Annotated in this window: 68 protein-coding genes and 1 pseudogene (1 of these 69 running past the window's edge); 37 read left to right on the forward strand and 32 right to left on the reverse strand. The window is 43.0% G+C overall.

Going from position 1 to position 115,343, the window contains the following annotated elements:
• Window positions 1–160: 160 nt before the first annotated feature.
• The 6 genes from ACSBL2_RS11820 to ACSBL2_RS11845 all read right to left on the reverse strand — a co-directional run bounded on the left by ACSBL2_RS11820 (window position 161) and on the right by ACSBL2_RS11845 (window position 8,921).
• Window positions 161–724 carry a TlpA disulfide reductase family protein gene (locus ACSBL2_RS11820; RefSeq protein WP_442591904.1) on the reverse strand — a complete coding sequence of 188 codons (564 nt, stop codon included), beginning with the start codon at window positions 722–724 and terminating at the stop codon, window positions 161–163.
• Window positions 724–1,872 (reverse strand): redoxin domain-containing protein, encoded by a 1,149-nt coding sequence (locus ACSBL2_RS11825; RefSeq protein ID WP_442591905.1) that lies wholly within the window; start codon window positions 1,870–1,872, stop codon window positions 724–726. Before ACSBL2_RS11825 ends, ACSBL2_RS11820 begins: the two co-directional genes overlap by 1 nt.
• Window positions 1,873–1,889: 17 nt before the next feature.
• The gene (locus ACSBL2_RS11830; protein WP_442591906.1) at window positions 1,890–3,350 is read right to left on the reverse strand and encodes a RagB/SusD family nutrient uptake outer membrane protein; all 1,461 of its coding nucleotides are present in this window, start codon (window positions 3,348–3,350) and stop codon (window positions 1,890–1,892) included.
• A gap of 11 nt (window positions 3,351–3,361) precedes the next feature.
• Window positions 3,362–6,946, reverse strand: coding sequence for a SusC/RagA family TonB-linked outer membrane protein (locus ACSBL2_RS11835; RefSeq protein WP_442591907.1), 3,585 nt, complete (start codon window positions 6,944–6,946; stop codon window positions 3,362–3,364).
• Window positions 6,947–7,106: 160 nt separating this feature from the next.
• Window positions 7,107–8,234 carry a FecR family protein gene (locus tag ACSBL2_RS11840; protein ID WP_442591908.1) on the reverse strand — a complete coding sequence of 376 codons (1,128 nt, stop codon included), beginning with the start codon at window positions 8,232–8,234 and terminating at the stop codon, window positions 7,107–7,109.
• A gap of 102 nt (window positions 8,235–8,336) precedes the next feature.
• On the reverse strand, window positions 8,337–8,921 hold the full coding sequence (locus ACSBL2_RS11845) for an RNA polymerase sigma-70 factor (protein ID WP_442591909.1): 585 nt from the start codon (window positions 8,919–8,921) through the stop codon (window positions 8,337–8,339).
• A 442-nt stretch (window positions 8,922–9,363) separates the two neighbouring features.
• On the opposite strand from ACSBL2_RS11845, the gene ACSBL2_RS11850 reads away from it, so the two are divergent.
• Window positions 9,364–10,146, forward strand: coding sequence for an aminoglycoside 6-adenylyltransferase (locus tag ACSBL2_RS11850; RefSeq protein WP_442591910.1), 783 nt, complete (start codon window positions 9,364–9,366; stop codon window positions 10,144–10,146).
• 113 nt (window positions 10,147–10,259) lie between these two features.
• Here ACSBL2_RS11850 and ACSBL2_RS11855 read toward each other — a convergent pair whose 3' ends face one another.
• Entirely contained in the window at window positions 10,260–10,664 is a 405-nt protein-coding gene (locus tag ACSBL2_RS11855) for a helix-turn-helix domain-containing protein (protein ID WP_442591911.1), read from the reverse strand.
• Between the two features lie 124 nt (window positions 10,665–10,788).
• Between ACSBL2_RS11855 and ACSBL2_RS11860 the strand changes: the two genes are divergently transcribed.
• From ACSBL2_RS11860 to ACSBL2_RS11895, 8 genes are all read left to right on the forward strand, one after another.
• Window positions 10,789–11,682 carry a HEPN domain-containing protein gene (locus ACSBL2_RS11860; protein ID WP_442591912.1) on the forward strand — a complete coding sequence of 298 codons (894 nt, stop codon included), beginning with the start codon at window positions 10,789–10,791 and terminating at the stop codon, window positions 11,680–11,682.
• Window positions 11,683–12,184: 502 nt separating this feature from the next.
• Window positions 12,185–12,841 (forward strand): DUF6266 family protein, encoded by a 657-nt coding sequence (locus ACSBL2_RS11865; protein WP_442591913.1) that lies wholly within the window; start codon window positions 12,185–12,187, stop codon window positions 12,839–12,841.
• Window positions 12,842–12,950: 109 nt separating this feature from the next.
• Window positions 12,951–13,337 carry a hypothetical protein gene (locus tag ACSBL2_RS11870; protein ID WP_442591914.1) on the forward strand — a complete coding sequence of 129 codons (387 nt, stop codon included), beginning with the start codon at window positions 12,951–12,953 and terminating at the stop codon, window positions 13,335–13,337.
• Window positions 13,331–13,816 (forward strand): CHAP domain-containing protein, encoded by a 486-nt coding sequence (locus tag ACSBL2_RS11875; protein ID WP_442591915.1) that lies wholly within the window; start codon window positions 13,331–13,333, stop codon window positions 13,814–13,816. Before ACSBL2_RS11870 ends, ACSBL2_RS11875 begins: the two co-directional genes overlap by 7 nt.
• A 68-nt stretch (window positions 13,817–13,884) precedes the next feature.
• Window positions 13,885–14,337, forward strand: coding sequence for a hypothetical protein (locus ACSBL2_RS11880; RefSeq protein ID WP_442591916.1), 453 nt, complete (start codon window positions 13,885–13,887; stop codon window positions 14,335–14,337).
• A gap of 82 nt (window positions 14,338–14,419) precedes the next feature.
• Window positions 14,420–14,968 (forward strand): hypothetical protein, encoded by a 549-nt coding sequence (locus ACSBL2_RS11885; protein ID WP_442591917.1) that lies wholly within the window; start codon window positions 14,420–14,422, stop codon window positions 14,966–14,968.
• Window positions 14,969–15,002: 34 nt separating this feature from the next.
• The gene (locus tag ACSBL2_RS11890; protein ID WP_442591918.1) at window positions 15,003–15,197 is read left to right on the forward strand and encodes a helix-turn-helix domain-containing protein; all 195 of its coding nucleotides are present in this window, start codon (window positions 15,003–15,005) and stop codon (window positions 15,195–15,197) included.
• Window positions 15,198–15,243: 46 nt separating this feature from the next.
• Window positions 15,244–15,888 (forward strand): hypothetical protein, encoded by a 645-nt coding sequence (locus ACSBL2_RS11895; RefSeq protein WP_442591919.1) that lies wholly within the window; start codon window positions 15,244–15,246, stop codon window positions 15,886–15,888.
• 134 nt (window positions 15,889–16,022) lie between these two features.
• On the opposite strand, the gene ACSBL2_RS11900 is transcribed toward ACSBL2_RS11895, so the two are convergent.
• The 6 genes from ACSBL2_RS11900 to ACSBL2_RS11925 form a co-directional block, all read right to left on the reverse strand.
• Window positions 16,023–16,292 (reverse strand): hypothetical protein, encoded by a 270-nt coding sequence (locus tag ACSBL2_RS11900; RefSeq protein ID WP_442591920.1) that lies wholly within the window; start codon window positions 16,290–16,292, stop codon window positions 16,023–16,025.
• 267 nt (window positions 16,293–16,559) lie between these two features.
• A complete protein-coding gene (gapS4a, locus tag ACSBL2_RS11905) occupies window positions 16,560–17,480 on the reverse strand; it encodes a GapS4a family protein (protein ID WP_442591921.1) in 921 nt (306 codons plus the stop codon).
• 260 nt (window positions 17,481–17,740) lie between these two features.
• Window positions 17,741–18,859, reverse strand: a complete 1,119-nt coding sequence (locus ACSBL2_RS11910; RefSeq protein ID WP_442591922.1) for an ImmA/IrrE family metallo-endopeptidase — start codon at window positions 18,857–18,859, stop codon at window positions 17,741–17,743.
• Complete coding sequence (locus ACSBL2_RS11915; RefSeq protein ID WP_442591923.1) at window positions 18,850–19,161, reverse strand: hypothetical protein; 312 nt, start codon at window positions 19,159–19,161, stop codon at window positions 18,850–18,852. Before ACSBL2_RS11915 ends, ACSBL2_RS11910 begins: the two co-directional genes overlap by 10 nt.
• A complete protein-coding gene (locus ACSBL2_RS11920; RefSeq protein ID WP_442591924.1) occupies window positions 19,154–19,384 on the reverse strand; it encodes a colicin E3/pyocin S6 family cytotoxin in 231 nt (76 codons plus the stop codon). Before ACSBL2_RS11920 ends, ACSBL2_RS11915 begins: the two co-directional genes overlap by 8 nt.
• Before the next feature lie 317 nt (window positions 19,385–19,701).
• A complete protein-coding gene (locus ACSBL2_RS11925; RefSeq protein ID WP_442591925.1) occupies window positions 19,702–20,145 on the reverse strand; it encodes a hypothetical protein in 444 nt (147 codons plus the stop codon).
• A gap of 50 nt (window positions 20,146–20,195) precedes the next feature.
• Between ACSBL2_RS11925 and ACSBL2_RS11930 the strand changes: the two genes are divergently transcribed.
• Window positions 20,196–20,810, forward strand: a complete 615-nt coding sequence (locus ACSBL2_RS11930) for an RloB family protein (RefSeq protein ID WP_442591926.1) — start codon at window positions 20,196–20,198, stop codon at window positions 20,808–20,810.
• A gap of 254 nt (window positions 20,811–21,064) precedes the next feature.
• On the opposite strand, the gene ACSBL2_RS11935 is transcribed toward ACSBL2_RS11930, so the two are convergent.
• Window positions 21,065–21,466, reverse strand: a complete 402-nt coding sequence (locus ACSBL2_RS11935) for an HAD family hydrolase (RefSeq protein WP_442591927.1) — start codon at window positions 21,464–21,466, stop codon at window positions 21,065–21,067.
• A 256-nt stretch (window positions 21,467–21,722) separates the two neighbouring features.
• Here ACSBL2_RS11935 and ACSBL2_RS11940 point away from each other — a divergent pair, with 256 nt between their 5' ends.
• Entirely contained in the window at window positions 21,723–23,486 is a 1,764-nt protein-coding gene (locus ACSBL2_RS11940; protein ID WP_442591928.1) for a DUF4209 domain-containing protein, read from the forward strand.
• Between the two features lie 643 nt (window positions 23,487–24,129).
• Here the strand turns inward: ACSBL2_RS11940 and ACSBL2_RS11945 are convergent.
• Window positions 24,130–25,230, reverse strand: coding sequence for a hypothetical protein (locus tag ACSBL2_RS11945; protein ID WP_442591929.1), 1,101 nt, complete (start codon window positions 25,228–25,230; stop codon window positions 24,130–24,132).
• A gap of 217 nt (window positions 25,231–25,447) precedes the next feature.
• On the opposite strand from ACSBL2_RS11945, the gene ACSBL2_RS11950 reads away from it, so the two are divergent.
• Both ACSBL2_RS11950 and ACSBL2_RS11955 read left to right on the forward strand, forming a co-directional pair.
• A complete protein-coding gene (locus ACSBL2_RS11950; protein ID WP_442591930.1) occupies window positions 25,448–31,852 on the forward strand; it encodes a hypothetical protein in 6,405 nt (2,134 codons plus the stop codon).
• On the forward strand, window positions 31,809–32,558 hold the full coding sequence (locus tag ACSBL2_RS11955; protein ID WP_442591931.1) for a hypothetical protein: 750 nt from the start codon (window positions 31,809–31,811) through the stop codon (window positions 32,556–32,558). Before ACSBL2_RS11950 ends, ACSBL2_RS11955 begins: the two co-directional genes overlap by 44 nt.
• A gap of 767 nt (window positions 32,559–33,325) precedes the next feature.
• On the opposite strand, the pseudogene ACSBL2_RS11960 reads toward ACSBL2_RS11955, so the two are convergent.
• Window positions 33,326–34,417, reverse strand: a pseudogene (locus tag ACSBL2_RS11960) (alkene reductase).
• A gap of 93 nt (window positions 34,418–34,510) precedes the next feature.
• The gene (locus ACSBL2_RS11965) at window positions 34,511–35,365 is read right to left on the reverse strand and encodes a nitroreductase family protein (protein WP_442591932.1); all 855 of its coding nucleotides are present in this window, start codon (window positions 35,363–35,365) and stop codon (window positions 34,511–34,513) included.
• Window positions 35,366–35,526: 161 nt separating this feature from the next.
• Here ACSBL2_RS11965 and ACSBL2_RS11970 point away from each other — a divergent pair, with 161 nt between their 5' ends.
• A complete protein-coding gene (locus tag ACSBL2_RS11970) occupies window positions 35,527–35,904 on the forward strand; it encodes a winged helix-turn-helix transcriptional regulator (protein WP_442591933.1) in 378 nt (125 codons plus the stop codon).
• A 19-nt stretch (window positions 35,905–35,923) separates the two neighbouring features.
• Here the strand turns inward: ACSBL2_RS11970 and ACSBL2_RS11975 are convergent, their stop codons facing one another.
• On the reverse strand, window positions 35,924–36,745 hold the full coding sequence (locus tag ACSBL2_RS11975; protein WP_442591934.1) for a PD-(D/E)XK nuclease domain-containing protein: 822 nt from the start codon (window positions 36,743–36,745) through the stop codon (window positions 35,924–35,926).
• A gap of 708 nt (window positions 36,746–37,453) precedes the next feature.
• Between ACSBL2_RS11975 and ACSBL2_RS11980 the strand changes: the two genes are divergently transcribed.
• A complete protein-coding gene (locus ACSBL2_RS11980) occupies window positions 37,454–38,329 on the forward strand; it encodes an alpha/beta fold hydrolase (protein ID WP_442591935.1) in 876 nt (291 codons plus the stop codon).
• Between the two features lie 190 nt (window positions 38,330–38,519).
• On the opposite strand, the gene ACSBL2_RS11985 is transcribed toward ACSBL2_RS11980, so the two are convergent.
• Together ACSBL2_RS11985 and ACSBL2_RS11990 are read right to left on the reverse strand one after the other, a co-directional pair.
• The gene (locus tag ACSBL2_RS11985) at window positions 38,520–39,245 is read right to left on the reverse strand and encodes a LytR/AlgR family response regulator transcription factor (RefSeq protein WP_442591936.1); all 726 of its coding nucleotides are present in this window, start codon (window positions 39,243–39,245) and stop codon (window positions 38,520–38,522) included.
• Window positions 39,242–40,321 carry a sensor histidine kinase gene (locus ACSBL2_RS11990; RefSeq protein ID WP_442591937.1) on the reverse strand — a complete coding sequence of 360 codons (1,080 nt, stop codon included), beginning with the start codon at window positions 40,319–40,321 and terminating at the stop codon, window positions 39,242–39,244. Before ACSBL2_RS11990 ends, ACSBL2_RS11985 begins: the two co-directional genes overlap by 4 nt.
• Before the next feature lie 243 nt (window positions 40,322–40,564).
• On the opposite strand from ACSBL2_RS11990, the gene ACSBL2_RS11995 reads away from it, so the two are divergent.
• From ACSBL2_RS11995 to ACSBL2_RS12015, 5 genes are all read left to right on the forward strand, one after another.
• Window positions 40,565–41,578, forward strand: a complete 1,014-nt coding sequence (locus tag ACSBL2_RS11995; RefSeq protein ID WP_442591938.1) for a hypothetical protein — start codon at window positions 40,565–40,567, stop codon at window positions 41,576–41,578.
• A 401-nt stretch (window positions 41,579–41,979) separates the two neighbouring features.
• Window positions 41,980–43,029 (forward strand): GlxA family transcriptional regulator, encoded by a 1,050-nt coding sequence (locus tag ACSBL2_RS12000; protein ID WP_442591939.1) that lies wholly within the window; start codon window positions 41,980–41,982, stop codon window positions 43,027–43,029.
• An 86-nt stretch (window positions 43,030–43,115) separates the two neighbouring features.
• Window positions 43,116–44,270 (forward strand): epoxide hydrolase family protein, encoded by a 1,155-nt coding sequence (locus ACSBL2_RS12005; protein WP_442591940.1) that lies wholly within the window; start codon window positions 43,116–43,118, stop codon window positions 44,268–44,270.
• Window positions 44,271–44,538: 268 nt separating this feature from the next.
• A complete protein-coding gene (locus tag ACSBL2_RS12010; protein ID WP_442591941.1) occupies window positions 44,539–44,985 on the forward strand; it encodes an Hsp20/alpha crystallin family protein in 447 nt (148 codons plus the stop codon).
• A gap of 64 nt (window positions 44,986–45,049) precedes the next feature.
• Window positions 45,050–45,244 carry a hypothetical protein gene (locus ACSBL2_RS12015; RefSeq protein WP_442591942.1) on the forward strand — a complete coding sequence of 65 codons (195 nt, stop codon included), beginning with the start codon at window positions 45,050–45,052 and terminating at the stop codon, window positions 45,242–45,244.
• 56 nt (window positions 45,245–45,300) lie between these two features.
• Here ACSBL2_RS12015 and ACSBL2_RS12020 read toward each other — a convergent pair whose 3' ends face one another.
• Window positions 45,301–45,534: a hypothetical protein gene (locus ACSBL2_RS12020; RefSeq protein WP_442591943.1), complete on the reverse strand. Its 234-nt coding sequence runs from the start codon at window positions 45,532–45,534 to the stop codon at window positions 45,301–45,303.
• Between the two features lie 284 nt (window positions 45,535–45,818).
• On the opposite strand from ACSBL2_RS12020, the gene ACSBL2_RS12025 reads away from it, so the two are divergent.
• The 3 genes from ACSBL2_RS12025 (at window position 45,819) to ACSBL2_RS12035 (ending at window position 47,093) form a co-directional block, all read left to right on the forward strand.
• Window positions 45,819–46,217, forward strand: a complete 399-nt coding sequence (locus ACSBL2_RS12025; RefSeq protein WP_442591944.1) for a hypothetical protein — start codon at window positions 45,819–45,821, stop codon at window positions 46,215–46,217.
• A gap of 235 nt (window positions 46,218–46,452) precedes the next feature.
• Window positions 46,453–46,638, forward strand: a complete 186-nt coding sequence (locus ACSBL2_RS12030) for a hypothetical protein (RefSeq protein WP_442591945.1) — start codon at window positions 46,453–46,455, stop codon at window positions 46,636–46,638.
• A 92-nt stretch (window positions 46,639–46,730) separates the two neighbouring features.
• Window positions 46,731–47,093 carry a response regulator gene (locus ACSBL2_RS12035; protein WP_442591946.1) on the forward strand — a complete coding sequence of 121 codons (363 nt, stop codon included), beginning with the start codon at window positions 46,731–46,733 and terminating at the stop codon, window positions 47,091–47,093.
• A 1-nt stretch (window position 47,094) separates the two neighbouring features.
• Here the strand turns inward: ACSBL2_RS12035 and ACSBL2_RS12040 are convergent, their stop codons facing one another.
• Window positions 47,095–47,583: a DUF4385 domain-containing protein gene (locus tag ACSBL2_RS12040; protein WP_442591947.1), complete on the reverse strand. Its 489-nt coding sequence runs from the start codon at window positions 47,581–47,583 to the stop codon at window positions 47,095–47,097.
• 335 nt (window positions 47,584–47,918) lie between these two features.
• Between ACSBL2_RS12040 and ACSBL2_RS12045 the strand changes: the two genes are divergently transcribed.
• Both ACSBL2_RS12045 and ACSBL2_RS12050 read left to right on the forward strand, forming a co-directional pair.
• The gene (locus ACSBL2_RS12045; RefSeq protein ID WP_442591948.1) at window positions 47,919–48,434 is read left to right on the forward strand and encodes a DUF421 domain-containing protein; all 516 of its coding nucleotides are present in this window, start codon (window positions 47,919–47,921) and stop codon (window positions 48,432–48,434) included.
• Window positions 48,435–48,601: 167 nt separating this feature from the next.
• Window positions 48,602–48,847, forward strand: a complete 246-nt coding sequence (locus ACSBL2_RS12050; protein ID WP_442591949.1) for a DUF3253 domain-containing protein — start codon at window positions 48,602–48,604, stop codon at window positions 48,845–48,847.
• A 397-nt stretch (window positions 48,848–49,244) separates the two neighbouring features.
• Here ACSBL2_RS12050 and ACSBL2_RS12055 read toward each other — a convergent pair whose 3' ends face one another.
• The 4 genes from ACSBL2_RS12055 to ACSBL2_RS12070 all read right to left on the reverse strand — a co-directional run bounded on the left by ACSBL2_RS12055 (window position 49,245) and on the right by ACSBL2_RS12070 (window position 51,044).
• Entirely contained in the window at window positions 49,245–49,499 is a 255-nt protein-coding gene (locus ACSBL2_RS12055) for a CorA family divalent cation transporter (RefSeq protein WP_442591950.1), read from the reverse strand.
• A gap of 187 nt (window positions 49,500–49,686) precedes the next feature.
• Window positions 49,687–50,082 (reverse strand): YybH family protein, encoded by a 396-nt coding sequence (locus ACSBL2_RS12060; protein ID WP_442591951.1) that lies wholly within the window; start codon window positions 50,080–50,082, stop codon window positions 49,687–49,689.
• Between the two features lie 22 nt (window positions 50,083–50,104).
• The gene (locus ACSBL2_RS12065; protein ID WP_442591952.1) at window positions 50,105–50,326 is read right to left on the reverse strand and encodes a tautomerase family protein; all 222 of its coding nucleotides are present in this window, start codon (window positions 50,324–50,326) and stop codon (window positions 50,105–50,107) included.
• Window positions 50,327–50,345: 19 nt separating this feature from the next.
• Complete coding sequence (locus tag ACSBL2_RS12070) at window positions 50,346–51,044, reverse strand: hypothetical protein (RefSeq protein ID WP_442591953.1); 699 nt, start codon at window positions 51,042–51,044, stop codon at window positions 50,346–50,348.
• 263 nt (window positions 51,045–51,307) lie between these two features.
• On the opposite strand from ACSBL2_RS12070, the gene ACSBL2_RS12075 reads away from it, so the two are divergent.
• Window positions 51,308–51,895: a Crp/Fnr family transcriptional regulator gene (locus tag ACSBL2_RS12075; protein WP_442591954.1), complete on the forward strand. Its 588-nt coding sequence runs from the start codon at window positions 51,308–51,310 to the stop codon at window positions 51,893–51,895.
• A gap of 20 nt (window positions 51,896–51,915) precedes the next feature.
• Here ACSBL2_RS12075 and ACSBL2_RS12080 read toward each other — a convergent pair whose 3' ends face one another.
• Together ACSBL2_RS12080 and ACSBL2_RS12085 are read right to left on the reverse strand one after the other, a co-directional pair.
• On the reverse strand, window positions 51,916–52,884 hold the full coding sequence (locus ACSBL2_RS12080) for a zinc-binding alcohol dehydrogenase family protein (protein WP_442591955.1): 969 nt from the start codon (window positions 52,882–52,884) through the stop codon (window positions 51,916–51,918).
• A 158-nt stretch (window positions 52,885–53,042) separates the two neighbouring features.
• A complete protein-coding gene (locus ACSBL2_RS12085; protein ID WP_442591956.1) occupies window positions 53,043–53,573 on the reverse strand; it encodes a DinB family protein in 531 nt (176 codons plus the stop codon).
• A gap of 176 nt (window positions 53,574–53,749) precedes the next feature.
• On the opposite strand from ACSBL2_RS12085, the gene ACSBL2_RS12090 reads away from it, so the two are divergent.
• The gene (locus ACSBL2_RS12090) at window positions 53,750–54,448 is read left to right on the forward strand and encodes an L-histidine N(alpha)-methyltransferase (RefSeq protein ID WP_442591957.1); all 699 of its coding nucleotides are present in this window, start codon (window positions 53,750–53,752) and stop codon (window positions 54,446–54,448) included.
• 327 nt (window positions 54,449–54,775) lie between these two features.
• Window positions 54,776–55,408: a 4'-phosphopantetheinyl transferase family protein gene (locus tag ACSBL2_RS12095; protein WP_442591958.1), complete on the forward strand. Its 633-nt coding sequence runs from the start codon at window positions 54,776–54,778 to the stop codon at window positions 55,406–55,408.
• A gap of 383 nt (window positions 55,409–55,791) precedes the next feature.
• Here the strand turns inward: ACSBL2_RS12095 and ACSBL2_RS12100 are convergent, their stop codons facing one another.
• Genes ACSBL2_RS12100 through ACSBL2_RS12115 form a run of 4 tightly spaced genes read right to left on the reverse strand, consistent with a single transcriptional unit; the run spans window position 55,792 to window position 61,034 of the window.
• Window positions 55,792–56,181, reverse strand: coding sequence for a hypothetical protein (locus tag ACSBL2_RS12100; protein WP_442591959.1), 390 nt, complete (start codon window positions 56,179–56,181; stop codon window positions 55,792–55,794).
• Window positions 56,181–58,604, reverse strand: coding sequence for a penicillin acylase family protein (locus ACSBL2_RS12105; protein WP_442591960.1), 2,424 nt, complete (start codon window positions 58,602–58,604; stop codon window positions 56,181–56,183). The genes ACSBL2_RS12100 and ACSBL2_RS12105 overlap by 1 nt, the downstream gene beginning before the upstream one ends.
• A gap of 7 nt (window positions 58,605–58,611) precedes the next feature.
• Window positions 58,612–59,337 (reverse strand): thioesterase II family protein, encoded by a 726-nt coding sequence (locus tag ACSBL2_RS12110; protein WP_442591961.1) that lies wholly within the window; start codon window positions 59,335–59,337, stop codon window positions 58,612–58,614.
• 17 nt (window positions 59,338–59,354) lie between these two features.
• Window positions 59,355–61,034 (reverse strand): cyclic peptide export ABC transporter, encoded by a 1,680-nt coding sequence (locus ACSBL2_RS12115; RefSeq protein ID WP_442591962.1) that lies wholly within the window; start codon window positions 61,032–61,034, stop codon window positions 59,355–59,357.
• A 284-nt stretch (window positions 61,035–61,318) separates the two neighbouring features.
• Here ACSBL2_RS12115 and ACSBL2_RS12120 point away from each other — a divergent pair, with 284 nt between their 5' ends.
• From ACSBL2_RS12120 to ACSBL2_RS12160, 9 genes are all read left to right on the forward strand, one after another.
• Entirely contained in the window at window positions 61,319–63,775 is a 2,457-nt protein-coding gene (locus tag ACSBL2_RS12120; protein WP_442591963.1) for a TonB-dependent receptor domain-containing protein, read from the forward strand.
• A 187-nt stretch (window positions 63,776–63,962) separates the two neighbouring features.
• Window positions 63,963–88,859: a non-ribosomal peptide synthase/polyketide synthase gene (locus tag ACSBL2_RS12125; protein ID WP_442591964.1), complete on the forward strand. Its 24,897-nt coding sequence runs from the start codon at window positions 63,963–63,965 to the stop codon at window positions 88,857–88,859.
• 25 nt (window positions 88,860–88,884) lie between these two features.
• Window positions 88,885–90,822, forward strand: a complete 1,938-nt coding sequence (locus ACSBL2_RS12130; protein ID WP_442591965.1) for a carbamoyltransferase family protein — start codon at window positions 88,885–88,887, stop codon at window positions 90,820–90,822.
• Between the two features lie 41 nt (window positions 90,823–90,863).
• Window positions 90,864–95,579, forward strand: a complete 4,716-nt coding sequence (locus ACSBL2_RS12135) for an amino acid adenylation domain-containing protein (RefSeq protein WP_442591966.1) — start codon at window positions 90,864–90,866, stop codon at window positions 95,577–95,579.
• Entirely contained in the window at window positions 95,576–101,830 is a 6,255-nt protein-coding gene (locus ACSBL2_RS12140; protein ID WP_442591967.1) for an amino acid adenylation domain-containing protein, read from the forward strand. The genes ACSBL2_RS12135 and ACSBL2_RS12140 overlap by 4 nt, the downstream gene beginning before the upstream one ends.
• 51 nt (window positions 101,831–101,881) lie before the next feature.
• A complete protein-coding gene (gene ectB / locus ACSBL2_RS12145) occupies window positions 101,882–103,129 on the forward strand; it encodes a diaminobutyrate--2-oxoglutarate transaminase (protein ID WP_442591968.1) in 1,248 nt (415 codons plus the stop codon).
• 34 nt (window positions 103,130–103,163) lie between these two features.
• Window positions 103,164–109,730 (forward strand): amino acid adenylation domain-containing protein, encoded by a 6,567-nt coding sequence (locus tag ACSBL2_RS12150; RefSeq protein ID WP_442591969.1) that lies wholly within the window; start codon window positions 103,164–103,166, stop codon window positions 109,728–109,730.
• Between the two features lie 200 nt (window positions 109,731–109,930).
• The gene (locus tag ACSBL2_RS12155; RefSeq protein ID WP_442591970.1) at window positions 109,931–113,302 is read left to right on the forward strand and encodes an amino acid adenylation domain-containing protein; all 3,372 of its coding nucleotides are present in this window, start codon (window positions 109,931–109,933) and stop codon (window positions 113,300–113,302) included.
• 2 nt (window positions 113,303–113,304) lie between these two features.
• Window positions 113,305–115,343, forward strand: the 5' end (the start) of a protein-coding gene (locus ACSBL2_RS12160) for an SDR family NAD(P)-dependent oxidoreductase (RefSeq protein ID WP_442591971.1). The gene runs 2,446 nt beyond the window's last position; the window shows 2,039 of its 4,485 coding nt (coding positions 1–2,039); its start codon is at window positions 113,305–113,307; its stop codon lies beyond the right edge, outside the window.

A 115,343-nucleotide genomic window follows, 5' to 3' on the forward strand; every position in this document is an offset into this window, starting at 1 on the left:
GAAGACGACAGAGAGATTCTGGGTTTCATAACGCTACCCCGGTCATGATCACACTTTGATGAAAGTGAACGGTACGGTCTTTCGAGCCATGATTTTGCAGTTAAGCTTAATGTAGACGGCAGGAAATGCCTAACTGCCGTCTATATATTATATCATCACACTATTCTGTTTTCATATTCAATGACTTCGCTGCATCAATACTGAATTGATGATCCACCAGTAACTGCAATACCTTTTCATTTAGTGCATACGGTGTTGTTTGCCACATTAATCTGTTGCCCTGGATGATAAAGGTTTGTGGGATTCCATTAACTCCTGCCCCTTTAACCCAGCCTTGCTCAAAATCATTACCTTGCATACCTGCAAAACCAACATTTAAATCAGCAAGTTCAGCTTTTGATTTGACAAAATTAACCACTTTTTGCCGATCGTAATCCATTACGTTTTGCGCTATAAAGATAATACCCTTATCTTTAAACTTTTTATTTAGTTCTGCAATATGTGGCATTGCTGCTATACATGGAACACACCAGGTAGCCCAGAGCTCAACGATATACGTTTTGCCAGGGTCAAAATCACTGACAGGATTTCCCTTCAACCATTCTACAGAGGGATACTTATTCAATTCTTCACCCGTATCAGGGAAATCGGGAATTTTAATAGTCTGTGCGGATAACTCTGCTATAGATAAACTAAGCAGTAGGATTAATAATATATTTTTCATTATTTTACCAGTTTTTCAAGTTTTAAACCAAGTTCATTGTCATTTAAATTGATTCGGTCTGTCAGAAATTTACCATCGGGTCCAATGAAATAGGCTGAAGGTAAATGGGCGTAAGAATAGATGCCGTAAGCAGTGGCTGTTGGCCCCATCACTGTTGGTGAAATTTTCTCCTTTGCAGCATTTAGATGAATCCATCCAGGAAACTCTGACATTGCCATGCCACGCCAGGCTTCCTGGTCATCGTAACTGATACCTAACATAACAGTGTTTTTATCTTTTAGCCTTTTTTGAGTGCGACGCGCATACAAACTGAAGGTTTCAAAAGGAATAAATTGGCGGAACCAAAATATAAGCAAAACATTCTTGCCCTTAAAGTCGCTCAATGAAACATTTTTGTCCGATAAATCTTTTAGTGTAAATGGAGGAGCCGTCTTGTTGGTTACCAATTGATGAGCTCTAGCAATTTTCTCTGCCATTAAAGAACCCTCTTGAGTAGAACGGATGCCTTTGCTAAATCTATCAAATTCATTACTCCATTCTGGTTTCACTGTGCTCTTAATATGTTTGCTTCTCCAGATATCAAAAGCCACATAACTATCCGGATGCTCATGAATAAAGGCACTATCAATTTTTTGAGCCTGTTTGAGTAACTCACCAATTTGCGCCTGTATTGGTTTCATAGCTTCTACATTTTTATCTTTGTACAAAGGACGCATCTCCTCGCTTAGTATTGCTAATTTAGCGTTTAGCGGTTTATAGGAGGCATCGCGAACCAGATAATCTGCCTGGGTTTTGCCGCCTTTGATGGATGACTCTTTTAATTCCGAATTGCTGTTTACCTTCATTGGTCCGTCAATGAAAAATTTAGCCTGATCTGCTGGCTTCACTTTATCAGGGGTAACATAATTGTGATTTGGATTCAGATCCAATGTGGCATATATGGGATCAATGTAGGTACCCCTAAACTTAAATTTACCATTGTGCACTTGTGCAGAATCACGCATGTAAACTCCGTTTTTGTAGTAATCAAGTATGATGAATCCCTGTTTGTCAGATCCAAGTTGCCCATCAATAGTATAGGTATGTTGTGCTTTTCCTTCGCTAATGATGGCGAATAGGATTAAGCTTAGGATTATTATTTTTTTCATGTTTTTCGTAACTTTTATTAGGGATTATTAGGCATTTCAGGATTGGAAACAATTAGATAATAGGGGAGGCGCATGGTTAAACGTTCGCTTTTTAAAGTATAGCTTGCCTGGACTCCATCTTCATTATAGACAGTATGGATATAAGTTTTAGCTGGAAAAAGCGGATCTGATGCCTCGCGGCGCATATCGAACCATCGATAACCTTCTGCGGCAAATTCGCGTTCCCGCTCATCAAATATGAAGCTCAGCATGCTGGACTGAGATGCCGCTACTGCTGATGGAATATTGGCAACACTGGATGGCAATCTTGAATCACGAAGGATCTGAAGGTCTGTAATTGCTCCATTAAGATCATTGAGGCGTGCTTTACATTCTGCTCTGAGCAGATAAAGTTCTGAAATCTGCAGGCCAAACTTACTATAAGAGACTCCAATTTTGGATAATCTCCCAGATGGATTCTGTTGTTGGTACGGGAACTGGGCAGCATAAAATTTTAGCCTTAAATCAGCAGGATCAAAAAGCATCCTTGTTTTGGAAGATAATACAATGCAGTCGTTTCCGTAACCGTTTCCATTATAGGAACTATTATAAAATGATTTTGCAACCAGTGATTCAGTAAAATCCAGGTAATTTATGCCCGGAGAATTGGAGGGGCCGCTGGTAGTTACCGGATCAAACTTTCCGCCGGTAGCAAATTCCTTGTTATAATCATACAATCTGGCTGGAACGGCAGATGAGGAATTGTCTGAAAAAGATTCATTGAACATTTGCAGGGCTTCAGTATATCTGCCTGTAAACAGATACACTTTTCCTAACAAACCTTTTGCAGCAGCACGATTAAAATGCACCGCACTTTCACTCGTTATAGGTAGTACAGTAATAGCTTGCTTAAAGTCGGTTTCAATAAAGTCATACACCTGCTGTACGGTGGCACGGCTATACGATCTTATGGTTACATCAGCTGTAGTAATAATCGGAAAAGCAAGGTCTGTTTCAGCAGATGCTTTTTGATATGATTTTCCAAAGAAATTCACAAATTGAAAATAAAGCCAGGCTCTTGTGGCTTGAGCTTCAGCTATTACCACCGCTTTCTGCTGTTCCGTTCCACCAACAGATTCTGGTGCTTCATTTATAATTTTATTGAGGGTATAGAGGTTCTCCAGCCATAATTGCTGAGTCCAGTCAATTTCTCCAGATTGAAAAATATCGTCGACCCAGGAAAAGGCCTTTTGTGTAACCGGAGTAGCCGAGTTATATAAGCCACCTTCTGCAGCAACATCATCACCCATTAACACCTGCCCCTGCCAGCCACCGGAATAGTCGTAAACATAAAAACGTTTGTTGTTCAATAGTTTTCGATAATCCTCTGTAGTACTCGCAACTTGTTTTCCCTGGGGTATGATGTTTAGGAAATCCTTTTTGCAGGAAGATAGAGTTAGTGCAATGATGAAAATTAAAAATATAGTATACTTTTTCATAAAGATGCTTGTTAAAAAGTTACGGTGGCGCCAAAAGTAATTGGATGAGTGAATGCCGGGATAATGCGTTTACCTGTGGTAAAGGATTGGAATTCTGGATCAATATTGTACTGATTTGCTTTCCAAATCATAAAATTGCCGCTTTGCACGTATAACCTTGCGGCATCTAAATGAATGGCATTCAGCACACGTGCCGTAAAATCGTAGGATAGTGTGATATCACGCAATTTGACATAGGAGGCACTGACTACATTGATATCAGCATAGGTATAATACATCGTGTTTCTCCGGCTTCCTGAAATTCCCCTGCTGGCTACGTAGGACGGGATATTGGTAAATGATTCGTCGCCGGGAGTTTTCCATCTTAAGTTGAAGTCTTCATTCAGATTGCCGACAAAACCTGTCCCATCGCGAAATAATAGACCTGTATAAAAATCGTTTACATCGCGTCTCATCACAGCACCAAGATTAAATATCATATTTGCACTGAGTGAAATATTCTTGTAACGAACGGTATTGCTCAAACCTCCATTAAATTTTGGTTGGGTGGTACCCATATAGACCAGGTCATCTGCTCCTGCGGCATCGTAAGCTTTGGTAATAGTTCCATCAGCCAGCTTAATCTGCGGGTCTCCCATATTATCCAGGCCTGCGTAACGATACGCAAACAAGGATGGACTGCTGAATCCGACAACGTTTACGGCATTTAATCGGTTCGAGGCAGTAAATTGGGAGGGATCAATTACGGAATAGGATTTCAGTTTATTTTGGTTATAACTAAACACTAAGTTTGTGTTCCAGCTGAAGGACGAAGTCTGTAAATTGATTGATCGCAGGCTAAACTCAAAACCTTCATTAGTTACGTTTCCAATATTTCCTGTGGTATTATTAGAACCGCTGAACGGATTAACTGGTACCACGCCAATTAGGTCTGTTGTATTCTTTTTATAGTAATCGATACTTCCGCTCAGACGCCCTTTTAGGATGCCAAAATCGACGCCAGTGTTGAAAGTATGTGTACTTTCCCAATTTAGTTTGTCATTTTTAGCAGCAGTGATATATAATGAATTACCGTAGGTATTATCAATTTCGGTAGTCAGGATATCAACCATTGATCCGGCTGTGAGATAAGGTGAGTTACCAGTAATACCATAGGTTACCCTAAGCCCCAGGTTATCAATCCAGGTTTGTGACTTCATAAACTCTTCTTTGGATGCTAACCATTTACCTCCAAAACTGTAGGCCGGCTTTTTCTGTGAGGAACTTCCTGATGCGAAGAGGTTACTGTAATCCCTTCTGATACTGGCATCAAGCACATATTTACTATCGAAGCTGTAGCTCATCAGTCCAAAATAAGAGCGGTACCGTGTACGCTCAAATATTTGTCTGTAGGGTAACTCATTAAGGACACTTCTAAATGACCCAACTGTGCCAAAAATTCCCTGAGCCAAGGTATTGTAATCAATCAGGGTAGTGGTTTTTAAAACCTGGTCATATCCGCGTGCAATAGTAGTTTCTGTACTGCGATATTGCTCCTGCATTTCCTGGCCGGCCTGCAGATTAAGTTCATCTTTATCATTTCGGAATCTGGTACTGTACATCAACTGATTCCGTACGGTCCAGCTGTAATTGTCATTTAATCCCCGGGTATATTTGCCTCCGGTAGTTGGTAAATAGTATATCGGTAGGCTCGCCGTACTACGGGCAACTGTGTAATTCAATAAATCCCTCCTCATAGAATAGAGACTGGCGTCGTCATATTTAGCAGTTGTACCTGGGGATTTCTGATAACCATAGGTCCCGTTGAAGCTTAATCCTTTTATTATTTTTACGCCTAAATCTGCTGTAGTGTTGATGGTCAATTGATTTGTTTTCATAGAAGTTGAATTCAAATCATTCAATGGATTGTAATCAAGATTTATACGGCTCCTGGCCTGATAATCCAGACGCGTTACATCCGACAAACCCTGAACAAAATTCATATTAAGCGGATTACCAGCCGCATCCCGGAAAAGTTGATAAGGCACAAAATCAAGGCTTACGCTCGCCGGTGATACTCCATATGTAATATTATTGCTTATAATTGTATGAAGTGACAACCTGATTGATTTGGTAGGATTTATTGTCTGGTTCAGCGTCATACGGTAAGTATTGTCTGAAGCACGAGGTTGATTGCTATGATTTTTTAAATACGATAGTGAGCTGTAAAAATTATAAAACTGACTTCCGCCCGAAGCTGATATTGTTTGGTTCGTTGTAAAGGAATTGCGATACCATATATCTTTAATTTGCTGTCTATTGTCTATCGAGGCAAGACTATCAAGCTTACTGTCTGCCTGGGATGCTGAAAGCAGACCACGGTTCTGATTATATAAAATTAGTTCATGAGGGGCGAGTGCTGCATTGGATAGGGTATTCCAGGGAATAGCTACCGGATCAAAAATCTCGCGTGAAGCCTGAATGAGCTGGCTGCTGTTCATGTATCGGCCATAGCTAAAATCAGGTTTGTTCTGAGTGGTAATATAACCAGAGTAATTAAATTTCACTTTCTCACCTGCTCGACCGCCTTTAGTAGTGACAACGATTACCCCGTTTGCTGCCCTGGCCCCCCATATGGCTGCTGCAGAGGCATCCTTCAATACTGAGATATCTGCAACATCATCAGTATTAAGCATGCTTAGATTTTCCACCTGAACACCATTGACTACATAAATGGGATTATAACCTAGTTGCACGGTACTTTGGCCGCGGATGATACTCTCCTGACTCTGACCTGTGCCGTAACGGGAATTTTGCACCATGAAAGTAGGTTTAACCGTCATACCGGCTACAAGTCCTTCCATCCGGCCGACAATATCTGTTGTGCCGGCCCGGTCGTTGAAGATTTTCATATCCGGCTTACCAAACGAGCCGGTTGCGCGTTCTTTATTTAATTTCTGATAACCTGTATTCACAATAACTACCTCTTTCATGTTGAAGTTGGCCATTTTGAGATGGACATTGATCTCTTGACGTCCGGCAATAGCTAAGGTGTCAGTTTCAAACCCCAGGTAAGACACTATAAGATTCCCATTAGAAGGTGGATCTTTGAGAAAGAAAACACCGATATGATCACTCACCGCTGGTTGTTCAAGACCATCAATTCTTACTGATGCCCCAGGCAAGGGTTTGTTGTTTTCATCATATATCACCCCATGAAGCGTGGGATGCACTACCGTGTATGTTAACGTGGCTCTCTTTGAGATGACTACAGATTTGTCTTTAATTGAAAATTGTAGAGGTTGGTTAGAAAATATACTGGTTAACGCACGTTCCAAAGGGGCATTTTTTAGACTAATATTGACTGGACTGGCGCCTTTCAGCATAGATGTTGTGTACAGAAAGTCATATCCGGTCTGTTTCCGTATTTTTTCAAGTACTGTGCTAAGTCTTGAATTCTTTTCTGTCAGTGTTACTGTTTGTGCTTTGGCGGCACCAACCTGTGTTACACAGATAATCAGTAATACGATGGTGGCTTTGAGCCATGGTTGTAGTCGCCATGTGTGGGTTAGACAGCTGTGCGGCGATCTATTAATGTCATTGTAAAATTTGTACATTTGTAAATAAGGATTTAATACATTTCTGCTGGGTAACATCTCGTGTTTACAGCATAATGCGCTTAGAATAGTTTAGTTGAATTATTTCGGGAGATCCTTATAATTGCCATTCTGCCTCCACGCAGGATGGTTTTTTTGTGGATCATGGCTTGGGTAAAGCCTAAGGTAATACCGTGATCCTCCTTCCTTCAATTTTAAAGTGAATAATGCCTGTGCGCTCTAACATTGCCAACACTTCAGTCAGATTCTTTGATCGGGATATGGTACCGTTAAAACCATCTTCCGGTAAATTGGCTGCGTAGCTCACTTCAATGTCATACCAGTTACTTAACTGTAACATAATGTTTCCTATCCGCTCGTCATTAAATCTAAAATAGCCGTTTTTCCAGGACAATACCTCTTCGAGATCCGCTTCAACAACAGTGATGTTTCCCGTATTGTTATTGCTCCATGCTGCCTGCCCTGGTTTAAGAAAAACGGTATGTTTACCGTCTTGGACGCTCACTGCACCTTCTTCCAATGTTGTTTTGACGCCTTTTTCCTGAGGATAAGCATTAATGTTGAAATGTGTGCCCAAATCCCTGATAGTCTGCCCGGCGGCCTTTACTATAAATGGCTGTTTAGCGTTGTGCACAACTTCAAAATACACCTGACCGCTAACTTCCACCATTCTATTGGCCCCAGTAAAACGGGATGGGTATCGTAAGGATGATGAGGCATCCAATATAGCAAGGGTTCCATCCGATAATTTAATACTAAATTTTCCACCCTTTGGGGTACTTAGGATGTTATAATCAGATCCATCAGCAATCTTTTCTGAATCGCTATAGGTAATAAGGCCTTTCCCTGCTTTTTTTACTGACTGATCCCCGGTAGGTAGCACACCTTCAGCTGCCTTCTCCAGATCTAATGTTCTTCCATCAGCCAGTCTCAACTGCGCACGATCGCTTCCCGGTTTGATTTCTATTAAAGATTTATTGGCAAAAGTCTGACGATGTTGTTTATTTGTAAATACACGATAAAATATAATTGATAATACCAGAAGTAATGAAGCTGCAATCCCAACATACCGATAATAGATGACCCTTCTGCGGGGAGTGATGTCAATTTTTTTTGTAATCTGCTGATATAAGTTATCTGAAAATTGTTGCTTTTTTAATGCTGAATATATATATAACTCATAGCTTGCGAAAGTGTTATACCATTCATCCAATTCCTCTCTCTCAGTCGCGCTAATTTTTCGTGTCAGCAATTGATGTGCAAGGTAATCTATTCTTTTTTCGTCCATTATTTGTGCTTATAACTATATAGCCACAAATAATGGGTACAACCCTACCATGTTTTTGAATTAATTGTATTTTCTTTTAAAAAGAGGAGGGGATAAGTGGGATTATATGATGCCCTTGAGGATTAAAATCAGGTAAAAATAATTACCAAATCTTTTTTTAATGACCTTTAGTGCGGTAGTAATATGTTTTTCGACTGTTTTTTCGCTGATATCAAGCTGTGTGGCTATTTGTTTGTTAGAAAGCCCCTCTTTTCTACTCATGGTGAATACCACCTGACATTTTTCCGGTAGCGAATTAATGGTTTGCATTAATTGATCTTCCAACAATCGCAAATCATAGAGATTAGAATCGTTGTGTTTAATGACTTTACTTTGCTCAGAAATATCCGAGATCATATTATCTTTTTTGAATTTCGCCGCTCTTTTCTTTAGAACTTCGAACTTGACAGCACCAGCGAGATAGCTCTCAAAACTAACTTTAATGATAAGTTTAATTCTTCTGTTCCAGAGATTTACAAAAATATCCTGCACAACTTCTTCTGCCTCATCTTTATCGTTGAGTCGTTTTGCGGCAACAAAATACATCTTCTCCCAAAACTTATCATACAAAAATTTGAAGGCCTGTTCATCATCAGACCTTAATAGCTCAGCTATCTCCTGATCGGTAAAATCATTGTAATTCGACATTTAGAGAAAGAAAATTGGGCAAAGATAACTAATTCAATCTTTAAAATGGTTCTATAATTAATCTACAGCTCAGTCCATAATTGTTAGTTTCTTCTAAATATCTATTTTGTTGAAACACACCACTACAAAATTTTAGATTAACACTGGTTATTCAAAAGGTATTCGGATTTTTAATTTTTTGCCATTTTGTAATGTGCGTGTATCGCGTGGAAACGAAGAATTTGGTTCTACATCCGGTGGGGAAAGCCGGCTATAGAAAGCTCGAACCATTAGCTTTTTGGGCTCTTTTCTTTTTACAATATTTCTAATCATCAGACAAATATCGAAATTGGAGTTTAATACGTCAACGAATTCCTACAGTCAATGGTTGTCCTAAAAATAATGATAAAATCACTTTTGGTTAATAGTGTATTTCTATCTTAGCATATTAAACTAAATGGTAATGCAGAAAGAATTTGCAAAAAATGTGGTTGAGGTTCTAAAAGATGACCAGACAATTATTGGATTGGCGGGGGCTGGTTCGTGGCTCACTAATGAAATGGACAAATGGTCGGACCTTGACCTGGTAGTTGTGACTAGAGATAATTTGAACGCTGATAAATCAAAAATGCTTGAATATGCCAGTCGTTTTGGAAAATTGCTTTCAGCATTTACCGGGGAACATGTTGGAGAAAAGAGATTGTTAATCTGTCTATATGACGACCCACTCCTGCACGTTGATATAAAATTCGTGACGCTTAATGAGCTTCGTGAAAGAATTGAAAACCCAGTTGTGCTGCTGGATCGTAATAATGAAATACAAACTGTAATTCATATGACTCAACCAGAATTTCCCATGCCCGATTTCCAATGGATTGAAGATCGGTTTTGGACTTGGGTTCACTATGGCTTACTTAAAATTGGAAGGGGTGAATATTTTGAAGCGTTAGATTTTATGGGATATTTACGTATGGTTGTCTTTGGTCCACTACTGCATATCAAAAATAAGAATTTGCCCCGCGGTGTACGTAGGGTGGAGACCACTCTGAGTATTTCTGACTTTGAGTTTTTGAGAGGTACATTGGCGCAGGATAATAAAGAATCTCTCCTAATAGCTGTATCCAATGCGGTAGAACTATACAGAAGCTTACGGGCTGATTTATTTAAAGATAGTATTTCTTATAATCAGGCAGAAAATTCAGTTATGGAATATTTTGAAGATTTAAAAATAGTTCTTAGGAGATAAAGCAAGACAGAAGCCATGCATCTTTAAAAGGCATTTTATGGAGTGACGTTGAGATGTTATAGATTAAACGTTTTTTCCGTAAAAACGGAATGGCAGTATGGTCATTCCGTTTTTTATTTGTCCAATCTTTTCAGGAGTTCATTTTTCTCACGCTCGCTTGCCAGTAAACGTTCGTATAAGTTTTCATTTTTTTCAATGACTTCGATGAGTTTGTCCAATGGATTGAAGGTACAGTGATTATTAAAAGTACTGGAACTACTATCGTTGAATGTGTTGAAATAATTAATCACGCCCTCTTCACTGAAATTTTTAATCCCTTCAACTGAAATTCCTAAAACCTTTGCAATTTTTTCCAATGTAGAAGTTTCCACCTCTTCGCTCTGCTCAATATTTGAAATCGTTTGCTGGCTTACTCCAAGTTGAACGGCCAAATAATCCTGTTTGATATTGCGAAGTTCACGAATTCCCCTGATCTTTCTTCCTATGTGCATTTTGCCAGATTTTGTCGATGTTTCCATAAGAACAAATATAATTATTTTTACGCTGGTATAGTATCAATAACTTTTGGTAAAACACCAGAACATTTGGTAGAACACAGCGGGCTTAGCCGGCATTTTTGATCCATCATCAAAAACAACCGATATGCAAGTAAAAGCCACTACATCCGTTCAAGCTCAGGAAGAACATTTCGCAGCCTTCATCAAAAAGTTGATTGAAAAATTTAACCCCTTACAAGTCTACTGCTTTGGAAAACACATGGAATTCACCCATAAGGAAGGTTCCTTTACCGATGAGGTAACTGAACAGAAATGCCAGTATTTTTTGCTCATGGTTACTGAAAGTATGACCAGAATCGAAAATGCTGCACAGGATTTCGCCAATGCCCATTGTCAATTTGGAACTGTGCACATCCTGGCACATGGAAAGGAAACGATCCTGTCTTCCATTCATGACAACAATAGGTTCTTTATTCACATCTCTCGTAGCGCACAACTCTTGTACAGCCAGGATGGCCTTTTACAACCATTGGCCTCGGTTGCTTTCATTCCCACACAGGCAGCAGTAAAAGCGACCAAACATTACACATATCGCATACAACTGGCAACAGGCTTTTTAGAAAGTGCCAAAGAATGCCAGCTGAAACAACGCTACCAGCTCAGCCTGTTTATGTTGCACCAAACGGTAGAGCAATGCTGTAATGCATTGATCAAGGTATACCTGGCTTATCGAAGTGATATCCATAACCTGAATAGACTCCTTCTTTTGTGCAATTGTTTTTCCCCTGCACCCTTAAAAATGTTCCTTTCTTCCCCTGAGGACGAAAGGTTATTCAACATACTGGTCAAAAGTTATTCCGCTGCTCGTTACAATGACAATTTCCAGGTAGAAGAGGCTGACGCAGAGCAGTTATACACCCGGGTCTCTGTTTTCGTAGCCCTCACGAAACTGATGTGTGGACAAAAAATTGATGCCCTTGCCAAAGAGGCAGAAAGCTATAAAAAACTTAAAGCCGAAAGGGAGGTATGCCAGGTTTGAAAAAGAAGGAATTACAAAAGCTTAATTATGTACCTGCAAAATACTTATGCTGATCGTAAAGATGCCTGCACAGGTGATGTTGCAGGCTTTTTTCTTTTTGCAGTTTACCTTAACTGCTGTATCTAATGTCCATCAACTGTGCTGTCCACTTGAAGTAGGTATGATGCGCTAATGTTCCGGCAGGTCACTCCTTTGTCATTGCTGAAGAGATTAAAATGACACGGATAAGGTTTTGCATAATTCTACTTATTTCATTAAAAATATTTTCTCCATAAAATATTCTGATTTGGGATGCAAAATTATGATAGTATGTGCTAAAAATTTAGCACTTAAAAAAGCCGCGAGGGGTGACAAGTTTGGACAAGCTTGGACAAGTTTGGACACGGGGTTCTGAAAATGAGGTAATTATGAATTATTGCTGTACGTTTGACTCAACGAATTTAACCTACCGGTAGTAGAGACGTTGAATTAACAGATTATTTACATTTAAAATTTTAAAAAAATGGGAACCGTTAGAAATGGAATACTAGGAAGTGTTTCAGGCTCAGTAGGGCCAGTGGTGTTGTGTACTTTCCGTGACAAGGAAGTAGTCAAATCAAAACCAAAAAAATCGTCAAAGCCAGCTGCGCAATCGCAGATTGACCAGCGAAGTAAATTTAAGATGGTTACAGAATTGATGTCGGCCCTTGCGGCAACAATTGAAGTAGGTTACCAGTCTTCCAGTAATGCCAGCTCGCCAATGAACAGGGCTGTACGTTATCATCTTGACAATGCGGTAACTGGCGTATCACCAAATTTCAGTATGGACTTTGCTAAAATGAGGCTGACCAGTGTGAATGCGGCTTCAATATTTGATACTGAAGTGGTAGCTGTGGCCGGCAGAATATTGAAAATGACCTGGGGAGTGTCAGAGGAAGCAGATGAAACCCTGAGGGCATTACGTGATACCGATTATGCCATGATCATGTTTTATGGTGAAAACACGAAAATCTTCATGAACCGGAACCGGTTGGCGGTTAGGGGAGCTGGAGAGCATACTGTGAAATTTCACCCCATGTTTGTCGGGGATAAGATCCATGGATGGATGTTCTTCTTGTCTAAAGACGGGAAAACAGTCTTCAGGGATACGTACCTGGGCGAATACACGCTTATTGCTTAGGGGCCATGACTAAGTAATATATCTCGAAGTCCTGGTAGCTGTAAGGGGGCTGCCAGGCTTCATTTCAACCTATATCTTTTTTACAAGTTCAACAATAGCAATGATGAATATGAAATTTTTTAATCTGCCCGACGAGCGGGTACGGAGAGAGGACACTCCAATTTTTAAACCTTCAGTACCTGTGCTGCTGTTTATTTTTTTACTGCTGACCTGGTGTTTTCTGCCGCAATGGCTTCACCGGATAGATGAAACAGCAGGAAATATAGACCAGAGCATCTGGCTGCTGATCTTGTTAAGCCTGATCACCTTCCTGCTGATCTGTGGCTTGTGCTGGTGGCTCATGCAACAATTCTGGCTGGTATTACAGCTTCCCCCAATTGAAATGATGGTTTCACAATTTAAAGTTCTTCCTATATGGCAGCAACTAAGTTTTTATTATGCATCCTTTGCTTTGTTTTTAGCGGCAGCATTGGGGTGTTTAATCGCAATTTGCTAAAACAGAAAGACTTAATAGCGGTGTCCGATTGCCGTAAGGAGCTAGTGAAGATCGCTTCAGATGAGTTGGGCGTAAAGGAGAAAACCGGGCACAATGATGGAGAAAGGGTAGAGGCTTACCTGAAATGTGTGAACCTGAAAAGGGGACAGCCCTGGTGTGCTGCCTATGTCAGCTGGATTTTTGCAAAAGCCGGATTCAGTAAACCGCGATCGGGCTGGTCACCAGACCTGTTTCCTTCTTCACGCCTGGCCAGGTCGGCACTCCCCGGAAATGTACTGGGGATTTACTTTGCATCATATCAGCGCATTGCCCATGTAGGACTCATTACTAATGTGGATGGCGAATGGATAACTTCCGTTGAGGGGAATACCAATGTAAACGGCAGCCGCGAGGGTGATGGGGTGTATAAAAAACTCCGGCACCTGAAAACCATTTACAGGATGGCTGACTGGATAGGAGAGAAGGAGGAGTTGCCATGATTAAAGTGTATGATTTGCCCTGGTTCATTTGTTTAATCCTGTTGAGCGGAATCATAAACGGCTGCGGAATGTTCAGGAATACGGTTAAAACAAAAGATTTATCCCAACAGGAGGCTATAGCAAAAACCAAATTCAACATACAGGAAGGGCAGGAGAATCTGAAAAAAACGATGAATGTTGTTGTCGATAAGGATTCTTCCGGATTGGTTTACCAATTCATGGTCTGGCCCAAAGGCAGATTTAGTTTTACTGCTGAGAAAGGCTTTGAGGGGGAGGCGGATAGTGTGAAACTTCTGGGTAATTCCTGGTCTCTTGGAAATCATCTGGAAAGTGTGGGTGTAGAGGAACAGCAAAAAACAGAATTGTTAACTACGGGAGAACAGTTGATAAAAAATAAATCCATAGAGGAGAATAAAAATACCAAAAGTTCGCCCAGTTATACATGGATCATAGGAGGGCTGATCGCCTTGTGTTTGGTACTGCTCCTCATTTTCATAAAAAAAATGACTTACTCAAAATGACCTGCAAATCCGGAATCCTCAAATTTCCGGATTGCAGTAAATGCTGAATAAGATAGTATGTAATCAAATTAAAATCAAGTTGATGAAAGTAGTATATAATAGTGCAGAGATAAACTATTTGATACCCAAGGTGATGGGATTTACCCTTTACAGTTTAACGGAAATTGGCGTCCGTTTAATGCATGAAAGAGATTTCTTAATTTCTATGGGATTCAGGGAGGAAATAAAACGTGAGGAGGACCCGATCTTTATCGTGAATAAGATGCTGGATACGATTGTTCAGGTCTCCCGGTTGTATGGACAGATCAATAGGGTAGATTATGAAGCGAGGGTGGATGACCATACCCATTCCCTGGCAAAGGATTTTTATGACCAGGCATGGGCTGGCCGGCCTTGTTGTGTACTCCTGTGCACAGAGGATCAGGTGATGGAATACTATCGTTTTATGTGTAATGTGTATTTCACGATGGCTTTTCTTTATCAGCATAAGGAGTTTGATTTCGAAGAAAAGTATGCAAAAGGTTTTTATGAGCACAAGCTTTCTATCCTGGATTCCCTTGATCAACGGGAGCTGAGTGTTGCTTTCCTGTGCGATATGGTGAAAGCGGCATGGAAAGTTGTTGATCGCTAATTGGGTTTTTGTTTAATATTTAAGTATAAAAACGATGAGAGGTTTTAAGAAAAAAGAGTTACTCACTTCAACTGATCTGGCGAAGCTTTTTCAGAAGAGCAGCCGTACGATTAGGCGATGGAGAGACAGAGGTATTCTTACGAAGAATAAAATTGGTGGCGGTTATTTTTACCGATGGGACGATATCCAGAGTATTCTGAGAGAGCTGAAAGATAAGCGGTATAAATAGAGAGTTGATGCAGATAATGATTTAAAAATTTAAAAAAAAATATAAAATGGAAAACTTAGTTAAGTATAAAACTGAAAATATTGTACCACTGGTAGCTGGTATTTTGGGTTATTCTGGTCTGGCATTGATCTGTCAGCATTTCAAACTTGCACAGGAAGGAGTTTATGCAAATTTGAAGGGTGTGATGTCTACAAATGATATCACGGATGAGGTACACGATTTATTGGAAAAACTAGACGATGAGTGTTCATTGATTCTTATGGATTCCAGAGATAAGATAAGCTCCTGTATGAATGCCATCGTTAGCCTACATGATATTAAGCTGCAGGAGTTGCTGGGGAGGCCGGAATTTACTGCAGATGTATATGATGTTTTCTATTCGTTGAGCAGTATTGACCCATGTGAGGAGGGAAAAGAGGAGTTCATTCGCGGGCAGATTGAAATTATCGATATTATTTATTATATGTCGAGTATAAGGGGACTTTATTCGCGCTTGTGTGATTTGCTGCTGACCGGAGAAATAGATTTGGACACGGAGTCTGAATATTGGGAGTTGGATATCTTTATGCCTCATGAGTTTATGTTCCCTGTGGAGAGTGGGAATAACGTGGTTCATTTACTGTCACAGCTTACAGCAGAACTTGATGAGAATCGCGAGAAATTGATGGAAATAGAAGGGAGACGAAAATAAATGCTAGTTTACGTTACAGGGCCGTCTGAATGATCAGATGGTCCTGTAAATTAGTTTGTTGACGTGGCATTACGACTGCGTTTACAAGAATTATGAGTTAAGCAATCGTTAGCAGAGAAAAACGTTGGGATAATTCACCTTCGCATATTTTGATCCGGCACCTGTATAGATTTGCGCATACACATGAGTCCTGTGTTGAATGATTTCAAAGGGTTATCATAATATTTAGTTTCTGTAAGGAAGAATGTTGTATCAATCTTTTTTCCGCGAAAAATGAGTTCTTCCTTATTATCCATCCATTTCAATTCCTCTGGCAATGGGATAGAAGTATCTGGGCAGAACTCGAATGAGGCAACGTTGTCTCCTTCAAAATCCAAAGCATGCGCCTTTCCTGAAGTTCTCATTTAATTGAATTTTGCCCGAACCAGCGCTTTTTAACGTGTCTTCTTTTATAGTTTGTCTTTCGATTAGAATTTCGAATTCTGATGGAGATAGAAGTAGGCACGATAAGATTGCTACAGTACGTTCTTTTTGGTTATTTGGCGTGAAAATTCCCCTCCTGCGAAGAATGGTTTTAATGTCAGCCTCAGAAATATAGGTCTGATTTGCTAAGTCTCTAATCATCTCTCCACTCGGAATAAATGAACTTGGATTAACTTTTGTGTTTGCCATTATTGAATCAATTTATTTTGGTAGGAGCCGATTTTTATTTTACTAGATGTACTTTGATCTGAAAAAAAGTCCAAAACTGTACGGACGCTATTTTCGTTCCCATTAATTCTATAATTGGGAAATAGGATTTCAATTGAACCAGCAAATGAAGCTGAAAGTTTATTTGCCATACCAACATATTTTTTTAAATCTTCCTCATTGAAGCTTTCTGATGTATACAGAACGATATGTTCTCCACTTGTATTTGAATATTTCATAGGTATAACGCTCGCGTTTATGTATTCCACCGGAAGGGTTGGACCAGTCTTTATCTTGATGTCTTCCCGGTAATTAAGACCCGTTTCGATATAAAGAAATTCCCATCCTTCAAATTGATGATCTGCATTTGTGAGTATAGTCCAGATAAATTCTGCCTGTTTTAGATCGACAAGATAGGCTGCCTCAAATTGAAAATCCTCAATATCATCTATTTGTGCACTTGAAGTTTCCGCTTTAAGATCTCTTTGCTCATCATTTTCGTCACCTGACAGCCAAAGTAAAATGCCGACAATACTTTCACTTTCAATAACCCCACTATCTAAGAAGTTTTGTGAAGTATCGCCCTTCACATTAGATCTATTGTAGCAATTACAGATGTAAGACAATTCTTTTAAATGAGACTTTAGTTTGGAATTGGGATATCTATCATAATTCTGAGTCGCTTTGACAGACACCACACCGTGAACTAGTCGTTGTTGAATTAACGGACAAGTATATAACTTTAGATAATCTATACCATGCGTTTCACGCCCCGGATGTTTCACGGTGTCATTGCAAGGTATTGATACGTTTTGTTGCCCATTAGTCCAACCAATGCGCTCTAAGAATCTGGTTGCAGCCTCCTCGCCTAGCTCTCCAGTCCTTTTTGAAATTTCTCCCATTTTGAATTTACGTTAATCTACTTTTGTCTAAAATATAGATTTTTCTTCAATGAACAAGTCATTGAATGAGTGATGTTAAATAGCTGAATAAGTCGAGACATTTTTTGTTGCAAAAACAAAAAATGCCAATAGAAATGTAAGACCTAAAATTCTATGATAATATAAACATTGTTCATATTTTGAGCGAATATTTATATTGAGGAATGAATTAGTCTATTCATACAGGATGTAGAATATAAATCTTCAAAGTAAAGATATTTCTACGCAAAAAGACTTTCGCATCTCTTTCTAACAAACGCTAAAAAGTCAGGATGTGCTGCGATCTTTGCATATTCTTTATTGTTGAAGCGGTGAAGAGCCTCGTCTAAGAATTGATCAAACTCAATGTAGCGGCTCTTCTCCTTGCGTTGGCTATTTAAGCCGGATAATTTTCCGTTAATAACCCTTTTGAATTTATCTACCTCATCTTTTGGATTCAAATCAGAAGCGATTTTGTCAAGAAGTTCACGCCAATCTCGGGTGTCTTCCGTTATCGCAAACTTAACATCCAATGACCACCAATGGGTTATGACTCCGAGGTTATTGTGGATATGATAAGACTGAAAATGAGGAAAAGGAGTAGGTTGAAAGTCACTGTTTTCTGATTGATAATAGCCTTGAGTACTATCTGTACCGCCTGAACCTTTGACTACGTTGCTTTCTTCAACACAGAATGCGATCTTTCCAGGAATATATTTGCACATGTGACGGGCAATATGTAGTGAATTAAATGGAGAATTAGCCATAAGTGAACTTTGAATTTCTACCACGTTACCAGATTTCGCAAATAAATTCTTGATATTCTCTTCAGGCATCAATATTTCAGTTATTTCTGTTATAGCGCTGTTCAATCTTATTTTTGCTGCGATTTCGGATACACCACATTTGCGCTTGATTTGATCAATGAGAAATTCTGGATCAGGATTCACATTAAATTGCTCCAGAATGAAGTCAATAGGCATCAGCAATTCGGATGCAAATCGGTTGGCTTCGCTTTCGAGAATCCAATATTGTTTATCTCTAATTGATGTCTTTTCGTTAATATCGATTTCGTCAATTATAGTTCCCAAATGCCATGGGATAATGATGTGCCCCAGCTCGTGAGCTAATGTGAATCTTTGTCGCACTTGAACAGCATCATCATTTACAATGACAGTAGGGATTTTTCCCGGTTTTTTGAGGTTTATACATACGCCATCTACTCCTTGTATAGGTATAGATTTATAATATACCTTAGCATATTGGTTAACTAATTTATTAAGATCAAATGGAACTACTAGATTATGTTTTTTTAGAATTCTTCGAGCCATCCGTGCTTGCGGGCTTACAGTTAATCCCATAATTTTTCGCTATCGAGCCACTTTTTAAGTTGTCGGGATTTTGTGGTGTCATCTGATCTCGCCGCCATAGCAAACTCATGCTTCATCAGGGAAACTATATCAGTATTTGTTTTATGTGCGGCAACGATGATAGGAAGGTAGCTTTCGTCTTGAACGAATAGCGTATATTCTTTATGCGTCATCCCAAGGTAATGATAAAGGGTAATATTTACATCATCATCATCATGCCATTGGTCGATATAGTCATCGACATCCGTGGTTAATGCATATCCATGTATGCAGTCTTCTATGAAATTAGACATTGATTTTCCTCCCTTTTACAGCGTGTTTAATGTGATTTCCTTGTGGGTCGTACACGGCCATATGGCGTCCTCTTGAATTGAAAACTTCGATCTCTCCGTGCAGTGAGTCCCAGGTGAATAGCCGTTTGCTGTCTTTTGAACGCCACCGTTTCTCGCCGTTAAATGCTCCTAAAGAAATGCAGTCATCTAGAAAAGATGGTTTAGGTATCGGTTTTCCTCCCAAGTTTTTTTTATTTTAAAGTTAGTTAATATTCTACACATAACACAGCGGTAAGTGTTTAGGGTGAAATTTTTATAGATGAAATATCTCTCCTATGTTTTATTATTGAGACCGACAGCCTTATACAATAAATTTCAACCTTGGATCATGTTGTGGCTTTTCCGTTTTGTAAGTAGGCTGAATCGAGCCTAGGCTTGGTCTCCCCTTGGATACGATAGATAGATTTTTGCGCCTTTTTCATTTGATAATAATGAGATTGTTACCTCATGAGAAAAGTTGCCTGATTGGATATTGGCTAATGCTTGAGTTTAGGAATCATTTCAACTATTTTGTATTGTCTCCAGTTCCTTAATTTTTGCTGCTAGTGCTTTCGTATCACTACGTCCGGTGAGCAATTCCAACGCCAGATTGTAAAATGGAAGAATCATTTTTGGGAACGATTTCTTTTTATAAGGGTTGGGTTCTGCATTCATGATGGCTTCTTTGATACTCTCTGCATTAGCCAGCAGGTTGATTGCCCTAATCAGTTCACTTGCTGCCCCACGGTCTGCAACTTCATCAATGAGGTTAAAAAAGAAAGCATCTGTTATCCGTATACCCCCTTTATTTTCATAGTAGGTCAACTGATCGTTGATTTCAATTTGTTCAATTGAGGCAAAATTGAAATTAATATTATGCCCACCAAAAATTCCGAACTGCTCGTCAATCCAGAAACCGGAATCATGCAACTTACCATAAAAACTGACAGTGTTAAAGAATCTCATACCGCCGAGCCCTTTTGCTGTGCCTATAATGATACCATTCGCACCTAGTTGTGTGTGAAGCTGAGCATACAGAAAGGGTATATTTCAAAAGTTTCAAGGATCGTATACCTGCCGAAACCATTTTCCTGGAAGCAGTTGGTACGGGAATTGACCCACTCGACATCGTTGAACGTGCAGTAAGGGAACGCAATGCTCTGGCTGTTAACTGCGGTAAAGAGGTTGATGAGGTTTGGGTGGTATTTGATAAGGACGATTCCGACAAATCGCATGGGAAAGTAGCCCGTTTTGAACGGGCAATTGAACTAGCGGAAAAGGAAAAATTTAAACTGGCGTTCAGTAATGAAGTGTTTGAGCTTTGGTTGCTGCTTCATTTAAATGGCATCGATCCCGAGGTCGCAATACCTAGGAATGATATTTACAATGAACTGCAACGTCTGATCCGCGGATTTTCCGGGTACGAGAATTTTAGCTATGCACATGGCAACAGTGATATACTTGAAAAGATAGCAGTGCTTGGAGATGAGCAGGCTGCGTTCAAAAGGGCAGATATCCTCGAAAAACATCATGTGGGTAAAAGGACTTTATTGGATACAAATCCCATGACCCTAGTTCACCGTTTAATCAATTCACTTTATAGCTGGATTGCTTACTATTCATATGAATAAGCACATAACGGCAGAATTTAAGGTACAAACTCGTCAACTATTTTCCCGACATCTCTCCGTGACCACCTACTCTTTATCGCGGCTTCTGTTTAACTGTGTGTGATTTGAACAACGGTATTATTCTTCGTCTGCAGACAGCATTTGGTTTACGTGACTAATACTTCGCTTTTAAAAATTCTACCTATTATAAATTCCGGTTTATAGAAGCCAATAAAATCAAATCATCGATAAAATGGTTCGAAAACTGTACCTTCTTAAGTACAGCGAGCAATATATAACCAAATCCTGAAATCTTCAATGTTTAGAAACAATGCATCGGGGCGCATAGCTTGTAATATTTTCGGTTCTGCACTGTCTGCCCAGGCTGCGGCTACAACTGGGATACCCACCTGCCGGCAAGCGGTGATGTCACTTGGGGCATCACCAATATAAACAACTTCGCTTTTATGTATATCACTCCATTGATGAAGAACAGACTCAATCCCCTGGACTTTCCTGGGACCGGATGGAGAGCCTGTTTCAATGATGGAAAAATATTTGGTGAGTGAGAAATGCCTGAGAGAGATTTCCGTACTATGTTTCCCTTTTCCGGTATCAATAATAAAGATATTATAAAAAGCCTGTAATATAAAAAGGCCCTTATTAGGCCTATTCATATTTATATATTGACTCTTTCGATATTATTTTCAGACGGGATTCGAACTCGTACGCTTAAAAAGCACAAGCTTGGCAAGCTTGCATGTCTGCCAATTTCAACACTGGATCAATTTATGTTAAACAAACTGTATGCCAAAGGCTATTAGTTAATTGTAGATGAAAGTATGTCATAAAGAAGCCTATTTTGAGTGAATTTCTGGCATAAATCGTTATATTGGATGTGCCAAAACCTGTTAAACTTGCGATTGAAAAAAAATGCATATACAACAAATACTTCAAAAATATGATGATCCATCTCGTAAGGATTTCGAAGAATATCAGCTAAATTCAGAACTAAATAAAAATTATACTAAAGTAAATGGTGTATTGCCAGTCAACGATTTGGCGGAGTTAATGGCTTTTGGCTTCTATGAAGATTATCAAGATAGAAAGACAGGTTGGGGGACTTACTTTGGACCAATGACGGTAATACCTAACGATAACGGAACCGTCACAGAGTCCCCTTCAATACGATTGGTAAACACTGAAATCTTAAATTATTGGTATACCAGAGCAAAAATTGCTAAGCATCCAATTTTAATAGCACGTTATAGTGGTTTAGTATGGGATTTTACTAAATATGTGACTCAAAATCAACCAGCGCCTGAAATTGCGAGGGTTTATATAAATGCAATAATTACAGTTGCATTGGAGAATTACTATATCAATGAGATCAATGTGTTTTCAAAGCTTAAAAGTGCATTATCAATTGCTATTCTACTAAGTGATAAAGAACTAATATCAAATTGTAAAAACACCATAATAACGTTTGAAAATACTATCTCCAAGGATTTACTCCCTGGTATTTGGGGACATGCTTTTGATTTGTTGATGTTTAACAAAAAGGCGCAACTTTCAGAGGACGAAGAGAAATTGATAATTGATGAGCTTGAAGCAAAGCTAGAAAGATTGCTATCGAACGATGTACATGAACTTAAAAATACGATTTGGCCTGCCCAAAATTCGGCCACAAGACTTGCTGATTACTATCGAAAGAGAAGTCAGAAAGAAGATGTTTTTCGCGTTATCTGTAAATTTGCTGATGCTTCCGAGCAATCTGTAAAAGGTGCGTCTGTTGCTGAAATAGCTGGAAATGCCCAAGATTTATACAAACTTTATACTAAATATCATTTAAAAGATAAGGCTGCAGAAATGCTGTTAAAAGTCCGATCATTTGGAAATAAAGTTCCTAGCGAAATGAAAACTATTGGTACTGATCTTAATATTCCAACTGAAAAAATTAAAGAGTATCTTGATGGTATGACAAAAGGCGGTCTAGCTGATACAATCCAAAGACTATTATTCACCTATGTTCCGATAAAAAAAACGGAAGAAGGAATTTTAAGGAAAAAGGCAGCTAATGCGCCAATATCCTATATATTTACTCAGCAATTAATTGATAGCAGGGGAAGACCAATTATAACTATTGGTCCACTGGAAGAAGATTTCGACGGACACTTAATCAAGGAAATTAGCAATAATCTAACCATACAGTCAATTACCCTTAGATTTCTTATTGATGAAATGATTAGCAAGTTTGGGTTCAATAGTTCAGATATCCTGGAGAAATTAAAAGATTGTCCTGTAATTGACCAGCACCGGCTAAAGATTATTGAAAAAGGTCTCGATGCCTATTTCGAAAATGATTTTGTTGTTGCCATTCATTTAATAATTCCTCAGATTGAAGAAGCGATACGAAATATCGTTGAATTTGGTGGCGGCAATGTCCTAAAAGAATCTCGAGGTGGTGGATTTCACTTAAGAACATTTGACGATATACTACGAGACAATATCATCAGCGAATCCCTAGATGCAGACCTAGTAAACTATTTCAAAATTCTTTTCACAGATCAAAGAGGATGGAATCTTCGAAACAACGTTTGTCATGGCATGACCAATTTGGAAGATTTCAATTTCCAAACAGCCGACCGTCTTATACATACACTTCTATGTTTATCACTCATAAAACATATCGAATAAGCTCATTTACACAACAAATATACGTTGATTTAAAATACTGGAAAACAGTTTGTAATAGGTGGATTATTCCAGGGCTGGAATCCAAAATTTAGGATTTTGGAAATGCCAATGATGATTCTGGAAAATGTGGTTATGGAAAATCAGACGTATAGAGCTATATTTTAGGTTGGCATAGTAGTAGTTGATTAATTACCATAGGGGCTCTGGACGGATATAAGACCCTTGTTTTCCTGATCTAACTAAGATATTCCGTGCACGAAGAATTGGAAGTTACAATGTGAACCACATCAAGAAGTTGGCCCGCAACGAGAAACTGATGGACAGGATCGTGCTGGACTATGACGATGTGAGCAATGAGAATGATCGTGTTCCGGGAGAGGGCTGAGCTGATTGAGGCGGCCGTGGCAAGCCCTGCCGACCCAGCGCAGGCTGATCTGGGAACTCAGTCGCAATGAGGGACTGAGTTCCCAGATCAGATTGCCGAAAGGCTGAATATTTCCAAGAATACTGTAAAAAACCAGATGGTGCACTTCCTAAAGCATGTCCGTATTTACCTGGAAAAAAGAGCTAGCCTTCCAAGCGTGGCTGCGTATCTTTTTATAGCCAATAGTTAAAATCCCTACATATCGGTTTGTCCGGAAAACTAAATGATCCTGAATATTTTTCTGGATAGATCGAGTTTACCCAATAAATCCTCCAAATCGGTTTTGGACTGCTGAAAGTATCTCATTAAGTTTCCCATATTGGTGATCAGGTAAAGGCTTTCCATATTAATGCCTACCACATTATCAAGGCATTTTCTCGTGCTCGAGGCCATTTGATGGGTGTCTTCATCAGCGCTCAGACGGTCGAGCTCTTTTATCATGGGGGCAAAATAGTCGTTGTTGAGCACGCGGTAGTCATATTTTCCATTATGCTGATTGGGCATGACCTGTGTTCCATAAAGGTAATCCAGCGTTTTGAACTTATCGCCCTCCAGTGCTGCCATGCCGCCTTTATTGAACAATTTGTTTTTGTATACGTATAAGGCATGCAGGAGTTCCTGGAAATTGACAGTCAGCTTATCATTCCTTTTTCCTATTTCTTCCAGCCCCTTTACAAAGGTATCCTTTAGCAACAGGCTATTGGATTTGATAATGCTGAGCTGTAGATTGATCTGACCCGCCAGCGATACGGCCTCCTGATAGTCCTTGAGGTAATAGCGGTTTATGTATTCCAGCAGTTCAGATTTGTCGAGTGATTCGAAGTTTTCGCATTCAAGCGAAGCGATACTGACCATCTTGGGTGGTTCGTTTGGGTTCGCCGTGCGGTGATCGATGGACTTTTGGATTTCCTCGGCCTGTCTTTCCAGTGGCTTAACAAGCGTCTGAAGCTCGGTCTTCCATCTTTTGCCTATTTTTTTTGTCCGTTTGATATTTGACCAACTATCGATGAGTTCCTTCAGCACAAGACCCAGTACCAGTGTGATTACCGGAAGTATATCCTTGTACCACGGACCGCTTGCTTTGCCTGCAGAATTTTCCAGTTTGACCCGGATAGTGTGATCGGCGCTGGTCGACTTGATCTTTTGTCCGTTGTTTAAGGCGACAGGCGGTTGGGCTAAGGCCTTGGCTGTATCAATTTTTTTTCCATTCGCAGAGACAACCTGTTGCACGGCTGCCGTCTGTTGAACTGCCCTGCTACTGATGGAAGCAAGTGATAAGGTGATCACCAGCACGATCGAAAGCTTGTTTTGTGAAAGCATGTAATTGGAGTTGATTTTTTTTCGTTCCGCAAATATACCCATTTCGGACCTGACCTTTACAGGTCTGGATAGAGCCGGAGAAAAATTTTCCAACGATCTGATACCACTCTATCAGCAGGAATTACATGGAGCGTGGTTACAAGTTATGTGGATTTCCGCAGATAGGAAAATATATTAATAATCTGTAAATTTACAGTGAAGAACAAAATATAAATCAATGCTCCAAGATAATACCCCAGATGCCGCGGAATCCAGTGCGGGAGATGACTTTCATATCCTATGGTCAATCCAGAAATGCCTAAAGCTGATCAACTTTGAGCCAAATGGCTTAAAGGCGATTTCGGTGGAGAACCTCTCTACTTCAGACAGTTCGTACCTGAATACCGGTGGAGGGATGAGCCTGGGTGTGGACCTGACCGAATATTACGGTGGAACCAGCATCATGGATTCCAAGCAGATTGTTGTTTCCCAGCTCAAATATAGTACGAGAACCCCTGACAAAGACTGGACAGCAGCAAGGATCTGTACCAGTAGCAAAGGGGGATCGGAAGGCTCGATCATTGACCGCTTGGCGCAATTCTACCACAGGCTTTCAGCTCAGGTAGACAGGTCAATATTACTTGACAAGCTCATCATAAAACTGGTGAGCAACCGCCCCGCCGCTGACAAGCTCGTTAAGGTTTTGGAGATCTGTAAGTCGGTGATCTGCAAGCAGTGCTCAAATAAAACGAGCATGAGCGAGCTCAAAGCGAAACTTACTGCAGGCCAGCAAAAAGATCTTTCCCGTCTGCTGAATGCTTCGAAACTCGATCAGGATCAGTTCGTGGATTTCATCAGCGTGCTTGACCTGTCCGATTGCAACCAGTCCTCTAGGTTCCAGCTCGAACAGCAGATTATAGCGGCTATAACCAAATGGACTGCCTTCAAAACTTCACTGGAATATACCTATCTGCACAAACTGATCTGGGGAAAGATGATGCCCGAACAGAAGCAGATCAATACTGTTGTACTCTCGGATGTCATCCTTGCCTTCGGACTCGCCGATATTTCGGCGATTTTTCCAGTAAACAATAAGATTACAGCGCCGGAAAAGCTGGTGCTAAGAGAGCAGCTTGTTACCATTAAAGAAGAGCTGCTCAAACCGGAGAACCAGCTCATCTGCCTGCACGGTGGTGCCGGCATAGGAAAATCTACGCTTGTCAATATGATCCCCGGCGTTCTTCCGGAGGGTTCAGTGTCGGTCATTTTCGACTGTTATGGCGGAGGAAGTTATCTTGATCCGGAAGATCGCCGGCACAAGCACCAAGCCGGAATCCTTCAGATCTGCAACGAACTTTCCCTAAAGGCGGGCTCCAGTTTGCTGCTTAGTGAAGACAAGCCTGACGAGTTTTATCTCAAACAACTAAAGGAGCGGATGAGTTCCGCGCTTGCCATTATGCGAGCGCTCCATCCAGAGGCTGTCCTCGCCATCATACTGGACGCAGCCGACAACAGTGTCACCGCATCGGAACTCTACGATGGCAGGACCTTTATCAGGGACCTTTCAGAGATGCAGTTTCCCGAAGGCTGTAAGATCATTCTGTCAGCCAGGACCGAAAGGCTGGGTACCCTGAAGCTGCCAGAAGAGGCAATGCCCATCCCGCTAGATCCTTTTTCCGATCGGGAGACCAGATTGTTTCTAGAGGGATATTTTCAGGATGTTTCGCAAGAGCAAGTCCTTGAGTTCAAAAAGCTGACCCATGCAACCCCTAGGGTGATGGCCTACGCACTTGAGCTTCCGGGTAAAAGCCTCAACGACAAACTTCTTCCACTCAAACCAGACGGGAAGACCCTGGAACAGATCTTCAAGTTGCGTGTGCGCGAGGCAGAACGCAAAGCTACCAAAAGACAGGTAACCGCTTTTTTGAAACACCTGATTGCCATGCCACGGCCGGTTCCGATGGACTTTGTCATCAACGCTACTGGTCTTAGCGAGGCCGCGATCGGAGACATAAGGGTAGATCTTTGGCGGGAGATCCTCGAAAATAGCCATGAATTCACGTTCCGTGATGAGGATTTTGAAACTTTCTTGAGAAAAAGCTACAAGCTCGGCCAGTCCGATTATGAACATATCGCGCTAAAGTTGCTGGAAGCTGCCCCTTCAGATGAATATTCCAGTACCCACCTGTCGAATTTTCTGAGCAAATCAGGTATGTACGCCGAGCTCAGGGACATCGTAATCGAAAAAAAATACCTCAGCTACCCGCTTGACCCGGTAAAAAACAAAGAGGTATTCATCGAACGGACCAAGGCGGCCATGCGCATGTCCACTTCCGAATTCGATCCCCAGGATTTCATCAAACTGCAGATCATATCGGCCGAAGCCGCCAAGACCAATAGCGTGCTCGAGGAAATTTTGCTGGAAAAGCCGGACCTGGCGGCAAGATACGGCAACCTGCAGACCAACCAGAAAATCTACTTCCAGTCGGGCAATCCAGGCTGGTTCGGCAAGATTCACTATCGCAATGCAGCCGTGTATGCCAGGCAGAAAGAGACCTGGGATTTGGCCAAACAGCACCTGCGCAAAGCCAGGGAGTGGGTAGACTACCGCAATAAGCTCGATGAGGAAGAATTCAAGGAATACCGCCTTACCACCTATGATCTTGCTTTTGGAGCTGAGGCGGTACTACATCTATTTGGCGTGGACAAGGCCATTGAATGGCTCGGCAAGTGGAAGCCCAGGGGAGCAGTATACGATGTCGTGGATGTCCTGCTCAACAATCTTTTTGCCCTGGGCAATACCGTTCAGGTGGATCGGTGGCTAAAAAAGAATGGCGACCAATTGCGCATAGATCTGAGACTGCTGATCGTACAGGTCTATTTTTTAAACGGCGTTAAAATTCCGCTCGATCTGAAAAAGATTTTGGCAGATATTGAGTTGCTTTTCAGGATATCCAAAAAGGAGGATGAGCTGGTGGAGACCATTGTCGCCTGCTGTGAGGCCTGCCTCGCTGCTGGCATGCGCTATGAGGAGGTTAGGCCCGTACTGGGGCTGATCGACATTCAGATTCCCGGATATCCCCCTAGCTTTTATTCCGCCGGCCGTTCTGAGATGGAGCGACTGGATCTGCTACTAAGAAAGGGTTTGATCCTACATTTGTTCGAAGAGAAGTCCTTTACGACAAAGGATTTCTATCCCCAAAGCCTTCAGGAAAAAAATGCAAGTACAGACCACAAGGTTCGCTCACAGGTAGAGGACCATGTGAAGCGCTTTGAGCGAATCTTAGGGCATCTATTGCCCGCCTACAAGATTAGGGGAAACTATTTTTTCAGGAAACAATCATCGAAGGCTCAGTTGGAAAATTTGGGCAGCCTGCTCTCCAATTTCAACAGCGACTGGGAGCTCAACTACTACCAGCGACATGAGGCCCCCGGCCTTCAGAAGTTCATTATATTAAAGCTGTTGGATATTGCCTTTCATCAAAAAGGCGATGGTCTGCTCCATTCGATCAGTGACCGTATTCTAAAGGGCGAGCTCAAGGAGATCGATTTGTTGCTTTCGATCTGTGAAAAGCTGGGGCGTAAGGAGCGCCTTCGCGAAACGGTGATGGCCATTCTATCCCATACCGAGCAGATCATAGACTTGGCGAATCTTTCGGGGAAGGAGATTATAGACAACTTTACCAGGGCTGCAGTAACCGCTAGCCGCTGCTCGCTGGAGGCTGGAAAATACTATTTTGATAAAATGGTGCAGGCTTCGACCGAGATCGATTTCGAGGCTTTCGACCAGATTCGCAGCGTCCATGAACTGAGCAGGCACATACCGCCACTAGAGAACACAGACCTTGCCATCCAATTTTTTAGATACGCCGAATACTGCCACCAGCGGATGCGCAGCTGGGACGGGTTCCCCTGGGAGGTGGTAGTACCGACTTTGGCAAAACTGGACATCCGTACGGCTTTTGCTGTGGTCTGTCAGTGGGACCATAGGTACGTCCGGTCCACCGATCGACACTACATGGAGCTGATCACTGCTGCACTGGAGCAGGAATTTATTCCGGCAGATATGGCTACCGGGCTACTGGCCATGAACAGGTACTATTATGACGGCCTGGCGGATTATCATAGGTTGCTATTTAAGAGGATAGATGCGTTGAAGGACCATAAACTCAAGAACCAGGCACTGGTGCAGATCATTGCAGACATGAAACTGCACCGGCCGGGAATGAAGAATACGGCGTTTTTGAAAGGATTTTTGGATCTTATCAAAAACGGCAAGTTCACCGACAGGGCGATAATTAGGGACCTGGAAGGGTATATTGCAGAATTGGAAGCCATCATCATACCATTCCCGGAAGAAGAAGCTGAGAACGCTAAGAAATCCGACAAGCAGCAAAAGACGCTGTATTCCAAAGTGCTGAAAAAGCATGCAAAGGTCGCTCCAGGTGTTTTAAAATCAATTCTTGATGAGATCAGGGCTGGGGAAGAACACGCCTACGTAAACATACGGCAGTTGTTCCGCGAAATTACAAAGACGGCAAAGTCCGGGGACTATATCACCTACCTTGACGATCTGGTAGAGGTGGACGGCATAGGGGTTTGCTACAATGATTTTGAAGATGGACTGAAGATCCTTTTGGACAATTGGAAGGATGACAGGCTGGTCGGCGACTGGAAGAAAATAGCATTTGACAAGATCGTCCAGAGCTGGTTTTATATCTTTTTTTCGGACGATTACATTAGCTACAGCTCCTTGAAGCGTTTGTCGGCGATCCTGGGCATCCAGGAGCGCGACTTTGCACTGGGACTGATCAGGATGATTCCGGAGAAGCTGGACAGTTTTTCATCCAAGGTCCTCTATCAAATGCTCAGCTTCGTCTATCCGCTCACCGTAACAGATGAAAAAAAGCAGGTGTTGGAGTGGATACTGTCCAGATGGTCTGCGAAGGTTCCAGACGATTATGCGGTAACCGGGGCCTCCGAAATCATGCAATCGGGAAGTCCGGCCAAAGTGGTGGCGAATTTTCTGCGCTATCACCTGGGGCACCCTAAAAAGAGGGTAAGGTGGATCACTGCCCACATCCTTCGTCGAATGGTAAGGCTGGGCAATACCGATGTGATCATCTCGCTGCTGGGTCAGCAGGACCAGCAGGACTGCCATCCCTTCCAGGACCAGCAGAATTTTTTCTACTGGATGTCGGCAAAGCTTTATCTGTGGGTGGCCATTGCACGCATCTGCCAGGAAAGCCCGGAAGTGATGCTGCCGCTGAAGAATTATATATTGGCGGAAATCAGGGACCGGAAGCTGCCGCACGCTCAGATCAAATATTTTGCGAAGCTTGCTGCAAGAGCCATCATAAATTATCAGCAAACGGCATTTGACGCTGTGGAGAGAGATGAAATCGAGAACGTACTTTCCTCACCTTTTGAGGTCATCAAACTCCAGCAGACCGAGTATCCCGAAGACCGGGAGCATACCGACTTGAAATTCTCTTTCGATTCCATGGATACCCTTCCTTACTGGTACGAGCCGCTGGGAAGGATATTCAGGGTTGGTAGCTATCCGGTAGCCGCAATTGCCGATAAGTTCATCAGCGAGCATTGGGGCTACGTGGGAGATGTGAGAAAAGACGACCATATCCGGGATTCGGATTATAACGAAACGGGCAACCGGCACGGTTCTGAGCCGCGGGTAGAAAACCTCAGGAGCTACTACGAATACCACGGGATGTTCTGTGCGGCCTTTACGCTGTTGCAGAGCAGGCAACTTGTGGTGGTAGAGGATAGCTGGAGGGAAAGCTGGGAGGAGTGGCTCGAAGGATGGGCCACTTGCTGGAAAGATTTCTGGCTATCGGATTTTAACCAGCCAACTCCACTGGTGAAAAAATACTGGCTCAACGACCAACAGGGAAATCCTGACTGGGAATGGGACATCGGGCAGGCGGATTTTGATGGGCTACTTGGGCTGGAACAGAAGGATACCCTTGTAGTGCACCTGGGCGCTACGGTTTATATCGGAAAGGACACCGAATCCCTGAGCCTCCGATCCGGGCTTGTAGATCCGCTGACAGCGCCTGCATTGTTGAAATCTTTCCAGACCAGGTCGGCAAACGACAACTACATTTCCCTGGAGGACGATGACGATCACGAGGGCTATGAGACCCGTAGCCTGAAGGAAAGGTTTCCCATGTTCAAGATAAACGGATGGCTGAGGGAGGAAAAGACAGAGGTGGAAGGCATAGACGACAACGATCCGCTGTTCAAGGATGTTTCCAAATCGAGGATAAGAATTGGCAATGCTTTCCAGCAGTGGAGCGGCTGTGAGTTTTCAGCGGATTTCGCCTACAGCTACAGGGGAAAGCCAATCGAGAAGAATAGGATTTCTGAACTTTGGAGCTGGTCTTCTGTTAGCGAAAAGGACAGCTATAGCGAATTTTCGAGCAATGGAGTTTGCCTGCGCATGAACAGAGAAGAGCTGAAAGCTTTCTTGAAGGACCAGAAAAAGGATCTGATCATAAAGGTCGAGATCAAGCGGAGCGTGGAACGACGCGAGCACAAATATTATCCCGCATACACCAAAATTTATTTATTCAGAGCAAATGGAAGAATTGAAATACTCTCAGGAGACTATAGCACTTGGTAAGAAGCTGATCAGGGATTTCTCCGCACACGATAAGCGTGATCTTACCCTTGGCTGGATGGCCCATTATCTTTCCGAGCTGATCGTCTCGGCCGAACAGGAGCAGGAAGAGGCAAAGAAAGCGGAGCTGAACAGGCAGGCCTGTGAAATGATCCTAACACTATGGCAGAACCGGAATGATTTTCCAAGGGGAACAAGGCCCCTGACAGGCCTGTCTTCTGCGGTAGAGGTAATCAGATCGCTGAGAAAGCGTGATCCAGGATTGGATTACTGGCAGCGCAACATGGAATACAAGCAGAACGGGCCCTGGGGAAATTTTGCGGAAACGGTGAGAAATTCATCGGAGAACATCTTTGCGCTTGCTGTTTTTGCCAGCGTTACCGAGGATGCGCTGACAAGGGAAAAGGAGTGGTCTGAGTTTCCAAACCTCTTGTCCGAGCAGGAGCGGGAGATGCTGGAATATATAGATGAGATCCTGACCCGGGATGAAGCTCCCATTAAGATCCGTTTCACCAGCCCTGGCAAAAAGGAAGAGCCCAAGGAGGTCGAAAAGATGGACAAGGTGCTGGCCAGGATGGAAAAGCTGCTGAAAAAGCAGACTGCCCAATTTGATGCGCTCAAAAGGGCAGTCCTCAAAGGCAGGGAGCTTGACGCCAAAACGGATAGTGATGATGATTGGGAAGATGCCTTCTATAATCTGCATGATTAAAGATGGCGAGTTGCGACCATCAAGTTATTGCGACTGATTAGCCTAAAAACAGGTGCTCTAGTCAACTCATTTCGATCACTATAAATTAATTTTAGGGAAAACTTAATGCGATTAATGTATAGTGAATGTATAGTGAATGTATAGTGAATGTATTGCAAATGTTAAAGGATGAAAAGTAATTTTATTGAATTTAGCTATCCATGTTTCCTAGGTTTTGGTTACAGAATCTTAATATCAGCCAATATACAAGGTTTGATTATGAGTTAATGAATTATATTGAGCTACAAACTATAGAAAAACCGTTACAAATACGTTACGGAGCAAAATTTGGCAATTCCAAAAATAGTTATTAAATTGCTTCTGTAAGTCTGAAACAAAGATTTTTGTCCCGTATAGGACTGTCAGACCAGAAGACTCATAATCTTTTACTCTAGCTGTATCATTTAAAATAACTAAGCCTTTTTCATAATTGTCTTATTAATTTCGGTGTCATATTTCTATGTTTTCTAATGGTATTAAGGCGATTTTCACCAGATCTTCCAAAAATTGGTTCGTTCTTAATATGTCTGCCGGTACAACCCCTTTTTACGCAAGTAAGGAGGTTTTTTTGTCTGAAATCTGCCGATCAATTCAAAAACAGGGATTTTTACGGTTCGATTTTCGGTTAGTGTATATGAAACAACCCAGTAGTATTATGGGAAGCTCAGAAACAATTATGATTATTTATGCCCAAGACGATCCACACTTGGGCATAAAAATTTTTGGAATCAGGAGAGAAATGGATAATCAAGATATCCTTTAGCGCCACCTCCATAGAAAGTTTGGCGATCAGGAGTATTTAGAGCAGCACCCTTTTCAAACCGAGCTACCAAGTCTGGATTCGCTATATATAATGTCCCGAAAGATACTAAGTCTGCATAACCTTCTTCTATGGCCTGATTTGCAGTTTCTATGGTAAATCCACCATTGATCATGTAGGTTCCATTGTAGAATTTTTTATAATGCTTGGCGGTATTGATGATAGCTTTCATTTTATTTTCCTCGTCCAAAGAATATCCGGATATATGAAGGTAGGCCAATCCATAGTTGTTCAGCTTTTTACAGATGTATTCAAAAATAGCTACTGTCTCGTCATCTTTAATTATTCCATAAGTGTTTGATAAATCGGGAGCTAAGCGTACCCCAACTTTATTCAATGGTACTTTTTCACCTATTTTTTCTAAAACATCGAAAAGAAACCTAGCTCAGTTTTCGATACTGCCTCCATATTTGTCAGTGCGGTGATTAGAACATTTCGCAAAAAACTGATGGAATAAATACCCATTTGCGGAATGGAGTTCAACACCATCAAAACCGCTAGATACCGCGTTAATCGTAGCTTTTTGGAAATCATCGATGGTTCTTTCGATATCTTCGCTCAACATCGCCTTTGGAGTTATAATATCAGTAAAGCCATTTTTCGTAAACGTCTGGAAGTTTGGATTTACAGCAGAGGGAGCCAACGGAAGCATTCCATTTAACAAGTCTGGATGCGATATCCTGCCAACATGCCATAGTTGCGCAAAAATCTTACCTTCCTCTTGGTGTACACCATCTGTTACTTTTTTCCAACCTTGTATTTGTTTGCTTGTATAAATGCCAGGGACATCTATATAACCAGTTGCATTTTCATTAATGACTATTCCTTCCGTAATAATCAAACCAGCGGTTGCTCTTTGTTTATAATATTTAACATGAAGTTCTGTGGGTGCAAGGCTAGTACTATCAGCCCTGGATCGAGTCAATGGCGCCATGACAACTCTATTTTTAAGGTCTAAACCTTTTGCCTCAAAAGATTGCAGTAATTTTATTTCGTTCATTATGTCAATATATTTTGTGTAGAAATTGAAGAAATTCCCTTCATCATACAATCTACCACTATTGCTAATTTGTGGATATGATTAATGATAATCCTATTTAAGTTTGAAGCCCCGCTCTTCAACTGCGCACCTGAGTTGCTCACGCCCGCCCATGTAGCTGAAACTGTCGGCTACATCTGCGACCATTGTACTCCATTGCTTATTTTTCATTTGCGCTTCACTCCTAAAAGACTGGAATGATTCTTCGTATGTTTCTAGTTCTTTCATTGAACGCTTAGCATCATACCTGTTGTAATGAAGAACTACTTCTTGTACTGGACGTGGCCTGATGACGGAGTTGAAATTAGGATCGGGATGCCCCACAACCATACCAAACGCGACATAAGAGTAGTCTGGCAGACCTATCGCATCTGCAATTTCCTTCGCCTGGTTTCTCATAGCCCCCAAGTAAACTATACCAAGGCCAATTGATTCAGCAGCAATTGCAGCAGTTTGAGCGGCAAGCGCAGTATCAATTGAACTCATCAGAAATGAGTCTAGATAATTATGAATTTCAGCTTTACCTCCCTCAGACTTTGATATGAAATTATTTCTGGACAAATCAGCTATCCAAAGAAGTAAAACCGGCGCTTGTTCAATGTAATAGTTTCCTTGTGCCTCATCGGACAATCTTGTTATCTCAGCGAGTTTTGCTTTTAATACTTTGTCGGTTACCGCTACTACGCTCCACTGATGTAAATTACCGGAAACAGATGCGGATTGCGCTGCTGCTATCATTGTTTCAATAGCTCCGTCAGGAAGCTCATCCGGGAGGTAGTTTCTTACAGAACGATGGTTTAATATGGCCTCGATTTGGCTGTTCCAGATGATGTTGTCCGGCTTTCTCTGGTTACCATAACGTTGTTGGAGTAATGCTGATTGTTCAGTTATTCTTTCTTTATTCATCATTAAATTATATTGATTAAAGCTGCAAAAGTAGGGGCAATACGATGGAAAAGTGTGATTTGCACCTGAATGTATGTGACATACAAATTTGTATGTAATTGCTTATTGCTGCGGTCGCTGGTGATTTGCTACCTTTGCATTAGATTAATAAAACGGTTGTAAAAATGGGAAAGATAAAGTTTACTTCGACGAACTGTGTGAACATACAGAAGTACATCGTTCCAAATGACCTTACCTATGCTGTATCCCAGATCGGTGGACGCTGGAAACTTCCGATCATGAATGCTTTAGTAGAAGGTAAGCTGAGGTTTGGTGAATTAAGAGATACTGTGAGTGGAATTACAGAACGCATGCTGATCCTTCAACTTAAGGAACTTGAGAAAGAATTTTTAATCACCAGAACTGTTTATAATGAAGCGCCACCAAGGGTAGATTATGAGTTGACAGGAATTGCAAGAGATTTGATTCCGATTTGGAAACATCTTGCGGAATGGGGAGCCAAACATAAGATGTTCGTTACTAATCTCAGAGAAGATTTGTAAACCTAAGTAGTGCTTATTTTTAAATAGACAATCTTTCAGAAACGAAACCATCAATATTTCGATTTACATCGTTAAAACTAACGCCAATGCCTATTATTTCTTTATGCTCAACTAGGAACTTTTGTGCATACTTCTTTTCTTTAATCTGTTCTAAGGCAGACTTACTTAAATCTTTAGTGTTACTAAATTTAAATTCAATTATGTATATAATATCTATGAAACGAATTACTGCATCAATCCTACCATTGTTGGTGAGTTCCTCAGATATAATTTCAAAGCCGAGTAATTTAAGTATTAGATGTATATTAGAATGAAAATAGCCTTCTTGAGTTTTTGCAATCGCGTAAGAAACTGTCGCTAATATGCTTTTTAAAATGTCTACAAATGCAGGTATATTTTTTGTTATCAGATTATATCTTAAATCCTGGTAAGGAATTAAACGATCTTCCATGTCGTAAAGCTGCTTTGAATAGTCAATCATTTGGACCAAATCATCCTTGATTTCTTGAATCTTAACGATAATATAGTCTGTATCCTCTCCTTTAATATTGAGGTCTAATAAATATTGCTTGTCATTCAAGTAGGCTTTAAAGGCCGTCAAGAAATTAAATAAACGATCTGGTGTTACGAACTTATGAGGAATAAGATGCTTTGCATTTAAATTATCCTGTATGTTACCGTGAATTCCTATCACGAAATCCATCAATTTGGTCCCTTGTTCCAGCTTATAAATATCGTAATGACGGTTTTTATGTGTGGTCCAGTAGAATATATCAATATCCTCATACCGTTCTGAAAAAAAATCTGAAATGTATTTCTCTAATTTTTCAATTTTTGTCATAATACGTGAATAATGATTGTAGGTTTGGCTATAAAGATTAAAATAATATTTTAAAAAATGGTTTCTACACCATTATCAACATCCATCTTAGCAGTTCCAGCTGTTAGCTCGTTTCTCACTAATCATTGATATGCAGGATATGGAACGTAATTTATACACCACAAAAGCAGCACTTCAGTGGTGCTGTGTTATATTTCTTTACTATAATAAAATAAGCTTATTAGACAGACTCGTGTTGATGCAGATAATTCTAGGACATATGGAAACCGTAACAAATACGTAATGGAGTAATTCCGCATGTTCCAAAAGTAGTTCATAAATTGCCTCTGTAAGTCAAAAAAGTATATTTTGCCTTACAAGATAAAGGCAGTTAGGCTAGAAAGCTTGTAATTCAGCTCTTTCATTAATTGTATCTTGGAATACTCATAATCCCTTATTTCATATTTCTGCGTAATATTTTGGTTAGAGCCGATTATGGGCAATCACTTCAAAGCTTCGTTTGCTCAATTTTTTTTCTTGTAATTTCTGAAAATCATACATATATGATTCAACCTCATTTACACGAGTGGTTCAATGTTCCATTCAAACACTTTTTGAATACCTAATCTTAAACTATGTTAAGGTTATTTCTTAAACTACATCAGATATTTATTTTAATAGGAATCGTGAAATTTGGACTTCCAAATAATATTAAAATCATTAAATTTCATGAAACATTTTTTAATACTAGTCCTATCTTTCCTTCTTTTTGGCAATGTAAAGGCACAACAATCAAAATCCAATACACCGTTACGGTATTTCTCGCAAGTAGGCGCATCTCCCAAAAATGAAATTCAATATGGGAACAATCCAAAAGCTGGTCATTACGTGACTTCTGGTGATGCCAGAATTTATTATGAAGTTTATGGTAAGGGTCATCCACTACTTATCCTTCATGGGGGCGGTGTGGGGGCGGCATACGAAATGCACCAATTTATTGATAGCCTTTCAAAGAAGTATCAAGTTATTGCTATGTCTACCAGAGGACACGGCAAATCTGAAACCGGTAGTGAAGCTGTTACCTATGAGCAAAGAGCAAATGATGCTGCCACAGTAATTGATGCTGTAACCAAAGATAGCGTTGTGGTACTGGCTTTTAGTGATGGGGCTTATAGTTCCTATAAACTGGCAAGTATGTATCCTCAAAAAGTAAGAAAAATGGTTGCAATTGGCGCAGGGGAACAATACCCAGCGTTACGTAGAGTTATGTTTGATCCAAAACAAATGGAAGCAGCTGATCCACTGTATTGGAAACAACAAATGTCACTAAGTCCGGATTCATCTAAAATTCCTGCCTATTATAAGAGACTTGAAACTTTTTACAATACAATGTCTGCCGATAAAGCACTGTTCAATACCATCAAGTGCCCTGTTCTTGTTTTGGCCGGAGAAAGAGATAAAAATGCGTTGCTACCATCTATCATCGCCACTTATCAAATGATTCCAAATAGCCAATTGGGTATTATTCCACATGGAGCCCATCCTGTCTTTCTTGAAAATTTCCCGGCAGTATGGAACTGTATTGTCCCGTTTTTAGAGAACTAAGAATAATGGGCTTGTAATTAATGGCCGGCATCGATTTTGCTATAATGTGGAACCTTATCTACCTCGTGAAAATAAGTTAAACTCGAAGTGGGTACTGGAAGCCAAAACGATTCATTTTCTCGAAGGCATGTAGTTCTCAGCTTAAAGTTCAGGGGTATAGTGAATTAATATTCTGACTTGAGCGGGTTAACTACATTTCGGGTGAGATTGACCCGCCTGAATACCTATTAAAGAAATCTTTTTTGTATACTTCTCCAAGGGGAAGCTCATTTCCATTCATATAGATGAGTTGATGGTCAAAGGATTCAACGAAGTCCTTATTTACCAGGTAAGACTTACTTATACGCAGAAATACCTCTTGAGGGAGTTTTTGATGAAAAGTTTTTAAGTTCATCGCAGTGATTAACTTTTGGTTGATCATATGAATGACTACATAATCCTTCAATGCTTCTACAAATCTGATTTCTTCAAATTTAATCTTATGAAATCTTCGGTCTGATTTAATCATAATAAAGTCCTTCGTGCTGCCTTCAACTGTATTCTTCACCGTACTGTCCGAAAGCATGTTTCTGTATACTTCTGCTTTCATGATCGCTTTGTTCAGTCTGCCTGTATCTATAGGTTTAAGAAGATAATCTATGGCATCCAGTTCATAACTTTTTAGTGCATACTGCGGGTAGGCTGTTGTAAAGATGATCAGTGTGGTTGCGCTGACTTGAGAGGCAAATTCAATTCCGCTGACCATTGGCATTTCAATATCCAAAAAGATAAGATCGACAGTATTTGATGTGAGAAAATTAAGGGCTGCAGGGGCACTGGAAAATTCTCCCAGAATTTCAACAGTGGACACTTCTTTGATAAGAGCCTGCAGTTCTGCCCTTGCAAGTGGTTCATCATCAACTATTATACAGGTCATATTGGTATTTTTAAGGTAATTGAAAATTGATCCCGGGTAGATAATACCTCAAGAGAATGTGCTTCTTCATATAGCAAGGTTAGTCTGCGTTTGATATTCGCTAGTCCTAAACCGCTGTTTTTTTGATCGGATGATACGTAATAAATATCCTTAGAATTTGTACAGTAGAAATGAAGCTGGTTTTCTACGATCTCTAATTTGATGCTGATGTGAGATCCGCTGTTGCTGATATCGGCACTGTGCTTCACTGCATTTTCGACGAATGTGGTAAAAAGATTAGCCGGTATATAAATATTATTGAGTATGCCTGGTGTTTCGGGAGTGATAATTTCTGTCGACAAGTGATCCCTCCTGAGCATTTCCAGGCTCAGGAAGTTTGATAAAAATGCGATTTCAGACTTTAATGGTGTTTTCTCTTCGTTGTTTTCATAGATCTGATAACGAAGGAATTCGGATAATGTCATAATGACTGTAACCGCTTTCTCCGGATCCGTACGAATCAATGCTTTAATCCCATTCAGCATGTTGAAAAGAAAATGGGGGTTAATTTGATTCCTCAACTCATTAAGCTCCATTCTTAACGAGTTATTTTGTAACTCGGCAATGCGATGGTTGTCTCTGATCCAGCGCTGAAATAATTTAATCATTGTAGTCAACAGAATAATTGGCAGCAGGATAATAAAACCTTCATATGATCCTGCATCTGCATGATCATAGCCAGCGTGGTCTATCACTGTTACTGACGCATGGAAAAACCGACGTAATAAAGTAGACAATAGGCTTTGAAAAGCGATTACCAGTAGGGACAGTGTGGCAAAATACAGGACGTATTTCCTAGTAAAGAAAAAAAGTGGTACCAGAATAAACATGTTAACGTAACACATGGTTACCAATCCTGTAAACACACACAATAGCCTGTAAAATTTATACTGACCGGAGTATTCGTATTGCCAATTGGAATAAAAGATGATAACGAGTGAAAAAAATAACAGCACACCATGACGTAACAGACGGTACTGTTCATGCACGATGAAATTCTGCAGCGTTGTATTTTTCTGTTCTGAATTGTCCTTCATTTTTGATTTTTGGCGATGCAAAGATACTACTCTGATCTGCCGCAAATGGGGGAATTATACCAAAGCAGTCTTTTCTTATACCAAATTTCGGAGCTGTTATTTTTTGTATAATATCTAAGCCCTTTCGTATAAAAACAGAAATGTGTATAGGAATTATAAATTTCTTTGCGGTCAGTTCAGGATAAGATTTTCCATTTACAATTTTATCCGATGTACAGTTTAGTATTTTAATACACGATGAATATGATAAAAGAAACATTGGCGGCACTGAGTATGCTGTTCCTATCTATTGGGCTCTTTGCTCAAAATACAGATATATCAAAAGTTAATAAGGACAGTCTGAATTTACCAAAAAGGGTAGTGACATCTGTTGCAGACAGATTTGCGGTTGCAAGGCCATTGAATATTGAATTCGCTCATGCTGCGCCATACAATTTTAAATCGGAAAGGGGGAATGATAATCTTCCGGAGAGTAAGGTGAGGAAATTTGAACAGACAAAAGTAAGTGCAAATATTAATTTTATTAAGAGAAAAACCTGGATCCTTGGAGCTACGGTAGGGTATAGGGGAACATCAGCTGAAGCTGAGGTTGTTCAGCCCGGTATGACCGAAAATAGTTTACTCCATGAAGATTTTCATTATCTTTTTTCAGCGGTTAGTTTCACTTATTTTTCCACTTTGTTCAAAAAGCGCGCATTCTACTCTTCCACTATCCTAATTGATGGGAGTGAGAAACATCTTGAACGTGTTAAGGGAATATTTACCGGAACAATTCTTCTAAAGGCAAATCAAAAGACCAAAATGACTGTTGGGCTATTGCTGAACATTGATCCCAGTTCCCAGACTCCAATTATCCCTACATTCGCTTATGAACACAAATTCAATAACGGATTAATTGCTGATGTAGTGCTGCCAAGGAGCATGTATCTTAGGAAATTTGTGCTCAACAATCTTGGCCGATTGTCTGCAGGTGTGGAACTTGACCAGACAACTTTCTACTTGTATAATTTGGAAGGCACCAATCAAAAATATGAATATAGGCAGCTGGATATCAATCCGGGATTGATTTATGAACATGCCGTAGGTAAATATTTCATGATTACCCTAAAATCAGGGATGAAACTGACACCAAATGGCAGGTTTTTTAGGAAGGAAGATACTTTCGGGGATCCGATTTATCAGATAAAGCCAGATCCTACATTCTATTTCAATGCCGGAGTTTCGTTTAACCCCTTTTCTGTATTTGGAAGGAAATAACCTGAAAATTTTGTATGATCCTTCCTCTTAGGAATACACAGAATCCAGCGATTGATGTTCATCAACCCTGTTGTGTCTCGTCATGGAAAAACCTTACAATCCAGGGAGCTCATCTGTACAACAACTTTTAGTTCTTTTCATATCTCAACTCTGAGGGGATAATTTGCTGTGGCGAACGGGGGGGCAGTTTCATTGGTATATCTAAGCAACCTCAGAGTGGGCATTTTTCAATGAATTCTAAAATGTAATGAACGCTTTGGACTCAAGGCTGAATATCTGACGAGGGGATATTTTAAAATTTGTGAAGTGATTAGATTGATGGCCGTAATTGTATAGAATGTGTCCTTTTGGCCTATTGATTTAGTTGATATATTTGTCATATGCACATTGACAATAGCCTTATGGCTGATACTGAACGAATAAAAAAAGTGGTGATTGTCGCTATGTCCGGAAATATGCTTTTAGATTTTGCGGGCCCGGCAGATGTATTTATCAATGCTAACCACTGCTTGAGGGAAAATGGGAGCAAGATAGGCTATGATGTTTTAGTAGTATCTCCAACGCCTAACAAAAAAATAAATACTTTAATGGGACTTGAAATGGGTTGCCAGTTCAGTGCATTGGAAATTACAACGCCAATGGATACGATCATAGTCGCCGGAAATGACTTCGAAACGATAAAAAGGTCAGATTACCATAAATTTTGTAATTGGTTAGCATTAGCAAATGAAAAAAATACACGTAGGATCGGGTCGGTTTGCGGAGGAGCCTTTGCTTTGGCAGAAGCGGGCTTGTTGGATGGAAAAAAAGCAACCACACATTGGCAATTGAGTGGTAGGCTAAAAAGAGAGTATCCGCTTGTGAATGTAAACACGAATGCATTTTACGTATGTGATGGCCGCATTTATACTTCAGGTGGTGTATCTTCGGGGATTGATCTTGCACTTGCGTTAGTAGAAGAAGATCACGGAAGAGATATCGCTATTAAAGTTGCCCGCAGGTTGGTTTTTTATCTTTGCCGACCGGGATTTCAGGTTCAATTCGCTAACCTATTGCCTGTATATGAAAGTTCTAATATTGCCGTAAGTCTTCAGAAATGGGCTACTGAACATTTAGATCAAGCATTGGATGTGGTTACCATTCCTACGCACTTAAATATGAGCCCTAGAAATTTTACCCGTGTTTTTCATAAGCAAACTGGTCTGTCACCTGCTAAATTTATAGAAAAACTTAGGGTTGAAACAGCCCGTCAGTATTTGGAAGGTACAAATATGTCCATTGAGAATATTGCTGAGAAATGTGGATTGGGTAATCTTGTTTCCATGAGACGAATATTCCTTCGGCATTTGATGACTACGCCCTCTGATTACCGGCGGGTTTTTCAAACATCAATCAATACATCCGGCTTTGGTGATCTCCTTCAACCTTATTCAAACAACACTGGTTTATAACAGAATTAATCGAGAATGCCTAAAGAACAACATAGAGTGCAGGTAGACGAATAAATATCCTTATATCAGAAAATAAAAATTAAATTATGTTAATCAAAAAGTTTAAAATTGAAATTTCAGATGAAGTATTACAAGATCTAAATAATAGACTCGATCACACCAAATGGCCTGGTTACTTAACTAATTCAGATTGGGAATGTGGTACTGACAAGGGATACTTGCAATCACTGGTTTCTTATTGGCGAAATGATTATGATTGGCGTTTACAAGAAAGTGAATTAAATCAATATGCACAATTTACTAGTAATGTGGATGGCGTTGATATACATTTCATCTACGTAAAGGGTAAGGGTAAAAATGCTATACCTCTCATACTTACACATGGTTGGCCAGATAGTATTATTCGCTATAAAAAGATCATTGCTCTCCTTACTGACCCTGCCAGCTTTGGTGGTGATGCCAATGACTCCTTCGATTTAATCATTCCCAGCCTTCCAGGATTCGGATTTTCTTCAACTCCTGGATTCAGTGGATGTAATAACTCCAAAGTAGCTGACCTTTGGGCCAAACTGATGACTGAAAATCTTGGCTATTCTCAATTTGCGGCGGGCGGAGGGGACATCGGTTCTGGAGTTACGCGATATTTGGCATTACAACATCCGGAACTAGTGTTAGGAATATACCTTAATGATGTTGGAATTATCAAAGATCTGCTGACAACTGTTGATTTAGACAATCTTTCAGCGGAAGAAATCCAATATAAAAAGATTGCTCAGCAATGGATTGCTCAGGAAGGAGGGTATATGTCTATACAATCCACTAAACCTCAAACCCTAGCTTACGGTCTTTCGGATTCTCCTGTAGGTTTAGCTGCCTGGATTATTGAGAAATTTCGTTCTTGGAGTGATTGTAATGAAGATCTCCAAAATAGCTACAGCATGGACGAACTAATCACAAACGTGATGATTTATTGGATAACCAACACCATTGGTACTTCCGTACAAATGTACTTTGAGAACACACATTCTTTGTCTCCTATGAGTAAAATAGGTGTTCCTACTGGTGTCGGTCTTTTTCCCAAGGATATTTTGTTGCCACCAAGAACATGGGCTGAAAAGAATTTGAATATTGTTCATTGGACGGAGATGCCCCGTGGAGGTCATTTTGCAGCTATGGAAGAACCATTTCTTTTTGCGGAAGATATTACTAAATTTTTCAGGACGTTTAGAAATATCGTGTGATAAATGTTAATGGTTAGAATCTTTATCTGTTGCCACGAAGCGTGTTACAATTATACTAACACTTGCCAATGAGAATGTTCACGCTGAACTGAATTTTTGACATTTTAAATCCTGAAATTTTTTCATTTTTTCTGCAAAATTTTCAGCTAAATGTGGGGTAAATCCGGTTGGCATAATGTTAGCTATATCCTTTCCGAACGTGAAGTTCAGAGTTTAATTAATTGTAAGTTTTAATCATTAAAAAAATCAATTTAAGGAGGAAAGACCTATGACACTGGTTAAATTTAATCCAAATGGAAATGTTAAAAAAAATGGTTTGATGCCAGGCTTTAATGATGTGTTTGATTCGATTTTCACTGACACATTTTTCTCAGACCGCATGATGAGTCGTGTTCCGGCTGCTAACATCAGCGAGAGCAAAGATCAATACTATGTGGAACTTGCTGCTCCTGGGCTTAAAAAAGAAGATTTTAAGCTTTCACTGGAAAGGAATTTGCTGAGTATTTCTGTCGAGCAAACTGCTCAGAATGATATACAGGAACGTAACTTCAATAAACGTGAATTCAGCTACACTTCATTTGTGCGTTCATTCACGCTGCCTGAATCTGCGGATGAAAATGGCATTGAGGCCAAATATGAGAATGGCGTGTTGGGTATCAACATCCCGAAACGTGAAGAGGCTAAGGTGCAAAGCCGCCAGATTGAAATCAAATAAGCTGAAAATGCGTAAGATTGTTAATTATGAGCTGCCTTCGGGCGGCTCTTTTATTTGACACCTTATGGAACCAGCATTTGAAATTTCATTAAATTTAAAAACGTTGAAAGGTGTAGAAACATATAGATGTTTTAACCCTGGAGCCAATGAGGAATTTGCGGCGTCGCTTTATGCTTCCCTGCAAGAGAATGAGTGGGGGCGGATTCAATCATTACTATTGATTTGGCCAGACGCGAAAATGGCCTGTTTTTTCCCTTAGGAATGCGGCACTGTAACTTCCTATGTCCGGTTTTGCTGTCTTAATTGTTCATTGGCTCAACCTGTGCCCTTTTCCTGTTCTTTTGTTGTTTCTGCGTCTGGCCGGTCGTCAAAACCAACATTCCGGTCTACATCGGTATCGCTCCCTTTTTGCTGTTCAGCCGCTTCTTCATCAGTAGGCTGACCATCGTCAGGTAAAGCAGATGCTGGATTTTCCTTCACATCTTGGTGGACTTCTTTCAATATACTGGCTGATTTTTCTTCCTGGGATTGATCTTTATTTTCGCTCATGATGATTGTTTACATTGACAACACCATTAAACCATAAAAGTTCTGGATACTTAAGAGGCAGTGTAGCGCTGGTGTGGAAAACTTAAAAGATGGCCGGCTTAACTATGGCAATATATATGTTTGGAGGATTGTACATCTATACTATAAAATAAAAAGAATTGGGGTTTACGTTTTCCCCTTTTTTTATGCCCGCTACTTCGGATATTCATCTTAATCAGGTACTGACTTTAGGTTTGATCATCCCAATCATTTTTTTGAATTTGAATTTTTTTGAAAAAAAAATCATGGATATTCAGGTGATAGTCGACGGTTTAAATAATATTAAACATGGGTTCAAGCACATTATGCTTGTGGGTGATGAAATTTTTGCAGCTGAAGTACTGGATCACTATGGAGTCGCAATTGGTATGTTGACTGGAGAAAGTTACCAGGCAAGAATGCTTGGAACGTATGTTTTAGGTTTGTTGGCTCCGGTCGACCAGCGAGCATTGATCTCGTTAAGGGAAGTGGTGTTTGGGGAGGAGCACTGGAGGGTTCAGGAGATGCTGGCCAAGGCATTTGATTCTTATTGTGCCGCCCTGGGGTATGAGTTTGCTTTACCTGAGATGGATTCCTGGCTGTCTGATACTGACCCAAAACTAAACCGGGCTGCTTTTTCTCTGATTTCATCCATTTTTGAATAGCCTAAAGCATCCTTTTTAGTTAGGTATTTCACGACTCCGTATACTGCGGCTCCGACTAGTGATGTTTTAAATAGTCCCATAGTTGATGTGCTTTTTGTCTAAAATAGCGGATGATTGGATTGGTTTTTAATTTTATGTTTTCACGAGTAGGTACTGTGGTCTGCTGCGATATATCTGTTTGGTCTTTTTATGGAAACTTTTACTTTGACAGGGTGTTCATTTGATAAACAAGAACATGGAGCAAGAATTAAACAGCGCATTTCCCGAAGAAATTAAAAAAGCAGAAGCAGACAGTTCGAAGCTGGACGGTTTGTTGGATAGGGTCAATGTTGACCAGGCAGCGATTGATGAGGCGCGAGCAGCGGTTGGTGACGATGAGGAAAAGATCAAGGAATACCTGATCAATAACCGCGGCCTCTAGTTTCAGGAACAATTCTATTTTTATTTAAACAAAATTTGAGGGTAAAGGGTAAAGGGTAAAGGGTTAATGGTTATTGAGATGAGATTTTATTTATGGGAAAAGAGATTTATGTATTGGAAGACGATAAAGATATCGGATGTATTTTAAACCACGTTTTGTTTGATCAGGGTTACCGGGTTAAAGTGTATGAAACAGTTTGCTCTTTTAAAGAAGCTTTGCATGACGGCCTGCCGGATATGCTGCTGATGGATGTGCGTTTGCCGGATGGCAATGGGATCGATTTGTGTGCAGAACTGAAAGCCACCGCGGAATTCAGACTGCCTATTTTAATGATGTCGGCAGACTGGCATATGCACGATAGGTCCTTGTGTCCAGCAAATGATTTTATAGCCAAACCTTTTGACATTGACCAGGTACTGAGTAAAATTGGTTCCTATCTGAAACCTACTGGCTAGCCTATCCGTATCGTTTCTTCCAGGATTGCTTTTGTTCAGCATACGCTGAATGAGATTCCGCCTTTTTCCAAATCTCATAAAAGATTTTGGCTGATTCAGCTTTTTCTGAGTCGCCGGTTCCCCGCTCCAGTTGCTGATAATCATTTTCTTTGTCGTATTTCTTGCCGCCTTTATAATTCGCATAGCGCCTTGCCCGGGTGTAACCCATCTGCAAATATTTCCTGGTCAGGTCGGCACCGACGAATTCATCATTTTGCAGGTACTTTAAAAATAGTCTATAGATCTCCTGGCTGCTTCTGATGGCAATCTCTGGAGTCTTGAACCGCCAATACGGGCCGATCTCGGATTTATAGGGTTCACAGATCAGTACGCCCTGTTCTCCTTTTCCGACCCTGTACTTTTCCGGTTCTTTTCGGTAATCGATATCCGGTTTCCAGGCATAGGCTTTTTCATCAAAATTCAGATAGGAGGGACGTTCTGGTTTTATCATGCAAGGTTATATATACTTAGCTATATGAACAGGTTTTCGGCTATATGGTTTGCCAATAGGAGATTAATTTAGCTCAAACCAAAACCTTAGGATTTGTTACGACCTCGGGCAGAAGTTTGAGGATAAGCATCGGTAGTTTGACAGGCTTTCTGCTCAGGGGCACACTTTACTGGATACCGGATTGCCAGTGATGCTGATCGGGGATGATAACCGATTATCTTCAGGGTCATCTATAATGCGGATTTGTCTGCCAGGTTGATGCGATTTGCGTACCATATTAATTGTATATATTCGGTTTCTAGGTAACAATTGTGGGTTTGAGCTGTTAATCAGGCATGAAAGAGTTGTTGTTTAACGATTGGGAAAGTGTTTGGCATGTGGCGGTTTGCGCTGTTCTCGCCTATTTTATCTTGTTTTTGTTTATCAGGATTTCCGGTAAAAGAACGCTGGCAAAACTGACAGCCTTTGACTTTGTGGTCACTGTTACCCTTGGCTCCACGCTTTCTTCCATGATCCTGGCAAAAGTGACCTTGGCGGAAGGCGCGGTGGCGCTGGTGGTCATTATTTCTTTGCAGTATCTGCTGGCCTGGTCGGCCAGGGAATCGAAGACTTTGGAAAAGGTGATCAATTCATCGCCGACGATGGTGTTTTACCGAGGAGAATTTCTGGAGGATGCGATGAAAAAGGAGGTGCTGACGCATGAGGAGATCTATGCGGAAATCAGAAAGTTCCGTATGTTGGATGTTGACCAGGTAGAAGCAGTGGTCATGGAACTGAACGGGGAACTGACGGTGATCAGGAAATCGGCCGGAGTGAGTCACACCTCGCTTGAAGATATAGAAAAAGCCTGAAGGGATGATCCGTGAAGCAGAAAAAGTATTCATCTTAACCGTTCGGATAGATGAGGGGTCGCAAGCTTTAGACCATTTGAGGTTCAGGCTACAGGCCTGGATCTCTGGTGTTACCTTGGAGGGCCATGGGCGCACAAACATTTTTTTCGTTTTAAATGATACCTGATTTGCATAAAGATATATCCGAAACAATTTTATCAGTCGCAACGCAGCGGGGTATGGAAAAAAGCACCTGTCCCTCAGAAATTGCCCGTATGATGTTTCCGGGCGACTGGCGAAAGCACATGGAAGAGGTTCGCGATGTCGCGATAAATTTGCATCGCAGAAAACAAGTAGTCATTACTCAAAAAGGAATGCCCATTGATGTTGATCATATCAAGGGGCCAGTCCGCATTAAGATTGTGCAAACGTGATTATTTGTTTTTCTGTGTAAAAAAAGCCGCTGTTGAGGCGGCTGATATTTTATTTGCTGAAATTTTGCTGTTTCATCATTCGTTGATGATAGGTCTGGATTTCGTTCAAAGCTTCCCGAATTGCTGTCCGCTGGCGTTGTAAAAGCTCAATATGATCTGCGTGGGTTTCCGGGTAGTCACGTACAGCGTCAAACTTTTCAATTGCTGCTTTCTCGATGGTCAGGGTTTACCGGATGCAGCCTGACTCTTGGTGCTGCTGCATTTTTTGCTGCAATAAAGCACCTCATCCCAGTTCCTGGTCATCAATCCAGAGACTGATCTCATAGGGCTTGCCTAATAAATTAAACTGTATCGTTTGGAGGACTAAACTCATGTTTGTGGTTTCTGAAAGGGTTGGTTACTTACAGCTATTTTTTCTTTTTGAAATATAGATAAGGAAGTCCTGCATGTGCTGAAAGTTCATGCCAAAAAGGCCTGCGATGAATGTAGGTAATGAGATGCATACAGAGACAACGCTGAGCCTTTTGAAGATTTTGTGCTGTTCCAGATCGATTTTATTACCCACATTTTCTTTGAGGTCATCAAGCCTGTCAAAGTTAAACTGAATGTAATCTGATACTGCAAACAGCTCCTTCTCCTTCGCTTCGATCAAGAGTAATAAATTCTTTACCAGTTTCCTTGTTATGGGTAATTTTTCGGTTTACGACGTGGAGTTTTCCCTGGTGATGTAGCACGGACAGATTTAAAACTTCTTTTTTATCCGCAAATCCCGAAATCGATATCATGATGATCAAAACTGCGGCTGCCATATAGTTGCTATTCCTTCTCCATATGTGGCTTTATATAATTTTTACATTATTAAAAATATACCGGTAGATCTTCCAGGATTGATCAGTCTTCCTGAGTACAAAGAAGTCCCTGCTGCTTTTAACCACCTTCTGATTGTTTACCGGATCAAGTTGCGAGGTTTCTGCGCGGGCATTCACAAATGCATAATTGTTATCAATGTTAATATCGAAATCAGAGAATTTTATCTTAAATTCTGTTGCTGACAAATGTTTTTCTCCGCTCTTTTTTAGAAGGCCAGCCCCTGTGATTGTTCCTGATCCATCGGGCATAAACTTTGCATCGTTGCTGAAGTGGGAGGGGATTGATTTGGCATCTGCCGAATTAAGGGTGCTGGCAAAGCCTTTAATTGTTTCCTGTATGTCGTGCGACTCTTCGTGACCATTCATATGTTGTAGTATTTATCGATAGTTAATAACCAGGCTTTTTATACAGCTCGTCAAGTTTCGGTTTAATATCTTTTTCATAAACGTCTTTCATCCAGTTCTCTTCAGTGACCTCAACGATAGCTATGGAGATAAAAGTTTCGGGTTTACCAGTGATGTGCATCACCTGTTCAGTAATTGCTTGTGTTAACTTTTGTTTTTGTTCTTCGGAAACGTCGGGATAAGTTTTAATGATAATATGTGGCATGGTTATATGTATTATTGTTTTACGATTTTATAATTTTCAGGTCTTTAAAGTAGCCTATTGTTGCAATGTCTACCCAAAGACCAATCTGTCCGTGTGTAGTTTTGCCCTTCATTTTTTGTACAATAAAAGAAGGGTGCTGTTGCCCATTGATAAACAGTGTCGCCTGACTATCCTTAATCTCTATGCGTATGGTAATCCATTCATTTAATGCGACGTCTGCATAAGTCTCATAAGCAGTCTTGTCTTCTTGTCGAAGGACATTAAACTTAAAGTCAGGATAAGCAAAATATTGTACGGTATGATTTCGTGCAAACTGATCATCTGATCTCCCGACCTTCGGACGCAGGTAGATCGATTCAAAAGCGGAATCATCTTCGTTTATTCGATAGGCGAGGCCTATAAAACCCTGAGCTGCTTCGAAAGGAGATGGAGATTGAATCTGACTCAGCATTTTTACTTCAATTGTACCATTTGTGAGGTCAATGTTCTTTAGCTTTACATAAGTAGGTTCATCCACTGTCTTTTCCAGATTTTTCAAATCAAATGGTAAAGCTTTTAAATCTCTCTCCACTTTCAAAACTTCCTCACCGTTCAATCTGATGATTGAAGCTGAAACATTTTTCGGCTCGAACACCTTCTTTTTCCATACCAGATCCTGAGCCATACTCGCCTGTATGGACAAGACAAATGCAAACCATAGCATATTCTTTTTCATCATCTTTAATTTAATTGTAAACCAATGTGTCTGTCGACAGGCACATTGGCTCTGGAATTCTTTTAATTTATTTATGGTGTAAAGTTGCGGGCTTTACAAATATTTTACCAATAATAGAGTTTAAGAAATACCATTGAACTAGTTTAAGGTTGTTTCTTAATATAGTTTAATTTCTATGTACTTTTAACAGCATATTTTTGGCATTCACCAAATGAAGATAGCTTAACAAGTCTATAGAAATCAACAATCTTATATAATTTCATCCAATGAGTATGAACACGCTGGTCTCACATTTCAAAAACTATTTTCCTTTGAGCGAACCGGAGTCTGAAGCTTTGTCAACCCGTGTCTCGGAGCGAAGAGTAAAACGGCGACAGTTTATTTTGCAACAGGACGATATCTGCAGGCATTATAATTTCGTTATTTCAGGTTGTTTTAGAATGTATGCCGTGGATCTTAACGGGGCAGAACACAATCTGCAATTTGCTGTAGAAAATGATTGGGTGACTGATTTTAGCAGTTTTTATAGTGAAAAGCCAAGCAGATTGTACATTGAAGCTATCGAGCCTTCATTGATTTTACAGATCAGGAAAGCAGATCTGCTTCATTTATTCATTCACTACCCTAAATTCGACAGGAACTTCAGGATCATCACCGAACGGAAATATATAGAATTGCAGGACCGCGTTTTATCCAATATCAGTTCTACGGCACATGACCGTTATGTGCATTTTATCGAACAATATCCGGAACTCTCCAATCGACTGCCAAATACACAGATCGCCTCATATTTGGGTATAACACCGGAATTTTTAAGTAAAATACGGAAGGAGTTTTCAAAAAGGAATAATTGATTCTCAGCTTTGTGCAAGATTTAGGTTAGGATTACGATCTTTCCCGCAGCAGCATTATTTTCCATGAGATTATGTGCCGCCGCAACATCAGTCAGGTTAAACTGAGCGCCGATAGTTAGTTTTACTTTTCCCTTTTCTACCGCATGAATAAATTGCTGAAAATCATACTTTCCAATCCTGATCTGTCCACTGTCGTAAACTGTCAGGTTTACTGTGGCGGGAATAGCTTCCATAGGAGTGAATTCCGGAAAACTCCATTGTTCGGCCAGCATTCCTGTCATGCAAACCGTGCCTCCGGGCCTGGTGCATAACAATGAGTCCTTTAGTGTCGAAGTCCCGATAAGCTCTAAAACTTTGTGAACCCCGGAAGGAAAAATTGCCTTTATTTTTTGAAAAATATTGCCATCATCAATCACCACATGATCTGCTCCGTTTTCCATCAGCATTTTTGTGTTTTTCGGATTTCGTGTAGTGGAGATAAGGATCAATCCGGCGTTTTTTGATAGCTGTGCGGCCAGCATACCTACAGAAGATGTGCCACCCCTGATGAGGATCACCTCATTCTTTTGAATCTTCAAAGCCAGAAATAGTGACCCGAAAACAGTTTGAAACATTTCCGGGATTGCCCCTAACTGCAGCCAGGATAAAGTACTATCAAATGGAATAAGTAAAGATTTAGGTAACAAAGTGTATTCTGCATAACTGCCGTCAAAGTCTCTTCCCATGCCACCCATAAATGCAGCGACCTTTTGTCCTTTGCTAAATTCTCTTGTAGGGTCATCTTCAACCTCACCTACACATTCAATACCCAATACCCGTGGAAATTTCACATCAGGTGATAGGCCTTTACGTGTCATCAGTTCCGAGCGGTTCAGTCCGAATGCTTTTATTTTTATGAGCGCCCATCCGCTGCTAGGTTGAGGAACAGGCCGGTCCTCTATATAGAAATTTTCCGGCCCGCCTGCATGTTTTAAAACTATTGCCTTCATACCCGTATATTTTAAGAAACTTTGCCTTTAGCAAAGTTTCTGCTGGTGAATTTTATGTCCGGACTTAGCTCCGGGCAAGTGTTTTTTCAGGTGTACTATAGCGTGAACTTTATCATTAATGACAATTTACGTGAAATAATTGCCATAGGTATTTTTTGCTAGAACAATTTTTCAGCAGGTGGCTTTATACCTGCCAGATGTAAATAAGGTGCGGTTTGAGCTCTTTGATGAGTTTGGTGTTCAAAATCTTTCGCAAAGACTATTTCTCTTGTCAATTCAAATTTACCAAAGAGCTTTATTTTTTCATTCAATTGAGCTGGGGTCAAAGATTTTATTCCAGCGATGACATAGTCATAACTCGCCAGTACATTCTTTATAACGGTTGCTTTTGACTGATCAGTAGATTTTTCAAGTGCTCCCATGTCAAGCGGACTTTTCGCGCCTGTAGCTGAAGCGGTAAATCCATAATTTGTATCTGCCAGATGGAGCATTTGCGCCGCAAACGTACGTGTATTCGCTGTAGGTTTCATGGCATAACCAGACTCCGGCATGGCGTCCAAATATTCTTTGGTGTACGCTTTCGCACGTTCCCAGTCTTTTACCATATCAGCTGCGGAAGTCTGAGCCTGAGCAAAATTGATCATGCCAAATGTCAGGCATAAGGCAGTCATGAATTGATTTACTTTCATAATTGATTGATTTAAATGTTACAGGGACTAAAGGTCTCCATTCCTTTTTGGTACAACCAATAAACTATTTTAAGAAACATGCTTAAGATAGTTTAAGGGTAAATCTTAAATTTCTTCAAGGACTGTTTCAGCTGATTTTACACAATTTTGTTGCTCATCACGATACCCTAAAAACTATGGCATCAAATACAATTTCAGAAAGTGGAACCACTCAGACATTCTATACTGATGTGATCACCGGACTGAGCGCTAAAAAAAAATATTTACCGGCAAAATACTTTTATGATGCCAAAGGGGATAAGCTTTTCCAGCAGATTATGTCTTGCCCGGAATATTACCTTACCCGTTGTGAAATGGAAATATTTCAGGAACAAACGAATGGACTGGTGTCAGCTGTATCTGGTTCTGGTGAACCATTTGATCTGATCGAACTGGGCGTTGGTGACGGCACAAAAACAATCCATTTGTTACGTTCACTTATGGAACAGCCTATACCGTTCTATTATATGCCAATAGATATTTCCGGGAATATTTTAAAGGAAATAGAAATACGCATGCTGCATGAATTGCCAGATTTAAATATAAAATGCCTGGAAGGTGAATATCTTATGATGGTACACCATGCTATGTTATTGTCAGATCGGCCAAAAGTACTGATGTTCCTTGGTTCAAATATTGGTAACATGACCCTGGAAGAGGCTTTGGTATTCTGCAAAAATCTACGTATGAACATGCGTAAAGATGATATACTGATCATAGGCTTTGATCTCATGAAAAATCCTGCCACAATCAGGGCTGCATACGATGACAAGGGAGGAATTATTGGGCGGATAGATTATGAGATGTCGGACAGAAAGGCATCACTGGAGAAATAGAAATTAAAGGCCTTAGTGAAAGTGGACTATATAAATTATTATGTATATTTGAACTGAGCGTTGAAGTCTTATTCAAATAACTCGTAGGCAAGAAGGCCTATAAATACTTCTGCCTTGTAAGTTATACTTTAAGCAATGTACAGTAATCTTTTAAATATGTGCATCAATAATCCGGAAAATAATTTATCCGTAAGGGCATATTAATCAGAAAATTACAAAACTAAAATCTTTAACACAATTTACATTTGATACCCATTTATCAATATAAATAAATGGTAAGTGATTTGTAGGTTTCATAAGATATTGATAGGGAAGCAAAAGAGTATCATGATTCAAATCTATTATGCTAACTATAAAAATAAATTGGAAGATCGTATATATAATGACTACCTTAATTCACTTCCTCAAGATATCAGAAAAAAAATTTTAAAATACAGAAATTGGTCTGACGCACAAGCATCACTATATGGTAAGCTTTTATTACAAAAAGGACTAGAGCAATTGGGAGTTGACAATAGTTTAAACAATTTGAAATACACAAAATACGGACGTCCTTATTTGGAGGGCAATATAGATTTTAATATTTCTCATTCAGGCGAATATGTTGTTTGTGCCTATACTGATGATTGCAGGGTGGGAGTTGATTTGGAAATAATTAAACCGATACAAATTTCTGATTTCCGAGCCCAATTCCTTGCCCAAGAATGGAATAAAATAACTAATTCGTCCAATACGTTATTTTGGTTTTATTATTATTGGTCTGCAAAAGAAGCTGTTGTAAAAGCAGATGGGCGAGGTTTAAGTATACCTCTTGGAAGTTTCGGAATCGCTGACGATAAAACATTTGTAGCACATAGATTGTGGCATCTAAAAACTATTAATCTATTTGATGACTATATTTTACAAGTTGCCTCTAATGATGTCCCTATTTCAATTATGACAAATCAATATCATTTTTAGCCACTGTAAATTATATAATCTATTTTAGTATTGATTTTATATTGATGGATATAAACATCGTTGGCGATCAGCTGTTGAGCTGGAGATACAAATCGTTTGAGTTTGCTTAAACGATCGTAAGTGTTATTTAAAAAGTGTGGAGCAAAAATTGACCTTACAGAGCCATGTCTTCTCTAATGATTCTAGGGGAGTTCTTTTCAATCGTATTTGGCAATTCCAGCGTTAACAGCCTTATTTCTTCTTCACTTAGGTAATTTTCAATTTTAAGGTGGCCGTATTCCTTGTAAAAAGTTATTTGTTCTTAGGTTAATCCATATTCATGGTACTTGGCATTAATTGGTTATGGGTGGATTGATGTTTATGTGTAGGATGTTGTCTATTATTTAATTAAAGTCTGGTGCCGATTCATACTGAAAAAATGTATTTCCTATATACAAGGATAAGCCGGAAAGAATGCCACCAATTAGGCCTGAAATGACCATAACCACTAATTTAGGTACAAAGAGAAGCACACCTATTTTGCTAAGTATGGTACCGTTTAATGTCATGTCAAAATATAGCATTGAGCAAAACCAAACAATAAACCCGGCAATAAAACCAACGAGAAATGGCGTCAGGGGAATCTTTAATAATTTCTGGGAAACTCCGAACAGTATGGTAGGAATAATAAAGCTCCACCAGGGCAAAATGTAGATTAAACGTGTAGCGAAAATGATTAGGATCAGTAAGATGGTAACTTTAATATTTTGGTTCTTTTTTTCTGATGATTTCATTAGTGTCCTTTTTTAATTGTCCAGGTAGTGGTTGCATTTTTTTTGGCTTCGTCTATAGCACTGTAGAATTGGATGCGGTAATATTTTCCCTTGTGCCAATCGTCCACAGAGATTTTATAAAAGGGGCTACCGATATTTCCCGATTCTCCGCCAGGTAATATGCCATATGCGACCGGTTTTTCTCCAAGTTCCACAATCATTCTCCAGGAAGGTCCCCAGTTACTTCCAATCGCATTGATGGCCTGAGGGTGTCCATCGGAGGAGATGTCCTTGATGCTGAAAGCTGATATGCTGGCGAGATGTTTGATCATGACATTGTGGTGGTCGCCCCAATGGGGCACATTGAACTCCTGCAGTTGCCTGAAATCTTTTATCGCCGAAGCAAAGGCTTCAGTAATGATATTTTCTGCATTTTCTTTTTTTGAGGTTTCAACTTTATCAAAGTATATGTTATCCGGCTGACGCCTGATCATATCCAACAAAATATACTCATTCGGAACCGTAGGCGCGTTGGTATATTCTTTTAATTCATCCCAGGTCAGATCTTTTACGTACTTCCACCAGAGTTCATAAAATACAGCATTTTCACTCGTTCTTGTATAAGAACCATCCCAGCTTTTAAAAAGGTCCAGTCGTTTCTCATCTTCCTGGCTTAGTTTTGCATTCTGCATGTAATGAATTAATAAGGGAGAGGCCTCACGGGCTAAGTAGTGAATATTGTCCAACTGTAGTTGCTGCATCTTAGCGATATCGAAATCATTGGCTTTAGTTAACAAAGCGTTAATCCTGTTAGACCTGTTGTCAGAATAATAGCCATTAAAGTAATAAGGAAAACCTTGGGCTGTAGGGTGTTGATTTGCAGATACGATATAACCTGCCACGGGGTTGACCTGTTGTGGCAAACTGTCTTGCGGAATAAATTTTTCAGGGTTACTTTTTGTCCCATCCATCAGGAATTTGCCCTGAAAGCGTTTCTTAACAGCCATGTTTCCCTGATGAATAACGGCAATGGTTTTGTCTTTACCGGCAAACGTAAAGTTCTGAATGGGATTTTTGAAGTTTTTAAGTGCAGCTAGAAACTGTTTGTAATCTTTAGCCTGATTCAGGTTAATGATGGCTTTAAATTCGTTAGATGGGGTATGTAGTCCCCACTTTAAAGCGTAATCTGTCAATTCCGGTTCTAATTTGTTGAACCTTGGATCATTGGGTATTGGTCCATGTACTGTGTAGTATACGGTATCATAAAAAGGCACTTGGTTTTTTCTACCGATTTCTTCGACTTTGATTTTTAGGTCTTTCCACTGGCCATTAACCAGGTATTTTTTACGATCGCTGGAGATCTTTAATTTATACCAATCCTTGACATCATCTGCGCCATTGGTAATGCCCCACGCAATATTTTCGTTAAAACCTACAATGACAGATGGTGTTCCGGGAATCGACACACCGTATACATTAGTTACTGCGGAAGACAATTGCATTTCCAGCCAAATGGAAGGGAAAGAAAGGTTTAAGTGTGGGTCATTGGCAAGGATTGGATTGCCGGATTTTGTTTTATTTCCTGACACAACCCAACTGTTACTACCTAGGGCAGGGTTGTAAGCATCTCCAGTTAATTCGCGTTTTGAAGATAAAAAGGAATAATTCAGGTAGTCTGGTGCAGTGATTTTCTCAGGTTGTGATGTGGCTTTGTAGTCGCCCACAAGCGGACTAATCTGGGGGTGATAATCGGGAAATAACATGCTGAACCGTTCTTCACCCAGAGAAAGCATCATTTTTGACAGGAAAAGGTCTTCATCGTGACCTGTAAGCATATCTGCTACATATTTCATGATCAGTACGCTTTTTAATTTGGACCAGGGCTCGGGCTTGTAGTCCATTACCTTAAATTCAAGGGGAATATCCTTGTAATTCAATTCCTCAATAAAGGCGTTCACGCCATCGGTATATGCAGTGAGTATCTGATTTGTTAAGGTGTCTTTTTCAATATATTTGAGGGATGCTTCAGCGGCGACGAGCAGACCTGTTCTCCTTTTTTGACGGTCGTTCTCCAGAACCTTTTCATCAGTGATGATTTCTGATAACCTGCCGCCTGCAACCCGGCTCAAAAAGTCCATTTGCCATAACCTGTAGTATGCTGTAACATAACCCTGGGCAAAATAAAGGTCCTCCTGATTCTTGGCGTAAATATGAGGAACTTTTCGATCATCAAAGAAGATGTTGACATCCTCATGAAGCTTTTGCTTGCTGAGTTCAGAAAGTTTACTGTTTAGCCTGTTATCGTTTCCATTCTGTACAGCACCAATAAATGGGTCGAGCAGTTTTCCCAGCGGAGGGACCATAAACATCTGCCTGGATAGTGCGTTTACAATGATGATGAGCGAAATTAAAGGAAAGATGAAGTTTAGTTTGATTTTGGGCATATGGCATTTACAAGGGAAAAGGTTGCGATGGATAGGTATGCATAAAATGTTTATTGGTCCAGGTCTTGATGTCAGCAGCAAGTTTCCCTGCATTTTTATGGATAAAGAAATGGCCTCCGGAATAAATTTTAGTATTAATTCGTGTCTGAGAAAACCGTTGCCAATTGTCGATTTCATCTAAATGTTTTTCTTGATCTCCCATAATGACAAAGACCGGAGTTTTTAGTGGAGGCAGGCTGTTAAGGTCACTGAGCTCCAAAAGCTGGAAATCTGCTCTTAAAATGGGTAGAAAGATTTGCATCATGTCGGTATCTGCATAGATTTCGTCAGGGATCCCTCCGAGTAGTTTCAATTCTTCAATAAATTCATCTTCAGGTAGATTGTATTTTAAGGTCCGCTTTATGGGTGTAGGACCATGGCTTCCGCTTACAATAAGTGTACATTCGATTTCAGTTTTTGCTTCCAGCATAGAAACCACTTTCAAGGCCAGACTAGCACCCATGCTATGCCCATAAATGGTGATCCTGTTGTTGGTCAGTTTGGTGATTAGCTGATTGTACAGGTCTGTAGCCGCGAGATCAAAGTCTGTAAGTAAGTTTTCCCTGATTCTTCGTCCTCTTCCCGGAAGTTCCAGAGGAATTATGTCGAAATCTTTAAGATGTGGGTAGAGAAATTGGAAGGAATGGCAGTTTCCTCCTGCAAAGTGACATAAAAATAACTGTTGGTTGTGCATAGTAAATAACAAGTGATTTATGAGGATGAATGCTGTGAAACAATATTATTGACCTTAACCATATGGTTTTTTTCGACCTGAATCAACTTACCATAATCCATTTTATACAGCTTGTCTGCACAGTGATAATAATTGTCGTCGTGTGTGATGGCAATAACGGTAATGCCCTCTTTCTTCAAACCGGGGATGATCTCGGTATAAAACTTCTTTCTGAAGTAGGGATCCTGGTCTGCTGCCCACTCGTCCAGAACCAATACTGGCTTTTTCTCTAAAAGAGCGGCGATCAGTGCAAGGCGCTTTCTTTGTCCGGTAGACAGGCTGAGTGTGGAAAAGGCCCTGCCATTCAGATTAACTAAATGGTCGATGTCGAATAATTTAAGGAGATATTTCAGTCGATCCATATCTACATCCTCAATGCCATACAATTCTTCGAACAGGTAAAAGTCGCTGAATACTACTGAAAAAATAGACCTGTATTCTGCATAAGTTTTTTCGGATATCCTCTTGCTATTCAGCTTTATGCTGCCTTTATCGGGAATATGCAGGCCAAGGATCGAATAAATCAGTGTAGTCTTGCCACTTCCGTTGCTGCCGTAAATGAAAATTATATCCCCTTTGTCGATGTTCAGGTCTATGGGACCTATTTTAAAAGATTTATCTGTCTTTTTGTGCTCGAATTTCAGGCCATTAAGCGTGATTTTTTCAAATTCGTCAGGCGTGATGTCTTTTTCAGGGAAGTTATTGCTGAACTCTTCATTTTCCAACTCAGACTTCAGGTCCATTAAATGTTTTGAAGCCACTCTGGCTCTCAGCAAACCTGGCAATAGCAGCATGATCGCTTCAATAGAGCTGAGCAGGTAAAGTAAAGTGAAAATGAAACTGACAATATTACCTACTTCAACTTTCAGTTTAACGCTAAATACCAGGAGGATAGCGGTAATCAGAATATAAAAAAGAACCTGTCCGGTGATCTGATTGTTGATCAGTCCTGTAAATGCTGCGGAATTACTTTTGTAGGAGTCAACAGCAATTTTTGATATTTTATCATTGTAGATTTCTTTTCCTTTTTTGGGTTCAATAAATATTTCTTTGAATCCATCCAATATGGCATTTAAATGCTCCAGGAACCGGCTATCCAATACCCTGACTGTTTCCAGCTGTTTGACACTTCTTTTTGAATTGATGTAATAAATTGCTACTCCTATCACGGCAACTGCCAGTGTGATCAACAGCAGGACGATGGATATAGAACCCAAGTAGATGAGGCAGGCAATGGCCATGACAAAAGAGGTGAAAAATCCAATCATGTTTAGCGATGCCTGGGTTAGTGTGTTGATGTCGTTCACAATGGCAGAATATATCCTGGCTCTTCTGTTGGAAAGCTGATGGAAATTGGCTTTAAGCACAAGAGAAATAACCTGTTTCCTGATCTTCCATAGTAAGTTTTGGGAGAGGTTTACAATGGCAATTGAAAGAGATCTGCGGATCCACATGAAAAGCAGAATGATGGAAATAAAAACAATAATATAGTCGATGCTGATGCTGACATATTTTTTGCTGATCAAAAGAGAAATTACTTTGGTCAATGAAGTAATGAAAAGGAAATTGCAGAGACCGGAAAAAATTCCTAGAAAAATATAGAATACAAATCCTCTCTTCCCAATTAAAAGGATTATTAGCTTAAGTAATTTTCTCATATTAAAGCTAAGTTAAATATTTAAGGTGAACTTTTCAATTTACTTTAAAAAACTTTGGGTCGGCTTTTTGAGTTTTGCTAATACATTATGTTAAAGTGTTTTTCGCTTGTTATTTCTAAAATTTCGTGTTCTTGCGATTTTTTTTTAAAAAATCGCGAATTCATATGAATAGTAAATTGTATTAACGATTTTTTTTTTGTAATTATGCTTATGTTTTATCTACTTAATTAAATGATGTAGTCAGAAAATGCTATAATTTTATATAAATTCTAATCACCCTGTTAATGAAAAAAAGGTTTTTAAATTGTCTTGCGATCATATTGTTTTTTATATTTCAACATTTCTCCCTTTATTCACAATCTATTAAAAATTATGGCAAGGTAACGGGTGTTCTATCTGATGAAACATTAGCGCCTGTCAGCTTTGCTTCGCTTGGATTACTGAAAGCTAAAGATTCTACAGTTGTAAAAGGTTCTTTAACAGATGAATTAGGGTATTTTAAATTTGAAGGGGTTCCTTATGGAACATATATTCTGATTGCAGGCTATACTGGCTACGAAAAATTATATACCGATACTTTTAAAATTGATTCTGTTCATGAGGTATTTACTTTCGATAAAATCAAACTGCTGAAATCTAGTAATCAACTCAATACTGTGACCATATTGGGTACCAAACCCTTTGTTGAACGCAAAATTGATAAGACTGTGCTCAACGTTGAAAACAGTATCCTGGCTGCTGGAAATACGGCATTGGAGATTTTACAAAGAGCCCCTGGCGTAAGTGTTGATGGTTCTGGAAGAATAGGTTTGAAGGGGAGGCAGGGCGTATTGATCATGATTGATGATAAACCCACTTATTTATCTTCTGAACAACTGCTGACCCTATTGAGGTCAACCGATGGAAATTCAATCCAAACCATTGAGTTGATCACCAACCCATCGGCAAAATACGATGCGGCAGGGAATTCCGGGATTATCAATATCAAACTGAAAAAGAACCGGGAATATGGAACAAATGGCAGTGTACGTATTGGTGGAGGTTATGGTAAAAACTATAAAAGCAGTGCTGCGCTTAATTTAAATCACCGTGAAAAAGATTTCAATGTATTTGGCAGTTATAATTTCTCCGATTATAAAAGTGAAACTAAATTAAAATTGTTAAGAGACAATTCTCCAAGCGATGAGCTTACTTATTTTGACCAGGATGGACGGTCGTTGGGGCGTTATAGCAACCATACCTTTAAAGCAGGAGTTGATTACTTTGTCAATAAAAACAATACCATCGGCTTCGTTGCAAACGGACGTTCTGCAAATAGTGATATCCTTTCTGAAAATCATACGTTTATTGGCTCAAAACCGAATACTGTAGATTCTTCTATTGTGGCCAATAACCCTACCCGGGGGGAATATTCCAACATTGGGTATAACCTAAATTATAAATCGATTCTGGATACCTTGGGTCAGGAATTAAATGCAGATTTTGATTATTCCAGGTACAATAGCAAGAGAAACAACAATTACAATAACATTTTTCTGAATGCGGCAGGGCAGGAGTTTAAGGATAGAAATATATTCCGGAATGCTACCCCGTCGGTGGTTTCCATCTGGTCTGGTAAAGTTGATTACAATTATGCTTTCAATGAAAGTTTAAAACTGGAAAGTGGTTTGAAAAGCAGCGTCGTTGAAACAGATAATGACTTTCAGTTTGAAAATCTGATCAATAATCAGTGGGTAAATAACACCAACAGGAGTAATCAGTTTCTATACAGAGAAAATATAAATGCAGCTTATTTTAGCCTGAATAAAAAGTTTGAATCATTAACACTCCAATTTGGATTACGGGCAGAACAGACCAATTCAAAAGGAAATTCTATTACTGAGCAAAGGATTGTAAAGAGAGACTACCTTGACTTTTTCCCCAGCTTTTTTGCCAACCAGGTATTATCCAAAAATCATCAGGCTGGATTCTCTTACAGCAGACGTATAGACCGTCCAGACTATGGTTCCCTTAATCCTTTTGTTGAATTTGTTGACTTGTATACGTTTGAACAGGGAAATCCATTTTTAAACCCTCAGTATACCAATTCATTTGAACTTTCTTATTCCTATAAGGAAACGATAAATGCCACGCTAGGATACAGTAAAACAAGGGATGTTATCTCCACTGTGCTGTTGTCTGATCCTGTACAAAAAACACTGTATGTAACTCAACAAAACCTGGCCAGTGAAGAAAATTATAACCTAAATATCAGTTCTCCTTTGGCCCTGGCTAAATTTTGGAATACGGACAACAGCCTGACTTTGTTTTACAACAAGTACAAATCTCCAAACCTAATGGGTGCTCCATACCAGAGCGGGAAATTTACTTTTCAATTTGACTCTAATCATGCTATAAAAATTAACTCTACCCTAAACGCGGAGCTTTCCGGAAGCTATATGTCTTACCAGGTGTACGGAACTTATGGAATCAAGCCAATTTATTCCATAGATATGGGTTTGAGTAAGTCTTTTGCGCATAAAAACGGAAGTATTAAGTTATCAGTAAATGATATTTTTAATACGAATGTTGCTGATATCACCAGTAGAATTCCCTTGCAAAATTATCATTTGCATCAAAAGGATGAAACCCGGGTTTACAGGTTGAGTCTTTCTTACCGATTTGGCAGTAAAGAAATTAAAGGACCGAACAACAAAACGAAAGGATCTTCAGACGAAGAGAAAAGGGTTAAAACGAATTAAAAAATACAGATATTTTATATAAAATGTTCAGTTGAGGCTCTAGTTGGCTGCGATTTGAATGGGTTTGGTTAAGAGGAGGCAGCTAGTATAATTTTTTAATTTTTTATAGCAAAAATCAGCTTTGCTTTGATCAGGGATGATCTCAACATTAAATTATTTTTTAGTGATTTTAAATCAACGCTTCTATATGGTGAATATTTCATGTGTTCAGAAATCTATTTGGCTTACTCAAAATGTTTTTTTTGAATCTGCACTTTATAATGTTGGTGGATATGCCCGCATTAATGGTGTGTTTTCAGAAGCTATGCTAATTGCAGCTATTCAAAGCATCTTGAATAATGCTGATGCAATTGATAGCGGGTATGCTGCATTTAATGAGCTGAAACTGGAAAATAATCCTGGTTTTAAAAAGATAGAGTTGATCAGTCTCGATTTTTCGAATGCGCTTCACCCGGATCAGGCTTGCATGGACTGGATGGAAGAGGATATCAAAAAGCAATTGGATGTGAGTCAAAATCTTTTAAAAGTAGTCTTACTGAGCGCAACTACTGATACCCTGTATTGGTACACCAAAGTGCACCATTTGGTATTTGATGGTTATGCCATGTCCCTGTTTTTTAATAAAGTTTCAGATTTATATTCATCACTTTATGAGGGAAATGTTGTCCGGGAGCCGCAGATGCATCTTTATGCAGATTATATTCAATATGAAAATACCTATATTTTAGAAAGACAATTCTCAGAAGATAAAAAATTCTGGATAGAGCGGTTAACCCAAAATTCCTTTTCTCCTGCTTTTAACTCGATTTCAAAGCCAAAAACAAATGCATCTTTAAAATCAGTACGTGTTGCTTCCACTTGCTCCAGAACGTTTTACAATGAGATAGACCTGTTTTGTAAACAGCAGCATTGTACTACTTTTCACTATTTTTTAACTACACTGCTCATACTGAATAAAGGATATCATAACTATGATACGGTTATTGGGCTGCCTGTATTTAACCGGACCAACCATAGATTTAAAAATACACTGGGGGCTTTTGTAAATACTCTCCCTTTCTCGATCGTATTTCCGGAAAATTCAGACTTCTTATCGGTATTGCTACAGGTTAAGAATGAACTCAAAACCTGCTATAAGCATCAGCGTTTTCCGTATTATAACATTCTCGAAGAATTAAATACCGGTGTCGGTGTATATAATGTGCTGTTCTCTCATCAAAAGAATGCCTATGGCAGTGTACTTGGTGACGCTGTTTCCTCTATAAACTATTTACACAATGGCGAGCAGCTTGAAGATTTAGTTTTCCATTTGCTGGAATATAGCGAAGATGAAGACCTGACACTCTTTGTCGACTACAGAACCGAATTGTTCGATCATGAAAATGTAGTCAGTCTGCTGAATCATTATCATAATTTGCTAAGTAAGTTTTTGGCCGCTCCTGAAACTGCTTTAAACCAGTTGGATTACCTCAGTGCAGCAGAGCGCCTGCAATTACTGGAAACGTTCAATGATACGAGACTAACTTACCCAAAACGAGAGACGATCATCAGCTTGTTTGAGGAGCAGGTGTTGTTAAACCCTGAGCTGCCCGCAGTACTTTTTGAAGACCTTAGCCTGAGTTATCGTGAGCTGAACTGTCAGGCCAACCGCCTAAGTGCTTACCTGATGGATGTGCATGAGATCGGCCCAGGCGATCTTGGCGGTGTTTGTCTGGAAAGGACTGAACAGCTTGTTGTTTGCATTCTTGCTGTACTGAAAACCGGTGCTGCTTATGTCCCTATAGATCCGGCTTACCCGGTAGAGCGGATCAGCTACATCAGGCAGGACAGTGGCTGTAAACTGACTATTGATGCTTCGGTTTTATCCGCTTATGCAAATGTTCAGGCAGATTATAGCGATGAAAACCCAGGTATTCATTCCCGTGCTGATGAGCTGGCATATGTGATTTATACTTCAGGATCTACCGGTCAACCTAAAGGTGTGATGGTAGGGCATGGGAATGCGTCTTCATTTATTCACTGGTGTCATCAGGAATTCTCCGCATCAGATTTTGATGTGGTTTTTCAGGCTACTTCGGTATGTTTTGACCTGTCAATATTTGAGCTTTTTTATCCTTTGAGCATAGGCAAACCACTCCGTGTGCTTGAAAATGTACTTGCTGTGCCCGATCATTTGACCATCCACAAGCGTGTACTGCTCAATACTGTTCCCAGCGCCTTGGATAGTTTACAGGATGAAGGTATTGACTTAAGCCGTATTTCCATACTGAACCTTGCCGGTGAGGCACTTTCTAAAAAGAGTCTTGGCCGGATTGATGTTTCTCAAATCCAGGTTAGGAACTTATATGGACCTTCTGAGGATACCACTTACAGTACGGTTTACCGTTTAATTCCCGGAGCAGACATCCTGATCGGGAAACCGGTTTCCAATACCAGGATTTACATTCTTGGCGATGGAGATGGTCTTGTGCCTGTAGGAGTAAGCGGAGAGCTTTGCATCAGTGGGGCAGGACTGGCTCGCGGTTACCTAAACAAAGAAGCCCTGACTAAGGAGAAGTTTGTGCCGAACCCTTACCTGGAAGGCGAGCTGATGTACCGTACCGGTGATCTAGCGCGCTGGCGAGCAGATGGCAACATTGAATTTATCGGCCGTAAAGACGACCAGGTCAAAGTCCGTGGTTACCGGATTGAGCTGGGTGAGGTGGAACATGTGCTTGGAGGACATCCAGCTGTCAGCTCAACTGTAGTACTGGCTCCATTGAATGATTCCGGTGAGCGTTTCCTGGTGGCTTATTTGGTGGGAAATGCTGAACTGGACATTCCTGCACTGAAGTCTTATTTATCAGGGCTGCTTCCTGGTTATATGGTTCCTGCTTATTTCATGCAGCTGGACAGCCTGCCATTAACCCCTAACGGAAAGATTGACAAGAAAGCTTTACCGGCTGTGGATCATGATGGCGCAGAACGTGGTAGTGTTTACCAGGCTCCGGAGAATGAACTTCAAAAGAAACTAGCCTTGATATGGTCTGAAGTTTTGGGCATAAGCCAAATCGGCATCAATGATGATTTCTTTGAACTTGGAGGCCATAGCCTTAAGGCAACACGGCTGAGCAGTCAGATCCATAAAGTATTTCATGTCAAGATCGGTCTGAAAGAACTGTTCGGGAATCCTGTATTGCGTGATCAGGCTTTACTGATCCATGGCGGTGAACACGATGCTTTTGAATCGCTGTTGCCGGTAGCGCAGGCAGAAAGCTACATGCTTTCTTCTTCCCAGCGGCGTTTGTGGGTATTGAGTCAGTTTGCCGAAGGCAATGTGGCTTACAACATGCCGGGTGTGTTTTACTTTGAAGGCAGCCTGGATGAAAATGCGTTTGAGCAGAGCTTTGCTGCATTGATCAGTCGTCATGAGATCCTGAGGACGACCTTTAGGGAAGAAGCTTCGGGAGAAGTCCGTCAGTACATCCATCCAGCGTTAGAAAATAAATTCGTGCTGGAATGCAAAGACGTTCGGGAATTGTCTGAAGCGGAGCTTCAAACAGCGGTACTTGCCAAATTGCGGGCAGCGTTTGACCTTGCGACAGGTCCTTTGCTCCGTGCAGGTTTATACCGCCTTGGAGAAACGAAATGGGTATTCAGTTATTCCATGCACCACATCATCAGCGATGGCTGGTCGATGGGGGTACTGATTGCTGAACTATCGGCGTTTTACAATGCTTTCCTGAATGGCAGAGAAAATCCTTACCAGCCATTGCGGATCCAATATAAAGATTATGCGAGCTGGCAGCAGTCTGAACTGCAGGGCGGTTCTTTGGCATTGCACAAAGCCTACTGGCTGGACCAGTTTTCCGGGGAACTTCCGGTGCTGGAACTTCCGACCGACCGGATGCGTCCGGCGGTAAAAACATATAACGGGGCGGTGTTAAACAGCCGCCTGTCTGCGGAATTGACCGACGGGCTGAACAAACTGTGCCGTGATCAGGGTTGTACCTTGTTTATGGGACTGTTGTCTGTAGTCAACACTCTGTTGTACCGTTACAGCGGTCAGCAGGACATTGTGATCGGCAGCCCTGTAGCCGGCCGTGAACATACCGACCTGGAAGGACAGATCGGTTTCTACGTGAATACGTTGGCACTGCGATCGCGTTTTTCGGGCAGTGACCGTTTCACCAAGTTGCTGGCACAGGTTCGTGAACTGACACTGGCAGCCTATGAGCACCAGGCTTATCCATTTGATGAACTGGTTGATGCGTTGAACCTGCAGCGTGACCTGAGCCGCAGTGCTTTATTTGATGTGATGCTGGTCCTTCAGAATTTAGAAGACAACCGGATTACAGAAGATTTGTTGCATGGGCTTCAGATTAATCCTTATGAGCGTACCGGAGACCATAGCAGCAAATTTGACCTGAGTTTCAATTTTGTTGAATCCAGGGAAGGACTTGAGGTTCATATTTCTTATCGCAAAGATATTTACAGTGCAGCCTGGGTTTCGCGTTTTGAATTCCATTTTCAAAATCTGGTTGCAGCCATTGTTGCGACTCCCGGGCAGACTTTAAAGCAGCTGGATTACCTCAGTGCAGCAGAGCAGTTGCAGTTGCTCAATACTTTTAATGATACAGCATTTGCCTATCCAAAGCAGGAAACCATTGTCAGCCTGTTCGAAAAGCAAGTACTGCTGCATGGCGATAAAACAGCCGTGGTCTTTGGCGACCGGGAGTTAAGTTATGCGGAACTGAACCGCCAGGCCAATAGTCTGAGTGCTTACCTGATGGCTGTGCATGGTGCGGGTCCGGGTGAGCTGATCGGGATCTGCCTGAATAAGAGCGATCAGATGATGGTGGTGATTTTGGCCATCCTGAAAACCGGTGCTGCCTATGTTCCGATAGACCCGGAATATCCTATGGAAAGGATTTCCTATATCCTTGAAGACAGTGCTTGTAAAGTGACGGTTGATGCGGCGTTTCTATCGGAGTATGCAGATTCATTAGCAGATTATAGTAATGAAAACCCAGCTATTCAGGCTGGCCCGGATGACCTTTCGTATGTGATCTATACTTCGGGGAGTACGGGTCATCCCAAAGGGGTGCTGACCCGGCACAGTAGCCTGGTGAATTATTTAACAGGTATTCAGTTCACACATGGTTTTGACACCGATTTCATCTTCAGTTCCAACATCTGTTTTGATGCCTCGGTAAAACAAATCTTTTTGCCTTTGCTGAAGGGCAACCGGGTGCATGTGTACGATCTGTCCAAAAGCATTGACGTTTTGTCTGGATATGTTGCCCGGCATAACATTGAATTGTTCAATGCTACGCCTTCAGTGGTTGCAGAATTGAGCAAACTGCCGGGCAGTACAGAGCTGTTCAGTCGCTTAAAATACATCATGCTTGGAGGAGAAGCTTTTGATGAGCATTTACTGACAACCCTGAATGGGATCAATGCTGAGCTGATCTGGATCAATGCTTATGGGCCTACGGAGACCTGTGTGAATTCGACCAGTTATACTTTCCAGGGGAATATTTCCGGCCAGATTATCGGCTCGCCACTTCCCAATACCAGGATTTACATTCTTGGCGATGGAGATGCACTGGTGCCTGTGGGAGTAAGCGGAGAACTTTGCATCAGTGGGGCAGGATTGGCACGGGGTTATTTGAACAAGGAAGCCCTGACTAAGGAGAAGTTTGTGCCAAACCCTTACCTGGAAGGTGAACTGATGTACCGTACCGGCGACCTTGTTCGCTGGCGAGCAGATGGCAACATTGAGTTTATCGGCCGTAAAGACGACCAGGTCAAAGTCCGTGGTTACCGGATTGAGCTGGGTGAGGTGGAACATGTGCTTGGAGGACATCCAGCTGTCAGCTCAACTGTAGTACTGGCTCCGTTGAATGATTCCGGTGAACGTTTCCTGGTGGCTTATTTGGTGGGAAATGCTGAACTGGACATTCCTGCACTGAAGGCTTATTTATCAGGGCTGCTTCCTGGTTATATGGTTCCTGCTTATTTCATGCAATTGGACAGCCTGCCATTGACCCCTAACGGAAAGATTGACAGGAAAGCTTTACCGGCTGTGGATCAGACTGGTACTTTAAATGGTAGTGTTTACCAGGCCGCAGAGAATGAGACCCAGGCTGGCTTGATTTCCATTTGGACAGAAATCCTTGGTGTCAATCCAATTGGGATTAATGATGATTTCTTTGAACTTGGAGGCCATAGCCTTAAGGCAACACGGCTGAGCAGTCAGATCCATAAAGTATTTCATGTCAAGATCGGTCTGAAAGAACTGTTCGGGAATCCTGTATTGCGCGATCAGGCTTTACTGATCCATGGCGGTGAACACGATGCTTTTGAATCGTTATTACCGGTAGCGCAGGCAGAGAGCTATGTGCTTTCTTCGTCGCAGCGGCGTTTGTGGGTATTGAGTCAGTTTGCCGAAGGCAATGTGGCTTACAACATGCCGGGTGTGTTTTACTTTGAAGGAGACCTGGATGAAAATGCGTTTGAGCAGAGCTTTAATGCATTGATCAGCCGTCATGAGATCCTGAGGACGACCTTCAGGGAAGATGCTTCGGGAGAAGTCCGTCAGTACATCCATCCAGCGTTAGAAAATAAATTCGTGCTGGAATGCAAAGACGTTCGGGAATTGTCTGAAGCGGAGCTTCAATTAGCGGTACTTGCCAAATTGCGGGCAGCGTTCGACCTTGCGACAGGTCCTTTGCTCCGTGCAGGTTTATACCGCCTTGGAGAAACGAAATGGGTATTCAGTTATGCCATGCACCACATCATCAGCGATGGCTGGTCGATGGGGGTACTGATTGCAGAACTATCGGCGTTTTACAATGCTTTCCTGAATGGCAGAGAAAATCCTTACCAGCCATTGCGGATCCAATATAAAGATTATGCGAGCTGGCAGCAGTCCGAACTGCAGGGTGGTTCTTTGGCATTGCACAAAGCCTACTGGCTGGACCAGTTTTCCGGGGAACTTCCGGTACTTGAACTTCCGACCGACCGGATGCGTCCGGCGGTAAAAACATATAACGGGGCGGTGTTAAACAGCCGCCTGTCTGCGGAATTGACCGAAGGGCTGAACAAACTGTGCCGTGATCAGGGATGCACCTTGTTTATGGGACTGTTGTCTGTAGTCAACACCCTGTTGTACCGTTACAGCGGTCAGCAGGACATTGTGATCGGCAGCCCCGTAGCTGGCCGTGAACATACCGACCTGGAAGGACAGATCGGTTTCTACCTCAACACGCTGGCACTGCGTTCCCGTTTTTCGGGCAGTGACCGTTTCACCGAGTTGCTGGCACAGGTTCGTGAGTTGACACTGGCAGCCTATGAACACCAGGCTTATCCATTTGATGAACTGGTTGATGCGTTGAACCTGCAGCGTGACCTGAGCCGCAGTGCTTTATTTGATGTGATGCTGGTCCTTCAGAATACAGAAAGCAGAAGACCAACTGAATATGGCCTTGAAGGTTTGCAGGTAGGACCTTATCCTCAGGAGGGTGGTCATAGCAGCAAATTTGACCTGAGTTTCAATTTTGTTGAATCCAGGGAAGGACTTGAGGTTCATATTTCTTATCGCAAAGATATTTACAGTGCAGCCTGGGTTTCGCGTTTTGAATTCCATTTTCAAAATCTGGTTGCAGCCATTGTTTCGACTCCCGGGCAGACTTTAAACCAGCTGGATTACCTCAGCGCAGCAGAGCAGTTGCAGTTGCTCAATACTTTTAATGATACAGCATTTGCCTATCCAAAGCAGGAAACCATTGTCAGCCTGTTTGAAAAGCAAGTACCGCTTCACGGCGATAAAACAGCCGTGGTCTTTGGCGACCGGGAGTTAAGTTATGCGGAACTGAACCGCCAGGCCAATAGTCTGAGTGCTTACCTGATGGCTGTGCATGGTGCGGGTCCGGGTGAGCTGGTCGGGATCTGCCTGAATAAGAGCGATCAGATGATGGTGGTGATTTTGGCCATCCTGAAAACCGGTGCTGCCTATGTTCCGATAGACCCGGAATATCCTATGGAAAGGATTTCCTATATCCTTGAAGACAGTGCTTGTAAAGTGACGGTTGATGCGGCGTTTCTATCGGAGTATGCAGATTCATTAGCAGATTATAGTAATGAAAACCCAGCTATTCAGGCTGGCCCGGATGACCTTTCGTATGTGATCTATACTTCGGGGAGTACGGGTCATCCCAAAGGGGTGCTGACCCGGCACAGTAGCCTGGTGAATTATTTAACAGGTATTCAGTTCACACATGGTTTTGACACCGATTTCATCTTCAGTTCCAACATCTGTTTTGATGCCTCGGTAAAACAAATCTTTTTGCCTTTGCTGAAGGGCAACCGGGTGCATGTGTACGATCTGTCCAAAAGCATTGACCTTTTGTCTGGATATGTTGCCCGGCATAACATTGAATTGTTCAATGCTACGCCTTCAGTGGTTGCAGAATTGAGCAAACTGCCGGGCAGTACAGAGCTGTTCAGTCGCTTAAAATACATCATGCTTGGAGGAGAAGCTTTTGATGAGCATTTACTGACAACCCTGAATGGGATCAATGCTGAGCTGATCTGGATCAATGCTTATGGGCCTACGGAGACCTGTGTGAATTCGACCAGTTATACTTTCCAGGGGAATATTTCCGGCCAGATTATCGGCTCGCCACTTCCCAATACCAGGATTTACATTCTTGGCGATGGAGATGCACTGGTGCCTGTGGGAGTAAGCGGAGAACTTTGCATCAGTGGGGCAGGATTGGCACGGGGTTATTTGAACAAGGAAGCCCTGACTAAGGAGAAGTTTGTGCCAAACCCTTACCTGGAAGGTGAACTGATGTACCGTACCGGCGACCTTGTTCGCTGGCGAGCAGATGGCAACATTGAGTTTATCGGCCGTAAAGACGACCAGGTCAAAGTCCGTGGTTACCGGATTGAGCTGGGTGAGGTGGAACATGTGCTTGGAGGACATCCAGCTGTCAGCTCAACTGTAGTACTGGCTCCGTTGAATGATTCCGGTGAACGTTTCCTGGTGGCTTATTTGGTGGGAAATGCTGAACTGGACATTCCTGCACTGAAGGCTTATTTATCAGGGCTGCTTCCTGGTTATATGGTTCCTGCTTATTTCATGCAGCTGGACAGCCTGCCATTAACCCCTAACGGAAAGATTGACAGGAAAGCTTTACCGGCTGTGGATCAGACTGGTACTTCAAATGGTAGTGTTTACCAGGCCGCAGAGAATGAGACCCAGGCTGGCTTGATTTCCATTTGGACAGAAATCCTTGGTGTCAATCCAATTGGGATTAATGATGATTTCTTTGAACTTGGAGGCCATAGCCTTAAGGCAACACGGCTGAGCAGTCAGATCCATAAAGTATTTCATGTCAAGATCGGCCTGAAAGAACTGTTCGGGAATCCTGTATTGCGTGATCAGGCTTTACTGATCCATGGCGGTGAACACGATGCTTTTGAATCGCTGTTGCCGGTGGCGCAGGCAGAGAGCTACGTGCTTTCTTCTTCCCAGCGGCGTTTGTGGGTATTGAGTCAGTTTGCCGAAGGCAATGTGGCTTACAACATGCCGGGTGTGTTTTACTTTGAAGGAGACCTGGATGAAAATGCGTTTGAGCAGAGCTTTAATGCATTGATCAGCCGTCATGAGATCCTGAGGACGACCTTCAGGGAAGATGCTTCGGGAGAAGTCCGTCAGTACATCCATCCAGCGTTAGAAAATAAATTCGTGCTGGAATGCAAAGACGTTCGGGAATTGTCTGAAGCGGAGCTTCAATTAGCGGTACTTGCCAAATTGCGGGCAGCGTTCGACCTTGCGACAGGTCCTTTGCTCCGTGCAGGTTTATACCGCCTTGGAGAAACGAAATGGGTATTCAGTTATGCCATGCACCACATCATCAGCGATGGCTGGTCGATGGGGGTACTGATTGCAGAACTATCGGCGTTTTACAATGCTTTCCTGAATGGCAGAGAAAATCCTTACCAGCCATTGCGGATCCAATATAAAGATTATGCGAGCTGGCAGCAGTCCGAACTGCAGGGTGGTTCTTTGGCATTGCACAAAGCCTACTGGCTGGACCAGTTTTCCGGGGAACTTCCGGTACTTGAACTTCCGACCGACCGGATGCGTCCGGCGGTAAAAATATATAACGGGGCGGTGTTAAACAGCCGCCTGTCTGCGGAATTGACCGAAGGGCTGAACAAACTGTGCCGTGATCAGGGTTGCACCTTGTTTATGGGACTATTGTCTGTAATCAACACCCTGTTGTACCGTTACAGCGGTCAGCAGGACATTGTGATCGGCAGTCCTGTGGCCGGCCGTGAACATACCGACCTGGAAGGACAGATCGGTTTTTACATCAATACCTTAGCACTGCGTTCCCGTTTTTCGGGCAGTGACCGTTTCACTGAACTGCTGGCACAGGTTCGTGAACTGACACTGGCAGCCTATGAACACCAGGCTTATCCATTTGATGAACTGGTTGATGCGTTGAACCTGCAGCGTGACCTGAGCCGCAGTGCTTTATTTGATGTCATGCTGGTGCTGCAGAATGCAATGGATGGCGATGTGGTAGAGAACAGTCTTGAAGGTTTGCAGGTAGGACCTTATCCTCAGGAGGGTGGTCATAGCAGTAAGTTTGACCTGAGTTTCATTTGCTTTGAAGCTGAAGCAGGGCTTTCAATTGCCATAGAATACAACAATGATATTTATAGCGCAGATTGGGTATCCCGTCTGCATACCCATCTGGAGCAACTAATTGTAGCCATTATTGAGGCTCCGGATCACGCCATAATCGATCTGGATTACCTCAGTGCAGCAGAGCGTTTGCAGCTACTGGAAACTTTCAATGATACCAATGCGGTTTACCCTGTTGCAGATACAGCAATCAGCTTGTTTGAAAAGCAGGTGTTGTTAAATCCAGCACGCCCTGCAGTGTTTTCTGAAGGCCTGGAGCTGAGTTATGAGGAGCTGAACCGTCAGTCCAACCGCTTGACTGCTTACCTGACAGATGTACATGGCATTGGTCCTGGCGATCTTGCCGGCGTTTGTCTGGAAAGGAGCGAAGAGCTGGTTATTTCGATCCTTGCGGTATTGAAAACCGGTGCCGCTTATGTTCCTGTAGATCCGGCTTATCCGGTGGAGCGGATCAATTATATGCAGCAGGACAGTGGCTGTAAGGTCATGATCGATCCAGCCTTTTTAGTAGAATATACAGACTCATCAGCAAATTACAGTGATGAAAACCCGGGCATTCATGCCAGAGCAGATGACCTGGCTTATGTGATCTATACTTCCGGATCTACCGGTCAGCCCAAAGGGGTGATGATCGAACACAGCAGCCTGGTTAATTTGTGTTACTGGCACCAGCAAATGTTCTCGGTAACCAGTGCAGACCGTGGTAGTTTATATGCGGGTGTTGCATTTGATGCTTCGGCATGGGAGCTTTTCCCATACCTGCTTTTCGGTGCTGCTGTGGTGGTGGTTCCCGATGAGATCCGTCTGGATACCGGATTGTTGAATGATTATTACCACCAGCAAAAGATCACCATCTCGTTTTTACCGAGTCAGATCGGTGAGGCTTTTTATGAAGAAGACAACCATTCCTTACGTTACTTGTTGCTGGGCGGGGATAGGGTAAATAGTTATCAGCCAAAAGCTTACCAGGTGGTGAATAATTATGGTCCTACGGAGAATTCAGTAGTGAGTACCAGCTATTTCATTGATGAGGCTTCACCGTTAATCCCGATCGGCAAGCCAGTTTCCAATACCAGGATTTACATTCTTGGCGATGGAGATGGTCTTGTACCTGTAGGAGTAACCGGAGAGCTTTGCATCAGTGGTGCAGGATTGGCACGTGGTTATTTGAACAAGGAAGCCCTGACTAAGGAAAAGTTTGTGCCGAACCCTTACCTGGAAGGCGAGCTGATGTACCGTAGCGGTGATCTAGCGCGCTGGCGAGCAGATGGCAACATTGAGTTTATCGGCCGTAAAGACGACCAGGTTAAAGTCCGTGGTTACCGGATCGAACTTGGTGAGGTGGAACATGTGCTTGGAGGACATCCAGCTGTGAGCTCAGTAGTAGTACTGGCTCCGTTGAATGATTCTGGTGAACGTTTCCTGGTGGCTTACCTGGTGGGAAATGCTGAACTGGACATTCCTGCACTGAAGGCTTATTTATCAGGGCTGCTTCCTGGTTATATGGTTCCTGCTTATTTCATGCAATTGGACAGCCTGCCATTGACCCCTAACGGAAAGATTGACAAGAAAGCTTTACCGGCTGTGGATCATGATGGTGCTGAGCGTGGCAATGTTTACCAGGCCGCAGAGAATGAGACCCAGGCTGGCTTGATTTCCATTTGGACAGAAATCCTTGGTGTCAATCCAATTGGGATTAATGATGATTTTTTTGAACTTGGAGGCCATAGCCTTAAGGCAACACGGCTGAGCAGTCAGATCCATAAAGTATTTCATGTCAAGATCGGCCTGAAAGAACTGTTCGGGAATCCTGTATTGCGCGATCAGGCTTTACTGATCCATGGCGGTGAACACGATGCTTTTGAATCGTTATTACCGGTGGCGCAGGCAGAGAGCTACGTGCTTTCTTCTTCCCAGCGGCGTTTGTGGGTGCTGAGTCAGTTTGCTGAAGGCAATGTGGCTTACAACATGCCGGGTGTGTTTTACTTTGAAGGCAGCCTGGATGAAAATGCGTTTGAGCAGAGCTTTGCTGCATTGATCAGCCGCCATGAGATCCTGAGGACGACCTTCAGGGAAGATGCTTCGGGAGAAGTCCGTCAGTACGTTCACACGTCAGGGCAAAGCGGTTTTGTGCTGGAACGCAAAGACGTTCGGGAATTGTCTGAAGCGGAGCTTCAAACAGCGGTACTTGCCAAATTGCGGGCAGCGTTTGACCTTGAGAGAGGTCCTTTGCTCCGTGCAGGTTTATACCGTATTGGAGAAACGAAATGGGTATTCAGTTATGCCATGCACCACATCATCAGCGATGGCTGGTCGATGGGGGTACTGATTGCAGAACTATCGGCGTTTTACAATGCTTTCCTGAATGGCAGAGAAAATCCTTACCAGCCATTGCGGATCCAATATAAAGATTATGCGAGCTGGCAGCAGTCCGAACTGCAGGGTGGTTCTTTGGCATTGCACAAAGCCTACTGGCTGGACCAGTTTTCCGGGGAACTTCCGGTACTTGAACTTCCGACCGACCGGATGCGTCCGGCGGTAAAAACATATAACGGGGCGGTGTTAAACAGCCGCCTGTCTGCGGAATTGACCGAAGGGCTGAACAAACTGTGCCGTGATCAGGGTTGCACCTTGTTTATGGGACTGTTGTCTGTAGTCAACACCCTGTTGTACCGTTACAGCGGTCAGCAGGACATTGTGATCGGCAGCCCCGTAGCTGGCCGTGAACATACCGACCTGGAAGGACAGATCGGTTTCTACCTCAACACGCTGGCACTGCGTTCCCGTTTTTCGGGCAGTGACCGTTTCACCGAGTTGCTGGCACAGGTTCGTGAACTGACACTGGCAGCCTATGAACACCAGGCTTATCCATTTGATGAACTGGTTGATGCGTTGAACCTGCAGCGTGACCTGAGCCGCAGTGCTTTATTTGATGTGATGCTGGTCCTTCAGAATACAGAAAGCAGAAGACCAACTGAATATGGCCTTGAAGGTTTGCAGGTAGGACCTTATCCTCAGGAGGGTGGTCATAGCAGCAAATTTGACCTGAGTTTCAATTTTGTTGAATCCAGGGAAGGACTTGAGGTTCATATTTCTTATCGCAAAGATATTTACAGTGCAGCCTGGGTTTCGCGTTTTGAATTCCATTTTCAAAATCTGGTTGCAGCCATTGTTGCGACTCCCGGGCAGACTTTAAAGCAGCTGGATTACCTCAGTGCAGCAGAGCAGTTGCAGTTGCTCAATACTTTTAATGATACAGCATTTGCCTATCCAAAGCAGGAAACCATTGTCAGCCTGTTTGAAAAGCAAGTACTGCTGCATGGCGATAAAACAGCCGTGGTCTTTGGCGACCGGGAGTTAAGTTATGCGGAACTGAACCGCCAGGCCAATAGTCTGAGTGCTTACCTGATGGCTGTGCATGGTGCGGGTCCGGGTGAGCTGGTCGGGATCTGCCTGAATAAGAGCGATCAGATGATGGTGGTGATTTTGGCCATCCTGAAAACCGGTGCTGCCTATGTTCCGATAGACCCGGAATATCCTATGGAAAGGATTTCCTATATCCTTGAAGACAGTGCTTGTAAAGTGACGGTTGATGCGGCGTTTCTATCGGAGTATGCAGATTCATTAGCAGATTATAGTAATGAAAACCCAGCTATTCAGGCTGGCCCGGATGACCTTTCGTATGTGATCTATACTTCGGGAAGTACGGGTCATCCCAAAGGGGTGCTGACCCGGCACAGTAGCCTGGTGAATTATTTAACAGGTATTCAGTTCACACATGGTTTTGACACCGATTTCATCTTCAGTTCCAACATCTGTTTTGATGCGTCGGTGAAACAAATCTTTTTGCCTTTGCTGAAGGGCAACCGGGTACATGTGTACGATCTGTCCAAAAGCATTGACCTTCTGTCTGGATATGTTGCCCGGCATAACATTGAATTGTTCAATGCTACGCCTTCAGTGGTTGCAGAATTGAGCAAACTGCCGGGCAGTACAGAGCTGTTCAGTCGCTTAAAATACATCATGCTTGGAGGAGAAGCTTTTGATGAGCATTTACTGACAACCCTGAATGGGATCAATGCTGATCTGATCTGGATCAATGCTTATGGGCCTACGGAGACCTGTGTGAATTCGACCAGTTATACTTTCCAGGGGAATATTTCCAGCCAGATTATCGGCTCGCCACTTCCCAATACCAGGATTTACATTCTTGGCGATGGAGATGGTCTTGTGCCTGTGGGAGTAAGCGGAGAGCTTTGCATCAGTGGGGCAGGATTGGCACGGGGTTATTTGAACAAGGAAGCCCTGACTAAGGAGAAGTTTGTGCCAAACCCTTACCTGGAAGGTGAACTGATGTACCGTACCGGCGACCTTGTTCGCTGGCGAGCAGATGGCAACATTGAGTTTATTGGCCGTAAAGACGACCAGGTCAAAGTCCGTGGTTACCGGATTGAGCTGGGTGAGATTGAACATGTGCTTGGAGGACATCCAGCTGTCAGCTCAACTGTAGTACTGGCTCCGTTGAATGATTCCGGTGAACGTTTCCTGGTGGCTTACCTGGTGGGAAATGCTGAACTGGACATTCCTGCACTGAAGGCTTATTTATCAGGACTGCTTCCTGGTTATATGGTTCCTGCTTATTTCATGCAATTGGACAGCCTGCCATTAACCCCTAACGGAAAGATTGACAGGAAAGCTTTACCGGCTGTGGATCATGATGGTGCTGAGCGTGGCAATGTTTACCAGGCCGCAGAGAATGAGACCCAGGCTGGCTTGATTTCCATTTGGACAGAAATCCTTGGCGTCAATCCAATTGGGATCAATGATGATTTCTTTGAACTTGGAGGCCATAGCCTTAAGGCAACACGGCTGAGCAGTCAGATCCATAAAGTATTTCATGTCAAGATCGGCCTGAAAGAACTGTTCGGGAATCCTGTATTGCGTGATCAGGCTTTACTGATCCATGGCGGTGAACACGATGCTTTTGAATCGCTGTTGCCGGTGGCGCAGGCAGAGAGCTACGTGCTTTCTTCTTCCCAGCGGCGTTTGTGGGTATTGAGTCAGTTTGCCGAAGGCAATGTGGCTTACAACATGCCGGGTGTGTTTTACTTTGAAGGCAGCCTGGATGAAAATGCGTTTGAACAAAGCTTTGCTGCATTGATCAGCCGTCATGAGATCCTGAGGACGACCTTCAGGGAAGATGCTTCGGGAGAAGTCCGTCAGTACATCCATCCAGCGTTAGAAAATAAATTCGTGCTGGAATGCAAAGACGTTCGGGAATTGTCTGAAGCGGAGCTTCAATTAGCGGTACTTGCCAAATTGCGGGCAGCGTTTGACCTTGCGACAGGTCCTTTGCTCCGTGCAGGTTTATACCGTATTGGAGAAACGAAATGGGTATTCAGTTATGCCATGCACCACATCATCAGCGATGGCTGGTCGATGGGGGTACTGATTGCTGAACTATCGGCGTTTTACAATGCTTTCCTGAATGGCAGAGAAAATCCTTACCAGCCATTGCGGATCCAATATAAAGATTATGCGAGCTGGCAGCAGTCCGAACTGCAGGGCGGTTCTTTGGCATTACACAAAGCCTACTGGCTGGACCAGTTTTCCGGAGAACTTCCGGTACTTGAACTTCCGACCGACCGGATGCGTCCGGCGGTAAAAACATATAACGGGGCGGTGTTAAACAGCCGCCTGTCTGCGGAATTGACCGACGGGCTGAACAAACTGTGCCGTGATCAGGGATGCACCTTGTTTATGGGACTGTTGTCTGTAGTCAACACCCTGTTGTACCGTTACAGCGGTCAGCAGGACATTGTGATCGGTAGTCCTGTGGCCGGCCGTGAACATACCGACCTGGAAGGACAGATCGGTTTTTACCTCAACACGCTGGCACTGCGATCCCGTTTTTCGGGCAGTGACCGTTTCACCGAGTTGCTGGCACAGGTTCGTGAACTGACACTGGCAGCCTATGAGCATCAGGCTTATCCATTTGATGAACTGGTTGATGCGTTGAACCTGCAGCGTGACCTGAGCCGCAGTGCTTTGTTTGATGTCATGCTGGTCTTACAGAATTTAGAAGACAACCGGATTACAGAAGATTTGTTGCATGGACTTCAAATCAGTCCTTATGAGCGTACCGGAGACCATAATAGTAAGTTTGACCTGAATTTTGTCTGTGTTGAAGCTGAAGCAGGGCTTTCAATTGCCATAGAATACAACAATGATATTTATAGCGCACACTGGATTTCCTGTCTGCACATCCACCTGAAAGAATTAATTGCAGGAATTGTTGCCGCTCCTGAAACTGCTTTAAACCAGTTGGATTACCTCAGTACAGCAGAGCGCCTGCAATTACTGGAAACGTTCAATGATACGAGACTAACTTATCCAAAACAAGAGACGATCATCAGCTTGTTTGAGCAGCAGGTGTTGTTAAACCCGGAGCTGCCCGCAGTACTTTTTGAAGACCTTAGCCTGAGTTATCGTGAGCTGAACTGTCAGGCCAACCGCCTGAGTGCTTACCTGATGGATGTGCATGAGATCGGCCCAGGCGATCTTGGCGGTGTTTGTCTGGAAAGGACTGAACAGCTTGTTGTTTGCATTCTTGCGGTACTGAAAACCGGTGCTGCTTATGTCCCTATAGATCCGGCTTACCCAGTAGAGCGGATCAGCTACATCAGGCAGGACAGTGGCTGTAAACTGACTATTGATGCTTCGGTTTTATCCGCTTATGCAAATGTTCAGGCAGATTATAGCGATGAAAACCCAGGTATTCATTCCCGTGCTGATGAGCTGGCTTATGTGATTTATACTTCAGGATCTACCGGTCAACCTAAAGGTGTGATGGTAGGGCATGGGAATGCGTCTTCATTTATTCACTGGTGTCATCAGGAATTCTCCGCATCAGATTTTGATGTGGTTTTTCAGGCTACTTCGGTATGTTTTGACCTGTCAATATTTGAGCTTTTTTATCCTTTGAGCATAGGCAAACCACTCCGTGTGCTTGAAAATGTACTTGCTGTGCCCGATCATTTGACCCTCCACAAGCGTGTACTGCTCAATACTGTTCCCAGTGCCTTGGATAGTTTACAGGATGAAGGTATTGACTTAAGCCGTATTTCCATACTGAACCTTGCCGGTGAGGCACTTTCTAAAAAGAGTCTTGGCCGGATTGATGTTTCTCAAATCCAGGTTAGGAACTTATATGGACCTTCTGAGGATACCACTTACAGTACGGTTTACCGTTTAATTCCCGGAGCAGACATCCTGATCGGGAAACCGGTTTCCAATACCAGGATTTACATTCTTGGCGATGGAGATGGTCTTGTACCTGTAGGAGTAACCGGAGAGCTTTGCATCAGTGGTGCAGGATTGGCACGTGGTTATTTGAACAAGGAAGCCCTGACTAAGGAGAAGTTTGTGCCGAACCCTTACCTGGAAGGCGAGCTGATGTACCGTAGCGGTGATCTAGCGCGCTGGCGAGCAGATGGCAACATTGAATTTATCGGCCGTAAAGACGACCAGGTCAAAGTCCGTGGTTACCGGATTGAGCTGGGTGAGGTGGAACATGTTTTGCATGAACATGCTGCTGTGAGCTCAGTAGTGGTATTGGCTCCGTTGAATGATTCCGGTGAACGTTTCCTGGTGGCTTACCTGGTGGGAGATGCTGAACTGGACATTCCTGCACTGAAGGCTTATTTATCAGGGCTGCTTCCTGGTTATATGGTTCCTGCTTATTTCATGCAATTGGACAGTCTGCCATTAACCCCTAACGGAAAGATTGATAAAAAAGCTTTACCGGCTGTGGATCAGACTGGTACTTCAAATGGTAGTGTTTACCAGGCCGCAGAGAATAAGACCCAGGCTGGCTTGATTTCCATTTGGACAGAAATCCTTGGTGTCAATCCAATTGGGATTAATGATGATTTTTTTGAACTTGGAGGCCATAGCCTTAAGGCAACACGGCTGAGCAGTCAGATCCATAAAGTATTTCATGTCAAGATCGGTCTGAAAGAACTGTTCGGGAATCCTGTATTGCGCGATCAGGCTTTACTGATCCATGGCGGTGAACACGATGCTTTTGAATCGTTATTACCGGTAGCGCAGGCAGAAAGCTACATGCTTTCTTCTTCCCAGCGGCGTTTGTGGGTATTGAGTCAGTTTGCCGAAGGCAATGTGGCTTACAACATGCCGGGTGTGTTTTACTTTGAAGGCAGCCTGGATGAAAATGCGTTTGAGCAGAGCTTTGCTGCATTGATCAGTCGTCATGAGATCCTGAGGACGACCTTTAGGGAAGATGCTTCGGGAGAAGTCCGTCAGTACATCCATCCAGCGTTAGAAAATAAATTCGTGCTGGAATGCAAAGACGTTCGGGAATTGTCTGAAGCGGAGCTTCAAACAGCGGTACTTGCCAAATTGCGGGCAGCGTTTGACCTTGCGACAGGTCCTTTGCTCCGTGCAGGTTTATACCGCCTTGGAGAAACGAAATGGGTATTCAGTTATTCCATGCACCACATCATCAGCGATGGCTGGTCGATGGGGGTACTGATTGCTGAACTATCGGCGTTTTACAATGCTTTCCTGAATGGCAGAGAAAATCCTTACCAGCCATTGCGGATCCAATATAAAGATTATGCGAGCTGGCAGCAGTCTGAACTGCAGGGCGGTTCTTTGGCATTGCACAAAGCCTACTGGCTGGACCAGTTTTCCGGGGAACTTCCGGTGCTGGAACTTCCGACCGACCGGATGCGTCCGGCGGTAAAAACATATAACGGGGCGGTGTTAAACAGCCGCCTGTCTGCGGAATTGACCGACGGGCTGAACAAACTGTGCCGTGATCAGGGTTGTACCTTGTTTATGGGACTGTTGTCTGTAGTCAACACTCTGTTGTACCGTTACAGCGGTCAGCAGGACATTGTGATCGGCAGCCCTGTAGCCGGCCGTGAACATACCGACCTGGAAGGACAGATCGGTTTCTACGTGAATACGTTGGCACTGCGATCGCGTTTTTCGGGCAGTGACCGTTTCACCAAGTTGCTGGCACAGGTTCGTGAACTGACACTGGCAGCCTATGAGCACCAGGCTTATCCATTTGATGAACTGGTTGATGCGTTGAACCTGCAGCGTGACCTGAGCCGCAGTGCTTTATTTGATGTGATGCTGGTCCTTCAGAATTTAGAAGACAACCGGATTACAGAAGATTTGTTGCATGGGCTTCAGATTAATCCTTATGAGCGTACCGGAGACCATAGCAGCAAATTTGACCTGAGTTTCAATTTTGTTGAATCCAGGGAAGGACTTGAGGTTCATATTTCTTATCGCAAAGATATTTACAGTGCAGCCTGGGTTTCGCGTTTTGAATTCCATTTTCAAAATCTGGTTGCAGCCATTGTTGCGACTCCCGGGCAGACTTTAAACCAGCTGGATTACCTCAGCGCAGCAGAGCAGTTGCAGTTGCTCAATACTTTTAATGATACAGCATTTGCCTATCCAAAGCAGGAAACCATTGTCAGCCTGTTCGAAAAGCAAGTACCGCTTCACGGCGATAAAACAGCCGTGGTCTTTGGCGACCGGGAGTTAAGTTATGCGGAACTGAACCGCCAGGCCAATAGTCTGAGTGCTTACCTGATGGCTGTGCATGGTGCGGGTCCGGGTGAGCTGGTCGGGATCTGCCTGAATAAGAGCGATCAGATGATGGTGGTGATTTTGGCCATCCTGAAAACCGGTGCTGCCTATGTTCCGATAGACCCGGAATATCCTATGGAAAGGATTTCCTATATCCTTGAAGACAGTGCTTGTAAAGTGACGGTTGATGCGGCGTTTCTATCGGAGTATGCAGATTCATTAGCAGATTATAGTAATGAAAACCCAGCTATTCAGGCTGGCCCGGATGACCTTTCGTATGTGATCTATACTTCGGGAAGTACGGGTCATCCCAAAGGGGTGCTGACCCGGCACAGTAGCCTGGTGAATTATTTAACAGGTATTCAGTTCACACATGGTTTTGACACCGATTTCATCTTCAGTTCCAACATCTGTTTTGATGCGTCGGTGAAACAAATCTTTTTGCCTTTGCTGAAGGGCAACCGGGTACATGTGTACGATCTGTCCAAAAGCATTGACCTTTTGTCTGGATATGTTGCCCGGCATAACATTGAATTGTTTAATGCTACGCCTTCAGTGGTTGCAGAATTGAGCAAACTGCCGGGCAGTACAGAGCTGTTCAGTCGCTTAAAATACATCATGCTTGGAGGAGAAGCTTTTGATGAGCATTTACTGACAACCCTGAATGGGATCAATGCTGAGCTGATCTGGATCAATGCTTATGGGCCTACAGAGACCTGTGTGAATTCGACCAGTTATACTTTCCAGGGGGATATTTCCAGCCAGATTATCGGCTCGCCACTTCCCAATACCAGGATTTACATTCTTGGCGATGGAGATGGTCTTGTCCCTGTAGGGGTAAGCGGAGAGCTTTGCATCAGTGGGGCAGGATTGGCAAGTGGCTATTTGAACAAGGAAGCCCTGACTAAGGAGAAGTTTGTGCCAAACCCTTACCTGGAAGGGGAGCTGATGTACCGTACCGGTGATCTAGCGCGCTGGCGAGCAGATGGCAACATTGAGTTTATCGGCCGTAAAGACGACCAGGTCAAAGTCCGTGGTTACCGGATCGAGCTGGGTGAGGTGGAACATGTGCTTGGAGGACATCCAGCTGTCAGCTCAACTGTAGTACTGGCTCCGTTGAATGATTCCGGTGAACGTTTCCTGGTGGCTTACCTGGTGGGAAATGCTGCACTGGACATTCCTGCACTGAAGGCTTATTTATCAGGGCTGCTTCCTGGTTATATGGTTCCTGCTTATTTCATGCAGCTGGACAGCCTGCCATTAACCCCTAACGGAAAGATTGACAGGAAAGCTTTACCGGCTGTGGATCATGATGGCGCAGAACGTGGCAATGTTTACCAGGCCGCAGAGAATGAGACCCAGGCTGGCTTGATTTCCATTTGGACAGAAATCCTTGGTGTCAATCCGATCGGTATCAATGATGATTTTTTTGAACTTGGAGGCCATAGCCTTAAGGCAACACGGCTGAGCAGTCAGATCCATAAAGTATTTCATGTCAAGATCGGCCTGAAAGAACTGTTCGGGAATCCTGTATTGCGCGATCAGGCTTTACTGATCCATGGCGGTGAACACGATGCTTTTGAATCGCTGTTGCCGGTGGCGCAGGCAGAGAGCTACGTGCTTTCTTCTTCCCAGCGGCGTTTGTGGGTATTGAGTCAGTTTGCCGAAGGCAATGTGGCTTACAACATGCCGGGTGTGTTTTACTTTGAAGGAGACCTGGATGAAAATGCCTTTGAGCAGAGCTTTGCTGCATTGATCAGCCGCCATGAGATCCTGAGGACGACCTTTAGGGAAGATGCTTCGGGAGAAGTCCGTCAGTACATCCATCCAGCGTTAGAAAATAAATTCGTGCTGGAATGCAAAGACGTTCGGGAATTGCCTGAAGCGGAGCTTCAAACAGCGGTACTTGCCAAATTGCGGGCAGCGTTTGACCTTGCGACAGGTCCTTTGCTCCGTGCAGGTTTATACCGTATTGGAGAAACGAAATGGGTATTCAGTTATTCCATGCACCACATCATCAGCGATGGCTGGTCGATGGGGGTACTGATTGCAGAACTATCGGCATTTTACAATGCTTTCCTGAATGGCAGAGAAAATCCTTACCAGCCATTGCGGATCCAATATAAAGATTATGCGAGCTGGCAGCAGTCTGAACTGCAGGGCGGTTCTTTGGCATTACACAAAGCCTACTGGCTGGACCAGTTTTCCGGAGAACTTCCGGTGCTGGAACTTCCGACCGACCGGATGCGTCCGACGGTAAAAACATATAACGGGGCGGTGTTAAACAGCCGCCTGTCTGCGGAATTGACCGAAGGGCTGAACAAACTGTGCCGTGATCAGGGATGCACCTTGTTTATGGGACTGTTGTCTGTAATCAACACCCTGTTGTACCGTTACAGCGGTCAGCAGGACATTGTGATCGGCAGTCCTGTGGCCGGCCGTGAACATACCGACCTGGAAGGACAGATCGGTTTTTACCTCAACACGCTGGCACTGCGCTCCCGTTTTTCGGGCAGTGACCGTTTCACCGAGTTGCTGGCACAGGTTCGTGAACTGACACTGGCAGCCTATGAACACCAGGCTTATCCTTTTGATGAACTGGTTGATGCGTTGAACCTGCAGCGTGACCTGAGCCGCAGTGCTTTATTTGATGTGATGCTGGTCCTTCAGAATACAGATAGCAGGAAGCCTGGCGGATATGGCCTTGAAGGTTTGCAGGTAGTACCTTATGCTCATGAAGAAAGTCGAAGCAGTAAGTTTGACCTGAGTTTCATTTGCTTTGAAGCTGAAGCAGGGCTTTCAATTGCCATAGAATACAACAACGACATTTATAGTGCAGATTGGGTATCCCGTCTGTATACCCATATGGAGCAACTAATTGTAGCCATTATTGAGGCTCCGGATCACGCCATAATCGATCTGGATTACCTCAGTGCAGCAGAGCGTCTGCAGTTATTGGAAACTTTCAATGACACCAGCTGGGCATATCCTGATAAAGAGACAATCATCAGTTTGTTCGAGCAACAAGTGAAACAGACCCCGGAACAAGTGGCAATTATTGCAGAAAACAAAACACTGACTTACTGGGAATTAAATGAGCAGGCCAATCGCCTCGCGGCTTACTTAATCCAAAATTTTGAAATTCATCCCAATGAATTCATCGGAATAAAAGTCGCACGTAATGAGTGGATGATCATTTCCATGCTGGCCGTTTTAAAAACAGGAGCGGCATATGTGCCTATAGAATTATCGTTTCCGCAGGATCGTATAGGCTATATTCTTGAGGATATCAAAAGCAAGTGGATTATCGATGAAGGATTACTTAACCGCTTTAATGAAGTTGCTGCTGAATACAGTGAGAAGAACCTGCAAAAACAGTATGATCCTGAAAATCTTGCTTATCTCATTTATACCTCCGGCTCTACCGGGAAACCGAAAGGGGTGATGGTGAATCATTTTGCCGTCATGTCGCTTTTCGAAAACATGAATACCACATTCGGATTCGAAGGGTGTAAAACCATAGGCGCGGCAACGAATTACACCTTTGATATTTCAATTATCGAATTACTGGGCAGTCTGGTGAAAGGATTGTCTGTTTACCTGATGGATGGAGACGTATTGAAACTAAAGGAAGCCATCCTTGAGGGACATATCGATATCCTCCAGCTTACACCTTCGCGGTTAAATCAACTGGTTCTTGCAAATGAGGGAGATTTCGGGATTTTAACACGGCTCAAAGTGTTGATGATCGGAGGAGAAAGCCTTTCTGCAGAGGTTTACCACAAATTAAAGCCGCTGAATCAACTGAGCATTTACAATGTTTACGGGCCTACAGAAACAGCAATTTGGAGCAGTATTTCCCGAATCAATACAAGTGAAAAACTGGTTGTTGGAAAACCACTGCTGAATGAGTGGATCTATATCCTGGATGCCCAAGGCGGACTAGTGCCAATCGGTGTAACGGGAGAACTACACATAGGAGGCAACGGCGTAACGCAAGGTTATTTGAATTTACCAGAGCTTACCGCGGAGAAATTTGTAACAGATCCTTTCATTCCGGGAGCAAAAAGGATGTACCGTACCGGAGATCTTGGACGATTCCTGCCAAACGGGGATATTGAGTTTTTAGGTAGAAAAGATGATCAGGTTAAAATCCGTGGTTATAGGATCGAATTGGGAGAAATCGAAAGCATCCTGAAGGATCATCCGGATATTACTTCTGCGGTTGTCCTGGCCAAATTCAACAGCAATGAAGAAGTTGACCTGGTTGCTTATGTTACCGGTGATGTTGTGCTGAATACCAATGAGCTACGGACCTTTTTGGCCAAAATGCTTCCAGCTTATATGATCCCGGCCTACTTTGTACAATTGGATCAATTTCCGGTAAATACCAATGGCAAAATAGATAAAAAAGCATTGCCAGATCCTTCTGGTTTACTCATGTCTACCGGTGTCGAATACATTGCGCCGAGAAATGAAACAGAAGAAGAGCTGGTTGACATCTGGAAAGAGGTGTTGAAACTGGAGCAGATCGGCGTGCTGGATAACTTCTTTGAGATTGGTGGAAATAGCATCAAAGCAATTCAGCTGATTTCAAGGATAGGTAAAGCCTTTGATGTGAAAATCCCACTCAACAACCTGTTTAAAGATCCAACAATAGAGGTGCTTGCAGATATCATCATTAATGACAAATGGTTAAGAAGCACCATAACAGAAGAAAACGACAACTATCAACAAATAAAATTATAAACCAAGACAAACCAAAAAAATTAAGATGAAAATATTAGGAATAAATGGAGGACCAAATCATATTGATGCCGTATTTCTTGAGAAAATCATTCATGGACAATTACATGATTCGGCCGTCGCACTTTTAAAGGATGGAGATTTAATATTTGCCTTGGAAGAAGAGCGCACCACCAGAATAAAGCACACTAACTATTTTCCAAAAACAGCGATAAAACAGTGCATGATCTACAATGATCTTGACTTCGATGATATCGATTATTTTGCTTTCCCCATTACCATGAGCTCACTGGAAAATTATGCAGTAGCATTTATGAAAGCACCACTGTCGCCAAATGCAGGCCTGCTGGTTTTAAGGGAAATTTTCAAAAGACATACCGGGTATGAATTAGACCTGAAAAAAATAAAACTGTATGATCATCATTATTGTCATGCGGTATCTGCCTTTGCACAATCCGGTTTTTACAAAAGCCTGGTAGTTACATTGGATGGGGCTGGAAATGGCTTATCCGGGACAATTTATACGGCCGAAGGCAATAAACTCAATCTGCTGAAGAGTTTTCCGGTTAAAAAATCACTGGGTTACTTTTATCTGGAGGCGACCGAGTTTCTGGGCATGAGCATATTCGATGAATATAAAGTGATGGGATTGGCGCCCTATGGAGATCCGACGGTTCATCAGGAGCTGTTTGAGTCTTTCTACACATTGTTGCCGGATGGGGAGTATGAAATTCATTTTGATGACATGGTTCGCTTAAATACAATTTGCCCGAAAAGGCAAAAAGGTGCACCTTTTGATCAACACCATAAAGACATTGCCGCTGCTTTACAGGTTGCGCTCGAACATATTGTATTCCACATACTGCATTATGCAAAAGAGGTAACCGGAATGGAAAAAATCTGTCTGGCAGGTGGTGTTGCATTGAACTGTAAAATGGAAGGGGAATTGGTGCATTCAAACCTGTTTAAAGAAGTCTTTGTGTTCCCTGCATCGGGTGATAATGGATTGTCTTCCGGAGCCGCTTATGCCTGCCATTTTGAAACAGGGGAAACTTTCATCAACAAACCGATCAAATCCGTTTCTATGGGACTTGATTTTACAAAGACGGCCATCGAATCAGAACTGCTGAAATGGAAAGACCTGATTGATTATCACGAAAGTGAAAATATACATGACGAGACGGGCGCTTTGTTGGCTGAAGGAGAAGTGATTGGCTGGTTTAGGGGAAGAGAAGAATATGGGCCAAGGGCTTTGGGAAACAGAAGTATTGTTGCTGATCCAAGGCCGGCCGCAAATAAAGACCGGATCAATTCAATTGTTAAAATGAGGGAAGGGTTCAGGCCTTTTGCGCCGGCAATTCTGGAAGAACATTTTGAAAGCTGTTTTAAAGTTCCTGATAACGGGCAGAAAGAGTTTCCGTTCATGAGTGTTATCCTCAGAGCCCAGGAGTCATCTGAAAAGGCTTTAGGTGCAGTTGTCCATATCGACGGATCGGCAAGGGTTCAGACCGTTTCGTCCGTTCATAACCAAAACTTCTGGAAGCTGATCAATGCTTTTTATCAGCGAACAGGTACACCGGTATTGCTCAATACTTCCTTCAATAATAACTATGAGCCGATTGTACATTCACCTGCTGATGTCATTGCCTTTTTGCTTACAAGCGACGTGAACTTCGTGGTTATCGGAGATTTCCTGATTAAGAAAAAGTCCCTCACTTCGGCACATCCGGTTTTTGCCAAAGCAGGATTTTATGACTTCATCCGACCAGCTTCAGATCAAGATGAAAGGGGACGTTTTCTAATGCACAACTCATACCTGAAAGAGGATAAAGAAATCTCTAAGTCCTTATGGAAAATCCTTAAAGAAGATCAACCTTTTAACCTTATGGAATCATCCGACTTAATCAGCGAAATCAGGTTGTTCTGGAGACAAAGACAAATCAAGATATGCCCGGTTCAGAACTAAGGGGAAGATCCTCAAGATCACCTGATTTTTAACACTAGATTATGAGAGAATTTTTAAGTTTATTAAGAAAAAAAGATGTCCACCTGAAGCTGGAAAATGGGGAGTTGACTTTAACCTTCCCCAAAACTGGCTTGGATCCGGCGCTTTTGAATGAAATAAAATCCCAAAAAGCTGCACTGATTAGCTATTTGTCGGAACTGAACAAAGAGGAAAGCTATAAAGCTTTTCCTGCCGTTTCAGGTACAGCAACAGATTACGTATTGTCTTCTTCCCAACGCCGCCTCTGGGTGCTGAATCAGCTTGATCCGGATACGGTGGCTTATAATATGCCTGGCTTTCAACTCCTGGAAGGAGCGCTGGATGAAGCTGCCTTTGAAAAGAGCTTTTCAAATTTGATTGAACACCATGAAATCCTGAGAACAGTCTTTAAAGAAAACAGTTCAGCAGAAATAAGGCAATATATCCTTAAGCCTGCAGACAGTGGTTTTGTTTTGGTGAAGTCGGATCTCAGGAGCAGTGCTGATCAAGAAAATGAAGTGCAAGCTTTGGTTCAGCAAGAATTGCGAAAACCTTTTAACCTTGCTGAAGGCCCATTAATCCGTGCCGCGCTCTATCGCCTGGACGAACAAAAATGGCTCTTTAGTTATACAATGCATCACATCATCAGTGATGGCTGGTCTATGGGTGTCTTGATTTCAGAACTGCTGGGTTTGTATAATGCGTATACTCAAGGCCTGGAAAATCCATATCCACCACTGAGGATTCAGTATAAGGATTATGCGGTCTGGCAGCAGGAACAGCTTAGTGGAGATGCGTTAACCCTGCATAAAAACTATTGGCTGGACCAGTTTTCAGGCGAACTTCCTGTACTTACTTTACCGGCAAATCAGAAACGTCCTTTAGTCAAGACCTATAATGGAGGCGTGCTGAATAGTCTTTTAGCACAGGAATCAACTGAAGGTATTAAAAAACTGAGCCAGGAGCAGGGCTGCACGCTATTTATGGGACTGCTGGCTGTAGTGAAAGCTTGGTTATACCATTACAGCGGTCAGGATGACATCATCATTGGCAGTCCGATTGCCGGCAGGGAACATGTTGAGCTGGAAGGACAGATTGGCTTCTACGTGAATACGCTTGCATTACGTTCCCGTTTCCAACCGGCGGATAGTTTCAGGGATTTGCTTCAACAGGTACGTAAAGTTACCCTTGGCGCTTATGAACATCAGGTTTATCCCTTCGACCAACTGGTAGACGAACTTAAGCTGCAGCGCGACATGAGCCGCAATGTGCTGTTTGATGTCATGGTTGCTTTACACGCATCGTCTTCCGGTACAAATCGGCAGGCGCTCAACGGATTGGAAGTCAGTGTTTACCGGGGTGCTGAGCGTCTAAGCAGTAAGTTTGACCTGAGTTTTAATTTCTATGTTACCGAAGAGGGTGTTAAACTGGGGATCGAATACAATAAAGACATTTATAGTGCGACGTTGGTCTCACATTTTGCAGTACATTTCCAGCAATTGATGACAGCTGTTTTAGCTGCACCAGATCAACCATTGGGTCGTCTGGATTGGCTCAATGCATCCGAAAAACTGGAGCTGCTGGAAACATTTAATGATACACGTTGCGATTATCCGCGCAAGGAAACCCTGATTAGCTTATTTGAAAAACAGGTTCAGAAGCGAGGCGGACAAACTGCATTGGTATTTGAATCCAATAAACTGAGATACGACGCTTTGAACGAAGCTGCCAATCGACTTTGTAATTATCTGATGCAGCAGCACAGTATCAAGCGGGGAGACCTGGTAGGCATTTGCATGAGCCGTTGCGAGAATCAGCTCATTGCCATACTGGCGGTATTGAAATGCGCTGCAGCGTACGTTCCTGTTGATCCTGAGTATCCGCAGGAACGCATTGACTATATAAAGCAGGACAGCAATTGTAAAGTATTGATTGATGCTTCCTTTTTCTCTGCTTATGAGGAAGTGAAAGCATCATATCCTGCGGTTAATCCCACCGTACAACCAGGACCTGAAGATCTTGCTTATGTCATTTATACTTCTGGATCTACGGGGCAACCTAAAGGAGTGATGGTGGAACATACCGGAGTGGTAAACAGGATAGAATGGATGTGGAAAGCATATGACTTTTCTGCTGCTGATGTGATCCTTCAAAAAGCAAACTACACGTTTGATGTATCTGTATGGGAAATCTTTATGCCACTCTGCTGGGGTACAAAAATGATTTTATGCCATAAAGATGATGTTGGTTCACCAATCCGGATTGCAGCATTGATTGCAAAAGAAAAAGTAACCTGTATGCATTTTGTACCGAGTATGTTTGATGCTTTCATCAATTCAGAAGTTTTTGATCAGGAAAAAGGCACATTAGACAGTCTCCATAAAATCATTACCAGCGGAGAGGCGTTGTCTCCAGAAACGGTACGCAGGTGGTTTACACACAGCAATGTCCCGGTTTACAATCTGTATGGGCCTACCGAAGCATCGATTGATGTGACTTATTTTAATGTTTACGACGGAAATAATACGGTAATTCCGATTGGAAAACCAATTGCAAATACGCAGCTCTATATCCTCAATACGTCTGATGGTTTGTGTCCTGTAGGCGTAACAGGAGAAATCGTTATTGCCGGAACCGGACTTGCACGTGGTTACCTCAATAAGCCCGAATTAACCGCAGAGAAGTTCGTTGCCAATCCATTCAAACCGGGTGAACGCATGTACCGCACTGGCGACCTTGGCCGCTGGCTTGAAGATGGGAATATCGAGTTTATCGGACGGAAGGACGATCAGGTAAAAGTTCGTGGGTACCGCATCGAACTTGGAGAGGTGGAACATGCATTTAGAAATCATGCTGACATTTCCGCTGCTGTAGTTTTGGTATCGGCAAATGTTTCCGGTGAAAATGACCTTATTGCCTACATCGCATGTAGTAAGGAACTTGAAATTCTGGATTTACGCTTGTTCCTGGGCAAACAGCTGCCGGCTTATATGGTTCCTAATCATTTTGTTTTTCTGGATGAGATTCCATTAAATGCAAATGGAAAGGCAGACCGGAAAAGTTTAAAGGCAATAGGTATTGATCATTCTGGGACAGACGGTTCATACCGCCCTCCGAGAAACCAGATGGAAGAAGTGCTGGTATCGGTATATGAAGAAGTTTTGAAGGTGAAAAATATCGGTATCAATCAGAATTTCTTTGTCCTGGGAGGAGATTCAATCAAAGCGATCCAGCTGGTTTCCCGTTTAAAGCAACATGGTTATACGTTAAATATCGGTGATGTGCTGCGCTACCCTGTAATCGAAGAACTGCTCCTGAATGTCGATTTAAGCGTACAGGGACATGTGATAGATCAACAGGAGGTTCAAGGATTGATTCCTTTAAGTCCGATACAGCAGGCTTTCCTGGAAAATGAAACGGTAGACAAACATCATTTTAACCTGTCAGTGATGCTGGTCAGTGCGAAACGGATTGATGAAGAGATCCTGAGCAAAAGCCTGAACGGACTCATCGCACACCATGATGCATTGAGGATTGTTTTCCGGCAAACAGCAGAAGGCTATGTACAGGAAAATACAGGCTTGACAGGAATCAAGATCCACGAGGTCATTGCAGATGAGGAAGATCAGCTGATCCGGGCAGAGAGTGATCTGGCCCACGCTGGTTTTGATTTGCAAAACGGCCCTTTGTTTAAAGTGATTTTATTTAAGGGCAGTCAACAGGATCATTTGCTGTTTATTGCGCACCATTTGGTAATAGACGGGGTTTCCTGGCGGGTATTGCTGCCGGATTTTGCCCAGCTTTATGAAAGTCATTCAGCCGGAAGGCCAGCTAAACTGCCTTTAAAAACGGATTCTTTTCAGTCCTGGATGAACCTGATGCAGCAATATGCTTTCAGCAATGAACTGGAAAAGGAATTGCCTTATTGGGATGAAATCGAAGCGCTTAAAGTTCCTGCATTGCCTGTCGATGATCCTGCTGCATCCAATCTGGTGAATGATGCAAATTCCAAATCCTTCCTGCTCAATGCAGAACAGACATCACTGCTATTGGGCGCTTCCGGTAAAGCATACGGAACGAATGTTAACGACTTGCTCATCACTGCGGTGGGAATGGCTTTCAGAAAATGTTTTGACATCAATCAGCTCTGCCTGGCATTAGAGGGGCATGGAAGGGAAGATATAGGTGGTCAGATCGATGTAACGAGAACAGTGGGTTGGTTTACAGCTATATATCCGGTAGTAATTGATGTCAGTTTTCCTGACGACAACATCAGACAACTGATTGAAGTGAAAGAAAGACTTCACCGTATCCCTAATAAGGGCATTGGCTATGGAGTGCTCAGGTATCTTCAGGGACGCCCTTATCAAATGGAACCAGAAATTGTATTCAACTATCTGGGTGTTTTTGACACCGAGATCAAGAATGAGCATGATGATCCATGTTTTAAGATCAGCGGAGCTTATCATGGACAGGCGGTTTCACCAAATAGAAAAAGGGACTATACGCTGGAAATCTCAGCTATGATCGTGGAAGGCCGTCTGAAACTCAGCCTGATTTATAGCGCCAGACAGTACAATGCAGAAACAATCACCAGGCTGCTGCAGGTCCTGGAGCAGGAATTATCTGCTTTAATTGAAAAAACAGCCGCGGAAGAGCAAACACAGCTGACCCCGGTTGACCTGACCTTTAAAGGACTGAATATGGAACAATTACTTAAGCTAAATGAATTACAATGATTGAAGACGTTTACCCTTTAAGCCCGCTTCAGGAAGGGATTTATTTTCATTGGCTGCAAGCACCGGAATCTCCTGTTTATTTTGAACAGTTAAGCTATACCTTTAAAGGACAGTTTGATATACTGAAGTTCAGGGAAAGTTATCAGCTGCTGGTTTCCAGACATGCCATCCTGCGCACATTTTTTACCCATGAACTGGCAGATGAAACCTTACAGGTCGTGAGAAAAGAAGTGGAAGCTTCGACAAATTATATTGATGCTTCAACGGAACCAGATTTTTCCATCAAAGCATTCAGGGAGCTGGACCGCAACGAGGCATTTGACCTCAATAAGGTCTCCCAAACCAGGCTTACCCTGGTAAAATTAAACAGTGATACCTACGAACTGATTTGGAGCTATCACCATATCCTGATGGATGGATGGTGTATCAGGCTGCTCATCAAAGAGTTTTTTCAGATTTATTTCAGCCTCATAGCAGGCAAAACACCTCAGCTCAAAAAGGTTTATCCTTATTCGAATTACATCAAATGGCTGGGAAATATCGACCAGTTAAAGTCTATAGATTACTGGAAAACTTACCTGGCCGATTATGAAGGATTAAGTACCTTACCTAAAAAAACACCTGCTATTCCGGCCGGTAAATCTGCATTTAAAAGCGTACAGGGCCAGATTGATCCAGAGTTGAGGACATCCCTGAAAGCCTTGTGTTCAAGATTGGAGATTACAGAAAATATCTTCTTCCAGACCGTATGGGCTTTTTTGTTAAAAATTTACAGTGGTACGAACGACACACTTTTTGGTTCGGTGGTTTCGGGAAGGCCTGCCGAAGTTACAGGTATTGAAGAGATGCTTGGGCTTTTCATTAATACCATTCCGGTACGGATAAAATTCGCTGAGGGCATCACTTTTGAAGAACTGGCCAAAGCAGTAAGTGGAGGTTTTATTGCCGGCCTGAATCATCATTACACGCAATTGGCTCAATTGCAAGAAAAGCGTCCTGGCGTTAAAGGATTGTTCGACCACATCATGGTCTTTGAAAATTACCCAGCACAGGAAATGGCTAGACAAACTGCAGATTCAGAACGGAACCTGTCTTTTTTGTCATCAAATATTTTTGAACAAACCAATTATAACCTTACCATTGTGATCCACCCGGAAAAGGTGATCACCCTGAAGTTCATTTACAATACAGAAAGCTATTCCACTGAATTTATGGAAGGGCTGCACCAACGTTTCATGCAACTCGTCCGTGTGATCGTTTCTGCACCTGGTGTGCCTTTAACTCAGCAGGATTACCTCAGTGCAGCAGAGCGTCTGCAGTTACTGGAAACTTTCAATGATACCAATGCGGTTTACCCTGTTGCAGATACAGCAATCAGCTTGTTTGAAAAGCAGGTGTTGTTAAATCCAGCACGCCCTGCAGTGTTTTCTGGAGGCCTGGAGCTGAGTTATGAGGAGCTGAACCGTCAGGCCAACCGCTTGACTGCTTACCTGACAGATGTACATGGCATTGGTCCTGGCGATCTTGCCGGCATTTGCCTGGAAAGGAGCGAAGAGCTGGTTATTTCGATCCTTGCGGTATTGAAAACCGGTGCCGCTTATGTTCCTGTAGATCCGGCTTATCCGGTGGAGCGGATCAATTATATGCAGCAGGACAGTGGCTGTAAGATCATGATCGATCCAGCCTTTTTAGTAGAATATACAGACTCATCAGCAAATTACAGTGATGAAAACCCTGGCATTCATGCCAGAGCAGATGACCTGGCCTATGTGATCTATACTTCCGGATCTACCGGTCAGCCCAAAGGGGTGATGATCGAACACAGCAGCCTGGTTAATTTGTGTTACTGGCACCAGCAAATGTTCTCGGTAACCAGTGCAGACCGTGGTAGTTTATATGCGGGTGTTGCATTTGATGCTTCGGCATGGGAGCTTTTTCCATACCTGCTTTTCGGTGCTGCTGTGGTGGTGGTTCCCGATGAGATCCGTCTGGATACCGGATTGTTGAATGATTATTACCACCAGCAAAAGATCACCATCTCGTTTTTACCGAGTCAGATCGGTGAGGCTTTTTATGAAGAAGACAACCATTCCTTACGTTACTTGTTGCTGGGCGGGGATAGGGTAAATAGTTATCAGCCAAAAACTTACCAGGTGGTGAACAATTATGGTCCTACGGAGAATTCAGTAGTGAGTACCAGCTATTTCATTGATGAGGCTTCACCGTTAATCCCGATCGGCAAGCCGGTTTCCAATACCAGGATTTACATTCTTGGCGATGGAGATGGTCTTGTCCCTGTAGGAGTAACCGGAGAGCTTTGCATCAGTGGTGTGGGACTGGCACGTGGTTATTTGAACAAGGAAGCCCTGACTAAGGAAAAGTTTGTGCCGAACCCTTACCTGGAAGGCGAGCTGATGTACCGTAGCGGCGATCTAGCGCGCTGGCGAGCAGATGGCAACATTGAGTTTATCGGCCGTAAAGACGACCAGGTTAAAGTCCGTGGTTACCGGATCGAACTTGGTGAGGTGGAACATGTGCTTGGAGGACATCCAGCTGTGAGCTCAGTAGTAGTATTGGCTCCGTTGAATGATTCCGGTGAACGTTTCCTGGTGGCTTACCTGGTGGGAAGTGCTGCACTGGATATTCCTGCACTGAAGGCTTATCTCTCAGGGCTGCTTCCTGGTTATATGGTTCCTGCTTATTTCATGCAATTGGATAGCCTGCCATTAACCCTTAACGGAAAGATTGACAAGAAAGCTTTACCGGCTGTGGATCATGATGGCGCAGAACGTGGCAATGTTTACCAGGCCGCAGAGAATGAGACCCAGGCTGGCTTGATTTCCATTTGGACAGAAATCCTTGGTGTCAATCCGATCGGTATCAATGATGATTTCTTTGAACTTGGAGGCCATAGCCTTAAGGCAACACGGCTGAGCAGTCAGATCCATAAAGTATTTAATGTCAAGATCGGTCTGAAAGAACTGTTCGCAAACCCGGTGTTGCGCGATCAGGCTTTACTGATCCATGGCGGTGAACACGATGCTTTTGAATCGCTGTTGCCGGTGGCGCAGGCAGAGAGCTACGTGCTTTCTTCTTCCCAGCGGCGTTTGTGGGTATTGAGTCAGTTTGCCGAAGGCAATGTGGCTTACAACATGCCGGGTGTGTTTTACTTTGAAGGAGACCTGGATGAAAATGCGTTTGAGCAGAGCTTTGCTGCATTGATCAGTCGTCATGAGATCCTGAGGACGACCTTCAGGGAAGATGCTTCGGGAGAAGTCCGTCAGTACGTTCACACGTCAGGGCAAAGCGGTTTTGTGCTGGAACGCAAAGACGTTCGGGAATTGTCTGAAGCGGAGCTTCAAACAGCGGTACTTGCCAAATTGCGGGCAGCGTTTGACCTTGAGAGAGGTCCTTTGCTCCGTGCAGGTTTATACCGTATTGGAGAAACGAAATGGGTATTCAGTTATGCCATGCACCACATCATCAGCGATGGCTGGTCGATGGGGGTACTGATTGCTGAACTATCGGCGTTTTACAATGCTTTCCTGAATGGCAGAGAAAATCCTTACCAGCCATTGCGGATCCAATATAAAGATTATGCGAGCTGGCAGCAGTCTGAACTGCAGGGCGGTTCTTTGGCATTGCACAAAGCCTACTGGCTGGACCAGTTTTCCGGAGAACTTCCGGTGCTGGAACTTCCGACCGACCGGATGCGTCCGGCGGTAAAAACATATAACGGGGCTGTATTAAACAGCCGCCTGTCTGCGGAATTGACCGACGGGCTGAACAAACTGTGCCGTGATCAGGGATGCACCTTGTTTATGGGACTGTTGTCTGTAGTCAACACCCTGTTGTACCGTTACAGCGGTCAGCAGGACATTGTGATCGGCAGTCCTGTGGCCGGCCGTGAACATACCGACCTGGAAGGACAGATCGGTTTTTACATCAATACCTTAGCACTGCGCTCCCGTTTTTCGGGCAGTGACCGTTTCACCGAGTTGCTGGCACAGGTTCGTGAGTTGACACTGGCAGCCTATGAACACCAGGCTTATCCATTTGATGAACTGGTTGATGCGTTGAACCTGCAGCGTGACCTGAGCCGCAGCGCTTTATTTGATGTGATGGTTACGGTTCACAATACGGCAAACGCTAAAAATACAAAGCGGGAAACCCTTCAGTCTTTAAAAGTAAGCGGTTACCAGGCTGAGCAAAAACCGGCCAGTAAGTTCGACTTAAGTTTTGATTTTGTGGAGTCAACGACTGGGATCAATATGAGCATTGAATACAACACCGATATTTATAGTAAAGCAACGATTGCGCGGATGGAATTGCATTTTCAGCAATTGATCACAGTGATTCTTTCAACACCGGAACAGGCTTTAGACCAGATTGATTACCTCAGTACCTCAGAGCGCTTACAGCTATTAGATACTTTTCATGCCAACCGTGCCGGTTATCCGGCCGGGGAGACCGTGATTGGTCTTTTTGAAAAGCAAGTCCTGTTGCATCAGGATAAAACTGCCGTGCAATTTGAAGACCGGAAACTGAGTTATGCAGCGCTAAATCAGCAGGCCAACCGTTTGAGTGCTTACCTGATGGATATTTATGAGATCGGGCGCGCAGACCTAGCCGGGATCTGCCTGGAGCGAAGTGAGCAGCTGATTGTGGTGGTGCTTGCGGTTTTGAAAGCTGGTGCTGCTTATGTTCCTTTAGATCCTGGATATCCGGAAGAAAGGATTGCTTACATGAAGGAAAACAGCAGCTGTAAGGTGATCATTGATGCCTCCTTTTTATCCGCTTACCTGCAAGATACCACAAGTTACAGTATAGAAAATCCGCAGCTTAAGGCTCAACCCGATGATCTTGCCTATGTCATTTATACCTCAGGATCTACAGGACAGCCTAAAGGGGTAATGGTAGAACAACACAGCCTGATCAGCGTTTGCAAGTCTTTAAACGAGGCTTACCGCTTTAAAGAATTTGAGATTAAACTATTACAGCTGGCCAGCATCTCTTTTGATGTTTTCTTTGGAGACATATGCAGGACCATACTGTCCGGAGGCGAAATGATCATTTGTTCCGATGAACTCAAATTTGATTTTAAAGGTCTTTTTGAATTCATCCAGCAACATCAGATCAGCGTTTTTGAATCTACGCCAGGACTGATATTGCCATTTCTTCAATACCTGAAAACAGAAGGATTAGAAATGACCCACATGAAGTTGATCATATTCGGGTCTGATGCTTTGAACATTGCGGCTTACAGGGATCTGCAAGTGCATTTTCATCCTAAAGTCCGGATTGTGAACAGTTATGGAACCACAGAAACCTGTATTGACTCTACCTATTATGAAAATAGTGAGGATTTAACGGATCAGCTGAATGGAAGTACACCCATCGGCAGGCCGCTCTCAAATACGGAAATCTATATCGTGGATAAAGTCGGAAACCTGGTTCCAATGGGTGTCACCGGAGAAATTTGCATTGGTGGCGATGGGCTTGCACGCGGCTACCTGAACCTTCCGGAAATGACTGCGATGAAGTTTAAACCAAATCCCTTTAAGACAGATGGCGGCCGGATTTATCTTACCGGAGACCTCGGAAAATGGCTTGCTGACGGAAATATAGAATTTATGGGGAGAAAGGACAATCAGGTTAAAATACGTGGCTTCCGTATTGAACTCGCAGAAATTGAAAATGCCCTTCATGCGCATGACGAAGTCCAGTCTGCAGTAGTGCTTGTGCGGCTCAATGCAGCAGCAGAAAAGGAACTGGTTGCTTATATCATTGGTGCTGCCGACTTAACTGCAGATGCCATCAGGGCATTTCTATCCGATAAATTGCCGCATTACATGGTTCCTTCCTATGTAGTCCTTTTGTCCGAATTTCCGCTTACCCCGAATAAAAAGATTGATAAAAAGGCATTGCTGGAAATTAATGTACTTACCGGTACCGGAAATTATGTGAAGCCGGGTACCGAAACTGAAGAAAAGCTGGTAAGGATATGGAGTAAAATTTTAGGTATGGAGACAGGTGATGTTGGGATAAAAGATAATTTCTTTCATGTAGGAGGGAACAGCTTGAAATCAATCAGTGTCATTTCCAAAATCCATGAGGAGTTTAACGTCAGGATTGATTTGAAAAGCTTCTTTCAAAATCCTTTCATTGAGAGCATGGCAAGATATATTGATACCGTCAATTTTATCCAATATGCACCTGAGGTTAAGTCAGATAATGAAATGTATATATAGCATTTAAATAAGTAAAAAACAACCAAATTATAGTCATTTAAATTGACCAGTATGAAGAACGAATCAAATGTCAATAGTTACTCAAAAGTATTTCCGATCGTTTTAAAACGTGGTGAAGGAGATATTGTTACCGACGATCAGGGAAAATATTTTGTAGACTTTTTTAGTGGAGCTGGCACTTTAAACTATGGGCATAACCATCCCGCAATGAAATCAGCCATCCATTCCTTTTTAGACAGCAATGCCATTGTGCATTGCCTGGACATGGACAGCGAAGTAAAGGCAGAATTTCTGGAACGTTTTGAAAAAGTAATCCTAACCCCAAGAGGGCTGAACTATAAAGTACAGTTTTCAGGACCTACGGGCACCAACGCGGTTGAGGCCGCTGTAAAGTTGGCCCGTATCGTCACGAAACGAAAAAAGATCGTTGCTTTCACGCATTCCTTTCATGGAATGTCTGCCACATCGCTGGCCCTTTCCGGAAGCCTCGAAGAAAATCAAAAGGTGAATCCGCCGCAGGATGTTGTTTTTTTTCCTTTTGAAAATTTCTTTGGCGCTGAAATCGATACGATAGCAATCCTCAGTAAAATGATCGCGACCAAAGGCTCCGGGCTAGAGCTGCCGGCAGCAGTGATACTGGAAACCGTTCAGGCAGAAGGCGGGGTCAATGTTGCCAGTGAGGGCTGGCTTTGTAAGCTTAGGGAATTTACCCAGTTGCATGGGATCCTTTTAATTGTTGACGACATCCAGGTGGGCTGTGGCCGTACCGGATCCTTTTTTAGTTTCGAAAGGGCACAGATCATTCCGGATATGGTGTTGTTATCAAAATCGATCAGTGGTTTTGGATTACCGCTGTCCCTTGTGCTGATTAAGCCTGAGCTGGATGTATGGAAATCAGGTGAGCATAACGGAACGTTCCGTTCCAATAATCTGTCCCTTTGTACAGCAACAGTAGCCCTTGATTTTTGGGCAGACCATCAGCTGGAAGAAAAAATCAAAAGGGATGCCGAAAATATCCGCGAACACCTTGAGCATTTACTGGAGTGGTCTCCGTATGTGGTTGCCGTCCGTGGGATCGGAATGATCTGGGGAATAGAATTGGTGGATGGCAAAGTAGCGAAGCGTGTTGCTGACCTTCTGTTTAAGGAAGGAATGCTGATCGAGCGATGCGGAAATAATGACCAGGTTATTAAAATCCTGTGTCCTTTAACGATAACTGAAGAAAACCTGAATATGGGTTTAAAACTGCTTCAGCATGCGATTTTGAATTTAGTACCGGATGCAGTGACCTCCGTATAAGATAGTCCGGTTTTAATGATATAGCTCCTACGAAATGAATAACATAATCGAACTTATTCTCAATTTAAAAAATAAAGGTGTAGCGATCCTGGAAAGTAATGATCAGCTTAAATTAACAGGAGATCTTTCTGTCTTGTCTGAAGGTGATATTGATGAGATCAGGCAGTTGAAGGTCCCTATTCTTGAGTTTTTGAAGAAAAACAGAATAGCGCAGGTTGGATTTCATGACATTAGAACAGCGGATGTTCAGGAGAGCTACATTTTGTCTTCCGCTCAGCGTCGCCTATGGATACTGAGCCAGTTTGAAGGCGGAAATGCGGCTTATCATATGCCAGGTGTATTTCTTTTTGAAGGAATGCTGAACGAAGACGTCCTGGAATCTGGATTTGCTGTACTGATTGACCGTCATGAGATCCTTCGAACCAATTTCGAAGAAGACGCTTTTGGAGAAGTTCGTCAATATATCTACCCGGCTGCAGAAAGTAAATTTGTGCTGAAAAAGTCAGACCTGAGGGAAATGTCCGCTGAGCAGGTGGATGCGTTGGTTCAGCGTGAATTGCAAGCACCCTTTGATTTGGCGTCTGGGCCATTGCTGCGTGCAGGTCTATACCGTTTGGCAGATCAAAAGTGGTTGTTCAGCTATGTCATGCACCACATCATCAGTGATGGATGGTCTATGGATGTACTGATTGCTGAACTGTTGGGCTTCTACAACAATGCGCTACTGAAAGAAGGAAATTCTCCCGATCAGCCGCTGCGCATACAATATAAAGATTATGCAGACTGGCAGCAATCTTCGTTAAAGGAAGGGGCTTTTGCTCCGCATAAAGCATATTGGATGACACAGTTATCCGGAGTACTTCCGGTACTGGAACTGCCTGCCGACAGGATGCGACCTGCTGTAAAAACCTATCATGGGGCCATGGTCAATGGCCGCCTGTCTGCAGCACTTAGCGAGGGGCTCGTAAAGCTGAGCCGAGAACATGGCTGCACGCTTTTTATGAGCTTAGTGGCTGTTGTGAATACTTTGTTATACCGGTATAGCGGTCAGCAGGACATCATTATCGGCAGCCCGGTAGCGGGCAGGTCGCATAGTGACCTGCATGAGCAGATTGGCTGTTATGTCAATACACTGGCACTCCGTTCCCGTTTTTCAGGTACAGACCGTTTCTCTGAGCTGCTTGAACAGACCCGTGAAAATACACTGGGTGCTTATGAGCACCAGGATTATCCGCTTGATGCATTGGTGGAAGAACTGGATTTAAAACGTGACCTCAGTCGCAACCCGCTGTTTGATGTCATGTTGGTTTTACAGGAATCCACATCCGCTGCTAAAGTACAGGGAATGGAAGGGCTCAACATCAGCGGTTACCAAATGGGCACACGGCAGAGCAGTAAATTTGACCTGACTTTTAGTTTTTCATCTTCGTCTGCCTCCCCGGAACTCAATGTTGGCATTGAGTACAACACCGACATTTACAAAGAGGCCACGGTATTGCGCATGTTGGCGCATCTGGAACTGCTGGTCGCTACTGTCGTTTCCGCTGCAGACCAGTCATTGGATCAGCTGGATTACCTCAGCAAGGCCGAGCGTGAAACGTTACTGAATGGTTTCAATAGGGCAGCATGTGATTATCCGGAACAAGCTACATTGGCAGCGCTGTTCGAAGAACAGGTCCTTTTACATCCGGAAAGGGTTGCTGTGGTGTTTAAAGATCGTGAACTGAATTACACGGCACTCAACAGCGCAGCCAACCGCCTGGCAGCCTACCTGATCGCACAGCAGGAAACTGGCAGGGGGGATCTGGTCGGAATTTGCCTGGAACGAAGTGAACAGGTCATCATAGCGATCCTTGCGGTATTGAAAACGGGAGCGGCCTATGTTCCCGTAGACCCTGCATATCCTGCTGAACGGATAGCCTACATCAGGCAGGACAGCAATTGTAAGGTAATGATTGATGCCGCCTTCTTATTGGAATACACTGCTGTGGCAGGGCAATATACCGCAGAGAATCCTGTTGTTCCCGTTTCTTCGGATGACCTGGCCTATGTGATGTATACTTCAGGATCTACCGGACAGCCCAAAGGCGTGGTGGTCGCACAGAAAAGTGTGGTCCGCCTGGTTAAACCTGCAAACTACGTGAGCCTCTCTGAAAATGAATGTATATTGAGCTTATCAGATTTTTCATTCGACGGTTCCGTTTTTGACATCTTCGGGGCTTTGCTTCACGGTACAAAACTTGTCATCCCGCTAAAAGAAACATTTCTTGATTTTCATGAGCTGAATAAGCTGATTGTAGAAAATCAGGTTTCTATATTTTTCCTAACCACCGCACTGTTCAATACCTTGGTGGAAGCCGAGGCCATCACGCTGGATTCCATGAAGTACATTTTATTCGGAGGTGAGCGCGTTTCTTTGGCGCATGTACTGCGGTTTAAAGAAAAGTACCCGGATATTCAGCTGGTCCATGTCTATGGACCTACAGAAAGCACGACCTTTTCTTCATTTGAGCCGGTAGAAACCGTGGATACGGGGCTTGGAACCATTCCAATCGGAAAGCCCATTTCCAATACCAGTCTTTATATTCTGGGTAATGGCGATCGCCTGGTGCCTGTTGGGGTAACGGGAGAGATCTGCATCAGTGGTGCCGGACTGGCACGCGGTTACCTGAACCGGGAAGCCCTGACTAAGGAGAAGTTTGTACCAAATCCTTACCTGGAAGGCGAGCTGATGTACCGTACCGGTGACCTGGGGCGCTGGAACTCCGGAGGGAGCATTGAATTTATCGGCCGTAAAGACGACCAGGTCAAAGTCCGTGGGTACCGGATTGAGCTGGGCGAGATCGAACATGTATTGCAGGAACATCCTGCTGTGAATTCAGTGGTGGTATTGGCTCCGGTAAATGATGCCGGTGAGCGTTTCCTGGCGGCTTACCTGGTGGGGAGCGCTGAACTGGACATTCCTGCATTGAAGGCCTATTTGTCAGAACTGCTTCCCGCTTATATGGTTCCTGCTTATTTCGTACAGCTGGATAGTTTTCCATTAAATGCTAACGGTAAGATTGATAAAAAGGCCTTACCGCCTGTGGAGCAGGATGGTGCTGAACATGGCAGCGTTTATCAGGCTGCAGAGAATGAAACACAAGCCGGTTTGATTTCCATCTGGACAGCAATCCTAGGGGTCAATCCGATAGGGATCAATGATGATTTCTTTGAACTGGGTGGCCATAGCCTTAAGGCAACGCGCTTAATCAGTCAGATCCATAAAGTATTTCATGTTAAGATCGGCCTGAAAGAACTGTTTGCGAATCCTGTATTGCGTGACCAGGCTTTACTGATCCAGGTAGGTAAACACAATGCTTTTGAATCGTTGCTGCCGGTAGCACAGGCAGAGAGCTATGTGCTTTCTTCGTCGCAGCGCCGTTTGTGGGTATTGAGTCAGTTTGCCGAAGGCAATGTGGCTTACAACATGGCGGGTGTGTTTTACTTTGAAGGCACATTGGATGAAGTGGCGCTTGAACAGAGTTTTGCTGCATTGATCAGTCGTCATGAAATTCTGAGGACGACCTTCAGGGAAGACGTTTCGGGAGAAGTCCGTCAGTATATTCACCCCGCAGGGCAAAGCGGCTTTGTGCTGGAACGCAAAGATGCTCAGGAGTTGTCTGCAACTGATCTTCAAACAGCGCTCCTGGCTAATTTGCAGGCGCCATTTGACCTTGCCGCAGGTCCGTTGCTCCGTGCAGGTTTATACCGCGTTGGAGAAGGGCAATGGATATTCAGTTATGCGATGCACCACATCATCAGTGATGGCTGGTCGATGGGGGTACTTATTGCTGAGCTATCCGCATTTTACAATGCTGACGTGAAAGGTAGCGGACCCGCTGTCGAGCCATTGAAAATTCACTATAAAGATTATGCGAGCTGGCAGCAGTCTGAACTGCAAGGCGGTTCTCTGGCTTCACACAAAGCCTACTGGCTGGAACAGTTTTCCGGAGAACTTCCAGTGCTGGAACTTCCGGCAGACCGTGTACGTCCGGCCGTAAAAACCTATAATGGTGCGATGTTAAACAGCCGCCTGTCTGCAGAACTGACTGAAGGACTGAACAAACTGTGCCGTGCACAGGGTTGTACGCTGTTTATGGGATTATTGTCTGTAGTCAACACGTTGTTGTACCGTTACAGCGGTCAGCAAGATATTGTGATCGGCAGTCCTGTAGCCGGCCGTGAACATACAGACCTGGAAGGACAAATCGGCTTCTACGTAAATACACTGGCCCTGCGCTCCCGTTTTTCGGGTAGCGACCGTTTCACTGGTTTGCTGGCGCAGGTTCGTGAGTTGACCCTGGCAGCATATGAGCATCAGGCTTATCCATTTGATGAACTGGTGGATGAGCTGAACCTGCAGCGTGACCTGAGCCGCAGTGCTTTATTTGATGTGATGGTGGTCCTGCAGAACATGCAGGCGGCTAGCCAGGATAACGTCAAATTTGAGGATCTGAACATTACAGGCTATCCGGCGGAGCAACATACCACCAGTAAGTTTGACCTTTTATTCAGTTTCTCTGAAGTAGGGTCTGAGCTCACGCTGAGTCTGGAATACAATACTGATCTTTATGATCAGGCGACGATGAAACGGTTTTCTGCACATCTTCAGCAGCTGATCGGGGCCATTCTTTCCGGTCCGGAGCAGCGCCTGAATGAACTGGATTACCTGACAGCAACGGAAAAAAACGAACTCCTGGATACATTCAATGATACACACCAGGATTATCCGGAAGACGGAACTGTGTTGGAACTTTTCGAGACGCAGGTTTTAAAACATGCCGGTAACAAAGCACTGGTGTTTGATAACGGTTCATTGACTTATCTGGAGCTGAATAATAGGTCAAACCTTCTTGCGCATCACATTAAAAACCAGGTGAATGTAAATCCGGGCGACTATATTGCGGTATTGCTTGACCGGTCTGAGTGGTCTGTCATTACCATGATCGGAATCATGAAGCTGGGTTGTGTTTACATTGCCTTAGATAAGGAATTGCCGGATGCAAGGATCAAGTTTATCCTGGAAGAAATTAATGCCAAGGCACTGCTCATTGATGAATTGAAAGCTGAAGGCATTGTTCCTGACCACCTGCAGACCATCCGTGTTTCGGAAGTCAATACGCAAGGCGATGCGTCCAATCCGGGTTTGAAGATTTTGAATAAAAATGCATCTTTTGTGATTTATACTTCGGGATCTACAGGTAATCCGAAAGGCGTGGAGCAAACGCATCTGACCCTGTATAACCTGGTGATCTGGGATATCCGTCGTGCAGGACTGATCGGAGGGATAAAGCACCTGCAGTATTCTTCTTTCTGTTTTGATTCTTCTTTACACGATGTTTTTTATTCCCTCGCCACTGGCGGTGAAGTCCATGTCATTAGTGAATCTTTAAGGAAAAACCTTTGGGCATTAAAGGATTATGTACTGACCAACCAGATCGCCACGCTTTCCATGCCGTATGCGGCTTTAAAGACGATGTTTAGCGAAATACCTGTAACGGCTTTCGAAGGACATTCGATCCGGGAAATCATCTCTACTGGAGAACAGCTTTACATCAGCGGAGGGTTGAGGACATTCCTGCAGCAGTATCCTGAGGTGCGTTTACATAACGTGTATGGGCCTTCGGAGACCCACGTGGTTACCGGACTTTATTACAGCTTTTCGGAAGGAGAAGTCCCCGAAAAATCGACCATCGGAAAACCAATTGACAATTCTTACCTGTACATCCTGGATGAAGCAATGCAGCTTGTTCCTATTGGCGTGGAAGGAGACATTTATATCGGCGGTGCCAATCTTGCAACCGGATACCTGGGGAATGAAACAATGACACGGGAGAAGTTTATCCCGGATCTGTTTAAACCTGGCGAAACCATTTATAAAAGTGGTGACATTGGAAAGTGGCTGCCGGACGGAGACATCGAATATATGGGTAGAAAAGACAATCAGGTCAAGATCAACGGATACCGCATCGAGTTGGAAGAGATCGAAATTGCCTTGCGCCAGGTAGCATCCATTGAAGATGCAATCGTTATTGTCAAAAAAACGGCAGACGGAGATCAGTCCCTGGTTGCTTATTACCTGTCTGAAAGTGCAGTAGAAAAGGAGAAAATACTTGCTTTTCTGGGCACTCAGCTTGCAGCATACATGTTGCCGCATCATTATGTTCATCTGGAGAAATTCCCACTAACCACTAATGGTAAGGTAGATAAACGGGCTTTGCCGGAAGTTGATTTACTGAAAAACAGCCAGGTGGAATATGTGGCTCCGGAAAGTGAGACACAAGGTCAGCTGGTAGAAATCTGGAGCGGGATTTTAGGTATAGATCAGAACCTGATCGGTATTAAAAATAGCTTTTTTGACCTGGGCGGACATAGCTTGAAAGCAACACGGCTTGTTTCGAGGATTAAAAGTTATTTCCTGATTGAAATAACCATTAAAGATGTGTTTATGAATCCTACGATACAAGGTCTTTCAGAGATTGTAGACAGCCTGTTGTGGCTGAAAAAAAATGAAGCAGAAAAAGATGACAGTGTTGAAATGGAAAAATTTAGTTTTTAAACTGATTTATGTTTGTTCAGCTGTGTTTATTTACCTGTTTTGTTTCTTGATTTTAAATGTTGTGTCAATTAATTATCTAATCATTGTCATTAAACTTTGAAAATCCGAATGGAAATGACTGGTTTAATTTTAGATGCAGCTCTACAGGGAAATGGGATAAAAAAGTAACGTTTATTTTAAATTTTAAAAGATATAAGAGCTTGACAACATTTAATGGTACTCCTGAGATTCAGGAAGTGATTTCCAGATTAAAAGCGCTGAATGCACAGGTTACGGTAAACGGCGACCAGCTAGACATTTCGCTGGGCAAAGGATTGCTTGACAATGAGCTGAAGACTTTAATCCGAAACAATAAGCAAGGACTCATTGCCTATGTCAATAAGCAAAGGAATATGGTTTACAGCCGTATTGATAAGGCTGTTGAAGCAGATGGCTATGTGCTTTCTTCCTCCCAGAGACGATTATGGGTATTGAACCAGCTCTCACCGGGAAATGTAGCTTACAATATGCCTGATGCATTATTTTTTGAAGGGGAACTCAATGAGCTGGTCCTGGAACAAAGCTTTGCTGCGCTCATCAGCCGTCATGAGATCCTGAGAACAACGTTCAGGGAAGATGCTTCAGGAGAGGTGCGTCAATACATCCATCCGGCATCAGAAAGTAAGTTTGTATTGGAACGTAAAGACCTCTGGGAGGAGCCTGATCAGGTTCATGATCAGGTTCATGCGACATTACAAAGCCCATTTGACCTTGCCGAAGGCCCTTTGCTCAGGGCGAGTTTATACCGGCTGGAAGAAAACCGCTGGCTATTCAGTTATGCCATGCACCACATCATCAGCGATGGCTGGTCCATGGGCGTGCTGATTACCGAACTGTTGGCCTTTTACAATGCTTTTCTCCATGGCATGGAAAATCCTTACCAACCATTGGCAATCCAGTATAAGGATTATGCCTGCTGGCAGCAATCTGAACTGCAAAACGGCTCATTAGTCCTGCATAAAAACTATTGGCTGGAGCAGTTTTCCGGAGAACTTCCGGTGCTGGAACTTCCGGCAGACCGGATACGTCCAGCCATAAAAACCTATAATGGTGCTTTCCTGGCCAGCCATGTGTCTGCAGAAAGGACTAAGGAAATCAATAAACTGTGCCGGGATCAGGGCTGTACCTTATTTATGGGGCTTTTGGCTATTGTCAATACCCTGTTGTACCGTTACAGCGGTCAGCAAGACATTGTGATCGGCAGCCCTGTAGCCGGCCGCGAGCATACCGACCTGGAAGGACAGATCGGGTTCTACCTCAACACGCTGGCATTACGTTCCCGTTTTTCGGGCAGCGACCGTTTTACTGAATTGCTGACAAAGGTCCGGGAGTTAACCCTGGCAGCCTATGAACATCAGGCTTATCCATTTGATGAACTGGTGGATGAGCTGAACCTGCAGCGGGACCTGAGCCGCAGTCCTTTATTTGATGTGATGCTGGTCTTGCAGAATGCGCCCGATGGCGGTGCTGCAGGGAATAGCCTAGAGGGGATGCTGATCAGTCCTTACCAGGAAGCGAAACGTCAGAACAGTAAGTTTGACCTGAGCTTCATTTGCTTCGAGTCCGTAGAGGGGCTTTCGATTGCCTTGGAATACAACAATGATATTTATAGCGCAGACTGGATTTCCCGGTTTGAAGCTCACTTTCAACAGTTGATTTCAGCGATTATTGCTTCGCCCGGAGACGCTTTAGATCAACTGAACCTGCTCAGTGCAGCAGAGCGTCTGCAGTTACTGGAAACCTTCAATGATACCAATGCGGTTTACCCTGTTGCAGGTACAGCAATCAGCTTGTTTGAAAAGCAGGTGTTGCTAAATCCAGCACGCCCTGCAGTGTTTTCTGGAGGCCTGGAGCTGAGTTATGAGGAGCTGAACCGTCAGTCCAACCGCTTGACTGCTTACCTGACAGATGTACATGGCATTGGTCCTGGCGATCTTGCCGGCGTTTGTCTGGAAAGGAGCGAACAGCTGGTCATTTCGATCCTTGCGGTATTGAAAACCGGTGCCGCTTATGTTCCTGTAGATCCGGCTTATCCGGTGGAGCGGATCAATTATATGCAGCAGGACAGTGGCTGTAAGGTTATGATCGATCCAGCCTTTTTAGTAGAATATACAGACTCATCAGCAAATTACAGTGATGAAAACCCGGGCATTCATGCCAGAGCAGATGACCTGGCTTATGTGATCTATACTTCCGGATCTACGGGTCAGCCCAAAGGGGTGATGATCGAACACAGCAGCCTGGTTAATTTGTGTTACTGGCACCAGCAAATGTTCTCGGTAACCAGTGCAGACCGTGGTAGTTTATATGCGGGTGTTGCATTTGATGCTTCGGCATGGGAGCTTTTCCCATACCTGCTTTTCGGTGCTGCTGTGGTGGTGGTTCCCGATGAGATCCGTCTGGATACCGGATTGTTGAATGATTATTACCACCAGCAAAAGATCACCATCTCGTTTTTACCGAGTCAGATCGGTGAGGCTTTTTATGAAGAAGACAACCATTCCTTACGTTACTTGTTGCTGGGCGGGGATAGAGTAAATAGTTATCAGCCAAAAGCTTACCGGGTGGTGAACAATTATGGTCCTACGGAGAATTCAGTAGTGAGTACCAGCTATTTCATTGATGAGGCTTCACCCTTAATCCCGATCGGCAAGCCGGTTTCCAATACCAGGATTTACATTCTTGGCGATGGAGATGGTCTTGTACCTGTAGGGGTAAGCGGAGAGCTTTGCATCAGTGGTGCTGGACTGGCACGTGGCTATTTGAACAAGGAAGCCCTGACCAGAGAGAAGTTTGTGCCGAACCCTTACCTGGAAGGGGAGCTGATGTACCGTAGCGGCGATCTAGCGCGCTGGCGAGCAGATGGCAACATTGAGTTTATTGGCCGTAAAGACGACCAGGTTAAAGTCCGTGGTTACCGGATTGAGCTGGGTGAGGTGGAACATGTGCTTGGAGGACATCCAGCTGTGAGCTCAGTAGTGGTACTGGCTCCGTTGAATGATTCCGGTGAACGTTTCCTGGTGGCTTACCTGGTGGGAAGTGCTGCACTGGATATTCCTGCACTGAAGGCTTATTTATCAGGGCTGCTTCCTGGTTATATGGTTCCTGCTTATTTCATGCAATTGGACAGCCTGCCATTAACCCTTAACGGAAAGATTGACAGGAAAGCTTTACCGGCTGTGGATCATGATGGTGCTGAGCGTGCCAGCGTTTACCAGGCTCCGGAAAATGAACTTCAGGAGCAGCTCGCTTTGATCTGGTCTGAAGTTTTGGGTATAAGCCAAATCGGCATCAATGACCATTTCTTTGAACTGGGGGGCAATTCCTTAAAAATTATAAAACTGTCCAAGCTGGTAAGCAGCGCTACAAGATTGAATATAACGGTTTCAGAACTCTTTCAATACACCAATATCTCCAGTTTGGCGGCTTACATCTTACAGAAAACGAACAGTGCGCAACAAACCATAGCAGAAGAAAACGAACCGGATAACGAAGCGTTACAGGACATCTTCAGCAAATTTGACATAGATTAACGATGGAAAAAAAGAAATATGATGGGCTGGAAATAGCCATAATAGGGATTTCAGGACAATTTCCCGGAAGTAAAAATCACATCGCCTATTGGGATAACCTGGTTGCAGGTAAAGACCTGATCAAGACATTTTCTGAGGCGGAGCTTCTGGAAAGGGGACATACGACCGAAGAATTAAATAACGAAGCCTATGTCAGGGCAGAAGGTATTGTTGCAGATAAAGATTGTTTTGATCATGGTTTCTTCAATTATACTCCGGAAGAGGCTCGCCTGATGGATCCCCAGCTGCGCTTATTCCATGAGAACTGCTGGAAAGCCCTGGAAGATGCAGGATATGCCGCGGCTACAGAAGAAAAGAAAATAGGTTTGTTTGCCGGCGCATCGAGCAACAACAACTGGAAAATACATGCCTATAGCCAGTCGGGAAAGACAACGGTAGATCCATTTTATTTAAACCTGATTTCCAGTCCCAATTCGGTCAGCAGTCTGGTTTCCTATAAATTGAATTTAAGAGGGCCGGCAGTATTTGTAGATACAGCGTGCTCCACTTCATTGTCTGCCATTCACTTAGCCTGTAGAAGTTTACTGACCAGGGAAAGCGAACTGGCACTTGCAGGCGGAGTATCCTTGAACACAAAACGCAAGAAAGGGTACCTGTATAAAGAAGGGTCAGTGACCTCCAAAGACGGACGGTCTTATACTTTTGACGCCAGGGCAAACGGAACTTCTTTAGGTGAAGGCCTTGGTGTGGTGGTATTGAAAAGATTAAGTGAGGCCATTAAAGACGGAGACCATATTTATGCCATCATCAAATCCACGGCCATGAATAATGACGGCAACGGAAAGGTTGGCTTTACCGCACCAAGTGTTTCAGGTCAGGCGGCCTGTATCCGCAGTGCGATGAAACTCGGTGGAGTTGACCCAAAAAGCATCAGTTATGTTGAAGCACATGGAACAGCCACACCTTTGGGTGATCCGATAGAAATCCGTGCTTTGAACGAAGCTTTTGGGGTAGGCAGCGCTGAAAAGTATTGTCGCATCGGATCAGTTAAAACCAATATTGGCCATCTTGATACCGCAGCAGGTGTGGCCGGATTAATCAAAACCGCACTCAGCCTGAAATATAAAAAGTTACCGGCGAGTATTCATTACCAGACACCCAATCCGTTTATCGACTTGGATCAGGGGCCATTTTTTGTCAATACAGATTTAACGGAATGGCTGCCTTCTGGCAATTTCCCTTTACGTGCAGGCGTAAGCTCTTTTGGAATAGGCGGTACCAATGCACACGTGATCCTGGAAGAGGCACCCGCATTACCCGCTCCGGGACCGGAAAAACCTTTTAACCTGCTGGTTTTGTCGGCCAGGTCTTCCGCTGCACTCAAAAGTCACATGGCCGACCTGAAAGCATTTCTGCTGAGCACACCGGAAATCAATGCCGAGGATATGGCTTACAGCTATATCGTTGGACGGAAACAGTTCAACTACCGGAAATCTTTGGCCTACAGCAGTGCCGCTGATATTCTGGAAGAACTCAACAGCGACGAGGTGCTTTCCAAAGTAGGCACTAAAAAGAAACAAGTGGTTTTCCTATTTCCGGGACAGGGAACACAATACCGCATGATGGGAAAAGAACTGTATGACCATGTCCCATTTTTTAAAGAGCAGATGGACCAAGGTTTTTTACTCTTTGAAAAGCTTAGGGGACAGTCTTGCCGGCATGTCCTTTTTGAGGAGGAAGGTCAAGACGATCTGATCCATGCCACGCAATTTACACAACCGTTGATCTTTATATTGCAGCATGCGCTGGCACAACTGCTCATGGCTTATGGGGTAACGCCAACGCAGATGATTGGCCATAGCCTGGGAGAATATACCGCAGCTTGTCTCAGCGGTATTTTCAGTTTCGAAGATTGTTTGAGCCTGATTGTAAAACGCAGTGAACTGATGAGCAGTATGCCTTCGGGAAGTATGCTAAGTGCGGGCATCAGCAGAAAAGAAGCAACGGCTTACCTCACTGGAAACGTATCCCTGGCTGCAGT

Origin of the sequence: Pedobacter sp. AW31-3R (assembly GCF_052180285.1) — a bacterium.
In the GTDB taxonomy this organism is placed as follows: domain Bacteria; phylum Bacteroidota; class Bacteroidia; order Sphingobacteriales; family Sphingobacteriaceae; genus Pedobacter.

Bases quoted from the DNA above. Each gene is read 5' to 3' on its own strand.
- ACSBL2_RS11820 (WP_442591904.1), bottom strand. From the start codon at position 724: ATGAAAAATATATTATTAATCCTACTGCTTAGTTTATCTATAGCAGAG.
- ACSBL2_RS11825 (WP_442591905.1), bottom strand. From the start codon at position 1,872: ATGAAAAAAATAATAATCCTAAGCTTAATCCTATTCGCCATCATTAGC.
- ACSBL2_RS11830 (WP_442591906.1), bottom strand. From the start codon at position 3,350: ATGAAAAAGTATACTATATTTTTAATTTTCATCATTGCACTAACTCTA.
- ACSBL2_RS11835 (WP_442591907.1), bottom strand. From the start codon at position 6,946: ATGTACAAATTTTACAATGACATTAATAGATCGCCGCACAGCTGTCTA.
- ACSBL2_RS11840 (WP_442591908.1), bottom strand. From the start codon at position 8,234: ATGGACGAAAAAAGAATAGATTACCTTGCACATCAATTGCTGACACGA.
- ACSBL2_RS11845 (WP_442591909.1), bottom strand. From the start codon at position 8,921: ATGTCGAATTACAATGATTTTACCGATCAGGAGATAGCTGAGCTATTA.
- ACSBL2_RS11850 (WP_442591910.1), top strand. From the start codon at position 9,364: ATGCAGAAAGAATTTGCAAAAAATGTGGTTGAGGTTCTAAAAGATGAC.
- ACSBL2_RS11855 (WP_442591911.1), bottom strand. From the start codon at position 10,664: ATGGAAACATCGACAAAATCTGGCAAAATGCACATAGGAAGAAAGATC.
- ACSBL2_RS11860 (WP_442591912.1), top strand. From the start codon at position 10,789: ATGCAAGTAAAAGCCACTACATCCGTTCAAGCTCAGGAAGAACATTTC.
- ACSBL2_RS11865 (WP_442591913.1), top strand. From the start codon at position 12,185: ATGGGAACCGTTAGAAATGGAATACTAGGAAGTGTTTCAGGCTCAGTA.
- ACSBL2_RS11870 (WP_442591914.1), top strand. From the start codon at position 12,951: ATGAAATTTTTTAATCTGCCCGACGAGCGGGTACGGAGAGAGGACACT.
- ACSBL2_RS11880 (WP_442591916.1), top strand. From the start codon at position 13,885: ATGTTCAGGAATACGGTTAAAACAAAAGATTTATCCCAACAGGAGGCT.
- ACSBL2_RS11885 (WP_442591917.1), top strand. From the start codon at position 14,420: ATGAAAGTAGTATATAATAGTGCAGAGATAAACTATTTGATACCCAAG.
- ACSBL2_RS11890 (WP_442591918.1), top strand. From the start codon at position 15,003: ATGAGAGGTTTTAAGAAAAAAGAGTTACTCACTTCAACTGATCTGGCG.
- ACSBL2_RS11895 (WP_442591919.1), top strand. From the start codon at position 15,244: ATGGAAAACTTAGTTAAGTATAAAACTGAAAATATTGTACCACTGGTA.
- ACSBL2_RS11900 (WP_442591920.1), bottom strand. From the start codon at position 16,292: ATGAGAACTTCAGGAAAGGCGCATGCTTTGGATTTTGAAGGAGACAAC.
- gapS4a (WP_442591921.1), bottom strand. From the start codon at position 17,480: ATGGGAGAAATTTCAAAAAGGACTGGAGAGCTAGGCGAGGAGGCTGCA.
- ACSBL2_RS11910 (WP_442591922.1), bottom strand. From the start codon at position 18,859: ATGGGATTAACTGTAAGCCCGCAAGCACGGATGGCTCGAAGAATTCTA.
- ACSBL2_RS11915 (WP_442591923.1), bottom strand. From the start codon at position 19,161: ATGTCTAATTTCATAGAAGACTGCATACATGGATATGCATTAACCACG.
- ACSBL2_RS11925 (WP_442591925.1), bottom strand. From the start codon at position 20,145: ATGAGATTCTTTAACACTGTCAGTTTTTATGGTAAGTTGCATGATTCC.
- ACSBL2_RS11935 (WP_442591927.1), bottom strand. From the start codon at position 21,466: ATGAATAGGCCTAATAAGGGCCTTTTTATATTACAGGCTTTTTATAAT.
- ACSBL2_RS11940 (WP_442591928.1), top strand. From the start codon at position 21,723: ATGCATATACAACAAATACTTCAAAAATATGATGATCCATCTCGTAAG.
- ACSBL2_RS11945 (WP_442591929.1), bottom strand. From the start codon at position 25,230: ATGCTTTCACAAAACAAGCTTTCGATCGTGCTGGTGATCACCTTATCA.
- ACSBL2_RS11950 (WP_442591930.1), top strand. From the start codon at position 25,448: ATGCTCCAAGATAATACCCCAGATGCCGCGGAATCCAGTGCGGGAGAT.
- ACSBL2_RS11955 (WP_442591931.1), top strand. From the start codon at position 31,809: ATGGAAGAATTGAAATACTCTCAGGAGACTATAGCACTTGGTAAGAAG.
- ACSBL2_RS11965 (WP_442591932.1), bottom strand. From the start codon at position 35,365: ATGATGAATAAAGAAAGAATAACTGAACAATCAGCATTACTCCAACAA.
- ACSBL2_RS11970 (WP_442591933.1), top strand. From the start codon at position 35,527: ATGGGAAAGATAAAGTTTACTTCGACGAACTGTGTGAACATACAGAAG.
- ACSBL2_RS11975 (WP_442591934.1), bottom strand. From the start codon at position 36,745: ATGACAAAAATTGAAAAATTAGAGAAATACATTTCAGATTTTTTTTCA.
- ACSBL2_RS11980 (WP_442591935.1), top strand. From the start codon at position 37,454: ATGAAACATTTTTTAATACTAGTCCTATCTTTCCTTCTTTTTGGCAAT.
- ACSBL2_RS11985 (WP_442591936.1), bottom strand. From the start codon at position 39,245: ATGACCTGTATAATAGTTGATGATGAACCACTTGCAAGGGCAGAACTG.
- ACSBL2_RS11990 (WP_442591937.1), bottom strand. From the start codon at position 40,321: ATGAAGGACAATTCAGAACAGAAAAATACAACGCTGCAGAATTTCATC.
- ACSBL2_RS11995 (WP_442591938.1), top strand. From the start codon at position 40,565: ATGATAAAAGAAACATTGGCGGCACTGAGTATGCTGTTCCTATCTATT.
- ACSBL2_RS12000 (WP_442591939.1), top strand. From the start codon at position 41,980: ATGGCTGATACTGAACGAATAAAAAAAGTGGTGATTGTCGCTATGTCC.
- ACSBL2_RS12005 (WP_442591940.1), top strand. From the start codon at position 43,116: ATGTTAATCAAAAAGTTTAAAATTGAAATTTCAGATGAAGTATTACAA.
- ACSBL2_RS12010 (WP_442591941.1), top strand. From the start codon at position 44,539: ATGACACTGGTTAAATTTAATCCAAATGGAAATGTTAAAAAAAATGGT.
- ACSBL2_RS12015 (WP_442591942.1), top strand. From the start codon at position 45,050: ATGGAACCAGCATTTGAAATTTCATTAAATTTAAAAACGTTGAAAGGT.
- ACSBL2_RS12020 (WP_442591943.1), bottom strand. From the start codon at position 45,534: ATGAGCGAAAATAAAGATCAATCCCAGGAAGAAAAATCAGCCAGTATA.
- ACSBL2_RS12025 (WP_442591944.1), top strand. From the start codon at position 45,819: ATGGATATTCAGGTGATAGTCGACGGTTTAAATAATATTAAACATGGG.
- ACSBL2_RS12030 (WP_442591945.1), top strand. From the start codon at position 46,453: ATGGAGCAAGAATTAAACAGCGCATTTCCCGAAGAAATTAAAAAAGCA.
- ACSBL2_RS12035 (WP_442591946.1), top strand. From the start codon at position 46,731: ATGGGAAAAGAGATTTATGTATTGGAAGACGATAAAGATATCGGATGT.
- ACSBL2_RS12040 (WP_442591947.1), bottom strand. From the start codon at position 47,583: ATGATAAAACCAGAACGTCCCTCCTATCTGAATTTTGATGAAAAAGCC.
- ACSBL2_RS12045 (WP_442591948.1), top strand. From the start codon at position 47,919: ATGAAAGAGTTGTTGTTTAACGATTGGGAAAGTGTTTGGCATGTGGCG.
- ACSBL2_RS12060 (WP_442591951.1), bottom strand. From the start codon at position 50,082: ATGAATGGTCACGAAGAGTCGCACGACATACAGGAAACAATTAAAGGC.
- ACSBL2_RS12065 (WP_442591952.1), bottom strand. From the start codon at position 50,326: ATGCCACATATTATCATTAAAACTTATCCCGACGTTTCCGAAGAACAA.
- ACSBL2_RS12070 (WP_442591953.1), bottom strand. From the start codon at position 51,044: ATGATGAAAAAGAATATGCTATGGTTTGCATTTGTCTTGTCCATACAG.
- ACSBL2_RS12075 (WP_442591954.1), top strand. From the start codon at position 51,308: ATGAGTATGAACACGCTGGTCTCACATTTCAAAAACTATTTTCCTTTG.
- ACSBL2_RS12080 (WP_442591955.1), bottom strand. From the start codon at position 52,884: ATGAAGGCAATAGTTTTAAAACATGCAGGCGGGCCGGAAAATTTCTAT.
- ACSBL2_RS12085 (WP_442591956.1), bottom strand. From the start codon at position 53,573: ATGAAAGTAAATCAATTCATGACTGCCTTATGCCTGACATTTGGCATG.
- ACSBL2_RS12090 (WP_442591957.1), top strand. From the start codon at position 53,750: ATGGCATCAAATACAATTTCAGAAAGTGGAACCACTCAGACATTCTAT.
- ACSBL2_RS12095 (WP_442591958.1), top strand. From the start codon at position 54,776: ATGATTCAAATCTATTATGCTAACTATAAAAATAAATTGGAAGATCGT.
- ACSBL2_RS12100 (WP_442591959.1), bottom strand. From the start codon at position 56,181: ATGAAATCATCAGAAAAAAAGAACCAAAATATTAAAGTTACCATCTTA.
- ACSBL2_RS12105 (WP_442591960.1), bottom strand. From the start codon at position 58,604: ATGCCCAAAATCAAACTAAACTTCATCTTTCCTTTAATTTCGCTCATC.
- ACSBL2_RS12110 (WP_442591961.1), bottom strand. From the start codon at position 59,337: ATGCACAACCAACAGTTATTTTTATGTCACTTTGCAGGAGGAAACTGC.
- ACSBL2_RS12115 (WP_442591962.1), bottom strand. From the start codon at position 61,034: ATGAGAAAATTACTTAAGCTAATAATCCTTTTAATTGGGAAGAGAGGA.
- ACSBL2_RS12120 (WP_442591963.1), top strand. From the start codon at position 61,319: ATGAAAAAAAGGTTTTTAAATTGTCTTGCGATCATATTGTTTTTTATA.
- ACSBL2_RS12125 (WP_442591964.1), top strand. From the start codon at position 63,963: ATGGTGAATATTTCATGTGTTCAGAAATCTATTTGGCTTACTCAAAAT.
- ACSBL2_RS12130 (WP_442591965.1), top strand. From the start codon at position 88,885: ATGAAAATATTAGGAATAAATGGAGGACCAAATCATATTGATGCCGTA.
- ACSBL2_RS12135 (WP_442591966.1), top strand. From the start codon at position 90,864: ATGAGAGAATTTTTAAGTTTATTAAGAAAAAAAGATGTCCACCTGAAG.
- ACSBL2_RS12140 (WP_442591967.1), top strand. From the start codon at position 95,576: ATGATTGAAGACGTTTACCCTTTAAGCCCGCTTCAGGAAGGGATTTAT.
- ectB (WP_442591968.1), top strand. From the start codon at position 101,882: ATGAAGAACGAATCAAATGTCAATAGTTACTCAAAAGTATTTCCGATC.
- ACSBL2_RS12150 (WP_442591969.1), top strand. From the start codon at position 103,164: ATGAATAACATAATCGAACTTATTCTCAATTTAAAAAATAAAGGTGTA.